Genomic DNA, 109818 nt, shown 5'->3' with positions numbered 1-109818 from the left:
TGGATGACGCTGCGGACCATGGGCGCCGACGGCATCGGCCAGCTCTTCGACGAGGTCTGCGACCTGGCCGCCGAGGGCTGGCAGCTGCTGGCGGCCGACCCGCGCTTCGACGTGGTCGTGCAGCCCACGCTCTCCACCCTCGTCTTCCGCTACATCCCGGCCGCCGTCACCGACCCCGCCGAGATCGACCGGGCCAACCTGTACGCCCGCAAGGCCCTGTTCGCCTCCGGTGACGCGGTGGTCGCGGGCACCAAGGTCGACGGCCGCCACTACCTGAAGTTCACCCTGCTCAACCCCGAGACCACGGCGGCCGACATGGCCGCCGTCCTCGATCTGATCGCCGGCCACGCCGAGCAGTACCTGGGAGAGACCGTTGTCCGCGCATCCTGAAGCCCCTGAGAACGACCTCGACTTCATCGGGATAGGCCTCGGCCCCTTCAACCTCGGCCTGGCCTGTCTGACCGAGCCCATCGACGAACTCGACGGCGTCTTCCTGGAGTCGAAGCCCGACTTCGAGTGGCACGCGGGCATGTTCCTGGACGGCGCCCACCTCCAGACCCCGTTCATGTCGGACCTGGTCACCCTCGCCGACCCGACGTCGCCGTACTCCTTCCTCAACTACCTCAAAGAGCGGGGGCGGTTGTACTCGTTCTACATCCGCGAGAACTTCTACCCCCTGCGCGTCGAGTACGACGACTACTGCCGCTGGGCCGCGAACAAAGTCAGCAGCGTCCGCTTCAGCACCACGGTGACGGAAGTGACGTACGAGGATGAGCGGTACGTCGTGAAGGCGGGGGCCGGAGAGACGTTCCGCGCCCGCCACCTGGTCCTCGGCACGGGTACCTCGCCGTACTACCCGGAGGCGGTGCGCGGTCTGGGCGGCGACTTCTTCCACAACTCCCGCTATGTGCAGAACAAGGCGGAGCTGCAGAAGAAGGAGTCGATCACCCTCGTCGGCTCGGGCCAGTCCGCCGCGGAGATCTACTACGACCTCCTCAGCGAGATCGACGTCCACGGCTACCGGCTGAACTGGGTGACCCGCTCCCCGCGCTTCTTCCCGCTGGAGTACACCAAGCTCACGCTGGAGATGACGTCGCCGGAGTACATCGACTACTACCGCGAGCTTCCCGAGGCCACCCGCTACCGCCTCACGGACCAGCAGAAGAGCCTGTTCAAGGGCATCGACGGCGACCTGATCAACGAGATCTTCGACCTGCTGTACCAGAAGAACCTCGGCGGCCCGGTGCCCACGCGCCTGCTCACCAACTCCTCGCTGAACGGCGCGCGGTACGAGAACGGCACGTACACCCTCTCCTTCCGCCAGGAGGAGCAGGAGAAGGACTACGAGATCGAGTCCCAGGGCCTGGTCCTGGCCACCGGCTACCGGTACACCGAGCCGGAGTTCCTGGAGCCCGTGCGCGACCGGCTGGTCCGCGACGCCCACGGCAACTTCGACGTCGCCCGCAACTACTCGATCGACACGACCGGCCGGGGCGTCTTCCTGCAGAACGCCGGCGTCCACACCCACAGCATCACCAGCCCCGACCTGGGCATGGGCGCGTACCGCAACAGCTACATCATCCGCGAACTGCTCGGCAGCGAGTACTACCCGGTCGAGAAGACCATCGCGTTCCAGGAGTTCGCCGTGTGACATCTTCCCGCCCCTCTGGGGGCGGGAGCCCTCACGGCTCGCGCCATGAGATTTCCCGCTTCATCGCCCGCTGCCCTTCCGGAGGATTTCCGTTGCGGACTTACGCGACCTCCACAGGCCGACACCGCCTGCCCGGCGGCCACGATGTTCTGTGCGGCATTGTGGTCCCGGTCATGCTGGGTGCCGCAGCCCTCGCATGTCCAAGTCCGGACTCCAAGAGGCAGCGGGCCACGCGTGGAACTCACGCCGAAAGAGATCGGCAGATCAGAGTCACTCGCCCTCGACGTCCGAACCATGCGCTCAAGGAGTCACCCATGACCACCGCCCCACAGGTGGGCACCTTCACCTTCCGCCCGCTCGACCCGCTGAAGGACTCCGAGCTGCTGCACACCTGGGTCACCCACCCCAAGGCGGCCTACTGGATGATGCAGGACGCCAGGCTGGAGGACGTCGAACGCGCCTACATGGAGGTCGCGGCCGACGAGCACCACCACGCCCTGCTCGGGCTGCGGGACGGCGAACCCGCCTTCCTCATGGAGTACTACGACCCCGCCCACCGTGAACTGGTCGGCCTGTACCAGCCGCAGCCCGGCGACGTCGGCATGCACTTCCTGGTGCCGGCCACCGACAGGCCCGTGCACGGCTTCACCAAGGCCGTCATCACCGCCGTCATGGCCCGCCTCTTCGAGGACCCGCGCACCGCCCGCGTCGTCGTCGAGCCGGACATCACCAACAAGGCCGTCCACGCCCTGAACGAAGCCGTCGGGTTCATACCCGAACGGGAGATACAGAAGCCGGAGAAGAAGGCATTGCTGAGTTTCTGCCTCCGTGAGCACTTCGAGAAGGCGGTGCACGCATGAGCCTCGCCGACGCCACGGCCCACCTCTCCCCCGAGCACTGGGAGCGGGCCAACCGCCTCCTCATCCGCAAGGCGCTCGCCGAGTTCGCGCACGAGCGGCTGATCACCCCCGAGAAGGACGGTGACCAGTACGTCGTACGCAGCGACGACGGACTGACCCGGTACACCTTCACGGCGGTGGTCCGCGCCCTCGACCACTGGCAGGTGGACGCCGACTCCGTCTCCCGCCGCCGCGACGGCAGCGAACTCCCGCTCGCCGCCCTGGACTTCTTCATCGAGCTGAAGACATCCCTGGGCCTGAGCGACGAGGTCCTGCCGGTCTACCTGGAGGAGATCTCCTCCACCCTCTCCGGCACCTGCTACAAGCTCGCCAAGCCGCGGACGACCGCCGCCGAGCTGGCGAAAAGCGGCTTCCAGGCCATCGAGACCGGCATGACCGAGGGCCACCCCTGCTTCGTCGCCAACAACGGCCGGCTCGGCTTCGGCATCCACGAGTACCTGTCGTACGCTCCCGAGACCGCGAGCCCGGTCCGCCTGGTCTGGCTCGCGGCACACCGCTCACGGGCCGCGTTCACGGCCGGCGTCGGCATCGAGTACGAGTCCTTCGTACGGCAGGAGCTGGGCGAGGAGACCGTCGAGCGCTTCTACGGCGTCCTGCGCGAGGCGCACCTGGACCCCGCCGACTATCTCCTCATCCCCGTCCACCCCTGGCAGTGGTGGAACAAGCTGACGGTGACCTTCGCCGCCGAGGTGGCGCAAAAGCACCTGGTCTGCCTCGGCGAAGGGGACGACGAGTACCTGGCCCAGCAATCCATCCGGACGTTCTTCAACAGCTCCGCCCCCAAGAAGCACTACGTCAAGACAGCGCTCTCGGTCCTCAACATGGGCTTCATGCGCGGACTCTCGGCCGCCTACATGGAGGCCACCCCGGCGATCAACGACTGGCTCGCCCAGCTCATCGACAACGACCCGGTGCTCAAGTCGACCGGCCTGTCGATCATCCGCGAGCGCGCCGCCGTCGGCTACCGGCACCTGGAGTACGAGAAGGCGACGGACCGCTACTCGCCGTACCGGAAAATGCTCGCGGCGCTGTGGCGCGAGAGCCCGGTCGCGTCCCTCCAGGACGGCGAGTCGCCGGCCACCATGGCCGCCCTCGTCCACGTCGACCACGAGGGCGCGTCCTTCGCGGGCGCACTGATCGAACAGTCGGGCCTGACGCCGACGGACTGGCTGCGCCACTATCTGCGGGCGTACTTCACCCCCCTCCTGCACAGCTTCTACGCCTACGACCTGGTCTTCATGCCGCACGGCGAGAACGTCATCCTCGTCCTGAAGGACGGCGTCGTGCAGCGCGCGATCTACAAGGACATCGCCGAGGAGATCGCCGTCATGGACCCGGAGGCGGTCCTGCCGCCGACGGTCGAGCGACTGCGGGTGGAGGTCCCGGAGGAGAAGAAGCTCCTCTCCATCTTCACGGACGTCTTCGACTGCTTCTTCCGCTTCCTCGCCGCGAACCTCGCGGCCGAGGGAATCCTTCAGGAAGACGACTTCTGGCGCACGGTCGCCGAAGTCACCCGCGACTACCAGCACTCGGTGCCCGAACTCGCCGAGAAGTTCAAGCAGTACGACATGTTCGCCCCCGAGTTCTCCCTGTCCTGCCTCAACCGCCTGCAACTGCGCAACAACCAGCAGATGGTCGACCTGGCGGACCCGGCAGGCGCACTCCAGCTGATCGGCACCCTGAAGAACCCGATCGCGGGGCTGTAGCGGCCCTTCCCGGACAGGCGGGCGCCCCGGAGTACGGTCCTCCGGGGCGCCCGTCGGCACAGGTGACGACTCTTTCTCGTCCTTCTCGCAGAGGCGGTGAAACAACCCTTCTCATGGCGGGGTGAAACAATCTCTGTCATGGCGGAAATCATCCAGAAGGACGGCACCTGGGCCTTCGACGGCGACGCCTTGCGGCTGACCCCCGGCCGGGACAAGAACGTCAGCCTGCTCCGCAAGCAGCTAGGTGAACTCGTCGTCCCTCTGGCGGCGTTGGCGGGCATCTCCTTCGAGCAGGGCAAGCGGAGCGGACGGCTCAGGCTGCGGCTGCGCGACGGTGCCGACCCGCTGCTGCAGGCCACCGGCGGACGGCTCGCCGAACCCCACGACCCCTATCAGCTGACCGTCGAATCCGACCGCTACGGCGTCGCCGAGTACGTCACGGACGAGGTCCGCAGCGCCCTGCTCCTGGACGAGGTGCCGTCCGACCCCGTCTCCGGCTATCTCCTGCCCGGCCCGGCGGTCCCGCTGTCGGTCTCCGCGGGCGACGGCACCGCGAGCTTCGACGGCGAGCGCATCCACCTGGAGTGGAACTGGAAGACCGAGGACGCCAAGGCCGCCGCCGGCACCCGCACCATCGCCATGTCCGACCTGCACGCCGTCGAATGGCACCCGGCGGTCGGCCTGGAGAACGGCTATCTCCGCTTCACCGTGAAGAACGCCCCCACCAAGGCCCCGCCCAAGTACGACCCCAACTCCGTCGAACTGTGGGGGTTCAAGAAGGACCCGCTGATGGCCCTGGTCGCGGCGGCGGTCCAGGCCAGACTTCCGCATCCGGCCCGGGCCACCGCCCTCGACGTACCCGACGCACGACCGGAAGCGCCCTCTCCTCCGGTCTCCTCCGCCGAGGACGACCACGACGCCCTCCTGCGCCGGCTGCGCGAACTCGGCGAGCTGCACCGGTCGGGCGTGCTGACGGACGAGGAGTTCACCGTGGCCAAGCAGGCGATCCTCAAGCGGATGTGAGGGGCTGCTTCGCGTCTACTTCGCCCTGCGCGCCACCGTGAAGTGGTCGATGCGGTCACCCGTCTCGGCGATGCCCGACACCTTCAGCCTGGCGTACCGGCCCCGCGCCGCGGGCTCGACGTCCACGCGCAGGAAGGAGTAGTCGAGATAGCGCACCCGGGACCAGGCGACGGTCTCATCGACCTTGCCGTCCTCGGTGTTGACGAAGGAGGCCACGGAGTCGACCTCGTGGGGGTGGCCCTCGTAGGAGTCCGGCGCGCTGAACGCGTACAGGCTGCGGCCCGCCGCGCCGGCCGTCACATAGACCACCCCCTCGGTCTCGGGGTACGCGGTCTCGCCGATCGGCAGCTTCTTGGCGACCTTGTCGCCCTTGATGACGTCGGTGCGCTCGTACTGGTGGTTGTGGCCGTTGATGACCAGGTCCACCGTGTACTTCTCGAACAGCGGCACCCACTCCTGGCGCACGCCCCCCTCCGACGCGTGCGAGGTGGACGTGCAGTAGGCGCAGTGGTGGAAGAACACGACGATGAAGTCGATGTCGGGCGCGGCCCGGTACTTCTTCAGCTGCGCCTCGAACCACGTGCTCTGGGTGCCGCCGGAGATGCCGAGGTTGGCGGGGATCTCGTACGACACGTCGTTCGGGTCGAGCGAGATGATCGCGGTGTTGCCGTAGACGAAGGAGTACACGCCGGGCAGGTTCGCCTGGTCCGGCCCGTTGCCGGGGAGCGTGAAGCGGGCCTCCTCGCCGCCGTAGCCGTTGGGCGAGTACCAGGCCTCCATGTCGTGGTTGCCGTAACTCACCATCCACGGCACGGACTTGGCGACCGACTCGGTCTGGGCGAGGAACTGGTCCCACACCCGCGAGTCGAAGCCGGTGTCGGCGGTCCTGCCCGCGCCGGCCGGGTCGGCGTAGGCGATGTCGCCGGCGTGCAGATGGAAGACCGGGTCCTGGCCGAGGATCAGGCTGTCGTTGGCGAGGCCGTGGTAGCTGACGCCCTGGTCGCCGAAGGCGGTGAAGGTGAACGGCTTCTTGTGGCCGGGTGCGGTGGTGAAGGTGCCCAGGGTGCCGGTCAGATGCGGTTCGGCCGGGTCGAAGCCGTCGTGGCCGACGCCGTAGTAGTACGTCATGCCGGGGCGCAGGTGGGTGAGCTTGGCGTGCAGGTAGTACTGGGTGTGGTCGGCGCTGACACCGACTCCGGCCGGGGTGTGGAGGGTGCGCACCTCGGCGTCGATCTTGCGGGAGAGGTCCCAGGGGCGGGCGCCGATCCGGATGAACGGCTTCCTGACCGCGACCGGCACCTGCCAGGAGACGGTCATCTCGGTGCGCGCGTCGTTGCCGTAGGCGAGGTGGCGCCCGAAGGGGGCGACGAGCGCCCCGTCGACGGTCTCGCTGCTCGTGCGCTGCGCCGGCACCGCGGCCTGGGCGGTGGCGGTGGCACCCCGTACGAACGCGCCACCCGCGACGGCGCCGAGCGTGACGGCGCCGCCTCTGATCATCGTGCGCCGCGAGAACCTGGCGCGCAGGTACTCATGCTGCTCGGCCATGCTCATGCGCTCGGCCAACTGCTCGGGTACTCCCATGCGAGGAATGTCCATGACGACTGAAACTCGTCCCCTTGGGCAACGGGCCGAGTGCTCCCGGATGGACAGCGCACGAACAGGTGCTCATGACAGTTTCATCGTTCCCCAAAGAGCTTCAACAGGTCACTGCCAGGCCGTTGCCCGATATCGGGCAGGATTCTTGCGAAAGTGCCGCCGATACCCCAGGATCTACCGGGTGCACGACGAACTCGTTGATCATCTGACGCGCTCCACGCCCCTCAACCGAGGCGAGGCGCTGCGCGTGATCCAGGACGTGCTCGCCTACTTCGACGAGACGACCGAGGACTACGTCCGTCGCCGCCACCGTGAGCTGCAGGCCCGGGGCCTGGTGAACTCGGAGATCTTCAACCGGATCGAGGCGGACCTCACATACAGGGCGGTAGCACCGCCGGAACTGACACTCCGGCAGCTGCGCCGCATCGTCTACGGCTAGGAATACCTCTACATGTGTGGAATTGTCGGATACATCGGCAAGCGTGATGTCGCCCCCCTGCTCCTGGAGGGCCTCCAGCGTCTGGAGTACCGGGGCTACGACTCCGCCGGCATCGTCGTGACCACCCCCAAGTCCGCCGGCCTGAAGACGGTCAAGGCCAAGGGCCGGGTCCGCGACCTGGAAGCCAAGGTGCCGGCCCGCTTCAAGGGCACCACCGGCATCGCCCACACCCGCTGGGCCACCCACGGCGCCCCCTCCGACGTGAACGCCCACCCGCACCTCGACGCCGAGGGCAAGGTCGCCGTCGTCCACAACGGCATCATCGACAACGCCTCCGACCTGCGCCGCAAGCTGGAGGCCGACGGCGTCGAGTTCCTCTCCGAGACCGACACCGAGGTCCTCGTCCACCTGATCGCCCGCGCACAGGCGGACAAGCTGGAGGACAAGGTCCGCGACACCCTGCGGGTCATCGAGGGCACCTACGGCATCGCCGTCCTGCACGCCGACTTCCCCGACCGCATCGTCGTCGCCCGCAACGGCTCCCCGGTCGTCCTCGGCATCGGCGAGAAGGAGATGTTCGTGGCGTCGGACATCGCCGCCCTGGTCGCCCACACGCGGCAGATAGTGACGCTGGACGACGGCGAGATGGCCACCCTCAAGGCCGACGACTTCCGCACGTACACGACGGAGGGCACCCGCACCACGGCCGAGCCCACCACCGTCGAGTGGGAGGCCGCCTCCTACGACATGGGCGGCCACGACACCTACATGCACAAGGAGATCCACGAGCAGGCCGACGCCGTGGACCGCGTCCTGCGCGGCCGCATCGACGACCGCTTCTCCACCGTGCACCTCGGCGGCCTGAACCTGGACGCCCGCGAGGCCCGCCAGATCCGCCGCGTGAAGATCCTCGGCTGCGGCACCTCGTACCACGCGGGCATGATCGGCGCCCAGATGATCGAGGAGCTGGCCCGCATCCCCGCGGACGCCGAGCCCGCCTCCGAGTTCCGCTACCGCAACGCGGTCGTCGACCCCGACACCCTGTACGTCGCGGTCTCCCAGTCCGGTGAGACGTACGACGTCCTGGCCGCCGTCCAGGAGCTGAAGCGCAAGGGCGCGAGGGTGCTGGGCGTGGTGAACGTCGTCGGCTCGGCGATCGCCCGCGAGGCGGACGGCGGCATCTATGTGCACGCGGGCCCGGAGGTCTGCGTGGTCTCGACGAAGTGCTTCACGAACACGACGGTGGCGTTCGCCCTCCTCGCGCTCCACCTCGGCCGCACCCGCGACCTCTCGGTCCGCGACGGCAAGCGCATCATCGAGGGCCTGCGCAAGCTCCCCGCCCAGATCGCCGAGATCATGGAGCAGGAGGGCGAGATCGAGAAGCTGGCCCGGCAGTACGCCGAGGCCCGCTCGATGCTCTTCATCGGCCGTGTCCGCGGCTACCCGGTCGCCCGCGAGGCCTCGCTGAAGCTCAAGGAGGTCTCCTACATCCACGCGGAGGCCTACCCCGCCTCGGAGTTGAAGCACGGCCCGCTCGCCCTGATCGAGCCCGCCCTCCCCACGGTCGCCATCGTCCCCGACGACGACCTCCTGGAGAAGAACCGCGCCGCCCTGGAGGAGATCAAGGCCCGCAGCGGCAAGATCCTCGCGGTGGCCCACCAGCACCAGGAGAAGGCCGACCAGACGATCACGGTCCCGAAGAACGAGGACGAACTGGACCCGATCCTGATGGGCATCCCCCTCCAACTCCTGGCCTACCACACGGCATTGGCCCTCGGCAGGGACATCGACAAGCCCAGGAACCTCGCAAAGTCGGTGACGGTCGAGTAGAAATCCCCCCACCCACCGAGGCGACAATTGAGAGACCCTCGCGGCGAGCAACCACGTCCGCGAGAGCGGCGCCGGTTCAGGCGCAAGAACGAGAACGGCCCCCCACGTGCTGCCACCATGCACCGGGGGGCCGCCCATGAGCCGGGGGCCGCCCACCCCCAGCCTGCGCAGCTAGCCGTGGGCCGTCACGCCCCGGCCGGCAGCACGTCGCGGAAGGGCAGTCGGCCAGTGAGCCAGCGCTGCCGTAGCGGCATACCAGGCCACCGCCCCCGCCGCGACGGCGAACCAGCCACCCACCTTGGCAAGCCCGTCACTGTCACCGAAATTGGCGATAGCCATGAGCACCAGGGCGACGAAGAACAACCCGTACATCCCCTGACCGAGCTGATCGCCACCGGCGAGGGCAAGGGTCAGCGCCACCAGGGCGAACAGCAGCAGGAACAACCCCGCGGCGTTGGCGGAGACCTGGGCGTCGGCGGAGACGGCCCAGGTGAACCAGAGCGCACCGAGCGCCGAGAACGCCGTACCACCGACGGAGTCCCGGTCCCGGAAGGCCATCAGGCCGGCTACGAAAAGGGCGATGCCGCCCACGTACTGGGCGATTGATACGGCGTCAGCAGCCGTCACGCCGTCGATCACATCGGTGTACCCCAGCCCGAAGGCCAACAGGGTGATGCCCAGGGCGAGTCGGCCGACCACGGTAGTGATTCCGCTTCCCGCAGAGACGTCGTTGTCCACGGCGGGCTCCCTTCATGCATGTGCAGTTGCGCGGTGACCGGTATATGCCCTTCACAAGGGCACAAACACCTCTACGCACGAGTAGTTTTACGCTCCGCGCAAAGGGGTCCGGCCGCGCGAACTCCACATCCCACCTGGGAAAACCGCGAGTTACGGAATGACGACGACAGGCCGCTTGGCGCGCTTGGCGAGCCGCCCGGCGACGGACCCGAAGATCCGTCCGACGATGCCCTGCGTGGACCCGACGACGATCGCGTCCGCCTCGTACTCCTGCCCGACCTCTTCGAGTTCATGGCAGATGTCGCCGCCGCGCTCGACGAGGATCCAGGGAACTTCGGCGAGATAGTCCGCGCAGGCGAGTTCCAGGCCGAGTACCTCGGTGCGATGGTCCGGGACGTCGACGAAGACGGGCGGCTCGCAGCCGGCCCACACGGTGGTGGGCAGCCGGTTGGCCACATGGACGATGATCAGGGCGGACCCGGAGCGATGGGCCATGCCGATGGCGTACGCGAGGGCGCGTTCACTCGATGTGGAGCCGTCGAAGCCGACGACGACGCCGTGCTTGAAAGCGGGATCGCAGGAATGGCGTGGCTCTTCGGCCGCCAGGGGCTCGGCCGCCGTATGGTCGGCGACCGGCCGCTTGCGGTCCGCGGGTTCGAAGAATTCGTGACCGGCCATGGCTGTCTCGGCGTTGTGATCCTTTTGGGAGGGACGACAGTGTGCAACGGAGCTGTGTCCGGGAATCATCTTCCCACCCCATACCCCAAGGGTACGGCGGCACGCCTCCTTAGCCCAGGTCCCGCGCGACCTCCGCGGGGGTTTCAGGGAGCATGCACGAGGCCACGCCCGTTACGCAATGGTTGCTGCGCCGTACAGGCGGTTTGCACGCCATTCACTTACCGGGCCCGCGCAAGGCCGAAGCAGCACGTACAGTGACCGACACCTCGAACACGCGTTGAACCCGGCGACCGACCGACACCGGGAGCACGCAATGTCCGGCCCACGTTCCACCCCCGAGTCCCCCCACTCCCAGGACACCGCCACCGACGTGGTCCGCTGGGCGGCCTTCAGCTGTGTACTCGTCCCCGTCGTCCTCCTCGTGTACGGCACCTCCCTCGCCGGCGCGACCGGCACGGCGCTCGGCCTGGCGGCCGTCACCGCCGTCTGCCGGATTCTGCTGCGCCAGTCCGAGCGCGGCGCCGCCCGGCCGCTCACCGACGAACCGGCACCGCACCGGGGCCGCCACCACAGGAGCGGCACGGGTGCCCACAGGGGCGGACGTCACACTGGGGGAAACTCACCGGTCGACTGACCTGTTTCCATACCCCCAACCGCTTCTTTTCAGCCAACTTCTGACCACCGCGCATCCCCGGTCCGAAGCACCCCCCACACCCCGTTCCACCTGCACCGAAAGGGCCGCAGAGGGCGTGCGCACCCTACAGGGATTGGCCACTGCGACAAGGCGCACTTCCCTGCGCGGCCTGCGAGTGCAACGCTTCGTGATCGAATGCTTTACGCCAAGTTGCCAAGTCGACAATGTGCCGGGTGCTGAACTGGTCACCCGGGCACCACGGGACGCAGTAGATTCGATCTTGACTGTCTTACGGCGGGGGACTCGTGCAGGACCGAGGGGAAACGTGCAGGAGCGACACAACCGAGGAGCCGCGACCACCGAGGGGGGCTTAGCAGTATGAGCCACGACTCCACTGCCGCGCCGGAAGCCGCGGCCCGGAAACTTTCCGGGCGACGCCGCAAGGAGATCGTCGCGGTGCTGCTGTTCAGCGGCGGTCCCATCTTCGAGAGTTCCATACCGCTGTCGGTGTTCGGAATCGACCGCCAGGACGCCGGCGTGCCGCGCTACCGACTGCTGGTGTGCGGTGGCGAAGAAGGACCGCTGCGGACCACGGGGGGCCTGGAGCTCACCGCGCCGCATGGCCTGGAAGCGATCTCGCGGGCGGGCACGGTCGTCGTGCCCGCCTGGCGCTCGATCACTTCCCCGCCACCGGAGGAGGCGCTCGACGCACTCCGCCGGGCACACGAGGAGGGCGCCCGCATCGTCGGGCTGTGCACAGGCGCGTTCGTTCTCGCGGCGGCGGGCCTGCTGGACGGCCGCCCCGCGACAACACACTGGATGTACGCGCCGACGCTGGCCAAGCGCTATCCGTCGGTGCACGTCGACCCACGGGAACTGTTCGTGGACGACGGCGACGTACTGACCTCCGCGGGCACCGCGGCCGGAATCGACCTGTGCCTGCACATCGTGCGGACGGACCACGGCAACGAGGCGGCGGGCGCGCTCGCCCGGCGCCTGGTGGTCCCGCCGCGCCGGAGCGGCGGCCAGGAGCGCTACCTCGATCGATCTTTACCAGAGGAGATCGGCGCCGACCCGCTCGCCGAGGTCGTCGCCTGGGCACTGGAGCATCTCCACGAGCAGTTCGACGTGGAGACGCTCGCCGCGCGCGCGTACATGAGCCGTCGTACGTTCGACCGCCGGTTCCGCTCCCTGACGGGTTCGGCCCCGCTCCAGTGGCTGATCACCCAGCGGGTCCTCCAGGCACAGCGCCTGCTGGAGACGTCGGACTACTCGGTGGACGAGGTCGCGGGCCGCTGCGGCTTCCGTTCCCCGGTGGCGCTGCGCGGGCACTTCCGCCGCCAGCTCGGCTCGTCGCCGGCGGCGTACCGGGCCGCGTACCGGGCGCGCAGGCCGCAGGGCGAGAAGCAGGCGGACGCCGACGGAGCGCCGGCCGGGACCGGCTCACCGGGCTCCCCGAGCCCGGCACCCGCCCTCCATCCGGAGGCCCCCGGCCCGGTGCCGATGCAGGCCCGCCGTACCCCGGCGGCGAGCGCGGTCGGACCGACGCCGTCCCTGGCGGCGACCGCCTCCGGCGAACACGTCCGCGAGGCGTACGCGAACAGCCGAGCGACGTTGCCGGGACAGCGCAGCGGATCGTGAGCGTGCGGATGGTGAGCGTGCGGTGAGGGGCGGGGCGCCTGCGGCGGGGACACCCGCGACGGAGAGGCCGGCGGTCGGGACACCCGCGGTGGTGAGGGGGCCCGCCCGCCCCTCACCACCGCGCCCGGCGTGAGCCCGGGGCACCGCGGGGCCACCGCGGGGCATCCATAAGCGGACGTCGGCTTTAGGGTGGTCGCATGAACGATCGCATGGTGTGGATCGACTGCGAGATGACCGGCCTCTCGCTGTCCGACGACGCGCTCATCGAGGTGGCCGCCCTCGTCACCGACTCCGAGCTGAACGTGCTCGGCGAGGGTGTCGACATCGTCATCCGGCCGCCGGACTCCGCGCTGGAGACGATGCCGGAAGTGGTGCGTCAGATGCACACCGCCTCCGGACTGCTCGATGAACTCCCGGCCGGTACGACACTGGCGGACGCCGAGGAGCAGGTGCTCGCCTACGTCCGGGAACACGTCAAGGAGCCCGGCAAGGCCCCGCTGTGCGGCAACTCCGTCGGCACCGACCGCGGTTTCCTCCTGCGGGACATGCCGAAGGTCGAGGAGTACCTCCACTACCGCATCGTCGATGTCTCGTCGATCAAGGAGCTGGCCCGGCGCTGGTACCCCCGGGCGTACTTCAACAGCCCCGAGAAGAACGGCAACCACCGCGCCCTCGCCGACATCCGCGAGTCCATCGCGGAACTGCGCTACTACCGCGAGGCCATCTTCGTCCCCCAGCCCGGTCCCGACTCGGACACGGCGAGGACGATCGCCGCGAAGCACGTTCGGCCTGCTCAGTAGGTGCGTGACGGGTCCGCGTCCGACGCGCGTCGAGGCACGGCGAAAGCCAGGCGCGAGCACCCCTTCGGACCCTGTACACTTTTTCTCGGCCGGTCGGGGAGAACATTCGTCGAATCACCGGTCATGGTGGGTGTAGCTCAGCTGGTAGAGCACCTGGTTGTGGTCCAGGATGTCGCGGGTTCGAGTCCCGTCACTCACCCTTGATGATCAGGGGTTGACCTGCACAGACAGGTCAACCCCTGATGTGTTCGTGGCAGCCCGAGAACTTCAGCGGCAAGAATGGCTCCCCTCTTCCGCCTTCCGACGGGAGGGGCCCTTTCTTCATCCACCGATCACCGCGAGGGCCCGGTCCGTATCCGACAGCCCACCCAGCACGACATGGGCGCCGGCCGCACTCAGGTCACTCGGAGACGTACGGCCTGTCGCGACCGCTACCACTCGAACACCGGCCTCCAGCCCGCCCGCAACGTCCGCAAGTGTGTCCCCAAGAAACACCGCATCTGACGGGGACGTGGCCGATCGCTTCAGAGCGGCGCACAACAGCTCGGGTCGGCCTTCGCCGTCCTCGGCATACGCGCCCTCGTCGAGTCGCATGTAGCCGTCCAGGCCGAAGGTGGCGAGCTTCACCTCGGCGGCTTGGCGGATGTTGCCGGTCACCACCGACTGCCGTACGCCCCGGTCTTCAAGGGCAGCGAGAACCGCCGCAGCGCCGGGTAGTGCGTGTCCCCGCTCCCGCAGCTCGGCCGCGCGGCGGACGTGCAGTGCTCCGAGCGCGTCAGCGAACCGGGTGAACAAGTCGTCACGGTAGCGGATGTCGTGCAGCCGAGCGGTCTCCCGAAGGATTACTCGCTCTGTCGAGCCGGTCACCGACACCTGTTCCCGCAGCACTACGCCCGTCACCTGACGGAACGCCTGCGCCCACAGCTCCCCGCCGAAGCCTCGCGTCGCCATCAGCGTATGGTCGATGTCCCACAGCACCAACTCCGGCACCATCGCCTCCCTCTTTGCACGACCCCGGCCTCCCCACCTGGCGGGCACCCTACGCTCGTATCAAGGAGCGAGGAGTAGGCACATGGTTGCAGCGGACCTCCCCATCGGGGACAGGATCCGGCACTATCGGGGCGGTCGCCGCCAGGACGCCGTCGCCGGCCTGGTCGGCATCTCACCTGACTACCTGTCGCAGATCGAGCGTGGCCTCAAAGTGCCCAGTCTGCCGATCCTGTACGCGCTCGCCCAGGAGTTAGGAGTGCCGACGGCTGCACTCCTCTCCGAGCAGCCGCCCCCCGCGGAGGAGCACAAGGACACGGCGGAAGGTGCTGTGGGCCGTGCGCTCCTCGGTTACGGGCCCGCCCACAGCTCTGCGCCTGTAGCGGCGGCTGTACTGAGAGACCGGGTGGAGTCTGCGTGGCAGAGCTGGCAGACCAGCGGCGAGCGCTTCACCGAGGCAGCTGCCACGCTTCCGAGTCTGGTCGCCGACGTCGAGCATGCCGCGCGCGCTGCCCGCGCAGGCGAGGACGAGGTTGAGCGCCGAGCCGTCTTCCGTGCTGCCGCCGACCTGTACTGCCTGCTCCGCTCGTATCTGCGCCGTACAGGCCGCGTCGACCTCGCCACCGTCGCCGCAGACCGGGCGATGCGCGCCGCCGAGGACGCTGACGACCCTCTCCGTATCGCCGCAGCCAGGTGGAACTTCGGCCATGTCCTCCTCGCCGCCGGCCAGGCCGCCGAGGCGGAAGAGATGGCGCTGCGCGCGGCCGGGGAATTGGCCGCCACCACGATGCCTGAGGTCGAACGGACAGCCATGGGAGGTGCGCTTCAGCTTGTCGCGGTAGTGGCTGCCGCCCGTCGGCGCCGGTGGTGGGAGGCCCGCGAGCGGCTCACCCAGTACGCGGCGCCTGCCGCCCGCGCCGTGTCCGACGCCAGCAACGTCGCATGGACCGTGTTCGGGCCGACCAACGTGGCATTGCACGCAGTCTCCATCGAGATGGAAGCGGGTGAGACAGGTGAGGCCCTGCACACCGCTGACGCCATCGACACCAGCGGGCTACCGTCGCTGGAGCGGGAATTCACCTTCGGACTGGAGGTGGCAGCTTGCCACAGCCAGCGCCGGGACGACGCCGCGGCGTTGCTTGCCCTTCTCGGCTTGGAGGCGAGCGCCCCCGAGGACCTTGCTCGGACGCCACTCGCGCGGCAGCTGGTGCTGACGGTGGTCCGTCGGGCCCGGTCGATACACGCCCGGCAGGCAGAGCAGCTGGCGGTGCGCATCGGTCTCGTGTAGGCGGACGAGCCTGTGGGTCACCCGAACTGTCAGCTCGGGTCACCTCGATGGCGCCTGTCTAAGGTCACCTGTGTGAGACAGACCACCGTGACCGTGGAGGCGTGAGAGATGGCGACTACGACCGATCCGACGGTCCTGCCTGCGGACGTCGCCACGATGCGCGCCACGGCATGCCCGGCCGCCGACCCGGATGACGGGCCGGACGCGCTCCCGCCAGGCGTCGCAGAGCTGGAGACGTTCGACAACACCCGGCGCGGGTTCCTTGAGCTGCCCATCCCCGAGTTTGTGCAGATGGCCGGCCCGGGGCCGTACAGCGCGCGGGCGTATTGCGCGCTCGCCTGCGTCGGAAAGGCTTGCCGGAAGCTGAGTCGCACTCCGGCCCCTGCGCTGGAGTCCCGCGTCGCTCACGCCCGGCACCAGGCCCGGTCCCTGAACGCCCCGTACTCCCCCTACGAAACGCTGAGCGGTGCGTCGTGAGTGCGGCCGTACACATCTGCCGTCACTGCGACGGGCCTATCACCGACCCGGACGACTCCGTGTACATCGGCCACGAGCCGGGCAGTTCCGGGCCCGGCTGGAACATCTGGGCGCACCGCGAACACGCCCATCTCGTCGGCCCTGATCCGGACGCCATACGCATCCTCGCCCGCGTCCTGATCGCACGCGCCCTGCACTCCGAGTAGACGCCCGTCCCTCTGGAGGACCCCAGGCTTTCGGCGGAACGGGGCTCCGAGACCCCTGCCCGAGGTTCCCACCCCAGGACAAGTCGAGCCTCGGGCGGGTTGCACAACGGCACGGAGAACGCCTCTCCGAACAGATCACCAGGACACCGGAGGTCAGTCATGAAGCCGAACCTGTACGAACTGCCCGCAGCCCCAACCAGGGCAAAGAACTGGTGCGGCGGCAACCTCGGCGGCGACAACGAGACCTGCGTGACCACCACGCCGCTCGCCGGCGCCGACGGGTTCATCCTCTGCGACTCCAAGCCTGAGGGCGCCGGACACCACCTGCGCATGACCGCTGCGGAGCTGGACGCGTTCGCGGTCGGCTGGGCCAAATCCCGGGGGCTGAAGCTCTAATCTGTGCGCTCGTCCCCCTCGTACAGCGGACCGTCTCCGGTCGGAGACGGTCCGTTTCACCCCTGGAGGAAACCATGACTGTCACCGCGTCCATGGGCCGTTCTGCGGGGCTGGTTGCCCCTGATCGGACAGGCCACTGGCACGGCTTCGGGCCGTGGGTCGGAAGCCCGGCCGCATACGCAGTAGAGGGGAACCGCCGACCGGCACACCCCAACGGTCCACCCTCGGCAACAGATCCCGAGGACAAGAAGGCCCAACACGTCCTGGCGCGCTACCACGAAGCAGCGGGCGAGTTCTCCAGCTCCAGCCTGCCGCCTCTCATGACCGGCCACTGGCTGCAAAAGCGCGGGCAGGCCGCAGCCGCCCGTACCTGGACCGACGTCGCCGACGCGGTGGAGTGGCTCAAGCAGGGCTACACCGACAACCCGCCGGCCGAGCGAACCGATGGCCTGCGGGCCTACGTCGGCCTGGACGTGAAGCTCGCATACGCCATCGACGCCCTGCCCTGCGGGGTCGACATCTCCTGGGTCCACTACACGAAGAGCAAGAGCCTGTTCTCCGCCTCCGTGGTGTGCTGCCCCAACCGCTTCCACCCCACCCTCACCTGCCCGCTGCCGCCGGCATGACCCTTCCCACGAGGAGAACTCGATGTCGCTCAGCCTGTTACTGCCCGAGGACGGCGTCGCCGATCTCCTGACGACCTGGCCCGACGAGCCCCGGGTTTACGAACGCGGCCGTTCCGCCCTTGACCGCACCATCACCGCGGACGACTTCGAACAGCTCCTCGACACCGGCTGCGTGCCCGCCGAGGAAGTCGCCGCCATCCACGCCGGCCCCTCCGACCGCAGCTCCTTCAAGACGGCCAACGGCCGCACCGACGCGACGAAACTGCGCCGCCTGCGCCAACGCGGGTACACCATCCGCCTGGGCAACCTGCAACGCTGGCTTCCCTTCTTCCACGACGCTGCACGGGCTATCCAGCAGGAGACCGGTTACAGCAACTACGTCCACTGCTTCCTCACACCCGCCGGCAAGCAAGGACTACGGCACCACTGGGATCAGCAGATGGCGCTGATCGTGCAGCTCTCCGGCGCCAAGACGTGGCAGCTGTGGAGGCCGATGTACAACTCGCCGATGCGCGAGCACCAGGAGTCTTTCCGTGTCTGGCAGGACGACTTCATCCCCGGCTGGGAGGCTGCCGGACCAGACACGACCATCGACCTCACGGCCGGACAGACCCTGCTGCTGCCAAGGGGCTGGATTCACAACCCGCACGCTCTGAACAGCGCCGCGGACAGTGTCCATCTCACCTTCGCCATCCGGGAACGCACCCCTCTGTGGCTCTCCGAGAAGATGCTCGCCCTCGCGATCGAAGACCCGGCGTTCCGCCGTGTCATCCCGCCCAGAGACATGGAAGGAACGGCACTCGCGGCACGCCTTGGTGAGGTCCGGCAGGCGCTCGTAGAGTTCCTTCACGGCCTGGACATGAATGAGGTGGCCGTCCTGGTCCGTGAGGCTGCCGTGGCCGAGCTGGAGTACTCCACCTGACGCTCCAGCACGGGCCCCGACCGTGCCCATGTCCGGTAAGACGATCTTGGACACCCTCGTTCTCGTCTCCGCAGGCACCCCTTGGACCACACCACCAGGAGGAACCAGTGTCACACCCGCAACCGCTCACTTCCGAGGAGAAGCTCGCCGACGTGAAGAAGCAGCTGAGCCTCCCGCGTATCGTCGTGATCTGCGGCTCCACCCGTTTCATGACCGAGATGGCCCAGGCCGATCTGCGGGAGACCAAAGCCGGGAAGATCGTCGTCAAACCGGGCTGTGACAGGAAGTCGCCGCACGAATTCTGGTCCGATCCTGTCGAGGCCGAGGCGCTGAAGGTTCGACTCGGCGATCTGCACCGGGCGAAGATCCGGCTCGCTGATGAGGTGCTCGTAGTCGGCGACTACATCGGAGACAGCACCCGATCCGAAATCGCCTACGCCCGGTCACTGGGCAAGCCCGTGCGGTTCACGCACCCCGAGGTCGACCCCGACGCCTAACGGGAGCTACGGAGCCGGGGAATGCTCGGTTCCGCAGCCGACGACGCGGAACTGCGCGCCGCGCTCGTCGTCACCGCGATGGTCGGCGTGACGATCGGCCACCAGCTCCTCGACCTCCCCGCCCTGCGCGACGCCCCAGCCGACCGCATCGCGGCACTCCTGCGCCCGGCCTTGAAATCCCTGACAGATCCCGCAAGTTGAGAGGGCGCCGGCACCCATGCCGCTCGACCCGATCCCCACGCCCCGCCTGGACCTGCTCCCCCTCCAGGTCGAGCACGCGCAAGAAATGGCGACGGTCCTGGCCGACCCGGCCCTGCACACCTACATCGGCGGCACCCCGCTCACCCGAGAGGCCCTGCACGCCCGCTACGAGCGCCTGGTCGCCGGTTCTCCCGACCCGTCCGTCACCTGGTGCAACTGGGTCCTGCGCCATCGCACGGGCTCGCACCTCATCGGCACCGTCCAGGCCACGATCACGGGACAGACCGCGGAGATCGCCTGGGTCGTGGGAACGCCATGGCAAGGAAACGGCTACGCCTCCGAGGCGGCGCGAGGGCTCGTGTCCCGGCTACGGGAGCGATCCCGGACGCTCACGGTGATCGCCCACATCCACCCGTCCCACCACGCCTCCGCCGCCGTGGCCAGGGCGACCGGCCTGTCTCCCACGGACGAGGAACATGACGGCGAGGTGCGGTGGCGGCTCTCCCCGCGCCGATGACACAGACCCGATCGCACCGACTCGTACGAGGCCTTCAGGTGCGCACATCCCGCTGGTCGACTTCCTTCACCACGGCCGCCACCGCGACAAAGTCGTTGTCCACGTGGAGCACGGTGTGACCGTGCTGAACCGCCGTTGCGCACACCAGGAGGTCGATGGCCCCCGCGGCGCGATGCTGCCCCTGTTGGGTGAGCTTGTACTGGGCCATGTCGACCCAGCGCCAGGCACCCTTCGGCACCGGCGAGAGGTGGCACAGGGCGTCCAGTTCGTCCGCCAGTTCGTCGCGGTGAGCAGGGCCTGTGGCGGAGTACAGGAACTCGGTACGCGTGGGTTCGCACAGGTGAAAGGCGCCCGCGGCGATATGCCCTTCCCAGGCGTGCAGCGCCCCGGGTGTGCGGAAAAGGTGCCACAGAGCCGAGGTGTCCAGGAGGTACGTGATCACTCGAAGGCCGCCCGGTGAGCCCGCTTGGCGGCGGCATGAGCTGCCGCCGCCGCGTCGAACTCGCCGCGCTCCCCACGAACGGCCAACTTCTCGGCGGCCTCAAGGCGCCTGACACGTGCGACGTAGTCCCGCAAAGCCGCGTTCACGGTGTCCTTCTTGGTCGTGGAACCCATGAGCCGCATCGCCTCGGCAAGCGCCTCGTCGTCCAGGTCGATCTGGGTCACGCTCATCTCGGCCACCTCCATGCTCACGATGTACATAAAGAGTGTACGTCACCAACACGACTGCGGCACATGCGCTGTTTCCGGGCACGCATGAGTGCTGTGCCGAACCGGCGCCCCGCCTCATGACGACGTGCGCGGCACCAGTTCCGTCGCCAGGACCAGTTGGCGGCGCTCCAGGTCCCGGGAGACCGTCGGGCGGCGGTCGGCTATTTCGGTGAGGAGGAGGTCGATCATGGCGCGGCCCATTTCCTCTATGGGCTGGCGGACGCTGGTGAGGGGTGGGTCCATGTGGCGGGCGATGGCGGAGTCGTCGTAGCCGACGAGGGCGACGTCGTCGGGGATGCGGCGGCCGGCGTCCCGGAGGGCCTGGCGGGCGCCGGCCGCGGTCACGTCCGAGGCGGCGAAGACGGCGTCGAGGTGGGGGCAGCGGTCGAGCAGCGCGGCCATCGCCCGGCGGCCGCCCCCCTCGGTGAAGTCGCCGGGTTCGATGAGGCGCTCGTCGACCTCGTGGCCCGAGTCGCGCAGGGCGGCGCGGTAGCCGTCGACGCGGCGCTGGGCGCCGTAGACGTCCTGGCGGCCGGTGATGTGGGCGATCGTGCGGCGGCCGCGGGCGAGCAGGTGCTCCACGGCTGAGCGGGCGCCGCCGTAGTTGTCGGAGTCGACCGAGGTGAGCGTCTCGGCGGCGGACCTGGGGCCGCTGATGACCGCGGGTATCTCCAGTTGGGCCAGGAGGTCGGGCAGCGGGTCGTCCGCGTGGACCGAGACCAGCAGGACGCCGTCGACGCGGTGGGCGGCGAGGTACTGCGCGAGGCGCTGCCGCTCCCGGTCGCTGCCCGCGAAGATCAGCAGCAACTGCATCTCGGTGTCGGAGAGTTCCGCGCCGACACCCTTCAGCATGTCCGAGAAGTACGGCTCCGCGAAGAACCGGGTCTCCGGCTCGGGGACGACCAGCGCGATCGCGTCGGTGCGGTTGGCGGCGAGGGCGCGGGCGGCCGTGTTCGGGACGTAACCGAGTTCCGCGACCGCCGCCTCGACGGCCGCGCGGGTGGCGTCGCTGACCCGGGGCGAGCCGTTGATCACCCGGGAGACCGTGCCGCGGCCGACACCGGCGCGCGCGGCGACCTCTTCGAGGGTGGGCCGGCCACCGCTCCGCCCCCGCGCTCCATGGATTGCCATGTGGCTCCGCCCTTCCACCGTCGACGCGCCGGCCTGGAATCTAACAGTCGCGGCGGAGAGGTGACCTTCCGAGCCGCCGCCAGACCGGCCGGGCCCTTACTCCCGGGTCCAGTTAACAGCCCGATAACTGAACGCATCTCTCCGCGCTCGTGCCCTTGACACCCCCGTCCGGACCCGCGAACCTTCAACACATCACTTGTGGGAGCGCTCCCACAGTACCTGACACATACACATCCCGCACGTTCCCCGCCCGAGCCGCAGCGTGTACAACGGGCCCAACAGTGCAGTTGGCCGGGGGGTCGGCACGTCAGGCAACAGGAGGACGCAATGCGCACGATTACCCGCCGGTCCCGCAGGCTGTCGGCCCTCGCGGTCGCCGCCGCGCTGACTACGGGCCTGCTGGCCGGCTGCGCCGAAGACTCGGACGACTCCGGCTCGGACGAGGGCGGCGGCAACGCCGAGGGCAAGACCACCCTGACCGTCGGCACGTTCGGCGTCTTCGGCTACAAGCAGGCCGGACTCTACGACGAGTACATGAAGCTCCACCCCGACATCAACATCAAGGAGAACGTCACCACCCGGACCGACGTCTACTGGCCGAAGACGCTGACCCGGCTGCAGGCCGGTTCCGGCACCGACGACATCCAGGCGATCGAGGTCGGCAACATCACCGAGGCCGTGCAGACGCAGAGCGACAAGTTCGTCGACCTCGGTCAGGAGGTCGACACCTCGCAGTGGCTGGACTGGAAGACCGCCCAGGCCACCACCGAGGACGGCAAGGTCATCGGGCTCGGCACCGACATCGGCCCGATGGCGATCTGCTACCGCAAGGACCTGTTCGAGCAGGCCGGCCTGGAGACCGACCGCGACAAGCTCGCCGCGCAGTGGGAGGGCGACTGGAACAAGTACGTCGACCTCGGCAAGGAGTACATGAAGAACGCTCCCGGCGACACCAAGTTCGTGGACTCCGCCTCCTCCGTCTACAACGCGGTCCTCAACGGTGAGAGCGAGCGCTACTACGACAAGGACGGCAACGTCGTCTGGGACGAGTCCGCGGGCGTGCAGAATGCCTGGGACACCTCCATGGAGGTGGCGACCAGCGACATGTCGGCGAAGCTGAAGCAGTTCGACAAGCCGTGGGACCAGGGCTTCGCGAACGCCAGCTTCGCGACGGTGGCCTGCCCGGCCTGGATGATCGGCTACATCCAGGAGAAGTCCGGCGATTCGGGCGCGGGCAACTGGGACGTGGCGGCGGCGCCGACCGCGTCCAACTGGGGCGGCTCGTTCATCGGCGTGCCGACGGCGAGCGAGAACCAGAAGGAGGCCATCGAACTGGCGAAGTGGCTGACCGCGCCCGAGCAGCAGGCGAAGGTCTTCGCCAAGCAGGCGAGCTTCCCGTCGACCCCGTCGGCGTACTCGACCCTTGAGCCGGCGGCCGAGACCCAGTCGTACTTCTCCGACGCGCCGATCACGGACATCTTCTCGGCCTCCGCCGAGAGCATCCCGACGCAGGTCTTCGGCACCAAGGACCAGCCGATCAACACCGCGCTCACCGACGTGGGCATCCTCCAGGTCGAGCAGAAGGGCGCCTCCCCCGACGAGGGCTGGGACGCGGCGTCCGAGGAGATCAAGGACGTGCTCGGCCAGTGACCAGCTCCAAGCAGGCTCTCGCGCATCCCGCGTCGAGCGCCGAGGCCGCGTCCGGCGACAAGCCGGGCGCGGCCCGGGGCGCTCGCGGTCGCGGTACGCCGCCCCCGGGCCCGGGTTCCTGGCGGAGCCGGCTGTACCGCTGGGACATGAAGGCGTCGCCGTACGCGTTCATCGCCCCCTTCTTCATCGTGTTCGGGGCGTTCTCGCTCGTCCCGCTGCTCTACACGGCCTGGTATTCCCTGCACAACGTGCAGTTGTCCAACCTGGACAGCCAGGAGTGGGCGGGCCTGGACAACTACCAGAACCTGCTGTCCTCGGACTTCTTCTGGAACGCCCTGTGGAACACCTTCACCATCGGCGTGATCTCGACCGTGCCACAGCTGATGATGGCGATCGGTCTCGCGCACCTGCTCAACTACCGGCTGCGCGGCTCGACGCTGTGGCGGGTCGTGATGCTCACCCCGTACGCCACCTCGGTGGCGGCGGCGACGCTGGTGTTCGTGCTGCTGTACTCCTGGGACGGCGGCGCGATCAACTGGGCGCTCGGCGGCATCGGCATCGATCCGATCAACTGGCGTGAGTCGGACTGGGGTTCGCAGTTCGCCGTGTCGTCGATCGTGATCTGGCGGTGGACCGGCTACAACGCGCTGATCTACCTGGCCGCGATGCAGGCGATCCCGTCCGACCTGTACGAGTCGGCGTCGCTGGACGGCGCGAACCGCTGGCAGCAGTTCATCCATGTGACGATCCCGCAGCTGCGGCCGACGATCCTGTTCACGGTGGTCGTCTCGACGATCGGCGCGACGCAGCTGTTCGGTGAGCCCCTGCTGTTCGGCGGGGTCAGCGGCTCCAAGGGCGGCTCCGACCACCAGTACCAGACGCTCGGCCTGTACATGTACGACCAGGGCTGGATCATCGGCAACCTCGGCAAGGCGTCCGCGATCGCGTGGTCGATGTTCCTGATCCTCGTGATCATCGCCGTGATCAACCTGGTGATCACCCGACGTCTGAGGAAGTCCTGATGACCACAAGCGAACTGACGATCCCTCAGAAAACTCAGAAAACCGAGAAGGTACGACGGCCCAGGCGCCCACGGGTCATGGGCGCGGGCAAGCAGCTGCACGCCGGCCCGGTCACCTACCTCGTGCTGACCGTCTTCGCGCTGGTCTCGCTGGCCCCGCTGGTGTGGACGGCGATCGCCGCCTCGCGCACCGACGAACGGCTCGCGCAGACCCCGCCGCCGCTGTGGTTCGGCGGGAACCTGTTCAAGAACATGGAGACGGCGTGGGAGGAGGCGGGTCTCGGCACGGCGATGTTCAACACGACGTTTGTGGCGGGCACGATCACCGTCTCCACGGTGCTGTTCTCCACGCTCGCCGGGTTCGCCTTCGCCAAGCTGCGGTTCAGGTTCTCCGGTGTGCTGCTCCTGCTGACCATCGGCACGATGATGATCCCGCCGCAGCTGGCGGTCGTACCGCTGTATCTGTGGATGGCCGACCTCGGCTGGTCGAACCAGCTGCAGACCGTCATCCTGCCCACCCTGTGCACCGCGTTCGGCACGTTCTTCATGCGGCAGTACCTGCTGCAGGCGCTGCCGACCGAGCTGATCGAGGCGGCGCGGGTGGACGGGGCGAGCAGTCTGCGGGTCGTGTGGCACGTGGTCTTCCCGGCGGCGCGGCCCGCGATGGCCGTACTCGGCCTGCTGACCTTCGTGTTCGCCTGGAACGACTTCCTGTGGCCGATCATCGCGCTCAACCAGGAGAACCCGACCGTGCAGGTCGCCCTCAACTCCCTCGGCACCGGCTATGTCCCCGACCAGGCGGTGATCATGGCGGGGGCGCTGCTCGGCACGCTGCCGCTGCTGATCGCCTTCCTGTTGTTCGGCAAGCAGATCGTGGGGGGCATCATGCAGGGCGCGATCAAGGGCTGACCGCGACCTCGCTCGGGGGCCGAGTCACCGCCGCCTCGGCCCCTTCCCTCCCGTCCCCCCTTCCTCCATCCCTTCCCTCCCTGCCCACTTCCCCCTACTCCGGTCTTCACGACCCCCATTGGGAGCGCTTCCATGCCTGGACCCGAATCGCCCGTGACCTTTCCTCCCGCCTTCCTCTGGGGCGCCGCGACCTCCGCGTACCAGATCGAGGGGGCGGTGCGGGAGGGCGGCAGGACCCCCTCGATCTGGGACACCTTCAGCCACACGCCGGGAAAGACGGCCGGTGGCGAGCACGGTGACATCGCTGTCGACCACTACCACCGCTACCGCGAGGACGTCGCGCTGATGGCGGAACTGGGCCTGAGCGCGTACCGCTTCTCGGTGTCCTGGTCGCGGGTGCAGCCGACCGGGCGCGGCCCGGCCGTCCAGAAGGGCCTGGACTTCTACCGCCGGCTGGTGGACGAGCTGCTGGCGGCCGGCATCAAGCCGGCCGTCACCCTCTACCACTGGGACCTGCCGCAGGAGCTGGAGGACGCGGGCGGCTGGCCGGAGCGGGACACGGCGTTCCGGTTCGCCGAGTACGCACAGATCGTCGCCGAGGCGCTCGGCGACCGGGTGGAGCAGTGGATCACCCTCAACGAGCCGTGGTGCAGCGCGTTCCTGGGCTACGGGTCGGGCGTCCACGCGCCGGGCCGCACGGACGCGGCGGCCTCGCTGAAGGCGGCGCACCATCTGAACCTGGCGCACGGCCTGGGCACGTCGGCACTGCGTACGACGATGCCCGCCCGCAACTCCGTGGCGGTGAGCCTCAACTCCTCGGTGGTCAGGACGGTCACCCAGGACCCGGCCGACCTGGCGGCGGCGCAGAAGATCGACGACCTGGCCAACGGCGTCTTTCACGGCCCGATGCTGAACGGCGCCTACCCGCAGACGCTGTTCACCGCCACGTCGTCGGTCACGGACTGGTCGTTCGTCCTGGACGGCGACCTGGCCCTGATCCACCAGCCGTTGGACGCGCTGGGCCTCAACTACTACACACCGGCGCTGGTTTCGACGACGCAGGCGGCTCCGGCGGGGCCCCGCGCCGACGGTCACGGAGCCAGCCCCTTCTCTCCCTGGCCGGGCGCGGACGACGTCGCCTTCCATCAGACGCCGGGCGACCGCACGGAGATGGGCTGGACGATCGACCCGACCGGCCTGCACGAGCTGATCATGCGCTACACGCGCGAGGCCCCGGGCCTGCCGCTGTACATCACCGAGAACGGCGCGGCCTACGACGACAAGCCGGACCCCGACGGCCGCGTCCACGACCCCGAGCGGATCGCCTACCTCCACGGCCACCTGACCGCCGTACGCCAGGCCATCACCGACGGCGCCGACGTCCGCGGGTACTACCTGTGGTCCCTGCTGGACAACTTCGAATGGGCGTACGGCTACAGCAAGCGCTTCGGCACGGTCTACGTGGACTACTCCACGCTGGAGCGGACGCCGAAGTCGAGCGCGCGGTGGTATGGAAAGGCCGCGCGTACGGGGGCCCTGCCGGCCATCGAGGGGGACTGACGGGGGGGGCGGGGCGCGGCATGCGGTGGGGGCATGCCGCGCCCCGGACACGATCGTGATCGTGATCGCGGTCAGAGGCTGCCCGGGGGAGCGAGCCACTGGGTCGGCTGGCCGGTGACCGAGGCGATGGTCTCGAAGTCGTTGTCGTAGTGGAGCATGGTCAGCCCTTGGAGCTCAGCCGTGGCGGCGACGAGGAGGTCCACCGCTCCCGCGGAACGGTGCCGCCCCTTCTCGGTGAGCTCCCGCTGCACGTCCCACGCCCGCGTCACCGTCCGATCGTCCAGAGGTGTCCAGCCGAACAGCGCATCCAGATCCTGGACCAGCTCCGCACGGTCCTCGGCGTTCCGGGCGCTGTAGAGGAATTCGACCTCGGTGACCGGGCAGCGCGCGATCAGTCCCTCTTCCAGCGGTTTCTCCCAGAGATCACGGGCAGGCCGCTTCAGGACGCGGACCAGGGCGCTGGTGTCGACGAGATAGGCCGCCGCACTCATCGACGGTAGTTCTCCTTGTCCAGCAACACGTCGAAGTCACCGGCATCCGCCCGCGCCGCGAGCCGGGCCAGCGCGAGCGCCCGCTTCTTGCGCTCGACGCCCTCCCTGAGAGCGGCGTTGACGGTGTCCTTCTTCGTCTTGGTTCCAAACGCTATGGCCGCCTCGGCGAGCAGCTCATCATCGATGTCGATCAGCGTCTTGGTCACGAGGAACCTCCTGGATATCCACGAGCTAATTCAGTATATCCACCAGCTCGAACCAGGCCGCCTTGCCCTGACCCGGACCGTGCGTGCACACGCCCCAGGCGTCGGCACCGTGCGAGATGAGGTGTACGCCTCGGCCGTCCTCGCCGTCGGGGGCGGCAGCACGGCGAGCAGGCAGGCCGCGGGCTTCGTCATGGACGAGGACGCGGAGGCGGGTGAGGTCGGTCCAGCAGGCGACTTTCCGGCTTCTTGCGCGTCGCCCTCCGGCGTGACCGGCGCTCTGCGATTACCCCGGGATCGGATCTCATGTGGGGTGGGACCACGAACTTGGGACGGTTGAAGAGGATGACGGCGACCTCGACCACGACGCACGTCATGAGAAGCAAAAAGGCGCACACAAAGGCGATGAGCGAGGCCATTCGCATCTCCCCCTCCGCGTCCCAGACCCCGACCAGCACCAGGACGGTGATGGCCCAAACGCCCACAGCGGTGACCGCCAGCGAACGCACCTCACCTCGCCGCACCTCTGGTCCGAAGGGCAAGAAGGTGAAGCCTCGCTCGAAGAAGGCCACCTGTTCCGGGTCACGCCAGAGCTGAATCGTTTTCCAGGTCAGAAACGGGGTCCCGACAGCCCAGAAACAGGTCAGGAAGATCGCCACTGAGCGCCCCTGTTCTCACACCCGCTGTGGCGGGCCGTGCGTATCCCGGCGAGCTCTTGGAGAGGTGCCGTGGCTCTGATCGTCAACCGAACAGTCCTTTCAGCTTCTTCCAGCCTCTGGATAGGCCGTTGTTCACAGGACCGGTGGACAGGATGCCCACGACAGCTCCGGCCGCTCCTCATCGGATCCGCTGTTGATCAGGCCCTGTGTCACTCCCGCACCGACCTGCGCCTCACCTTCCTCCGACGTGCGCGACGTGCCGCTATCACTCCGAGATCAGATCTCATGTGCGGCGGCACTATGAACTTCGGACGGTTGAACAGGACGACACAGACCTCAAGCATCAGACAGAGCATGACCACGATCACGAGAACGCCAGACAGAGCCAACAAGACACCATCCATCGTTACGTCATAGAGCCCCAGGAAGAACATCGCCAAGATACCCCATAGAAAAATGACTCTGACCCCGAGAGAGCGTACTTCGCCTCTTCTCACGTCATGACCGAATGGAAGGAAAGCGAAAGTGTCCATGAAGTAGGCGACGAGGTTGGCGTTCCTCCAAAGCTGCGTTACTTTCCAGGACATAAAGATCAAAGCAAGGCCAAACCCGATCCCCAAATATGTCATCCGCGTGGTCCCTCCCACTCTGTCCGTCCAAGCAGCCTCCGCTCTAGAGGCACTCCACTGGGCGGGCTCCGGAAGCGCGTACTCGCCAGAGCCCGCCCTGTTCACTACCGCCAGCTATCGTTCAGTCGAACCACCCCTTGACCCCCTCCCAAGTGTTCGACATGAAGTTGTTGACAGGGCCAGTCATAAGGATGCCCGTCACGGCCCCCGCCGCGCCTCCGATAGCGCTGCCGACAACCGTGCCCACTCCGGGCGTGATCGCCGTTCCAATCGCCGCGCCTAGGGTGGCGCCCACATGGGTGGCGCCCATGACGACGCCTGTGTCAAAGGCCGTCTCGGCAACCGTCAGGGGGATGTCCCCGCCAGTGCTGTTGTAGTTGGACCAGGCCGTGAAGGCGATACCGCCGACGAGCAGCCCTCTTCCCAGGCCCTGCGCCACTGCTCCCCGTCCGCCGCCCGCAACTCGCTGCACACCGGGATGGGTCTGCAAGGAGCGCAGGGTCTTTCCTGCCTTGCTGCGCGCCTTCGGGTCGGGGTTGCTCCGGAGGTCCCTGCCGGCCTGCGTGGTGACCTTGCCGGCGCGGTTGAATCCCTCCTGAATGTAGGTGCCGGAGGTCATGAGCCCGTTGCCCGCGTTGCAGACGTAGTTCCACTCCGACTCTATGCCGCAGTTGGCTGAGAAGGACAGGATGGGAGCCGGGTCGGGCCCCAGGAGGAGCGGAGGCTGCGCTGGTGCTGGTGGGCCGTAGACGGGGCCACAGGCCGCGAGCGGCGGAACTCCACAGCTGGGCGGGCCGTAGACGACGAGGCCGCCGCCACCGGGCCCATTTCCTCCGCCGCCACTGGATCCTCCACTGCCACCTCCGCCGGAGCCCGCCCACCTCGAACCAGGTGGCCTTGCCCCGGCCGGGACCGTGGGTGCACACGCCCCAGGCGTCGGCCCCGTACGAGATGAGGTGTATGCCGCGGCCGTCTTCGTCGTCGGGGGTGGAAATACGGCAGCTGGGCCGGCCGGGGGCTTCGTCGTGGATCAGGACGCGGAGGCGGGTGGGGTCGGCCCAGCCGGCGTAGAGGGTGACGGGTGTCGTGCAGCCCTTTTCCGCACAGGCGTTGATGGCGTTGGTGACTGCCTCGGAGGTCAGCAGGACTGCGGTGTCGGTGAGTTCGGGGCGGTGGGATGCGACGAGGAGGGTGCGGACCGTTTCGCGGGCGGTGCGGACGTAGGCGGGGTGGGGCGGGAAGACGAGGGAGACGTCGGTGATGGGGAGTGGGAGGTCTTCCATGGGGCCCCTTTCGGGGGTGGTCAGCCCACGCGGTGACCAGGTCCGGGCCTCAACTGGCGTGAGGGCAGGGGCACTTCCTCGTGGGGCGGGGTGGTTGGCTTGCCATCGACGATAGGGAAATGTTTTCCTTTGCAGCAAGCGTCTCCCTCAGGAGTCACCCAAGTGAGTGATGGACCAACAGCCTGGCGACCCGCGTTCAGGGAGGGCGACAGACTGCTTGATCAGGAGGTCGACCATGGCACCCAGGACCAATCCCAGCGAACGCCAGCGCAGGCTCGGAGCGGAACTGCGCAAACTGCGCGTCCGCGCCGGGCTCTCCGGCGAGCAGGCGGCCGCGTTCCTGGACGCGGACCGCGCCCGCGTCAGCAACATCGAGACCGGGCGCATCGACGTGTCCCGCAACCGCCTGTACAAGGTGCTCCGGGAGTACGAGTGTCCACCCGGACCGTACTTCGACGCGTTGATGGCCATGGCTCAGGAGCGCGGGAGGGGTTGGTGGGACGAGTTCGCCGACACGATCGGTCCGGCAGCCCGCGATCTGGCCGAACTCGAATCGCGCTCGACGGTGATACACACGCACAATCCACTGGTCGTCCCTGGCATGCTCCAGACCGAGGAGTACGCCCGGGCGGTTCTCGCCGCCACGGAACCCGAGCCCCAACGCGCCGATCGATATTCCGAGTTCAGGCTGGCTCGGCAGCGCGCCCTGACTGGCGACTCAGCCGGGAGGTACCACGCGATCATCCACGAAGCGGCACTTCACACTCGGGTGGGCGGTCCGACGGTCATGCGCAGGCAACTGCTCCGGCTGATGGAAGCCTGCCGGTCACCCAACGTGACCGTACAGGTGTTCCCGTTCGAGGCAGGCGTCTACGCCGCGCACAGTCGCTCGTTCGTCATCTTCGGATGCGGAGTCCCCGAACTGGACACGGTCTACCTGGAGCACCCCACAAACTCGCTCTTCCTTTGGGATGGAGTCGAACTCGACGAGTACGCCAAAATGTTCGAGCGACTCTCGGAACTGGCGCTGGCACCGGTCGACCCGGAATCGGCCCCCGAGTCGCACGAGTCACGCGACTCGCTCAGCCTGATCCAGCACGTCATGTACACCTTGTGAGAGGACCCGCCGTGCCCCAACTCGTCTGGCAGAAGTCGTCGTTCAGCACCGGCGGCGAGGGCGAGTGCGTAGAACTGGCGGCGCCCTCCCCGTCCCGCATCCACCTCCGCGAGAGCGACCACCCCCACGAGATCGCCACCACCACACCCCACGCCCTCGCCGCCCTGCTGCATGCCGTGAAGGACCGAGACCTCAGCTGAACGGAGCTCCGGCTCCCTGGTTCACCCTCGTGGCTCCCTTACGACCACGACGTGCCCCGCCTGGGTGCTTCCATGCCACCACCGCCTCGACGAACCGCGTCCCCGGACGGTCCGCGTTGAAGCGCACCCGGATGCCCTGGCCGCCCTTGACGACATGCGCGGCCGTGAGCACCCGCCCGGGCACCACGAGATATCCCGAGCCGCGGCGACCCGTATCGGCTGGTCCGACGATGACCTCCGCGGCCCGCTCCGGCCGTAGCCCCCGGTCAGCGCTCGCCGTCAACCGATCCGCCTGTGATCATCACCGTGCGGGGCGCGCGTCCGTCCGCCACCGCCATGGGCGTGAGAGTGAGCGTGATCCGCTGCGTCTCGGCGTGCGCGTAGCGGCCGTCGGCGCCCGCGTCGACGACCCACAGCCGCACCTTGGCGTCCCCGCCGGCCTCTCGTGTGACAGCAACCGACGCCTCGACCTCCACGGGTCCCAGCTCGAAGCGGACGGTCTCCCCGTCCCCGTCGGCCACAGCGGCGGTCAACTGCTGCCGCAACTCTCGGATCATGTCGGCCAGTTCGATCACGGTTCCCCCTCGTGCGGCACCGCTCAAATGCTACAAGTCACACGGCGGCACGAACTACACGATCAGCGTCGGGATCGCGGTGAGCATGGCGCCGGCGGCGACCACGTCGGGGTCGATGACGTATGCGCCGGAGAGCTTGTTCAGCGCCGAGGTGATCGGCATGTTCTCGCCGGTGGAGATCAGGACCAGGGCCCGGAGGAAGTCGTCAGCGCGGAAGCCCTGCGGGGGTATGCCGGGGTGGTCGTCTCCGAGGCAGGCAGGCCCGCGTTCACTTCACGGCCGCCGGCCGCCTCCGCCGCCGTACCGTCCGCACCGTCCCCCGATGCCCTCTCCGCTCCGGCGCCCGCCCGTCCAGCTGGATCCAGATCCGCACCTCGGTGCCGCCGAGCACGGAGGAGCCGATGCGTACGTCGCCGCCCGTCGACTCCGCGAGGCGCCGCACGATGTCCAGCCCGAGGCCGGTCGAACCCGCGCTTCCCGAGCCGCGCCCGCGGGCCATCGCCGCCTCGGGGTCGGGTATGCCGGGGCCCGCGTCGGAGACGAGCACGATCACCGCGTCCTCGCCGTTGTGCACGTCGACCGCGAAGGCCGTGCCCTCGGGGGTGTGCCGGAAGACATTGCCGAGCAGGGCGTCCAGCGCCGCCGCCAGATCCGCCCGGGCCACGGGTATCCGCACCGGCCGCTCCACCCCGGCCACCCGCACCTTGCGCCCCTCGTCCTCGGCGAGCGCCGACCAGAACCCCATCCGCTCCCGCACCACCTCGGCCGCGTCGCACCCGGCACCGGCACCCGGCGCCGCGGTCTGCGGCTTGGCCTCCCGCGCCGTCCGGATGATCGTGTCGACCTCGTGCTCCAGCTGCGCGACGGCGGCCCGGGTCTGCTCGGCGGCGGGCCCGTCGCCGAGCGAGGCGGCGTTGAGCCGGAGCACGGTGAGCGGCGTGCGCAGCCGGTGGGACAGGTCGGCCGCCAACTCCCGCTCGTTCGCGAGCAGTTGTACGACCTGATCGGCCATGGAGTTGAACGCGACCGCCGCCAGCCGCAGTTCGTTCGGCCCCTCCTCCGGCACGCGGGCGCCCAGTTTCCCCTCCCCCAGTTCATGCGCGCCCTCGACCAGCCGCTGAGCGGGCTGCACCATCCGTACGCCCAGCCGGTCGGCGACCGCGACCGAGCCGACGACGAGCGCGACGCCCACCGCGGCGAGCACGGCCCAGGCGGTGTCGACGCCGTTCGTCATCTCGGACTCGGGGACGTACACCTCCACCACGGCGATCTCACCGGAGCTCAGCGCGACCGGCTGGAGCAGCGTGGAGCCGCCGGGCACCTCGGTGGTGGAGGCGCGGCCCAGCCTCCGAACGGTCGCGATGTCCTCGTCGGCGGCACGCTGCTTGCCCAGGCCGACGGCGGCGGCACCGTCGGAGGCCGGTATGTGCACGGCCATCCCGGCGTCCGAGCCCGCGGCGGCGACGACCCGTTCGAGCTGGTCGCGCTCTGTGGTGATGGACAGCGCCGGGGCGACGGCCGCGGCCTCCCGCTCTGCATTGGAGAACGCGCGGTCGCGGGCCATCTCCTTGATGACGAGGCCGAGCGGCACCGCGAAGGCGACGACGACCATGGCGGTGACCGCCAGCGAGACCTTGACCAGTGCCCACCTCATGGCGGCGGCTCCGCCCCCGGTGGCTCCAGCTTCACGCCGACCCCGCGCAGGGTGTGCAGATAACGCGGCCGCGCCGCCGTCTCCCCCAGCTTCCGGCGCAGCCACGACAGATGGACGTCGATGGTCTGGTCGTCGCCGTACGACTGCTGCCACACCTCGGCGAGCAGTTCCCTGCGCGGTACGACGACACCGGGCCGCCCGGCCAGAAAGGCGAGCAGGTCGAACTCGCGCCGAGTCAGGTCGAGGCGTACGCCGTCCAGTTCGGCCTGGCGGCGCAGCGGGTCCACGGTCAGCCCGCCGACGCGGAGCACGGTGGACGGCGGCGCCTCACCCCCCGCCGCACGGGAGCGCCGTAGCACCGCGGCCATCCGGGCGGAGAGGTGGTCGACCGAGAACGGCTTGGTCAGGTAGTCGTCCGCGCCCGCGTTCAGCAGCCGCACGATCTCCGTCTCGTCGTCCCGCGCGGTGGCGATGATCACCGGGATGTCGGTGATGCCGCGCAGCATCTTCAGCGCCTCGGCCCCGTCCAGATCGGGCAGGCCGAGGTCGAGGATGACCACGTCGAAACGGAAATGGGCGACCTCGCGCAGCGCCTCAAGCGCGGTGCCGACGCTGCGCACGGTGTGCGCGGCATCGGTCAGATGCCGGATGAGGGCCGAGCGTACGAACTGGTCGTCCTCGACCACGAGCACACTTGCCATGCGCCGCACCGTACGCCATGCGATGGACACCGGTCCGGCGCCTGTGGATAACTCCAGGCGGGGTGCGGCCGGGCGACACCGGTGGGACGCGTGAGGCAGTATGGCCCGCGATGCGCAGAGGTCTCCTACACGTACTGGCGTGGACGCTCGCCACGGGCGCGGCGGTCACGTTGTCGTGGTGGGGTGTCCATACGGTGATGACCGGCACGGCGTACGACCCGCCGCGCGCCCTGCCCATCACGTCCGGCGACGCGACCACACAGGAGTCGAGGCCGCTCGCCTCCCCGACGGCACGGGCCGAGCCGACGCGCGGCCCGTCGAGCAAGCCGCCGGCGCCCCGCGAGCCGAGCGCGGCGCCCACGAAGACGCCGCCGAAAGCCCCCAGCCCGTCCCCCACCGCCTCCGGCCGGATCAAGAGCTACGCCACCGAGGGCGGGCGTGCGGTCTTCGACCTGGGCGAGACCTCCGCCACGCTGGTGTCGGCTTCGCCCGCCGCCGGGTGGTCGATGCAGGTGTGGAAGACGGAGACGTGGATCCGGGTGGAGTTCGCGCAGGGTGCGGATCGGGTCTCGGTGTTCTGTACGTGGCACGACAGTGCGCCTCGGGTGGAGATCGGAACGTATTAGCTCCGCCGGTTGGAGTGGTTTCGCCTGCGGGTGCTCGGTGGTTGCTCGCGCCCGCGCGGCGGAGCCGCATATCGATACAGCCCCGCGCCCCTTGCGGGGCGCTGTACCGCACCGGCGTTCAGCGGAATACGGAAGGCGGGGGTACCGGTGAGGCGACCGCCACCGCGTCCGTGACCGGGGTGGCTCCGCCGGTGAGGTCGGTCAGGGGCTTGCCGTGTTCTACGCGGCCGGGGTGGGGGTCGGAGGCGGCGCGGCGGGTGAGTTCGGGGATCGGGAGGGGGTGGTCGGAGGCTACGAGGACGGCGTTGCCGAACCGTTTGCCGCGCAGCACCGTCGGGTCGGCCACCAGTGCGAGCTGGGCGAAGCGGGCGGACGCGGTGGCGACCTGGCCCCGCAGATGGGCCAGCGGGGGTCCGTCCGCGAGGTTGGCGGCGTACCAGCCACCCGGCCGGAGCGCCCTGCGTACCCCGTCGAGGAACTCCGTCGAGGTCAGATGAGCGGGCGTGCGGGCCCCGCTGTACACGTCGGCCACGACCAGGTCGGCCCACCCGTCGGGCACCTTGGCAAGCCCTTCCCGAGCGTCCGCGGACCGCACCCGGATACGGGCTCCCGGCTCCAACGGGAGCTGCCTGCGCACCAGTTGTACGAGGGTGGCGTCCCGCTCGACGACCTGCTGGGTCGACCGGGGCCGGGTGGCCGCGACATAGCGCGCCAGCGTCAGCGCCCCACCGCCGAGATGCACGACGTGAACGGGGCTGCCGGGCGGGGCGACGAGGTCGACGACGTGACCCAGCCGCCGCTGGTACTCGAAGGAGAGATGAGCGGGGTCGTCCAGGTCCACATACGACTGCGGCGCCCCGTCGATGAGCAACGTCCAGCCCCGGGTCCGGTCCCGATCGGGTATGAGCTCGGCCAGTCCTCCGTCGACGGCCTCGACGACGGCCGCATCACCCGCCCCACGGCGCCGCGAGTTCCTGGACTTTCCCATTGCACCATTATCGGCCCAGCCGCCCCCACCAGCCTGCAGGCCCCCACCCGCCCAGCCTGCAGGCCCCCACCCGCCCAGCCTGCGAACCCGCACCCACACAGCCGCGGGCCCCGCAACGCACACAGTCTCAGGCCCACACCCACCCAGCCGCGGGCCCCCACCACCCAGCCTGCGGGCATTCGTGCCGCCCAGGGCGGCACGGGTGGGCGCAGGCGGCACCCCGCAAGCGCCGTGGGGCGCGACCCACCCCCGCACCAGCCACAACCGACGGTCAGGATCAAGCGAACGTGAGTCGGGGCCGAAACGCCCGTCACCGACGGTTGTCCGCCGCCTCGATCAACCGCGCCGCCTCCCCCAGCGCCGCCCGCAGCACCGCAGGATCCGTCGCGAGGTCGGCCTCACCGGGCGGCAGCAGCCAGTCGGAGCCCTCCATCGGCGGCTCAGGGCTGAGGCACGACCCTCGCCCGTCCGTCTCCGTACACGTGCTCCCCGGGACGTCCCATCCCGCCGCGGTCCCGGCCGGCACCAGGAAGCCCAGGGTGTCGCAGCCGTCGTCGTGCAGCACCGGCCCCACCGCGTCCCCGGCGCCCCGCCGCAGAATGTCCACCGCCTCCAGCCCCTGCCGAGCCGGCACGGTCACCAGCTCGCATCCATCCGCGTCTGCGTCCGGGGCTGAGTCTGGGTCTGGGGCTGCGTCGAACGGCGTCGCGCTGCCATCCGGAGTCGGCGCGTGTCCCGCCGTCGTCACCGCGGCACTCGGTACGCACGGCATACGCGCTTCGACGCTCTGGCTGGTCTCCATCCCGGCCTCCACCACGGAACCCCTTCTAGGACGAGCGGGTCGGGAGTCGGGCGGCTCCCGGTCCACAGAGTCCAACGCGGCGTCGCGTCAACGGCTACGCGGGAAGTCCGCCGCAAAGGATGGCAGTTCATGGCAGATCACGGATGAGATATCCGGTTTGTAGCCAAACACTGCGTAGCGGCTCCGACACAGCAGGTACGTTCTTGCCCGCCGGACACAGGGTGCCACACGGCCAACCAGCCCTGTTTCCGGCATGGTTCGACGGTTCGCACGAGAGGACCCGGCCATGGCGTCGTCAACAGTGACCTCGTCTCAGTCCCCCCGGCCACCGCGGCCGAATCTCGCGTTCCGGCAGTTGCGCGCCCAGCGCTCGCCGGCCGAGTTCGCCGCGGCGGTCCGGCGGGCCGCCCGCGAGATCGGTGAGCAGGTCAGCTGTGACGCGCGCTACATCGGTCGGGTCGAGGCGGGTGAGATCCGCTGCCCCAACTACGCGTACGAACGGGTGTTCCTGCACATGTTCCCCGGCCGCACGCTCGCCGACCTCGGCTTCGCGCCCCGCACATCCGTACGCGGACGCGGGGCGCGCAACCCCGATGACACGCCCCCCTCGCACACCACAAGCCCGGCGCACGGGCCGGTTGAGACGGAAGGGGCGTACGAGCCGTATGACCCGCAGAACCCGCAGAACCCGTACGAGACGCACGGGAACCACGAGAACCACGAGGAGAGCGACGTGCTACGTCGCGCATTCATGACCGGCGGTGGCGCCACGGTGGCCGCCGCCCTGGGCCCCATCGGGCTCGCCGTCGACGCCACGGCCGCCCAGCGTCCGGCCCGCCGCTCCGGAGCGAGCGAGGCGGACGCCGTGGAGGAAGCCGTGCGCAGAATCCGGCTGCTCGACGACCGGCACGGCGCGGACGGCCTCTACCGGCGTGCGGCGGCCCCGCTGCGCGCCGCGTACGCGCTGCTCGACGCCGGCGCCACCCGGCAGACGACCGCCGACCGCCTGCACTCGGGCGCCGGTGAACTGGCCATCTCGGTGGGCTGGCTGGCCCATGACTCGGGCCGGTTCGACGACGCACGCTCGCACTACGCGGAGGCGCTCGCGACCGCCCGGATGTCCGGCGACCCGGGCCTTGAGGCGCACGCCTTCTGTAACACGGCGTTCCTCGCGCGGGACGCGGGACGGCCGCGGGAGGCGTTGCGCGCGGCGCAGGCCGCACAGCGGGTCGCACGCCCCCTGGGTTCCGCGCGCCTGATGTCGCTGCTCGCGCTGCGTGAGGCGGGCGGCTGGGCGGGGCTCGCCGACCGCACCGGCTGCGAGCGGTCGCTCGCCCGCGCACAGGCCCTCTACGAGCGCGGCCCCTCGGCCGGCGACCCCGAGTGGATGAGCTTCTACGGTGAGGCCGAACTGGAGGGCCTGGAGGCGCAGTGCTGGTCCACCCTGGGCGACTGGCCCCGCGCGGCCCGCCACGCCCGGCGCGCGGCCCAGCTCCAGAACCCCCATTTCACCCGCAACATCGCCCTCTACACCGCCGAACTGGCCGACGACCTGGCCCGCGGCGGCTACCCCGACGAGGCGGCCCTGGCCGGCATGCGTGTCCTGGACCTCCTGGGCGAGGTCCAGTCGTCACGGATCCAGACGATGCTGGCCGGAACCGCGCGCGTGCTGCTCCCGCACCGCCGCGCCTCGGAGGTGTCGGCCTTCCTGGAGAGACACGCGTCGCTCCCGCGTACGGCATGAGCGGCGACCGTACGGCATGAGCGGCGACGCAGGCTGCTCTACCCGCCCAGGTGCCCCAGGTCGTTCCAGCTCTCGATCGCCGGCTCCCCGTACGCCCACCCCAGCACCGACAGCGATGTCGGGTTGAGCCGTATCCGCGTCGCGAAATCGAGCGGCAGGCCCAGCCATCGCGCGCCGATGGACCGCAGGATGTGCCCGTGGGCGAAGACCAGCACATCCCGGTCCGCCGCCCGCGCCCAGGCGACGGCCTCGTCCGCGCGGGCCGCCACCTCGGCGAGGCTCTCCCCCTCGGGCACCCCGTCCCGCCAGATCAGCCAGCCGGGCCGGCCGGCCTGGATCTCGTCGGGAGTCATGCCCTCGTACGCGCCGTAGTCCCACTCCATGAGCACGTCCCAGGCACGCGCGCGTTCCCCGAACCCGGCCAGTTCGCATGTCTCACGCGCGCGTGCCAGCGGGCTGGTGCGCACCTCGACGCCGGCAAGACCGTCGTACGGCGCCCGGTGCAGCCGCTCGCCGAGCAGCTTGGCGCCGCGGCGGCCCTCCTCCAGCAGAGGGACGTCGGTCCTGCCGGTGTGTCTGCCGGACAGCGACCACTCCGTCTGTCCGTGCCGGGCCAGCAGGATGCGCGGTGCCATGGATGACCTTTCCAGAGGGATTCCAGGGGGTTCCGGACGGAATCGAGTCGGATCCGTCCATCATCGCTTACCGCGAACGTGGGCAACCCGCCGGGCGATCTCTGCGTCTCTCAGGGCCGAAGGGCCCTCTCGCGGGCTGGCACATACACCGTAAGGTGGTACGTCCGGAGCGCCGGGGCGCCGCGCGATGAGAAGGGGGAGGGCGATCGGATGCCACACGCCGAGACACTGGGCACCGAGGCAGCCCCACGGACCCGGCTGCGCTGGTACACCGAACTGCCGCTGATCCTGGTGGTGTACGCCTGCTACACCGGGGGCCGGCTTCTCGTCCGGGGCGATGTGTCCACGGCCGTCGACCACGGCCTGGCCATCCTGAGGATCGAGAAGATCCTCCATCTCAACGCGGAGCATCCGCTCAACCGCCTGTTCACCCGCGAGCCCTGGCTCGGCGTCCCGGCCGACTTCTGGTACGCGTCGCTGCACTACGTCGTCACGCCCGCGATCCTGATCTGGCTCTTCCGGTCCTGTTCCCAGCACTACCGAGCGGCCCGCACCTGGCTGATGACGTCCACCTTCATCGGCCTGATCGGCTTCACCCTGATGCCCACCTGCCCGCCCCGCCTGCTCGACGCGAGCCACGGCTTCGTCGACACGATGGCCCAGTACAGCTCGTACGGCTGGTGGGGCGGCGAGGCGAGCGCGCCGAAGGGCATGGGCAGCCTGACCAACCAGTACGCGGCGATGCCGAGCCTGCACTGCGGCTGGGCGCTGTGGTGCGGTGTGATGCTCTGGCGGTACGGCGGGACCCGCCTGTCGAAGGTCGCCGCCGTCGTCTATCCGCTGGTGACGACGATCGTGGTGATGGGCACCGCTAACCACTACTTCCTCGACGCGGTCGCGGGCGCGGCCGTGATGGGCGTCGGGTTCCTGCTGACGCCGTATGTGATGCGGATCGCGAACCTGGTCCGGACCCGGCTGGTGGCGCGGTTCGTGCCCGGCGCGGAGAGCTCTGCCGACGCACCCGCCTCGATTGTCAGTGGCGGATGCCAGACTTCCACGGGTGAGCGAATTCCACGGCAGCGCGAGTCCCGGTTCGGATCAGGAACCGAGCCGAGTGCCACCCCCCAGGACGCGGGGGACGGCACTCCGGCACCGGCTCGCTGAGCTGCGCGGCACGGACGTCCCCGCCAAGGCGATGGACGCCCGTGCCCTGGCGGCACTCGCCGCCAACCCCGGCTGCGAGCGGCGCGCGATCCTCGACGGCGCCGGGGTGGACAAGGCGGCGCTGGCGAGCGCGCTGGGCGCACCGTCGGCCTTCGGGCAGTCCCAGTTCGCGTTGGTCCGGGGCAACGCGTTCGAGGCGAAGGCCAAGGCCGACGGCGGTGCCGAGTTGCTGCGGCTGGTGCACGAGAAGCTGGACCGAGGAGCCGAACCGCCCGCACGCGCGCACGTGCCCGACCTGTCAGCGATCGGCCCCGAGGGGCGGTCCGCGCGTACGGCGCTGGCACTGCGCGAGGCCGTCGAAGCCCGTGACTGGACACTGCTCGACCATCCGATGCTCGCCCTCGACGTCGCGGGTTCGCCCGCCTTCCTGGAGCCGGACGCGGTGGTGGTGCATCCGGACGGCAGCTGGACGGTCGTCGAGATCAAGTCCTTCCCGATGCTGGACGGCTCGGCGGACCCGGCGAAGGTGGGCGCGGCCGCCCGCCAGGCCGCGGTGTACGTCCTGGCGCTGGAGCAGGTCGCGGCCCGCCTCGCCCCCGCCCCGCGCGTACGCCATCAGGTGCTGCTGGTCTGCCCGAAGGACTTCTCCAATCTGCCCACCGCGTCCGCCGTCGACGTACGCAAGCAGCGCGCGGTGACCGGCCGCCAGCTGGCCCGGCTCACCCGCATCCAGGACATCGCCGACGCGCTCCCCGAGAACACCTGCTTCTCCCCCGAGCTGCCCGCCGCCGAGCTGACCGCGGCCGTCGAGTCGGTTCCGGCTGCCTACGCGCCCGAGTGCCTGTCCGCCTGTGAGCTGGCCTTCCACTGCCGTGACCGCTCCCGCGCGGCCGGTGCGGTGACCTCCCTGGGCCGCGCGGTGCGGGCCGAGCTGGGCGGTCTGGCGACGGTCGGGGACGTCCTCGCGGCGGCCGGCGGCGAGACCGGCGACCCGGACGACCCGGCGGTGGCGGCACTGCGGCGGGCGGCGGAGCTGCGGGCGGAGGCGCTCGGCCGGCGTGCCGTGGGGGAGGCCGTCCCGTGTCGCTGATCTCCACCCTCGCCCGCCTCGAAGCCGTCGCCACCGGTCACGCCCAGCCCGCGGCCACGGTCCGGCACCGGCATCTGTCCGACCGCCCCCTCGTCTTCGTGCCGCTCACCACGGCCGGTGAGGCCGGCGCCCCGCTCGGCGCGCTGCTGGGCACCGACCGGGACGCGCCGCGACTGCTGGTCGTGCCGCAGCCGCGCGACCGCGACCTCAGGTTCGCGTTCCTGGCGGAGCTGGCGGATGTCGTGCTGCCGTACGTCGACGGGTACGCGGAAGCGGTCGAGGCCGCCGAGCGCACCGAGACGGACCCCGAGACCGGCAAGCGGGTCAAGGTCGAGGCCGAACTGTGCGCGGACGCCCCGCAGTTGATCGTCCCGAGCCGCGCGGGCATCGATTTCGTACGCCTGCTGGGGCGCTCCATGCGTTTTCGGCGCACGGCGGAACAGGACCCGGAGACCCCGTACCCCGCGCCGCCACGGGTCCCGCTGCTCGGCAGGTGGCTGACCCACGTCGGGGAGCGGGCCCGCGTGCCCGGTTCCGCCCTGCTGCTCGCCATGACGGACGTGCTGGCCCGGCACTGGGCGACCGGCCAGTCCAGCCTTGAGGACCAGCACCTCGGCGCGCTGCTCGCGTGGATCGCCCCGCCGGACGATGAGCCGGGAACCGAGGCCGCGCTGCGGGCCGAGCTGGCGCGGGACGCTCAGGGCCAGCTGCTGTGCCCGCCCGCCGGCCCGGCCACCGACCCGGCGTTCGACAACAGGCTGCTCGCACCCGCCATCGAGCGCTACGACCGTGCCCGCACCGCTTTCGCCGCCGCCGAGGACGGCCTGGAGGCGGACGACCGGCTCGGTGCACTCACCGCCGCCGAGCGGGAGATCCGCGATCTGGTGCTGAGCCGTACGCTGCCCACCTGGCAGAAGGTCTGGCAGGGCCTCGACCTGCTGCGAGCCCTGCCCGCCGGCGCGCACATCGAGGAGCGCTGGACGCGCGACCGCTGGTCCTTCACCGGCCACCGCGACCGGATCACGGCCGGAGAACCCCCGCAGCCGCGCCGCGACGACGCGGTCACCGCGGCCGGCAAGCTTGCCGCGCGCGAGCGGGAACAGGCGCGTCTGGAGGCCCAGGAGGCGCTCGACGACCCGCTGGTGATGGCCGGGCGGCGGCTGTCCGGAGAGGCGTTCGCGGGCGAGGTCACGGACGTCGTCATGGCGTACAGCGAGAGCAGGCGCCCCAGCCCGCGCCCGCTGATCACGGTCCGCACCGGCGACCGGCCGCATCTCGCTGAGCGGGTCAGGGTGTACCGGTCGCTGAGCGGGAAGCCGCAGGCGGCGGAGTTCGTCGAGCGCGCCGGGGACGATCTGATCGTGCTGCGGATCGTCGACAAGATGGGCCGCGGCAAGACGCCGGAGGAAGGTTCGGTGCCGGACAAGGGCGACCCGGTCTGCTTCACGCTCTTCGAGCACGAACAGCGGGGCGGCGCCAAGCTGCCCGACCCTGAGCAGACGCCGTGGACCCACGGCGGGCCGCCCGGTGAGGCGGTCCTCCCCGAGGCCGACCCGATGACCGCGGAGGACCTGCTGTGACGACCCAGGCCGCTTTCGACCCGGGTGCGGCGGCCGCCCGCGCCACCGACGCGATCCTCGCCGACACCCTGCACGGCGCGCATCGGGGTGTCGTCGTCGACTCCCCGCCCGGCGCCGGCAAGTCCACGCTCGTCGTCCGCGCGGCGCTGGAACTGGCGGATGCCGGGCGCCCCCTGATGGTGGTGGCGCAGACGAACGCCCAGGTCGACGACCTGGTGCTCAGGCTCGCCGAGAAGAAACCCGGGCTGCCGGTCGGCCGGCTGCACAGCAGCGACACCGACCCGTACGACAAGGCGCTGGACGACCTGCCGCAGGTACGCAAGTCCGCGAAGGCCGCCGACCTGACCGGCCTCCCGGTCGTGATCTCTACGGCCGCCAAGTGGGCGCACGTCAAGGTCGACGAGCCCTGGCGGCACGCGATCGTCGACGAGGCGTACCAGATGCGCTCGGACGCGCTGCTCGCCGTGGCCGGGCTGTTCGAGCGGGCGCTGTTCGTGGGCGACCCCGGGCAGCTGGATCCGTTCGCGATCGTGGGCAGCGAGCAGTGGGCGGGCCTGACGTACGACCCGTCGGGCTCCGCCGTGACCACCCTGCTCGCGCACAACCCCGAGCTGCCGCAACACCGCCTCCCGGTGTCCTGGCGGCTCCCGGCGTCGGCGGCGCCCCTGGTGTCGGACGCGTTCTACCCGTACACGCCGTTCCGCAGCGGCACCGGCCACGGCGACCGGCGGCTGGCCTTCGCGGTCCCCTCGGACGGCTCCGGCCCCGACCGGGTGATCGACGAGGCGGCCGAATCGGGCTGGGGCCTGCTGGAGCTGCCCGCCCGGCGCACTCCGCGAACCGACCCGGAGGCGGTGCGGGCCGTGGCGACGGTCGTACGGCGGCTGCTGGACCGGGGCGGTGCGGCCACCTCGGAGCGGTCGGACGCACCGGCCCCCCTGACCGCCGACCGCATCGCCGTCGGCACGGCCCACCGGGACCAGGCGGCGGCGGTCCGGGCGGCACTGGTCGACCTCGGCGTCCCCGAGGTCACCGTCGACACGGCGAACCGTCTCCAGGGCCGCGAGTACGACGTCACAGTGGTCCTCCACCCCCTGTCCGGGCGCCCCGACGCCACCGCCTTCCATCTTGAGACCGGCCGGCTCTGCGTACTCACCTCCCGCCACCGGCACGCCTGCGTCGTGGTCTGCCGGGCCGGGGTGAGCAACCTGCTGGACGACTATCCGTCCACCGAGCCGGTGCAGCTGGGGACGGTCGTGAAGTTCCCGGACGGCTGGGAGGCGAACCACGCGGTGCTGGCACATCTGGCCGAGCGACGGGTGGTGTGGCGGCCGTGACCGGCTCCCGGGCAGTTCACCGGCAGCCCGCACAACCGACTGCCGCCGAACCAACGGGGGCGGCCGATCGCCGGAAGCGGCCGATGAACACAACCCCGGACGGCTGGGAGCCCGGTCACGCCGCCGGCACACCTGGCCGAGCGGCGGGTGGCGGGACCGCCGTGATGCCGGTGCCGGTGCCTGTGCCTGTGCCGGTGCCACGTGCCGCAGGCCCACTTGCGGGGGCGCGAGACAATGGACGGTGGCCCTCTCCACAGGCCGGTGGTCCATGACGTACGAGGAGGAGACAGACATGGCGGAGCCCACGCCGCGTCGGCACGAACCGCGGCTACGCCCCGCGCCCCTGCTCTTCGAGCCCGCGCAGGTGGCTGACGATCCGGAGCACTTCTTCGATCTTGAGTCGATCGAGGATCCACGCGCGTTGCTGGCGCGGGCGACGGAGCTGACGCAGGCGTTTCGGGCGGCGACGGATCGCGCCGTGGAGTTCCAGGCGATCGCGGCCGCGCAGCTGGCGGATCCTCGGCGGTTCGATCGGCTGATGGTCGCGGATATCGCGGAGCGGGCCGAGTGGACCGAGGACTACGCGAAGAAGATGGTCGAGTTCGGGCGGGACCTCATGCGGGGTGCCGTCGGCGACGGGCGGGGGACTGCGGATCCGGTGTGAGTGACATGGCCGTGGGCGGGGGCCGGGCGGGGGTGGGTCGCACAGCCCGGCGCTGACGGGGTGCCGCCCGCGCCCACCCGTGCCGCCCTAGGCGGCACCAACGCCCGCGGCTAGGGGGCTGCCCATTCGTCCCGCATATGCCAGGCGGGCAAGATACTCCCTCCCGCCACCCCCTGTCCCGGTTTCCGGCAACCCTTCGGAACGGCGTGTTCACCGCCGGTAGATCTGGACGGTATGGACCGCAGCACCCGCAATGAGACGTTGTCCGATCGATTCGACGTGTCCGGTGTCACCGTGGACGGTGCCGCGTGGCTGGCGTCCGCCGGCGTGTACCCGCGGGGCACCCTCGCGCTCTGGGAGGAGCGGCCGGATGCCCCGGTGGTGCTGCCGTGCGGAAACGTCTTCGATGTCGTGAGCGCGCCCGCGATCTTCGGGCGGCAGATGCTGGACCAGCTGTGGGACGAGGGCCCGGGGTCCGGGCCGGTCGCGGTGTTCCGGGGGCGGATGCTGCTGTTCGCCGGGCCGGGTACGGCGCAGCGGCTGCCGTCGCTGCTGGACTGGGAGGAGTGGGGCGCCGACGACCGCGGGCCGGGCCGTACCGGAGGAATCCCGCCACTGCTCTGTCACGGCAACGGTGACGCCGTCACCCTCCCCGCACCCCTGGGCGCGATCGGCCTCCACTCCCGCTGGCTCGTCGCCCCTGACACCCGCCGCCCCTGGCTGCCGGGCCCGGAAATCCTGCTGTGGGCGGCCGTGCGGGCGGCCCGGACCACCGTACGGATATCGATTTTTCCTCCCGCCGACCAGGATGCTAAGGTCTACGACGTCAGCAGGCGCCGCTAGCTCAGTTGGTTAGAGCAGCTGACTCTTAATCAGCGGGTCCGGGGTTCGAGTCCCTGGCGGCGCACGATGGCGATGGCGAGGCGTGTTCGCGGAAAGCGCGAACCGTTTCGCCATCGTTGTTTTTGCGCGGCTTCGCCGCGCGTTGTGGGGGCTTCGCCACCCACACCCCCCTTTCGCCGTCGGCCGCAGTGGACGTCGGCCAAGGAGCCACCGGAACCGCCACCCGCCCTTTCCCCGCCGCCTCACCGCACCCAGTAAGGGCTACGCCCCCCCACACACACCCGCCCGCGCCGCAGTGGACATCGGCCAAGGAATCACCGGAACCGCCATCGCCCTCTCCGCACGGCCTCGCCGCGCCCAGTGAGAGCTTCGCCGCCCACGCCCCGTCGCCGTCACCGCCGGGCGCAGTGGACGTCGGCCGAGGAGTCACCGGCCCGTGATCTTCACCGTCCACGCACCCGACCCGGTTCGTCCCTCCACCTCCACCCGGACCCCCTCGCCCGGCACCGTGAAGGTCTCGCCGAGGGCGACGGGGGCGTCCGCGAGGGGTGGGTAGACCGAGTTCGCCCAGCAGGCCTCGGTGCGGGGGTGGGCGTCGATGACCTGGATCGGGCCGCCGCCGGACGCCTCGCCGCTGCGGATGCGGTAGACGAGGATGCCCTGGCGGCAGGCCGTCGCGTCGTTGCCGACGGGGCCGCGCGCCTCGAAGGCGAGGGCCGTGTCGGCGCCGGTGCGGAGGACGGCCACCTTGGTGCCGTGGCCGAGGCCGAAGGACGGGGCGCCCGCGGCACCGATCGCCGGGTCGCCCGGGCCCGCCGCGAGCGGCTCCAGGGTCAGCCGGGTGGGCCCGCCGCCCTGCACGCATCTCACCTGGCGGCCGTCCAGCCACCCCAGCTTCCACTTGTGCCAGCCGAACAGATCGGGCGCCAGGCCGAACTGGCTGCCCATCAGGTCCCAGTCACCGACATGGGTGTCCCAGTCGCCCTTCCCGTCCTCCGGGCGGTGGTACAGGTCCGGCAGGTCGAAGACGTGCCCGGTCTCGTGGGCCAGGACCAGCCGGTCCGGCGGATGCTGCTCGAAGACCGTGACGACCCGGCGCAGATCCGCTCCGTCGGCCCGCAGCGGAGTCTCCAGGTTGACGACCTTCGTCGCGTCCGAGTCGACGCCGGGGGCGTGCGGATCGGCGACGAAGTACACGATGTCGTAGCGGGAGAAGTCGACGTGCGGGTCGGCCACCCGCATGGCGTCGCGCAGGAACGCCGCCCGGTGCGCGGAGTTCCAGTCGCGCTGTATGGCGTACGACATCGACGAGTGCGGCATCCCGATCCAGTGCCGGAGCGGGTGCGGGCGCAGGGTGAAGCGGCCGTAGGAGGAGCGTTCGAAGAAGCGGCTGGTGGCCGGGAAGTGGTCGGCGGTCAGTTCGGCGGGGGTGGTCACCGGGGCGGAGTCCGGGAAGGACAGGAACACCATCACCGCGTCCAGCCGACGGGCCGGGCGCGGATAGGCGGCGTTCCAGGTGTCCACGCCCTCCGAGTGATGGGCGTCGGTGCGGCGCAGGGCGCACGAGGCCGGTGAGAAGGGCTCGGCGACCGAGGGGCCCGTGATCAGGGATGTCGCGGCGAGTGCGGACATCGTGGTGAACACCGCGGCCGTACTGCGCAGTCGGGGCCGTGCCGCCGCCAGGCCGACCCCTCGGCGGACCACATGGGTGAGTCCGGTGAGGGAGAGCTGACGCGGCACGGGGACCTCCGGGTGCGGTTCGCGGGACACCGCATCCAGCCTGTGGGAGATTGTCGCATTACGTCCTGTTTGTCTGGACCAGATGAGTGAGAAACCCGGGAGACCGTCAGAAGAGAGCACCAGTGGCAACAGCCGAAGCCGACACCCCCGAATCGCTCACGGAACGTCACACCCGGTCGGGGGCCCGAAGAACCCGCCCAGGTGCGGGCAGAAACGATCTGCCGGAAGGGCCGGTGCGTCAGGGACACTGGACAGTGGCTGGAAGGGCCCGGGGCCAGCCTCTATGATCGGCACACTTTCCAGCCCGGACACGGCCCGGCGGCCTCCCTCCCCGGCCGGCCACCCGACGAGACCCATCCGATGATCGAATGCACTGCGGGAGCGAGCGGTGAGCGGAACGTCCGAAGGGCCGGCGCCCACGGCAGATCTCATCCGGCCTGCTGTCACAGACAGTGATGAAATGTTGTCGCCCGGTACCGACCCGGGCGCTCTGGCCCCACCAGTCGACTTCCGTTCCGTGTTCTCCGCCGCCCCGCTCGCGATGGCCGTGGTCGACCGCGAGGGCCTGGTCGTCAGCGCCAACGACGCGCTCGGTGCGCTACTCGGCGCGCGGCCAGGGGTGTTGGCCGGGCGGCTGGCCGCCGATCTGATGGACCTGGCGTCCGACGCCCGTACCTGGCACGCGTATCGCGAGGTGCTGCGCGGGCGGCAGGCGCCGCTGTGCTGCACGCGTCGTATCAAGCATCCCGACGGGCAGGCGGTGTGGGTGCAGATCACGGTCGGGCCGCTGCCGGACCGGGCCGGGGCGGTGCTGCTGTCCGCCTTCGACATCAGTGCCCGGCGTGAACTCCAGGCGCGGCTGCGGCACTTGCAGATGCACGACCCGGTGACCCGGCTGCCCAACCGCACACTGTTCTTCGAGCGCCTGTCGGCCGCGCTGGAGGCGGATGCGTACGCGGAGGGCGGCACCGGCCGGATCGGGCTGTGCTACCTGGATCTCGACGGCTTCAAGGCGGTCAACGACACGCTCGGCCACCGGGTCGGCGACCGGCTGCTGGCCGCCGTGGCGGAACGCCTCAACCGCTGTGCGGACGAGGCCGGTTACGCCAGAGCGAGCGTGCCTCTGGTGGCGCGGCTCGGCGGGGACGAATTCGCCCTGCTGGTCGAGGATTCGACGGGTACCGAGCAACTCGCCGATCTGGCCGAGTCGGTGCTGCGGGCCCTGCAGGCGCCGTTCGACCTGTCCGGGCAGCGGCTGTCGGTCTCGGCGTCGATCGGGGTGGTCGAACGCCGGGCGGCGGGGACCACGGCGACCGGTCTGATGCAGGCCGCCGACACCACGCTGTACTGGGCGAAGGCCGACGGCAAGGACCGCTGGACGCTGTTCGACCCGGAGCGCAACGCCCACCGCATGACTCGCCAGGCCCTTGCCTCCACCCTCCGCCCGGCCATCGAGCGCGGTGAATTCACCCTCGAATACCAGCCGTTGGTGGGCATGGAGGACGGACGGCTGCGCGGGGTCGAGGCGTTGGTCAGATGGAACCATCCACAGTTCGGCGTACTGACGCCGAATCGGTTCATCGGATTGGCGGAGGAGGACGGTTCGATCGTGCCGCTGGGCCGCTGGGTGCTGGCCACCGCCTGCCGGCAGGCACGGCGCTGGCAGGTGGAACACCCGGACGAGCCCCCGCTGTTCGTCAGCGTCAATGTGGCGGTCCGCCAGGTCTGGGACTCCGACCTGGTGGCGGACGTGGCCGAGACGCTGGCGGAGACGGGCCTGGCGCCGCACCTGCTCCAGCTCGAACTCACCGAGTCCGCGGTGATGGGCTCGTCCGGCCGCCCCCTCCAAGCGCTCCAGGCGCTGAGCGAGATGGGCGTGGGCATCGCGATCGACGACTTCGGCACCGGCTACTCGAACCTGGCCTACCTCAGCCGGCTGCCGGTGTCGGTGCTGAAGCTCGACGGGTCGTTCGTACGGGGCTTCCAGTACGACAGCACCGACGCCTCCGCCGACAAGGCCGTCGCGCCCAACCCGGCGGACGAGGTCGTCGTCGAGGCGATGATCCAGCTCGCCCACCGGCTGGGGCTGACCGTCACGGCGGAGTGCGTGGAGACATCGGCGCAGGCCACCCGGCTTCGGCACATCGGGTGCGACACCGGGCAGGGGTGGCTGTACTCCCGTCCGGTGCCGCCGGATCGTATCTCCGAACTGCTGCGTCCGCCGGAGGTTCAGGCGGCGGTCGGCAACCCGTAGGCGTCCGCGATGAGTTCGTAGCTGCGGACGCGGAGGGCTCCGTCGTGGGCGTGCGAGGTGAGCATCAGCTCATCCGCGCCGGTGCGCTTTTGGAGGTCGTCGAGGCCGGAGCGGACCTCGTCGGCGGTGCCGTGGACGATGTTGGAGTTCCAGGAGGCGATGAACTCCCGCTCCATGGCGCTGAACGCGTAGGCCTCGGCCTCCTCGGGGGTGGGCACGAGGCCGGGGCGTCCGGTGCGCAGGCGGACCATGTTCAGGGCCCCCGCCATGACCTGGCGGCGGGCCTCCTTCTCGTCGTCGGTGGCGAGCGCGGAGACGCCGATGACGGCGTACGGCTCGTCGAGGTGCGCGGACGGCTGGAAGGACTCGCGGTAGAGGTCCAGGGCCGGGATCGTGTGCTGCGCGGAGAAGTGGTGCGCGAAGGCGAACGGCAGGCCGAGGGCGGCGGCGAGACGGGCGCTGAAGCCGGAGGAGCCGAGCAGCCAGACCGGGGGGCGGTGCGGGGACTGGACGCCGCCGGGGGACGTGGCCTGGATCGGGCCGGGGACGGCGTGGATACGGCGGTGGGGGTGGCCGTCGGGGAGGTCGTCGTCCAGGAAGCGGACGAGTTCGGCGAGTTGGTCGGGGAAGTCGTCGGCGCCCTCGTTGAGCCGGTCGGTGCGGCGGAGGGCGGCGGCGGTGGCGCCGTCGGTGCCGGGGGCGCGGCCCAGTCCGAGGTCGATGCGGCCGGGGGCCAGCGCCTCCAGCGTGCCGAACTGCTCCGCGATGACGAGCGGGGCGTGGTTCGGGAGCATCACGCCGCCCGAGCCGAGGCGGATGCGGGTGGTGTGGGCGGCGAGGTGGGCGAGGATCACGGCGGGCGACGACGAGGCCACGCCGGGCATGGAGTGGTGCTCGGCCACCCAGTAGCGGTGGAAGCCGCGGGATTCCGCGAGGCGGGACAGCCTGACGCTGGTGCGGAGGGCATCGGTGGCGGTGTGGCCCGCGCCGACGGTGACCAGGTCCAGTACGGAGAGGGGGGTGGGGGCCGTGCCCTGCGCCGTACCCCGGATCTCGTCTGCCGTCACGGTGGAGCCTCCTGTGTTGGTGCCGTGCGCTGTCCGCGCCAGGATGAACAGGAGGGTGTCTCCGGTTATTCCCGGGGAGGTTTCTCGCCCCCGCCGCCCCTACCCGTCCCATCCCCAGGGGCTCCGCCCCTTCAACCCCACCAGGAGGCTCCGCCCCCTGCACCCCCGCCGGAATCCACCCCCGTGCGCCACCGGGACTCCGCCCTCTGGGCCTGCCAGGACACCCCACCCCCTGCACCCCCGCCGAAATTTACCCCCGCACCCCACCGGAACACCGCCCCCTGAGCCCGCCAGGACACCCCACCCCCTGCACCCCCGCCGAAATCCACCCCCGTACGCCACCGGGACTCCACCCCCTGAGCCCGCCAGGACACCCCACCCCCTGCACACCCGCCGAAATCCACCCCCGTACGCCACCGGGACTTCGCCCTCTGGGCCCGCCAGGACGCCCCGCCGTGCACCCCCGCCGGAATCCGCGTCTTGGAGCGGCTCGCCCTCAGCGCCGGACGGGGCTGTGTGGGTGGCCGACTGGGTGGGTGGGCTCACGCCTGCACGATCGGCTCCTTGGTGAACAGAGAGCCGAGTGTGGGGGCGTTTACGCGTCGGTCCGTCAGGCGTAGGGCCTCCCAGACCGTGACCTGGTTGGCGGTGAGGACGGGCTTGCCCAGTTCCTTCTCCAGGGCCTGGAGGTGGGAGGCGGTGTGCAGGGCGGTGTCCGGGAGGAGGACCGCCTGCGCGTCCGGGTGGTCCGCCTCGCGGGCCAGCGCCAGGACCTCGTCCTCGCCCCACGTGCCGACCTCCGCCGCGGTGATGATCCCGGAACCGCGCACGCCGACCACCTCCGCGCCGCCCGCCCGCAGGAACTCCGCGAACAGGTCCGCCACGTCCTCCGGGTACGTGGCACCGACCGCGACGTGCCCCACCTCCAGCTCCTGCACCGCGTGCACGAAGGCGAAGGACGTCGACGAGGCGGGCATGCCGGCGGTGCGGGCGAGGGTGCGGACCTGGTCGTGGGCGCCCTCCCAGCCGTAGACGAAGCTGCCGCTGGTGCAGGCCCACACCACCGCCTCGGCACCGGTCAGGCGGAGGGCGTCGACGCCCGCCGCGAGTCGCTCCGCCGAGCCCATCCGGAGCAGCGCGTCGACGCGGTGGGCGTCCTCGCCGATGTCCGTGTGGATCACGTCGAGCCGGATGTCGCTGCCCAGGAGCTGCTCGATGCGTGGATAGTCGTCCTCGGCGGAGTGGCCCGGGTAGAGGAATCCGAGTGCTGTCATGTCCACCCTTCCTGCTGCTGCTCTTCCTCCGGCAGTACGGGGCCACTGCGCGCGGCCGGATCGACCAGCCGCTGATACGGCCCCACCGCTCGGGTACCCAGCCGGCGCAGTGCCGCCCACATCGTCACCTGGTTGGCCGAGATCACCGGGAGGCGCAGTTCCGCCTCCAGTTGGGGGATGACGTCGTACGTGGGCAGGTTGGTGCAGCTGATGAACAGGGCGTCCGCCCCGCCCCGGCGCACCGCCTGCCGGGCCATCTCCGCCACGTTCCGGTACGGCACCTTCCAGATGTGCCGGGTCAGGCCCATGAACGCGCAGCCCGTGACCGTGACGCCCGCCTCCGCCACGTACTCCTCCAGCGAGCGGGTCACCGACACGGTGTACGGCGTCACCAGCGCCACCCTTCTCGCGCCCAGCGAGGCCAGCGCCTCCAGCAGCGCGCCGGACGTCGTGAGGGACGGCACCGCGCCCTCACGGGTCATCGCCTCGCACATCGCGCGTTCGCCCGCGACGCCGCCGACGAAGCTGCCGGAGGTGCAGGCGTAGGCCACGACCTCGGGTGTGATGGCGTTCAGGGTGCGCACGGCGTCGCCGAGCGTCTCGTGCTCGCTGACCAGCCGGGCCAGGTCGAGGCTGACCTCGACGGGCACGAACGGCGTGCGCGTGAGATGGAGAGAGACCTCGTCGGGCACCCAGCGCCACAGCTCACGATCGAGCGCGAAGTCGAAGGGGGCCACTACACCGACACCGCGCTGTGGGCGCGGTCCGCCCAGAAAGGAGACGTCCATGGCAGGCACCGGCCTCACAGGAGAAACGAGAGGGCAGCGGACCCAACGCCCGCCCATGTTGACGACGGTAGGTTCGGGTGCGAGCGTGGTCAATCCTCGCATGTCGCCCGCAGGTCAACGCCATGTAACCGCCGTATCACCGCCCACGTCAGACGGCGTACGCCACCACGAAACGGCCCCTGAATGACCTCACCCCCGCCCGCCCCCACCCTCCTCGTCCTCGACGCCGAACCACCGCCCCGCCTCGGCCGCCTCACCGGCCGCGCGCGGATCGAGCACGCGGACGCCTCGACCCTCGCCGAACGCCTCCCGCACGCCGATGTGCTGCTGGTCTGGGACTTCACCTCGCACGCCGTGCGCGAGGCCTGGCCGGGCGAGGGCCCGCGCCCGCGCTGGGTGCACACGGCGAGCGCGGGCGTGGACCATCTGATGTGCCCGGAGCTGGCCGGCTCCGACACGGTGGTGACCAATGCGCGCGGTGTCTTCGACCAGCCCATCGCCGAGTACGTCGCCGCGCTCGTCCTCGCGATGGCCAAGGATCTGCCCCGGACGTGGGAGCTGCAGCGCGCCCGGGAGTGGCGGCACCGCGAGTCGCAGCGGGTGGCGGGCACGCGCGCGTGCGTGGTCGGCTCGGGCCCGATCGGGCGGACGATCGCCCGTACGCTCAAGGCCCTCGATGTGACGACGGCGCTCGTCGGGCGCACCCCGCGCACCGGCATCCACGGCCCCGACGACCTCGACCGGCTGATGGCCCGCGCCGACTGGGTGATCGCGGCAGCGCCGCTCACCGAGCAGACGCACGGCATGTTCGACGCCCGCCGCTTCGGCGTGATGCAGCCCTCCGCCCGCTTCATCAACGTCGGCCGCGGCCAGCTGGTCGTCGAGGACGCGCTCGCCGAGGCGCTGTCGAAGCGGTGGATCGCGGGCGCCGCCCTGGACGTGTTCGAGCACGAGCCCCTGACCCCCGACAGCCCGTTGTGGCAGCTCCCGGGCCTGATCGTGTCCCCGCACATGAGCGGCGACACGATCGGCTGGCGGGACGAACTGGGCCGGCAGTTCGTGGAGTTGTACGAGCGCTGGGAGGCGGGCAGATCACTGCTGAACGTGGTCGACAAGAAGCGCGGGTACGTACCCGGACGCTGACGCCCTGGGAGGCTGCTGCATGTCGGAGCTCACCGAGCTGACCGCCGTACAACTCGTCAACGGCTACCGCAAGGGCGAATTCAGCCCCGTCGAGGCGACCCGCGCGGCCCTTGAGCGGGCCGAGCAGGCGCAGCCGGCCGTCAACGCGTTCCTGCGCCTCGACTCCGGGGACGCGCTCGCGCAGGCCGCCGCGTCCGCGGAACGATGGCGGCGCGGGGAGCCGGCCGGGCTGGTGGACGGGGTGCCGGTGACGGTGAAGGACATCCTGCTGATGCGGGGCGGTCCCACGCTCAAGGGCTCCAAGGCCATTGATCCGGACGGCCGTTGGGACGAGGACGCCCCCTCCGTCGCCCGGCTGCGCGAGCACGGTGCCGTGTTCCTCGGGAAGACCACGACCCCCGAGTTCGGCTGGAAGGGCGTCACGGACTCACCGCTGTCCGGGGTGACCAGGAACCCCCACGACACCTCACGCACCGCGGGCGGTTCGAGCGGCGGGAGCGCGGCGGCCGTGGCGCTGGGCGCGGGGCCGGTGTCGCTCGGGACGGACGGCGGCGGCAGTGTCCGTATCCCGGCGGCCTTCTGCGGGATCTTCGCGCTCAAGCCGACGTACGGGCGGGTGGCGCTGTACCCGGCGAGCGCCTTCGGCACGCTGGCGCACGTCGGGCCGATGACGCGGGACGCGGCGGACGCGGCGCTGCTGATGGACGTGATCAGCGGGCCCGACGCCCGGGACTGGTCGGCGCTCGCACCGACGGCCTCCTTCGTCCAGGCCCTCACGGGCGGCGTCCGCGGGCTGCGGGTGGCGTACTCGCCGTCGCTGGGCGGTCAGGTGGCGGTGCGGCCCGCGGTCGCCGCGGCCGTACGGCGTGCCGTGGAGCGGCTGGCCGGCCTCGGCGCGTACGTCGAGGAGACCGACCCCGACTTCGCCGACCCGGTGGACGCCTTCCACACCCTGTGGTTCAGCGGCGCGGCCCGGGTCACGCAGCAATTCGGGCCGCAGCAGCGGAAGTTGCTCGATCCGGGGCTACGGGAGATCTGCGCCCTCGGCGCCCGCTGCAGCGCGCTGGACTATCTCGCCGCGGTGGACGTCCGCATGGAACTCGGGCGCCGGATGGGACAGTTCCACGAGTCCTACGACCTGCTTCTCACGCCGACCCTGCCGATCACCGCGTTCGAGGCGGGCGCCGAGGTGCCCAAGGGGTCGGGGCATCGACGGTGGACGGGGTGGACGCCGTTCACCTACCCGTTCAACATGACGCAACAGCCGGCGGCGACGGTGCCGGTGGGGGCGGACGGGGACGGGCTGCCGATCGGGATGCAGATCGTGGGGGCGCGACATCGGGACGATGTGGTGCTGCGGGCGGCGCATGCGTTGTATGAGGCCGGGGCGGGCGGGGGTGGTACGCGCTTCTGAACGCAGCATGTTTGCTGCGGTACGGGCGGGGTGGACGGCGAGCCGCCCTCGAACCTACGGGGATGCTGTTGGCGAAGTCGGTCGGTGCTCGCCAACTGGTACCTGAGTCTCAGCAACGCGCCGAACTGTCCGGCGTGTCGCGGCGCGTCGCTGAGACTGAGCACACACTTGGTTCTCGCCTCGCCGCAGACCGGCGGTCGACGCGGTCGGTCAGCGGTTCGCCACCCGTGATCTGGAGCCGGAGCCCGCCGCGTCGCGCATAATGTCGAGCCACGCCTTGTCGGCCCACGGCACCCCCTTGAACCGCTTCAAGCCGAGGTAGCAGTGCGGGCAGCCGCAGTCGCAGCCCTTGGTGACTGCGGCGTCGACGAGCCGCTCGAACAGCTCGGCCGCCTGCATCCGCACGGCCTCCCGGCGCTGGCGCCCGTGACAGTCAGCCCGCCCTCATTCGCGTCAGTAAACGCCAAGCCAAGAGCCGCGGCGCCCTTGTGGACGACATTAGTCGTTAGTAGCGTAACTACGCACTATCAGAGCGGCTGATTCCCCGTCGGCAGGAGAAGGCAGACATGGCAAAGATGACCTTGACCGAGTGGACCCCGCAGCGGACGGGGTTCCCGAGCAGCGACCGGGCCGCGCAGATCACATTCCTGTTGCGCTTCGCGATTCTCGCGCCGTCGGGCCACAACGCCCAGCCGTGGCGGTACGAGATCGACCACGAGTCCGGGTCACTGCTCATCAAGCTTGAGTGGTCGCGGGTGCTGCGGGTGTCGGACCCGAACGACCGCATCACCTTCATGGCCCTGGGCACGACGGCCCGGAACTTCGTCCGCGCGGCCGAATGCTATGGGCTTGCCGCGGACGCGCAGATCGTCGGGGAGGGCACCGAGTCATACGTCAGGGTTACGCTCGCCGACGCTCGCGACGACGCCGAGTCGTCGACCGACTGGATCGACGCCATCACGCGCCGGGTCTCCAACCGGTCCAACTTCTACAAGGAGGAACTGAGCGAGCCGCTGAAGGCCCGGCTCACGGACTTCGAGGTCGCGGGCGTCGAAGTCCGCACCTACACCTCGGCGGACGACAAGCGGGCCCTCGCGCACCTCACCTCGATCAGCTCCAAGAAGCTGATCAACTCGAAGGACTTCCGCGGCGAGCTCGCTCAGCACGTCCACCCGAACACGACGACGACGCGCACGGGGATGCCGGCGTCCGGGCAGGGGATTCCGGGGCCCATTTCACCGCTCGCGCCGTTCGTCGTGCGCCACGCGAAGATCGGGACCTGGTTCTCGATCAAGGACCGCAAGCAGCTCACCGATGCGCCGATGATCATCGTCCTGCTCACTCCGGGCGACTCTCCGCACGACTGGATCCGGGCCGGCATGGCTCACGAGGAACTGTTCCTGAGGGCGACATCCGAACGGCTCGCGTTCGACACCTTCGCGGCCGCGACGTGCGACGAGGACTCGCGGACGAGGCTGGCGAAGCGTCTGGGAGTGGGCGACCACCCCCAGATCCTGGTCAGGACCGGACGTGCGAAGACGCAGAACAGGCCCCACACCCCGCGGCTCCGCGTCGAGGACGTTCTCACCAAGGCTCCCACCGCGTAGCGAAGCCCACGGCCGCTTCCCGCTCTCCTGCCGCAGGTGCGGGTGCTGCGCCCCGCGGGGAAGCGGACTCCGACAGCAATGCCCACCCCGCCCCGGAGCTGAGCGACTTCGCCTCACCCAAGGAAATCGCCTTCGAGCTGGCCGACCGGCTCGACGGGGCAGCCGCCCACTTCCGCCAGGTCGCGGAAGCGCTGCCGGGGCAGTGAGCGTGAAGGCGAGGCGCCACCGAAACGAACGCGCAGGTGGCGCCTCGCCACATGGGGCACGTCCCTCACCGGCCCCAGGTCGGGTGGAGCAGGGTGCATCCCCGCTACCAGGGCCTCTCAGATCTGCGACTCGTTCCCCCCGTCGTCGGGTGTGACGGTGATGATCGCAACCGCCGCCGGGTGCGGCTGTGGCACGTACACGTACACGTACACGTACACCACGGGACGGCCGTGGAGTTCTTCCAGGGGGACGAGCACAGGCGGCACGTACGCGTGAACTACCGCCGCACGGACAGGGCTTGGGCTCAGGAACTGCGCTGGCCCGGAAAGTCGTACACCGCGAAGTCCGCCACCGGACGATAACCGATGCGCTGGTAGAGGCCGTTGCTCGTCGGATTGGCCAGGTCGGTGAAGAGCAGCACCTCGCCGGCCCCGCGCTCGCGGGCGAGGCGGCTGACCTCCGCGGTGGCGGCACCGGCGTAACCGCGGCCGCGCAGCAGGGCCGGGGTGTAGACGGGCGCGACCCGGAGCTGGCCGGCGACCAGCGGGGTGAGCCCGGCCATGGAGAGCGGGGTGCCGTCCGGGCCCTCCCAGAGCGTGACGCCGGCGTGGGCGAGGCGGGCGTCGGCCCAGGACTCCCCACGCTCGGTGCCGCCTTCCCCGACATCCCTGGTGAACTCCTCGAACCACCTCACCAGCAGCTCCCGGTCTCCCTCCCCGGCGAGCCGCGCCCGTCCTTCCGGCACCGGCTTCGGCACGGTCAGGGTGCCGAGCCGATACAGCCGCTGGCGCTGGCAGGGCACGGCCGTGGCCCCGGTGTGCCGCTGCCAGGCCTCGGCGAAGGCGGCCACGGACTCGCGCTCCCCACCGGCCCCGGGGAGCGTCCGGCCGAGGCCGGCCAGGTGCGCGGCGAGGGAGTCGGCCCGCTCCGTGGTGAGCGGGGTGAGATACAGGCGGTAGGGCGGAGTCTGGAAGTAGGCGGCGCGCACGGCCCCGCCCTCCTCCCGCAGCCCGAAGAAGGGCGCCTCGGGACCGTACGCGTGCAGCCCCCGTGTACGCAGCCCTTCGGTCACGGTGAGCACGACGGTGTGCAGGTCGGGCCGGGACCGCAGGAAGTCTCCGGCGCGGGCGAGGAAGGCGTCGAGGTCGCCGGTGGAGTACCAGTCGTCGGGGCGCATGCCTCATGATCCTGCGCGGGCGGGCCCGACGCCTCCGAATTACACGGGGTACACGGGATACACGGGATACACGGGATACACGGGATACACGGGGGCACCATTCACGCGGTGGATCGAGGGTCCGTGCTCCGGCCCAAGTGGCGGCCGAGGTGGATGGCGCCCTGGGCGTTGGCCGGTTCAGGCCGCGTCCGGGCGCCATGCCGTTCACGCCCTCCGGAAGGCCAGCGCCTCCCCCTCCGCCCCCGCACGCCACAGGTCGTTGCACCCCCGGGCCATCTCCTCCAGCCCCTCGACCACCTGACCCCACACAATCCCCGGCACCCACCCCACGTCACCGTTGAGCAGCAGGTTGTTGCGTTCGTAGAACAGGGCCAGGTCGACGACGGTCGTGCCGGGGCGGACCTCGCGGTCGTAGCCGTAGGCGTTCGTGCCGAGTTCCGCTCCCGCGAAGGAGAAATAGCAGAGATCGCCGGGAATGGGAGTGACTGTCGGGTTTTCCAGGGGAGGTTCCGCTGGGGCGAAGGGCGGGAAAAGGGCGTAGATCTCGTTGCGTGCGTATTTCGCGTGGTAGACGTCGCCGGACAGCGGCAGGGAATCCCAGACGGCCGCGCAGGTGATCGGCGCACGGTCGTCGAGCAGCCGGGCCCGGCAGGTGATTGCGCGCTTGACCAGCGATACCTCGATGTAGCGATCAGCCATGCACTCCATGGTCCCCCGCCGGTCAAGAGGGCGTGGCGCGGACGGGGCCGGACAGGGGCTGAAATCGCCCCGCATAAGTCACATGAGGTCGGGTAGCCGCGCCGCCATGGCTCCATCACTGGAACATGGCTCCTATATGTCCGGGCCCACACGTATGTCCGGGCCCACGCGCCGGTCGCTGCTCGCGGGGGTGGCGGCGGTCGGCGCGCTGGGCACCGCGGGCTGCTCACGCGTGGCCACGGCCTCGTCCACGGAGGGCGGTGATCTGCTCGGCCGGCTCAAGGCGCAGGGTGTCGTACGGCTCGGGATCGCGGGCGAGATCCCCTTCGGGTACATCGACACGGACGGCGAACTCACCGGTGAGGCACCGGAACTGGCGCGGGTGATCTTCAAACGGCTCGGGGTGGACCGGGTGCAGCCCGTGCCGACGGAGTTCGGGTCGCTGATCCCGGGGCTGAACTCGCAGCAGTTCGACGTCGTCGCGGCCGGGATGTACGTCAATCCCGAGCGCTGCGCGGAGGTCATATTCGCCGACCCCGACTACCAGATGCTCGACGCCTTCATCGTGCGCAAGGGGAACCCGAAAGGGCTGCACGACTACAAGGACGTCGTCGAGAAGAACGCGAAGTTCGCGACCGGGACCGGATACGCGGAGATCGGGTACGCCGTCGAGGCGGGGTACAAGGAGAGCGACATCCTCATCGTCCCCGACCAGGTCGCCGGGCTGAACGCCGTCGAGGCGGGGCGCGTCGACGTCTTCGCCGGGACGGCGCTCACCACCCGTGAGGTGGTGAAGAACTCCGGCAAGGCCGAGTCGACCGAGCCCTTCAGGCCGATCGTCGACGGCAAGCCGCATGTCGACGGAGGCGCCTTCGCGTTCCGGCCGACGGAGACGAAACTCCGGGACGCCTTCAACGTGGAGCTGCACAAGCTCAAGGAGAGCGGCGAGCTGCTCCGCATCCTCCGGCCCTTCGGCTTCACCAGGGCCGAGATGACCGACCTCACCGCGAAGGAGCTGTGCGGCGGATGACCTCGGGACTGTGGGAACTCGTACTCAGGGGCGTCTGGGTCACGATCCAGCTGCTCTTCTTCAGCTCGCTGCTCGCGGCCGCCGTCTCCTTCGTGGTCGGCATCGCCCGCACCCACCGCCTGTGGATCGTCCGCTTCCTCGCGGGCTTCTACACCGAGGTGTTCCGCGGCACCTCCGCGCTGGTCATGATCTTCTGGGTGTTCTTCGTGCTGCCGCCCGCGTTCGGCTGGCAGCTGGTGCCGATGTGGGCGGGCACGCTCGCGCTCGGGCTGACCTACGGGGCGTACGGCTCCGAGATCGTGCGCGGCGCGCTGACCGCCGTCGACCCGGCGCAGCAGGAGGGCGGGATCGCGCTCAGCTTCACGCCCTGGCAGCGGATGCGGCTGATCCTGCTGCCGCAGGCGGTGCCGGAGATGATCCCGCCGTTCTCCAACCTGCTGATCGAGCTGCTCAAGGGCACCGCGCTGGTGTCGATCATGGGCATGGGCGATCTGGCGTTCAGCGGCAACCTGGTGCGGCTGGCGCTGCAGGAGAGCGCGGAGATCTACACGTACCTCCTGCTGATCTACTTCGTGATCGCCTTCCTGCTCACGCGCATGATGCGCGGGCTGGAGAAGAAGCTGAAGGCCGGAGTCGGCAAGGCACCGCAGAAGAAGGTGGCCGCGGTACGCGTGCCTGAGGGGAGTGGTGTCCGGTGAACTGGGACTGGGGAGCGGTCGCCGACTTCATGCCGCACTTCTGGGACGGCCTGCTGGTCACCCTGCAGGCGCTGGTGCTCGGCTCGCTGATCTCGTTCGCGCTGGGCCTGGTGTGGGCGCTGCTGATGCGGGTGCCGACGCGCTGGGTGACCTGGCCGGTCGGGATCGTCACGGAGTTCGTGCGCAACACCCCGCTGCTGGTGCAGCTGTTCTTCCTCTACTACGTGCTGCCCGAGTGGGGCCTGACCTTCTCCGCGCTGACCACCGGCGTCTTCGCGATCGGCCTGCACTACTCGACGTACACGATGCAGGTCTACCGGGCCGGCATCGAGGCCGTGCCGGTCGGCCAGTGGGAGGCGGCGACCGCGCTGAACCTGCCGCTGAGGCGGACGTGGACCGTGGTGATCCTGCCGCAGGCGATCCGCCGGGTCGTGCCGGCGCTCGGCAACTACGTGATCGCGATGCTGAAGGACACGCCGATGCTGATGGCCATCACCGTGCTGGACATGATGGGCGAGGCACGGCTGTTCTCCCAGCAGACCTTCCGGTTCACCGAGCCGCTGACCGTGATCGGCGTGGCCTTCATCCTCATCTCCTACCTCGCCTCCGTCCTTCTGCGCACTCTGGAGCGACGCCTTGTCCGTTGACACCGAAAAGAACCCGACCGACGTGCCGGCACCCTCGACCGAACTGATCCGCCTGGAGAACGTGACCAAGCGGTTCGGCGAGAACACGGTCCTCGACCATCTCGACTTCTCCGTGAACGCGGGCAGGCACGTCACCCTGATCGGCCCGTCCGGCTCCGGCAAGACCACGATCCTGCGGCTGCTGATGACGCTGACCAAGCCCGACGAGGGCACCATCACCGTGGACGGGGAGCAACTGTTCCCCGCGCCGGAGAAGCAGATCCGCGAGGTCCGCAAGAAGATCGGCATGGTCTTCCAGCAGTTCAACCTGTTCCCGAACATGACGGTCCTCAGAAACATCACCGAGGCACCGGTCACCGTGCTCGGTATGTCCAAGGACGAGGCGGAGGAGCGGGCGCGCGGGCTGCTGGACCTGGTGGGTCTCGGCGACAGGTGCGACGCGCGTCCGACCCAGCTCTCCGGCGGGCAGCAGCAGCGCGTCGCCATCGCGCGGGCGCTGGCGATGCGCCCGCAGGTGCTGCTGCTCGACGAGGTGACGTCGGCGCTCGACCCGGAGCTGGTCGCGGGCGTCCTCGACGTGCTCCGGGACATCGCCCGTTCCACGGACATCACGATGCTCTGCGTGACCCACGAGATGAACTTCGCCCGGGACATCTCGGACCAGGTCCTGATGTTCGATTCCGGCCGGGTCATCGAGGCCGGGCCACCGGAGAAAATCTTCAGCGACCCCGAGCAGGACCGAACGCGGGAATTCCTCAGCGCGGTTCTGTGATGACAGGAGGTGAAGACGGGCGGGTACGGGATTGCGAACGACCGCCCTTTCCTCTGACATATGCCAGAGGGTCAGTCCTGCTGCTGAGAGGGCCGGAATCTCGTCAACAACCGCTCACTACAAGCCTCTTGGCGGTTATCGTGGAGAGGATCCGCTGACTGGATTGCGGCCAAAGAGCGAGCCAAGAGCGAGCGCAGGGGGAAACCGTGGCGCTGATGCACGAGCCGACCGCGCCGTACCACTCGGCCCAGGACGCCCTGCGCGTCCTGGAGACCGTGGCGCGGCACACCGCCGGCGTGACCGACGCCGAACTCGCCCGGCACACCGGCCTCGGCGCCGAGCGACTGACCGCACTGCTGCGGATGCTGCGCCGTGAGGGGTACGTGGAGCAGGTCGCCGACGGCGCCTATGTGGCCGGCGACGCCCTCGCCCGCCTCACCTCCGCGCGCGGCCGTGACGCGGCCCTGCGCAAGAAGCTCCAGGGCACCCTCGACCGGCTGCGCGACTCGGTGGGCGCCGCCGTCTACATCAGCCGGTACGTCGACGGCGAGATCAACATCACCCAGTACGCCGACGGCCCCACCACCCCCGCGGTCAACGAGTGGGTGGACTTCCGCTACTCCGCCCACGCCACCGCGATCGGCAAGAGCCTGCTCGGCCAGCTCGACCACAACGGCCGCCGGGACCATCTCTCCCGGCACAAGATGGCCCGCCTCACCTCGCGCACCATCACCAGCGACAAGCTGCTGCTCTCCCGCCTGGAGGCCCAGCCGCCGACGGTGCCCCACCTCGACCTCCAGGAGTACGCGGTGGGTACGGTCTGCGCGGCCGTACCGATCACGGCGGGCTCCTCGGTGGGCTGCCTGGCCCTGTCGCTCCCCGTCGAGCACGCCCACCGGCTCAAGCAGGCGGCCGACGCGCTCAACCGCAACGCCGCGCCGGTACTGCTCTCGCTGGCCATCTGAGACGCCTGGTGCGGGTCGCCCCGCAATGGTCGGGAGCACCCCTGAGGACGGGGTAATATTTTCTGCGTGGTCGGCCGCAGCGCGGTCGGCGGGAGTCATGCGCCGCTAGCTCAGTTGGTTAGAGCAGCTGACTCTTAATCAGCGGGTCCGGGGTTCGAGTCCCTGGCGGCGCACGATGTCGATGGCGAGGCGTGTTCGCGGAAAGCGCGAACCGGCCTCGCCGTCGTCGTTGCTGCGCGGCTTCGCCGCGCGTTGTGGGGGCTTCGCCACCCACACCCCCTGAAGCCGGGCCTCTCGTGGGAGCGAGGGGCCCTTCTTCGATGTCCGCGTGCGCCGGCCTCCGGTAGTTCCGGAGGCCGTCAGAGGCGGAGGAGCGGAGTGACAGAGGAGCGGAGTGACAGAGGAGCGGAGTGACAGAGGAGCGGAGTGGTCAGGGCTCGATCGTGAAGCCGTCGTCGACGACCACGGAGGTGTCGCCGCCGTCGTCCGCATCGCCGAAGAAGTCGTCGAACTCGCTGTACGTGACCATGAAGCCGACGCAGAACACCGCCACCACGCCGAGGAAGGCCAGGATGCCGAAGGTGGCCGCTCCCTGCTTGACGTGGCTCGGCCGGTGGGCCGTGGCCACGACCTCCTGGCCCTCCTTGTAGTACACGGTGACGAAGTCGCCCTCGATGACCGTGCCCGGGCCGCCCTCCTCCTCGAAGCGGACGACGCGGCCGTCACGGGCCGTGAACTCGTAGACGTGGTGCAGCACGGTGCGCACCCGGGAGTCGTCGCTGCCGCCGTGCGTCGTCGTGTACATCCGCAGACAGCGGCCCTCCGCCGTCAGCCCGCTGTTCCAGGCGGACCGCAACTGGAGCCAGCGCCGCACCACGCGGTAGGCGATGAAGCCGACCACCGCCAGGATCAGGGCGGGTACGGCGTAGAACATCAGGTCCATGGTGCTTCCCCCGAGGTCAGGTACTGCTCCTCTACGCCGTCATGGTCATGACGGCGTAGAGGGAACGTACCCGCGGAGAACGCACGGCTTGCTCAAGCGATGCTCAGAACGTTCCTGATGTTCAGGACGCTCAGGATGTTCAGGGCGCTCAGGATGTTCAGGGTTCAGAACGTGACGTCGGAGCAGGCGTAGAACGCGTTGGCCGTGTCCGCGATCGTCCACACGGCGAGGATGACGTGGTGACCGCTCAGGCCGGACGGCAGCGTGCCGCTGTGCGAGAGGGTCTGCGGCGGGCGCTGGCCGTTGTAGGGGACGGTGAGGAACGGCGTGAGGTTGAGGTCCGAGCGGGCCAGGTTGTGGTTCTGGTTCCAGCCCGGCTTGGTGACGTAGTACTTGAAGTCGGTCGTGGCGTGCATGGCGGTGAACTGCCAGCGGAACGTGTAGCTCTGACCGCCCGTCACCCTGGTCGTGGGCCAGTCGGCGCCGGACGGCGTCTTCGGCGCGCTGAGCTGGGCGAACTGGCCCAGCCCCGCGTTGCACAGCTGCCCGTCCGCCGGGCCGGACGCCGGGAAGCCCTTCGGGCCCTCGACGCTCTGCGGCTCCCACTGGATCGAGCCGCAGTCGGTGACGGTGCCGTTCTGGCAGAGCTTCTGCCTGCTGACGGGGAGATCGGTGTAGCCGTGGCCGCTGGCGCCGCCGGAGGAGAGCACGAGGGCTCCGGTCGTGGCGAGGCCCACCGCGACGGCGGACAACTTGGTCTTGGTCTTGGTCTTGGTCTTGATACGCATGCTGCCGCTCCTGGAGAACGTGGGGGAGTTCAGTGAGCTTGCAGGTCTAGACCAAGTCTCAGATTATTGCGGCCCCTTGAGCATGTCCATACCAATCACGGGCCTGTTTCGGTCCGCCCCGAACAGAACGCCACCGTCAAGTCCTTGACGAGCACCTTGCGTTCGTAGTCGTCGAGTTCCACCAGCCCCCGCATGGTCAGCCGCGTCACCGTGTCCTCGACCGAGTCCACCACCGACGTGAGCACGCTCGCCCGGTGCTGGGCGTCCAGCGCGGCGATCCGGCGGCGGTGCATGGCGGGGGCGACCTCGGGGGCGTACTCGACACGCACCGGCCGCACCGAGAACACCTCCAGGCCGACCGGAGTCGCATCCGCCGCAACCAGCCGGGTCAGCGCGTCGGTGGCCAGTTCCACCGACGGCCGCACACCGCCCGGCATCTCCACCGGCACCCGGGCGAGCGCGGCCTCCACGCACTCGCGCAGATACGTCTCGTGGTCCTCGACGCCCAGCGTGGCCAGCGCGGTGTCGCGCACCCGCCACACCACGAGGACGACGACCCGCAGCGCGACCCCGCTCCCGTCGGCCGCGGGCATCGGCTCGCTGCGCCAGTGCCGCAGCCGTACGTCGACCCGGCGGCGCAGCAGCAACGGGTTGACCCACATCAGGCCGGTCCGCCGCACGGTCCCCCGGTAGCGGCCGAACAGCCCGAGCACCCAGGCCCGCCCGGCCCGCCCCCGGGCCAGCCCGCCGAACCCGAACAGACCCAGTGCCCCGGCCCCGGCGTACGCCGCCCACTGCACGGGCCCGAGCCCGGCGCCGCCGGTCGCCGGCAGCCCCATCCCGGCCACCACGGAGGGCGGCAGCGCGCCCGCCCACCAAGAGGTGAGGAGGGTTCCGGCCGCCCCGGAAGTCCCGGCGAGCACGCCCACCACGCCGGGCAGCACCCGCGCCGGCCGCTCGGCCAGGGCGGGGTCCATCTCCGGCGCCGGGCGGGCCTTCGCCGGGACCGGGCGCTGCAGGCGCGGCTGCTCGCCCGTCCCGCGACGGCGGCCCACGACGGCGGGCTTGAGGGGGACGGAGACCGGGCCCGCGTCGTCGCGGAACAGCAGATGGACGGGGATCTCGGTGGTCGCCTCGTTCTGGATCAGCCGGGCGGGCCGGGGCGCGCTCTCGGCGGAGCCCTCGGACTCGGGCGGGTGGGAAGTGGTCGTAGTCATCGGGTGCCTCCAGCCTCCGCGCCAGATGCGTCAGATGTGTCAGAGCGTCAGACGCGTCAGAGCGTCAGACGCGTCAGATGTGTCTGAGCATCAGATGCCTCAGGTGCGTGAGATACGTCAGGTGCATCAGATACGTCAGGGCCTGAGATAGGTCAGGTGCATCAGATACGTCAGGGCCTGAGATAGGTCAGGTGCGTCAGGTGCGTCAGAACCGTGGGAAACGGGCCCTCGCGTCACGCGAACAGCCGCCGCCAGGTCTCCGGCCCCGGATAGCCGTCCGCCGCGCCGCCCCGCCAGCCCTGGGAACGCTGGAAGGCCTCGACGCCGCGCCGGTCCGCCTCGCCCCAGCGCGGACCCGGGCCGGTCGGGTAGTGCCTGCCGAACCCCTTCTTCACCAGCTGCCGGCCGAGCCGGGTGACGTACTCGTTGTCCGCGCCCGGCCGGAACATCGCCCGCCCCGGATAGCCGGGCACCCCGTGCGAGGCCGGAGCGGCCGGAGCGGTCGCCCCCGTGGTGATGTCCTTGCCCTCGCCGGTGACCAGCAGCGTCCAGGTCCGCGGCCCCGGCAGCCCGTCCGCGTCGTCGCCGGTCCAGCCCTGGGCGCGCTGGAAGGCCTGGGTCGCCCTGTGGTCGGCATCCGTCCAGCGCGGGCCCGGCCCCGAGGCGTAGAACCGGCCGGCGCCGCGTGCGGCGAGCATCCGGCCCAGCTCGGCGACGTACTTGTTGTTGGCGCCGGGACCGAAGTAGGCCGCTCCGGGGTACGGCTGCGTGCCGGGCGCGCTCGGCTTGGCGCCCGCCGCGCCTGCCGTACCCGCCGCGAGCCCCTTGTAGCGGTAGGCGATATAGCGGCCGGCGTGGCTCCAGTAGGCGTAGGGGGTGACCTGCCTGCGGGCGAACGGGCGGGTGGACTCGTAGGCGATGTAGGAGGTGTGCGTGTGATCGGTCCAGCCGCCGAAGATGACGACGTGTGAGCCCTGCTCCGGGTCCGCCGGATTGTGGAACAGCAGGATGTCGCCGGGCAGCAGATCGTCCTTGGACACCCGCACCCCGTACTGGTCGAGGCTGCCCGTCCATTCGTTTCCGGGCAGCTTCCAGGCCATCGAGACAAAGCCCGAGCAGTCCTGCCGGTATCCGTCGGACCAGTACCGGCTCATGTTGTACGGCACCTTCGCCTCGACCCATTTCTTGGCCCGCCTGATGATCTCCGCCCGGGTGGCCGTGGGCACCTTGGTCCCGGGCGCGGGCTTGGCCGGCCGGCCGCCCGGCCCGTGCAGCGGGGCCTGGTCGCCCTGTGGGCTGGCACGCCCGTCACCTGTGGGAACGTCCGGCCGCTGGGCTGCGGGCGAGGCGGCGACAGCCGGTACCGCCTGCCCTGCGACGAGCGTCGCGGTGGCGATGACCAGGGCGTGCCGGGCCGCCGGGTGACGGCTTCCGTGGCCGGTCGCTGAATGCGGCAGCACCCGCCGCCAGTGAACACATCCGGGGCAGTCGCAGTCGCTCGTGGGATCGAATTCCTCGAATACCGGAGTCGGCATGCGATTCCCCTCACACTCCAGCTGGAAATGTCCACGTCTGTGCATGTTGATCAGTTTCACAACTCTCTTCCCGGCGCGCATGTTGACGGTCCGAATGATGTACGGCGACCCCAGCGGGCCCCGGCCGACGGGACGCCGTGGTCCGGAGCACCCTCCGGGGTCGGGTAAGGTCATGCAGGTCAGCAGGCGCCGCTAGCTCAGTTGGTTAGAGCAGCTGACTCTTAATCAGCGGGTCCGGGGTTCGAGTCCCTGGCGGCGCACCGACCGGAAGGCCTCCCACTCAGGCGGGGGGCCTTCTGCTTGCCCCGCGCCCCGCGCCCCGCACCCCGCACCCCGCCGTCGAACGGTCGCGCCCGCCCGTCCACACCGGGTCCACAAGACCTCCATACTCGTCATAATGAACGCGTATGACCGGTAAACACCGCGTTTCGCCTCTTGCGATCATGCCGAACGCCGTAGAACCCTGTTTCTTCAAGATGCTGCGGATACGCCGCACTTGGGGGGCAAGGAGCCGGTTGCCGGCTGTCACGGGGAGAGGGGCCCCGTTCATGGAGCGATGCCGAGGGGGGCATCGTGCAACCGGAAGGTCGCTGTTTCATGTCTAGCTGTGTAGAAGCTGTGGCGACAGCGGTCCATCACTGATACGTCTGTGGAGGCCGAGGGGGGCCGGCACAGATGTAAGGAACCGACAGACACGCGCTGACCCGCGTGTGGGGGGATGACTCATGACGTCGACGCCGACGGGCGCCCGGCAGAACTATGACCCGTCACAGACGACCCAGCTCAGGGTGCCGGCACATCCGACCGGCACATTCCGCCGGATCAAGAAGACACTGCCGAAGTACGACTACGAGCACTACAGCCGGCTGGCGGGTCCCCTCACACAGCCCGATCCGAACAAGCCCTACAGAGTGCAGTACCGCTCTCTGATCTCGCAGGAGCCGCACCGCATCAGAGCGGCCCTGATGCTGGCCGCCGCTCCGCTGCTCTCGCTCGTGCTGCTCGCCTGGCTGCTCCAGCCCGTGCACTGGACCGAGCGCGACTACCCGGCGTACGACTTCCTGCCGATCCTCGACATCGTGATGCTCGTCTCGATCGGCCTGATCGAGTTCTTCCGCTGCATGAACGTGCTGTCGAACGCGCACGCCACGCTCGTCGCCCGCGACCCCGTCCCGGTGGTGCCCGAGACCGGCACCAGAGTCGCCTTCCTGACCTCCTTCGTACCCGGCAAGGAGCCGCTGGAGATGGTGACGAAGACCCTGGAGGCGGCGGTCAGGCTGCGCCACCGGGGCCTGATGCACGTCTGGCTGCTGGACGAGGGCGACGACCCGGCGGTGAAGGAGGTGTGCGCCCGGCTCGGCGTGCACCACTTCTCCCGCAAGGGCATCGCCAGGTGGAACCAGGCCAAGGGCCCGCACCGCGCCAAGACCAAGCACGGCAACTACAACGCCTGGCTCGACGCGCACGGCGACGACTACGACTTCTTCGCCTCGGTCGACACCGACCATGTCCCGCTGCCCAACTACCTGGAGCGCATGCTCGGCTTCTTCCGGGACCCGGACGTCGGCTTCGTCATCGGCCCGCAGGTCTACGGCAACTACGACAACTTCGTCACCAAGGCCGCCGAGTCCCAGCAGTTCCTCTTCCACGCCCTCATCCAGCGCGCGGGCAACAAGTACGGCGCCCCTATGTTCGTGGGCACGTCGAACGCCGTACGCATCAAGGCGCTCAAGCAGATCGGCGGTCTGTACGACTCGATCACCGAGGACATGGCGACCGGCTTCGAGATCCACCGGCACAGGAACCCCGCCACCGGCAGGAAGTGGCGCTCGGTCTACACGCCGGACGTGCTGGCGGTCGGTGAGGGCCCGAGCGCCTGGACGGACTTCTTCACCCAGCAGATGCGCTGGTCGCGCGGGACGTACGAGACGATCCTCAAGCAGTACTGGAAGGGCTTCTACTCGCTGCCGCCGAGCAAGCTCTTCAACTACACGATGATGATCATCTTCTACCCGATGTCGGCCCTGAACTGGATCCTGGCGGCGATCAGTTGTGCGCTGTTCCTGGGCCTGGGCGCCTCGGGTGTGAACATCGACCCGACGATATGGCTGATGCTCTACGGCAACGCCTCCGCCCTGCAGATCGGCCTCTACGTCTGGAACCGCCGCCACAACGTCTCGCCGCACGAGCCCGAGGGCTCCGGCGGGGTGGCCGGCATGGTGATGTCAGCGCTGTCGGCGCCGCTCTACGCGAAGGCGCTGATCGATTCGATGCTCCGCAGGAAGAGCAAGTTCGTGGTCACGCCCAAGGGCGACTCGGCCAGCCCCGACCGCTGGTTCGGGACCTTCCGCTACCACTGGTACTTCATCCTGATCTTCGCCGGCTCGATCGCCGCGGGATTCGTGTACGGCCACGCCCACCCCGCGATGATCATCTGGGCCTGCTTCGCCCTGCTGATCACGGCCACGCCGATCTTCGCCTGGCGCTACATGATGCGGCAGGAGAAGAAGAAGCAGCAGCAGCAGCGGCAGCGGCAGCGGCAGCGGCAGGGGGAGACGATGCCCGCCGCGCCCGGCCGGCCGGAGCCGCAGGACACGGGCGGAGTCGTGCCGCACCAGCACCAGCACCAGCACCAGCCGCAGCACCAGCCACCGCCGGCGCCGCACACCCCGCAGCAGAAGCCGACTTGGGCCGCCTCGCAGGCAAGCGGCGGCAACGACCAGACCATGCAGATCGCCCTTGGTGGACTTGGGGGACTTGGGGGACGTAAGGAATGAAAGACCAGGCCGGCCGCCGCCGTGTCCGTCGACTCGCGATCGGCACGGCGGTGGTTCTCGCGCTGGCCGGGATGAACGGGCCGTGGCTGTACCGCGTCGGGACCGAGAGGTATCACGAGTACCAGATCAACAGACCCGAGTACAAAGCGGACAACGGCCACTGGGAGATCGTCGAGTTCCCGGAGGAGTACCGGCAGAACACCATCCACGCGGCACTGCTGCGCACCGGCAAGGTGCTGCTCGTCGCGGGCTCGGGCAACGACCAGGAGAACTTCGACGCGAAGCAGTTCGACACCCGGATCTGGGACCCCGTCAAGGGCACCATCAAGAAGGTGCCCACGCCCAGCGACCTGTTCTGCACGGGCCACACCCAGCTCGCCAACGGCAATCTGCTGATCGCGGGCGGCACCAAGCGGTACGAGAAGCTCAAGGGTGACGTCACCAAGGCCGGCGGCCTGATGATCGTCCACAACGAGAACCCGGACAAGCCGATCACCCTGCCCGCGGGCACCAAGTTCACCGGCAGGGAGAACGGCAAGACGTTCGTCTCCAAGGACCCCGTGCTCGTGCCGCGCGCGAAGAAGGTCTTCGACAAGGAGACCGGCGAATTCCTGCGCAACGACCCCGGCCTCGGCCGTATCTACGTCGAGGCGCAGAAGAAGGGCGCCAAGCATGAGACGGGCACCCAGGACAACTACCGCGTCCAGGGCCTGACCGGCACCGACGCCCGTAACACCTACGGCATCGCGCAGAAGCTCGCGCTCGACAAGAAGGACTTCCAGGGCATCCGGGACGCCTACGAGTTCGACCCGGTCGCCGAGAAGTACATCAAGGTCGACCCGATGAACGAGGCCCGCTGGTACCCGACGCTCACCACCCTGAGCGACGGCAAGATCCTCAGCGTCTCCGGCCTCGACGACATCGGGCAGCTGGTGCCGGGCAAGAACGAGGTCTACGACCCGAAGACCAAGACGTGGACCTACACGGAGGAGGTCCGCCAGTTCCCGACGTATCCGGCGCTGTTCCTGATGCAGGACGGCGACATCTTCTACTCGGGCGCCAACGCGGGGTACGGGCCGGACGACATCGGGCGTGACCCCGGTATCTGGGACCTGGACACCAACAAGTTCACCAAGGTGCCCGGGATGAGCGACGCGAACATGCTGGAGACCGCCAACAGCGTGCTGCTGCCGCCCGCGCAGGACGAGAAGTACATGGTGATCGGCGGCGGCGGGGTCGGCGAGTCCAAGCTGTCCAGCGACAAGACACGGATCGTCGATCTGAAGGCCGCCGACCCGGAGTTCGTGGACGGGCCGACGCTGGAGAAGGGCACACGGTATCCGCAGGCCTCGGTGCTGCCCGACGACACCGTGCTGATCTCCGGCGGTTCGCGGGACTACCGGGGGCGCGGCGACTCCGACATCCTGCAGGCGCGGATGTACGACGCCGAGACCGGGGAGATGAGGCGCGTCGCCGATCCGCTGGTGGGCCGCAACTACCACTCCGGGTCGATTCTGCTGCCCGACGGCCGGTTGATGTTCTTCGGCTCGGACTCGCTCTATTCCGACAAGGCCAACACCAAGCCCGGCGAGTTCGAGCAGCGCATCGAGATCTACACGCCGCCGTATCTGTACCGGGACGGGCGGCCGTCGCTGTCCGGCGGTCCGCAGACCATCGAGCGCGGCGGGACGGGGACGTTCACCTCGCGGCACACGTCGACGATCAAGAAGGCGCGGCTGATCCGGCCCAGCGCGTCCACGCATGTCACGGATGTCGACCAGCGGTCGATCGAGCTGGATTACCAGGTCTCCGGGGACAAGATCACCGTGACCGTCCCGAAGAACAAGAACCTGGTGCAGTCGGGCTGGTACATGCTGTTCGTGACCGATGACCAGGGGACGCCGAGCAAGGCGCAGTGGGTCCAAGTGCCGTAAGAAAGCACATTACTTGGGGTGCCTTGGTGCCTTGGGGTGCCCTCCGTGCCCGGAGGGCACCCCAGGCCATCTCGGTCATCTCGGCGATCTCGGCCATCTCGTCACTTGCTGCCCTCGGCCAGGTTCAGTGCGTACTCCGGCCACCACTCGCCCGCCTTCGGACCGCCCTTGCACTCGCCGTCCGACTCGCCGGGGCGCTTGGCCCAGACATAGGCGTCGACCAGGGGGTCCGCCGTCTGGGTCGTCGGGGTTTCGCCGAGCGCGCGGCCGGGCGGGTTGCACCAGCGTTCGTCGGGGTCGCCCTCGGTGTAGGGGCCGTTGCCGTTGCGGCTGGTGTCGATGATGAAGGGCTTGTCGCCGACCTTCGCGGAGAGTTCCTTGCCGTAGGCGATGGAGTCCTCGGTGCTGTAGAAGTTCGACACGTTGACGGAGAAACCGTCGGCCTTGTCGATGCCCGCCCACTGGAGCGGCTCGAAGATCTGGTCGGGGTGGCCCCAGCCGGCATTGCCCGCGTCCAGGTAGACCTTGGTGTTCTCGTTGGACTTGAGCGTCTCGACGGCACCCTGGAGGAGGTCGTAGCGCTCCTCGTGGAACTCGCCCTGGGTGCAGCCGTCGACCAGGTGCAGCACCGCGTCCGGTTCGAGGATCACCGTCGCGGAGCGGTCGCCGATGCCGCTGGCGACCTGGTCGATGAACTCCCGGTACGCGTTGCCGTCCGCGGCGCCGCCGCTGGAGAACTGGCCGCAGTCGCGATGCGGAATGTTGTAGACGACGAGCAGGGCGTCCCGGTCGGCCTGCTCGGCGGCCTCGGTGAAGCCGCGCGCCTCCTGCTCGGCGCTCTCCGGAGTGAGCCACTCGCCCGTCGGCTGCTCGGCTATCTTCCGGATCTGCTCGGCGTCCTCCTGCTGGCCGTCCTTCTCGTAGGCCGAGACCTGCCGCGCGGCGTTTCCGTTCGGGTTGACCCAGAACGGATCGCTCTCCTTCGGCTGTTGGGAGATCTTCGCACCGGCCTCGCCGGTCTCCTCTCCGTCGTCCCCCTCCCCGGATGAGCACCCCGCGATCAGTAGCGCGGCCCCCAGCACCACCGCGGACGCCCGCGTTCCGGCCGACAAAGACCCCACCCCCCTGCTGCCGTACATCCCCAACCCCCCTTGGGTGCACCGTTCGAGTCTCAATCCTGACATACGCCACGCCGCGCCCACGAGGTCGTCCGAGCCTTGTCGGGGAGCTGTTACACCGCTGCTCAAAGTCTCAGTGACTCTCGGCATTCCAGGACTCTCCGCCTGGAATGTCCGTGTCGGTGTCACCACAGCGCGAGTTGCGCTTCGGCTGCCCGCCCGCCCCGGATGGCCCACCGTCGAGTCGGAGAGATTCACGCCATCACGGCACAAGCCGAGAGAGGCTGATATGCACTGATGGGTTGCTCAGCAGTTGTTCAGCCCTCGATGGTCTGAGTAGGCGCGCGCCTGAGAGGAGGGCGCGGGGGCGCACGAAAGGGAGTGCTCGGGCATGCACCACAGCGGCCGGGAGATCCAGCTCGCTCAGGCTCTGGTGAAGGCGGCGGACACACTCACCGACGCATTCGAGGCCACACACTACTTACAGGTGATCTCGGACCATTGTGTGGAGCTGCTGGCCGCGCGGGCGGCCGGGATCATGCTGATCGACGGTGGGCGGGCGGTGTCGCTGGCGGGGAGCAGCCGGCAGCAGCAGATCGCCCTCGATCTGCTGGAGGCCCAGCACGGCGGCGGGCCCTGCCTGGACAGCTACAGCTCCGGGCAGCCGGTGGCGCCGGTGTCCATCCGGCTCGCTCACGCCGACGCACGCTGGCCGGACTTCACCGAGCGGGCGCTGCGGCACGACATCACGGCGACCTTCGCGGTGCCGCTGCGCCGCCGCGAGACGCTGCTCGGCGCGCTGAACGTGTTCGTGCCGACGCTCCCCGAGCGCGAAGGGCCCGCCGCTGAGACGGAGTTGGCGCTGGCCCAGGCGCTGGCCGACGCCGCCGCCGTAGGACTGCAGAACCACCGGGCGTATGCGCGGTACCGCACGCTGGCCGGGCAGTTGCAGGAGGCCCTCTCCAGCCGGGTGCGGATCGAGCAGGCGAAGGGGATGCTGGCGGAGCGCTGGGGCACGGGCGTCGACGACGCGTTCGCGGCCCTGCGGCAGTACGCGCGCCGACGCAGGATTCCGCTCGACCGGGTGGCAAGCGCTGTCATCGAACGGGTCGCGGATGACGCCGAGTTGCGCGGGGAGGCCGGGGGGACGGCCGACGAACCCGCGTAGACCCCCGCCCCACCTGCATGGATGACGCAGCGCCACGAGACCGGGACTTGGCGTCAATCAACCTCTATACCAGGCAGCGCTTTTCGTTCTAGAGTCGTCCTCGACGGCCCCAGCCCCCGGCCAGTCGTCCCCCACTGTGGCTTCCACAGCCTCCCGCGCCGGTCGCCGGGTTACTCCCGCAGCCCGAGCGCGCGCGGTTGAGGACCGGCCCGGTCGGCGGCTTCAGGGGGAGCGGGTCGTCGGCCGGGCGGGTGGCTCCGCCGGGAGCAGGGCAAACCGGGTGCGGGGCGACCTAACGGGGCGTCGCGGTGAGGTACGCCGAGACGATCACGTTTGCCGTATAGCTGCGGCTCTGTCGGTCGAAGGGACCGCCGCAGGTGATCAGGCGCAGCTCGGGGCGGCCGGATTGGCGGGGGCCGTAGGCCTGGTGGGCGTCGAAGAGGTCGCGGGTGACGACCTGGACGTCGTCGACGGTGAACTCGGCGACCCTGCCGTCGTCCCGGACGACACGGACCTTCGCGCCCGGCTGCAGGGAGCTGATCTTGTAGAAGACGGCGGGCCGGGTCTCGGTGTCGGCGTGTCCCACCATGAGCGCGGTGCCCGCGGCGCCCGGTCTCGCCCCGCCCGCGTACCAGCCGACCACTCCGGCCTGATCGAGGGGCGGCGCGTCGACGGCGCCGTGCGCATCGAGCCCGCGGGCCACGACGGGCGCCTGCACCCCCAGGTCGGGGATGTCGAGCCGCTGCGGCAGCGCGGCTGCCAACGGCCGGGCGGCGGGCGGCAGTTCGGCGTCGGGCGGCCGGCCGACCGCCGCGATGTCGCCGGTGGTGGGGGTGACCGTCCCGTGCCGTACGTCGGTGACCTCCCGCCCCCACAGCCACAGCCCGAGCAGCAGCACCGCCCAGACCATCCCCGTGGTGAGGCGGCCGGTACCCGAGGAGCGCTCGGACATCGCCGTCAGTCCGTTCCGCGGCTCCGGCGGGCGCTGCGCAGTGCCACGGCGACCGCGGCGACACCCGCCAGCACCAGCCCGGTCACCGCGTGCCCCGTGCCGGGCCCGGCCTCGTCGGCCTGGGCATCCGCCTCGGCGCCGGCGGCGATCCGGGCCGCGCCGCCACCGCCCGCCTGGACGGGGGCGACGGGGGAGGATGCGGGGGCGGAGGTGGTGGTGGAGTCGTGCGGGGCCGACGGTTGGGCCTCCGGTGGCGCCTTCGGCAGGGTCTCCGGTTGGGTTTTCGGCTGCGTCTCGGGTGGCGCCTTCGGCTGGATCTCCGGTTGGGTCTTCGGCTGCGCCTCCGGTGGCGCCTTCGGCTGGATCTCCGGTTGGGTCTTCGGCTGCGCCTCCGGTGGCGCCTTCGGCTGGATCTCCGGTTGGGTCTTCGGCTGCGCCTCCGGTGGCGCCTTCGGCTGGATCTCCGGCTGCGCCTCCGGTTGCGTTTTCGGTTGCGTTTTCGCTACGACGGTGAGGGCGCCCTTCGCCTGCCCGTCCGCGCAGGTGATCTGTACGTCGTACGTACCGGCCGTGATCGAGGAGCTGACGCGGGTCTCCCCGACCAGCGTGCCGCCGGAGCCGGTGAGGCGGGCGTCGGCGACGAATGCCGCCGAGGCGGCGGTACCGGTGGTGGTGCCACCGCAGCCGGTGGCCCTGAGAGCGATGTCGGTACCTGGGGCGGGGGCCGCCGGGGTCACCGAGAGGCCGCCTCCGTCCGCCGCGTGGGCGGCCGGGGTGAGCGCCGCGAAGATCGCCGCGCCCGCACAGAGAGTGACTTTCAGTGGACCCATCATGAACCTCCAGTAGTCAGAAGGCTCCTCCTCGGGGCCCGGCCGCGCATCCGCAGCCGGGCCGCACTGCTCCGTACGAGTTGGATCGCGCGGGTACCCGGTTTCAGATCCGCTCGACGAGGTCGGCGATCGAGTCGACGACCTTCGACGGCCGGTACGGGAAGTCCTCGACCTGCTCGGGCCGGGTCAGCCCGGTGAGCACCAGGAAGGTCTGCATCCCGGCCTCCATGCCGGCCAGCACGTCCGTGTCCATGCGGTCGCCGATCATCGCGCTGGTCTCGGAGTGCGCGCCGATCGCGTTCAGCCCGGTGCGCATCATCAGCGGGTTCGGCTTGCCCGCGAAGTACGGCTTCTTGCCGGTCGCCTGGGTGATCAGCGCGGCGACAGCGCCGGTGGCGGGCAGCGGGCCCTCGGTGGAGGGGCCGGTCTCGTCCGGGTTGGTGCAGATGAAGCGGGCGCCGCCCAGGATCAGCCGTACCGCCTTGGTCATGGCCTCGAATGAATACGTCCGTGTCTCGCCGAGGACGACGTAGTCCGGCTCGTGGTCGGTGAGGATGTAGCCGATGTCGTGCAGCGCGGTGGTCAGGCCGGCCTCGCCGATGACGTACGCGGAGCCGCCGGGCCGCTGGTCGTCCAGGAACTGGGCGGTGGCCAGCGCCGATGTCCAGATGGACTCGATCGGCACCTCCAACCCCATGCGCCGCAGCCGGGCGTGCAGGTCGCGCGGGGTGTAGATCGAGTTGTTGGTGAGGACCAGGAAGGGCTTCCCGGACTCACCCAGCTTCTTCAGGAACGCCTCGGCACCGGGGATCGGAACGCCCTCGTGGATGAGCACACCGTCCATGTCGGTGAGCCATGACTCGATCGGCTTGCGGTCTGCCATGTTGCTTCGGTCTCCAGCATCGTGCGGGGATGAGCGGAAGGCGCCGGAACCACGGCGTACCGACGCCCCCACCCTAATCAAGCGTGCGTGATCCTGACCCCGCCGATCACCAGGTACGTTGGCCGCCCCGTTCGTCTGAGGAACGGTCGTCCCCGCAGGGTTCGTCGCAGACGGGCGCGGGACGGTGCGAGACGGGGCGGTGCGAGACGGGGCGGTGCGAGACGGGGCGGTGCGAGACGGGGCGGTGCGTGCGGGACGGAGCGAGGCGGTGCGCTCAGCGGCGTCTGCGCACGAGGAACAGCGCGCCGCCGGTGGTGAGCAGGAAGACGACGGTGGCGGCGAGGGCTCCGGGGGGCGTGCTGAGGCCGGTGCGGGCGAGTTCGTCGGCGAAGGGGAGCGGACGCGCGGTCGGCGGGGCGGAGGTGTCCGCGGACGGCGGGGTGGGTCCCGGTTCCGGGTCGGCGTCGATACCGAAGCGGTAGTCGTTGGACTGGCCGACCCAGTCGCCGTCGTCTTCGTGGCGTTGTACGACGGCGGCGTTGGCCGTGACCCGGTTCGGTGCCGCGTCGGAGGTGACCGCGAGCCTCACCTTCACGGTGACCGTGCTGCCGGGGCCGACGGTGAAACCGGGGAAGCCGTCGCGGTCACCTTCGAAGGCGCCGACCAGTTCGTCGGCATCGGTCGCCTCGAAGCGGACCTGATGCGGGCGCGGGCCGTCGTAGAACTCCAGCCGGGGCTGCGATGCCTTCAGCGTGTGCCGTTCGTCGACGAGGACGACGACCGGGTGGATGCCGGAGCAGGGCCGGTCGGTGGTGTTGGTGAGATCGAGGGACCAGGTGCCGTAGCCGCCGCCGGCCTCATAGGAGGCGGGGCCGCCACGGATACGGCTCGTGAGGGGAAAGGTGCCGTCATCGAAGGCGGTGCAGGCGGCATCGGTGTCCGCATGCGCCGGCACGGAGAGAAGGGCGGCTGCCGCCGCGAGGCAGAGGGAGGCGGGCGTGAACAGTCGCATGAGCACATGAGCATGGAGGGTGGAGGCGGGGGTGGGGGTGTGCCATGCCGGTACGGCCTCCGATTGGCGGCGGCCGATACGCCCTTCAGAGGCGCGGGGGCCCGATGCGCCCTTCAGAGGCGCGGGGCTGTGTCCGTACCGGCGGGCCCTTTACGCCCGGTCAAGCGCCGTACAGATGCAGACCTTGTTGCCCTCAGGGTCGGCGAGAACCGTGAACGACGGCGCTTGAGAAGCGTCGACCACCTCGCCCCCCGCGGCGACCGCGGCCGTGATCCGCTCGTCCGCCACCTCGGGGGCAAGCCACAGGTCCAGGTGCCACCGCTGACGCGGGGCCTCATGCGGCTCCGTCCCCTGGAACCACAGACTGGGCACCCGGTTCGAAGGATCCAGCACCGTATCCCCCACGACATGTCCGGGCTCCCCCGTCAGCAGCGCCGACCAGAACGGCCCCACCAGCTTGTCGTCGGCCGTGTCGAGCGCGAGCTCCAGCTGGGCGACCTCGCCCGGCACGGCGGTCAGGCCCTGTGCCCGGGCGATCTGGCTGACGGCGCGGGCCAGTTCGAGATCGTCCGCGGTGACCCACCGCCCGCCGGTCCGCTCGTCGACGGTGGACAGCGCCACGTCGACGAACCCGCGCCCCAGCCGGATCTCCGGGTCCTGCCCCACGGTGACCGGCACTTCAGCGACCGCCGCGGCGAACGCAGCCGCAGTGGCGATGTCGGCGACGCGATAACGCGCCGCGATCGGCTGGGCAAGCTTGCGCCAGTCACCGAGCCCGGACGCGATGGCTCGGCGGATCTCCAGGTTGCTGAGCGTCTCCATGCCGCCATGGTTCCAGCGGCGCCGGCACGGCGCTGATGAAAAGGCGGTTGTGTCCCGAGAACGTGCTGTACGGCTTCTGCCCCGGGGAGAGGAATCCGCAGGTGTGACACATCTCCCGGATGTGTCACAACCCCGGCCGGTACACCACTCCCGCGGACGCGGCCGAAGGCCTACCCGTCCCCCCGCCCGAACACCGGCGCCAACAGCAACTGCGCGGCCCCTTCCGCGACCCCTCGCACCCCACCAGGCGCGACCCGCACCGGTACCGCCCTCTCCCCCGCCCCCTCACGCCGAGCACGCTCTTCCAGTACGGCACCCACCCCCCGCACGAACACCTCCGGCGCCGCGGCCACCGTACGACCCCCCAGCAGGACCACATCGATGTCCAGCAGCCCGACCAGGTTCGCGGCGCCCGCGCCCAGTACGCGTGCCGCCTCGTCCGTCTCGCCGCGCGCCACCGCGCCCAGGCACAGCGCCTCGACGCAGCCACGGTCACCGCAGGTGCAGCGCGGCCCGTCGAGCTGAAGGACCTGGTGCCCGAACTCTCCCGCGCCGGTCCGCGCCCCCCGATGCACGCTCCCTCCGATCACCAGCCCGGCACCGAGCCCCGTACCGAGATGGAGATACGCGAAGGACCCGCCGAAGCCTCCGGCCCCGCCCCCGCCACTCCCACCGCCCCCACCGCCCACCGCAAGGCCGAGCGCCGCGGCGTTCGTGTCCTTGTCGACGACGACCGGCACCCCCAGCCGCCCCTCCAGCGCCTCGCGCAGCGGAAACCCGTCCCACTCCGGAAACCCGGTGACCCGGTGCAGTACCCCGCGCGCATGATCGAGCGGGCCGGGCAGCGCGACCCCGACGCCGGTGAGGCCCGGCACCGCCTCCGGCCCCAGCAGCGCGGCGACCGCCGCCGCCACCTCCCCCAGCACGGCCTCGGCTCCCGCCCCCAGGTCCAGGGGCGCGCACCGCTCCCCCACCACGCTTCCCTTGAGGTCGACGAGGACCGCCCGCAGCTCATCGCGGTCGAGATGCACCCCGACCGCATGGCCCGCCTCGGGAACCAGCCGGAGTACGGTCCGCGGCTTGCCGCCGGTGGACGCGCGCCGCCCCGCCTCGGCGACGAGCCCCTCCTCCCGCAGCCGGGCCGTGATCTTGCTGACCGCCTGCGGGGTGAGCCCGGTGCGCTCGGCGAGTTCGAGCCGGCTGATCCCGTCGGCGTCGGCGGCACGCAGCAGATCGAGCACGAGCGCGGTGTTGTGGCTGCGCAGGGCGAGGAGATTCGCGCCACCGGCCGCACCCCGGATATCGCCGCCGACCGCCCCCCTCAAGCCACCCACGACGCCCCCGCCGCGACCACCCACCACGCCCTCGTCACGACCACCCACCACGCCCCCGCCGCAGCCACCCTTCGTCCTGTTCACGCCGCCCATTCTCCCCACCGCTTGCACTTTGGCAACAGTGTTGCCAAAGTGGGGCCATGAGTGCTCCCCCTCTCCGCGTCGGCCTGATCGGCTACGGCCTCGCAGGCTCCGTCTTCCACGCCCCGCTGATCGCCGCCGCCGAGGCCCTCACCCTCGACACGGTGGTCACCTCGAACCCCGAGCGCGCGGAGCAGGCCCGCGCCGAGTTCCCGGACGTACGCGTCGCCGCCACCCCGGACGAGTTGTTCGACCGGGCCGGCCAGCTGGACCTGATCGTCGTCGCGTCCCCGAACAAGACGCACGTACCGCTCGCCACCACCGCACTCAAGGCGGGCCTCCCGGTGGTCGTCGACAAGCCGGTCGCGGGCACGGCAGCCGAAGCACGCGAGCTGGCCACCCTCGCGGAGGACCGCGGACTGCTGCTCTCCGTCTTCCAGAACCGCCGCTGGGACAACGACTTCCTGACCCTGCGCAAGCTGCTGGCGGAGGGCGAGCTGGGCGACGTATGGCGCTTCGAGTCCCGTTTCGAGCGCTGGCGCCCGCAGCTGAAGGGCGGCTGGCGGGAGTCCGGCGATCCCGCAGAGATCGGAGGTCTCCTCTACGATCTCGGCAGCCATGTCGTCGACCAGGCGCTGGTCCTCTTCGGTCCGGCGACGTCCGTGTACGCCGAGTCGGACATCCGCCGCCCCGGCGCCGAGACGGACGACGACACGTTCATCGCCATCACCCACGCCGGCGGCGTCCGCTCCCACCTCCACGTCTCCGCGACGACCGCCCAACTCGGCCCCCGTTTCCGGGTGCTGGGCTCGCAGGCGGGCTATGTGAAGTACGGCCTCGATCCGCAGGAGGCGGCGCTGAAGGACGGCCGGCGACCCGCCACGACCCCCGACCGGGGCATTTCCACGACCCCCGACCGGGGCATTTCCACGACCCCCGACCGCGGCACCTCCACGACCCCCGACTGGGGCACGGAACCCGAGTCCCTGTGGGGCCGCGTAGGCTCCGGTGAGTCCCCGCTGACCGGCGGCGGCCGTCCCGAACCGACCCTCCCCGGCGACTACCCCGCCTACTATGCGGCCGTGGCGAAGGCCCTGCTGGACGGCGGTCCCAACCCGGTGACCGCGCTGGAGGCGGCCGCCGCCCTCGACGTACTGGAGGCGGCCCGCCGTTCCGCCCGCGACCATGTGACGGTGACGCTGTGACGCACAATCCCGAGCTGACCCCGAAGTTCCATCCCGAACTCACCCCGCCGCTGGAGGAGTTGGAGGCCCAGGAACGCCGCCTGGTCTTCCGGCAGTTCACCTACGAGGACGCGTGGGCGCTGGGCTGCCTGCTGGTGGAGACGGCGCGGGAGCGGCAGGCCCCGGTCGCCATCGACATCCACCGCGCCGGCCAGCAGCTCTTCCACGCGGCCCTGCCGGGCTCCGCCCCGGACAACGACGCCTGGATCAACCGCAAACGCCGGGTCGTGGAGCGCTACGGCTGCGCCTCCTACCTGGTCGGCGCCCGCTTCCGCGCCAGGGGCACCACCTTCGAGGAGTCCTCGCGCCTGGACGCGGACGAGTTCGCGGCCCACGGCGGCTCCTTCCCGGTCACGGTGGAGGGCGTGGGCGTCGTCGGCTCGGTGACGGTGTCGGGGCTTCCCCAGCTCCAGGACCACCGCTTCGTGGTGGAGGCACTGGAGCAGTTCCTGGGTCGCGGCGACTGAGGCTGCGGCTGCGGCTGCGGCTGCGGCTGCGGCTGCGGCTGCGGCTGCGGCTGCGGCTGCGGCTGACGGGAACTTTCCGGACGACTCTCCGGTTGGCAACGGTGTACCGCACACCGACCGGAGGGACTGGCCGTGAGCCACTTGAAAGAATCCATCGGACGCTACGGCATATTCAGTGGCGCCCTGCGCTCGGAAAACCCGGAGCGTCGTGGCGAAAGGGCCGAAGCGGCGTCCGAGTTGGAGGAGCTGGGCTATGGAGCCATCTGGCTGGGGGGCAACAGCGCCGCCCACAACGCCGCCCCGTTGATCGAAGCGACGTCCCGGATCGTCGTCGGCACCGGCATCCAGAGCATCTGGATGTACGAGCCCGAGGCCTCCGCGACAAGCTTCAAGGAGCTGGACTCGGCCCACCCCGGCCGCTTCGCCCTGGGCCTCGGCGTCAGCCACGCCAGGCTCGCCGAGCAGTACCGCCGCCCGTACTCGGCCCTGGTCACCTACCTGGACGCCCTGGACAGGGCGGGGGTACCGCAGCAGGGCCGCCTCCTGGCGGCGTTGGGCCCGAAGACGACGGAACTGGCCCGGGACCGGGCCGCCGGCGCGATCCCGTATCTGATCACCGCAGAACAGACGGCCAGGTCCCGCGAGCTGCTGGGCGAAGAGCCCCTGCTGGCACCGGAGTTGAAGGTGATCCTGGAGAGCGACCCGACCCGCGCCCGCACCTTGGCCCGCGATTTCCTGGCCCTCTACCTCAGCCTTCCCAACTACACCAACAACCTGCTCCGCAACGGCTTCACGGAGGACGACCTCAAGGACGGCGGCAGCGACCGCCTGATCGACGCGGTCTGCGCCTGGGGAGACGAAACGACGATCCGCGCCCGCATCAACGACTTCCATGAAGCGGGCGCGGACCATGTGGCCCTGCAGGTGGTGGACGGAGGCGGGCGAGAGGACCTCTCCAGGGAGGCATGGCGCAAGCTCGCGTCTCTGCTGGCCTGAGCTCACCGGGGCGCCGGGAACCGCGCGCAGGCCACTGCCGACCCGCGGTCACGCGGTCGCCGGACCACGCGCGGTCCCCGGAGCGCCGCCGGCAGAGCCGCTACGCGTCCTTGAACTCCTGCCGCTGCCGCCCGAGCCCCGAGATCTCCAGCTCCACCACGTCCCCGGCCCGGAGATACGGCTTCGGCTCAGGCCGTCCCATCGCGACCCCCGCCGGCGTCCCCGTATTGATCACGTCCCCGGGATACAGCGTCATGAACTGACTCACGTACCGCACCACCTCCCCCACCGGGAAGATCTGCTCAGCCGTCGTCCCGTCCTGCTTCAACTCCCCGTTGACCCACAGCTTCAGCGAAAGCACCTGCGGATCCGCGACCTCGTCCGCCGTCACCAGCCACGGCCCCAGCGGATTGAACGTCTCGCAGTTCTTCCCCTTGTCCCACGTCCCGCCCCGCTCGATCTGGAACTCCCGCTCGGACACGTCATGCGCCACCGCGTACCCGGCGACATGGGCGAGCCCCTCCTCGGCCGAGTCCAGATACCGGGCCGTACGCCCGATGACGACCGCCAGTTCGACCTCCCAGTCGGTCTTCACGGACCCTCGGGGGACCAGCACCGTGTCGTGCGGCCCTACGACGGTGTCCGCGGCCTTGAAGAAGATCACCGGCTCGGCGGGCGGCTCGGCCCCCGTATCGCGAGCGTGATCGTGATAGTTGAGCCCGATGCACACGATCTTGCCGATCCGCCCGAGGGGTGGCCCGATCCGCAGTCCGGCCGCGTCCAGTTCGGGCAGTTCCCCGGCACCGGCGGCCGCCCGGATCCGGCCGAGCGCGGCGTCATCGGCGAGCAGCGGCCCGTCGATGTCCGGGACGAGGCCGGAGAGGTCCCGCAGGATCCCCTGTCCGTCGAGCAGCGCGGGCCGCTCGGATCCCGCCGTACCGACACGCAGCAGCTTCATGATCACAGTCTCCCTCGATCGCGGGCGCCCGGCCGACGGCCACGGCCGGTGTGCGGCCTGCACGCAGCCATCGGAGGACTGGTCGATCCTCCAAGTTCACAGACCACTCCGCAAGACCCGGTTCACGGACTGGACCCGACCGGATCCCGCGATCGCAAGACGATCACAAGACGATCACGAGCCGAACCACACGCGTGCGCACAGAAGCCGACCACTGGCATGCGCACAGAATTCGAACTACGGCCCTGCACGCAGAAGTTGATATGCAAAGCTATGGCCATGAGCGCCGAGGACATCGACACCAGCAAGCCCCACCCCGCCCGGATCTACGACTATCTGCTGGGCGGCAAGGACAACTACGAGGTGGACCAGCTGGCCGGTGACGCTCTGGCCGAGCGCGCGCCCGAGGTGCGGATCAGCGTGCAGGCGAACCGCGCCTTCCTCCAGCGCGCCGTTCGGTATGTCGTCGGCACCGGCATCCGCCAGATCCTCGACATCGGCACCGGACTGCCCACCTCCCCGAACGTGCACGAGGTCGCCCACGAGGCGGCGCCCGACTCGCGCGTGGCGTACATCGACAACGACCCGATCGTGAAGGCGCACGCCGACGCGCTGCTCAGCCGCACCGGCGCGACCAGCATCGCGCTCGGCGACCTGCGCGACCCGCAGGCGATCATCGAGCACCCCGAGGTGCGCCAGATCATCGACTTCGACGAGCCGGTCGCCCTGCTCCTCGTCGCCATCCTGCACTTCATCACGGACGCGGAGAAGCCGGCGCAGATCATCGCCACGCTGCGCGACGCGCTCCCGGCCGGCAGCTATCTGGTGCTCTCGCACGCCACGGGTGACCTCGCGGACCGCCGCGACGCCCAGGCCGTCTACAACAACGCCACCGCAACCATGAACCTGCGTACCCGCGCCGAGGTCGAGCGGCTCTTCGACGGCTTCGAGCTGGTCGAGCCCGGCGTGACCCAGGTCCCGTTCTGGCGCCCGGACACCCCGCCGCCGGCCCGGTCCGCCGAGGTCGGCTTCTACGGCGGCGTGGCCCGCAAGACCAGCTGAACTCAGCGGTACAGCGCCGCCCGCTCCACCGCGCTCCACGTCGTGCTGGTCACCACGTACAGCGCGGCGGCGAGCGGCACCACCGCCACCGTGACCAGCGTGAAGAAGGACATGAACGGCATGACCTTCGCCATCGCCCCCAGCCCGGGAACCTGGGCGCCATCAGACACCGGCACGCCGGCGCCGGCGCCGGCAGCCATCCTCTGCTTGATCCGGCGGTAGTTGAACACGGCGACGGCCGTGACGACGGTGAACAGCCCCACATACACCAGCCCCGCCGCCCCGAACACCCCGCCGTCAGCGAGCGCGTCCGCCCAGCGATGGCCGAGGGGCGCGGCCAGCAGCTCGTGCGTGAGCAGTTCGTTCGCCTCGCCGCCGATCGTCGGGTTCGAGAACAGGTGGTAGAGCAGAAAGAACGCGGGCAGCTGGAACAGGCCGGGCAGACACCCGGCCAGCGGCGACACCTTTTCCTCGGCGTGCAGTTCCAGCACGGCCTGCTGGAGCCGCTCGGGGTGCTTCCCGTGCTTCTTCCGCAGCTCGGCGATCTTCGGCTGCAACTCCGTACGCGCCTTCTGCCCGCGCGCCGCCGCCCGGGACAGCGGATGCACCAGCAGCCGTACGAAGGCGGTGAACAGGACGATCGCGGCGGCGGCCGCGGAGGCGTGGAAGAGCGGTTCGAGCAACTGCGCCAGCTGCTCGACCAGGTTGGCGAAAACGGACATGGGTGAGCCCTCCGTCGGGTCTCGTCGTGCCGGGTCAGTGGGATGACGGCATGACGACCCCGCGCGGGATCACCGGCTGGAGCCGAAGGGTGCGAGTGAGCCCTACGCGACGGCCGTCGAAAGGACCCGTCCGGGCGCCCGGGGCCGGGTGCGCCCCCTGGCGTCGGGATCGCTTTGCGGCAGGAACGCCGTACGGAGGTCTCGGTCGCGGATGGCCGTACGCACCCGCGTGGGCGGCACGGCGGGCGCGCAGCGCGAGACGAGGAGCGAGCACGAGGAGAACGCGGACCCGGCGGCGGCGGTCGCGGCAAGGGCGACGGTGGCGGAGAGGCTGCCCGTGTCGAGCAGCGCGACCTGGACGAGCAGAAGCAGCAGTACGAGGGCGGGGCGCAGACCGGCCTTCCGACCGTTGCGAATCACTACGGCTCCACCTCCTCCAGCTGCGTTCGTCCTGCTGTTCGTTATACAGGATCCATCCGCTACCGGATTCGTCCACCGAGTCCACCGCCACCGAGAGGAACCGCCCCGTTGACTGAATGGCAGCTGACCCGCACTTTCCGCAGCGCCACCGGGGACGTCCGCTGGGACAGTCTCGGACCGCCCGGCCAGGACCCGGTCGTCCTCCTCCACGGAACCCCGTTCTCGTCCTACGTCTGGCGTGCCGTCGCCCGCGGACTCGCCCGCCGGCACCAGGTGTTCGTATGGGACATGCCCGGCTACGGGGAGTCGGAGAAATACGCCGGCCAGGATGTCTCCCTGGCCGCCCAGGGCCGGGTCTTCACCGAACTCCTGGCGCACTGGGGCCTGTCGGAACCCCCGGCGGAACCCCTGGTGGTCGCCCACGACTTCGGCGGCGCCGTCTCCTTGCGGGCCCATCTGCTGCACGGAGCCCGCTACCGTGCGCTCGCCCTGGTCGACCCGGTCGCGCTGGCGCCCTGGGGGTCCCCCTTCTTCCGGCTGGTCGGCGAACACGCCGAGGTCTTCGAGCAGTTGCCGCCCGCGCTGCACCGCGCCCTGGTGCGCGAGTACGTGGGTACGGCCAGCAGCCCCGGCCTGCATCCGGCCACCCTCGACCGGCTCGTCCGGCCCTGGCTCGGCGACCCCGGCCAGGCCGCCTTCTACCGGCAGATCGCCCAGGCCGACCAGCGCCACACCGACGAGGTGCAGGACCGGTACGCCGGGATCGGCATTCCGACCCTGGTGTGCTGGGGCCAGGACGACACCTGGATTCCCCCGGCGAAGGGCCGGGAACTCACCGCCCTCATCCCGGGCGCGCGGCTCGAACCCGTCGCCGGTGCGGGCCACCTCGTACAGGAAGACGCTCCCGCGGAACTCACGGCGGCTCTGATCCCCTTCCTCCGGGAGCACGCCGGGCCACGGTGAACCTCCGGCGGTCATGAAGGCCGGGCGACCCGGGCGCGGGGGTGTCGGTGGGGCGACCCCGGCCGGGGTGTCGGTGGGGCGACCCCGGCCGGGAGGCGGTGGGGCGACCCGGGCAGGGGTGCCGGTGGGGCGACCCGGGCCGGGGGGCGGTGGGGCGGCGCGCGCCGGGCTCCTCAAGAGCGCGGCCGCATGGACAGCAGCTTCCCCCACACCACCAGCCGGTACCTGGACGTGTACTCGGGGGTGCAGGTGGTGAGGGTGAGGTAGTAGCCGGGGTCGTTGTAGCCGTGGCCGGGGCGGACGGTGCTCCTCGGCACGGGCTGGATGACGCCGGTGTCCCGGGCGGAGGTCTGCGCGAGGGTCCGGTCGACGGCGTACGTGTAGACGGCGTCCTCCGTCTCCACCAGGACCTCGTCGCCCTTGCCGAGCCGGTTGACGTACCGGAAGGGCTCGCCGTGGGTGTTGCGGTGCCCGGCGAGCGCGAAGTTCCCGGCCTGCCCCGGCTGCTGGGTGCCGGAGTAGTGGCCCACGTACCCCTTGTCGAGGACGTTCCGCTTGCTGGTGCCCTCGGCGACGGGGACGCGGAGGTCGAGGCGGGGGGTGCTGAGGATGGCGTACGCCTGGGACCAGTCAGGGGCGGCGGACGTCGCACGGCGCGCGGCGGGCTGCCGCCCGGACTCCTCGGCCTGCTCGGGCGTCGCGCCCGACCGAGGTGCCCCGGCGCCTTCCGGAGCACCGTCCCCCTCCGGCACTCCCCGCTCCCCCTCCGGCGCCCCCCACTCCCGCTCCAGCGCCTCCACCTTCCGCTCCGCGCCGGCCCTGGCCTGCCGGTTGGTCCACCACAGTTGATGGACGACGAGCAGCAGAAGCACGAGCCCTGCGGTGACGAGGACCTCACCTCCCGCCCACACTCCGCGCCGCAGCAGCACACGCCGCCGCCGACTGCTGTGCTGCACGACCGGCACCCGCATCATCGGTGACCTCCTTCGCCGGGGCCGCCCGCACGATAAGGGCCGGGGCGCGAGGTCTCCAGAGGCATGCGCGTCCGTTACCGCTGTCCGGTACCGCTGTCCGTTACCCCTGTCCGGTACCCGAACACTTCTTCCACAGGTTTGAGAAAGGGCTGTCGAAAGCTGTCGAAACCCTCGACAACCCCGTACACCGGACCCGATGCTTCCACTCGGCATGCACGGGACAAGCCACGACGGGCCGGTTCGACGACGACCGGCCGTTGAGCGAAGCGGAGAAGTCATGATCCGACGCAGAACTCTGCTGACGGCAACAGGCGGCGCACTCTTCGGCAGCGCCCTCGCGACCGGCACCGCCCACGCGGACGCCACCATCGCCGTCAACCCCGGTACGGGCTACGGCACTTGGGAGGGCTGGGGCACCTCGCTCGCCTGGTGGGCCAACGTCTTCGGCGCCCGGGACGACTTCGCCGACCTCTTCTTCACCACCAGGTCGGTCACCTACAACGGAACGTCACTCCCCGGCCTGGGCCTCAACATCGCCCGCTACAACCTCGGCGCGTGCAGCTGGAACAGCGTGGGCGGCGAGTCGATGGTCGAGTCGCCCAACATCCCCGCCTTCAAGCAGATCGAGGGCTTCTGGCAGGACTGGAACAACGAGAGCCCCACGTCCTCGGCTTGGGACTGGACGGCGGACGCGAACCAGCGCGCGATGCTGGTGAAGGCGACACAGCGGGGTGCGGTGACCGAGCTGTTCGCCAACTCCCCCATGTGGTGGATGTGTTACAACCACAACCCGTCGGGCGCAGCGGGCGGTGCCAACAACCTCCAGACGTGGAACTACCGGCAGCACGCCTCCCACCTGGCGGCCGTGGCGCTGTACGCGCGTAACAACTGGGGCGTGAACTTCGCGACGGTCGACCCCTTCAACGAGCCCGCCTCCACCTGGTGGACCGACACCGGCACCCAGGAGGGCTGCCACCTGGACCCGGCGGTCCAGGCGGCCGTACTCCCGTACATGAGGAGCGAACTCGACGCACGCGGCCTGACGGGCATCAGGATCTCCGCCTCCGACGAGACCAACTACGACACGGCCCGCTCGACCTGGTCCTCCTTCAACTCCTCGACCAGGGCCTTGGTGAACCAGGTCAACGTCCACGGCTACCAGGGGTCGGGCGGGCGCAGAGACCTGCTCTACACGGACGTGGTGACGACGTCCGGCAAGAAGCTGTGGAACTCGGAAACCGGCGACAGCGACGCGACCGGCCTGACCATGGCGTCCAACCTCTGCTACGACTTCCGCTGGCTGCACCCGACGGCCTGGTGCTACTGGCAGGTCATGGACCCGAGCACGGGCTGGGCGATGATCGCGTACGACGCGAACACGCTCCAGCCGACCACGATCCAGACGAAGTACTACGTCATGGCCCAGTTCAGCCGCCACATCCGCCCCGGCATGACGATCATCGACACCGGTGTGAGCTACGCGGCGGCGGCGTACGACGCGGCAGCGCGCCGCCTGGTGATCGTGGCCGTGAACACGGGCGCCGCCCAGACCCTCACCTTCGACCTGTCACGCTTCTCCGTGGTGTCGGGCGGCTCCGGCGGCCTGGTCCCCCGCTGGAACACGACGACCGGGGGCAGCGACCGCTACCGCGCCTACTCGGACACCTACCTCAGCGGAAAGTCGGTGAGCGTGCCGTTCGCGGCGGGCTCGGTGCAGACGTTGCAGGTGGACGGCGTGACCCGGTAGCGACCCGCGTACGTACGACGCCCCGCACGCCCCCAGATCCCCCGCACCCAGATCCCGCACAGTCCCCGTGCCCGTAGTCGCCGCCTCGACCGGCAACTACGGGCACACGTGTTCCCATCACCTCGGAGGCGCCGGCACTCCTACCGCCCTCGCCGCGACCCGGGCCAACTGCCGGGCCAACTGGCGGCCCCCCGTACACCGTCCGGTGGCTTATGACTGCCACAGCGTTAGTCATATAACCCGATTTCCTATGCATTCCACTATCCAGCCCTTGGTGCTGACCAGCCGTCACAAGGCCCTGAACCAAGTCGAGGAGAGTGGATCACATGACGACATCGCCACGATGGCGATCTGTCCTGGCATCAGCCGCCACAGCCGCAGCGCTCGCCGCAGCCACCCTGGCAACAGCGGCACCCGCCAACGCCCAAACCCACACCCCCCACCCACCACACCCGGCAAATCCCGCGTACCCGGCCAAGCCCAACCACCCCGGCCACCCGGGCCACCCCGGCATGCCCGCACACCCGGCGAAGCCCGCGTACCCAGCCAAGCCTGCACACCCGGCGAAGCCTGACCATCCGGCCAAGCCCGCCTACCCGGCCAAGCCCGACCACCCCAACAAGCCCGCACACCCAGCCAAACCCTCATACCCAGCCAAGCCAACGAGACCGGTCCATCCGGCCCACCCCGCGAAGCCTGCGTACCCGGCTCACCCCACGAAGCCGGTCCATCCAGACCACCCGGCAAAACCCGCCTATCCGGCCCACCCTTCCAAGCCCGCCTATCCGGCCCACCCCTCCAAACCCGCCTACCCAGACCACCCGGCCAAGCCGACCAAGCCGCAGCACCCGACGAAACCCGCCTACCCGCAGCACCCCACCAAGCCCGCCCACCCCGCAAAGCCCGCCTATCCCGAACACCCGGCTAAGCCCGTCTACCCGGCTCACCCGGCAAAGCCGTCCTACCCGCAACACCCCGCCAACCCGGCACATCCCAGGAAGCCTGACTACCCAGATCACCCGGCAAAGCCCGCATACCCGCAACACCCGACCAAGCCCGCCTATCCCGAGCACCCCGCGAAGCCCGCTCATCCGGTGCACCCGGCGAAGCCGGCGTACCCGGCCCACCCCGCCAAGCCGGCCTACCCGCAACACCCCACCAAGCCCGCATACCCGGAGCACCCGACCAAGCCCGCTTACCCGGAACACCCCACCAAGCCCGCGTACCCGGCCCATCCCGCCAAGCCCACCCATCCGGAACACCCCACGAAACCGGCCTACCCGCAACACCCCACGAAGCCGGACCACCCGACGCACCCCACCAAGCCCGCTTACCCGGAGCACCCGACCAAGCCGGACCACCCCACGCACCCCACCAAACCCGCACACCCGGCACACCCCACCAAGCCGGACCACCCCACGCACCCCACCAAGCCGGACCACCCGCAGCACGCGAAGTCGGAGCACGGCGACGGGCACGGCGAAAACCACGACTGACCGCTGCCGCGACACGAATGACGACCAGGCAGGCTGCGCCTGCCCCACCCGGCGACGGCACCCAGCCCTCAGGCAGCCAGCCCTCAGCCCTGTGACCCCATCCCCATCCCCATCCCCATCCCCCAGCACCGGGCCAGAGCGCAGCCGAAGCCGATGTCACTGTCGCCCACAGTGCCGGGCCCGGACCCCCGGGCCCGGCACTGGCCTGCGGCCCATCTCTCACCTTCGTCACCGACCGGCGCTACGGTGTCCCCCATGCGCCCCGACACGCCAGCCGAAAACGTCGACCACGCCGCCGAAGCGGCCCGCCTCGAACGGACCGCCGACCTGTACCCCGAGGACGCCGAAGCCCTGCTCCTGCAGGCCGCGGCCCATCTGGAACTGTCCGGCGACCGCCCCTCCGCCACGACGCTCTACGACCGCCTGCTGTCATCGTCCGCCGGGTCGGAAAACCCGTACCTGGTACGAGCACTCAAGGCATCGAACCTCTGGGAGTACGGCCACGAGGCCGAGGCCAGGGCCATCATCGAGGGAGTCCGCACGGCGTCACCCCGCGACCCCGCCCCCTGGGTGATCGTCGCGGAGGCCCTGGAGTCACACGACGAGCTGGAGCAGGCGCAGGAGACGTTCACGGAGGGCGTACGGCTCCTCCTCACGGACGTACCGGAGCCCCCGTACGCCACACACCCTCTCCTCTTCGGCCGCCACCGCGTACGCCGCATGCTGGGCGCGGGCCACGACGAGTGGGACGCCCTCGCTGACACCGTCCACACCTCCCCGGTGTCCCTGGACGAACTCCACGACCCCAAGCGCCTGTGGTCCCTGGGCTCGGACAACCCGGCCGAACTCCGCGCGGAGATCTCGCGGCTGCAGGCGGAACTGGGCACCTACAGGGCCGCCCTGTCCCGCCCCTTCCCGGTGGCCGTACTGCACTGGCCGGCGACCGAGCTGGCGGAACTGACCGCCGCCTATCCCTCCCTGGCCACGGAGTACCCCTCCCACGAGGAGCACCTGGAGACGATAGAGACCTCCCTCCGGGAACTCGCGTCGTCGGGCACCCCGAACCTGGGCATCGTGACGGGAACGGTCCCGTCGTACGAGGCGTTCGCGGCATCGGAAGGCGCATCCCCCGCGGACGCAACGCTGCTCCCGCAGTATGCGACCACCCTCGCCGCCCGGGGCCGCGCGGTGGAGTGGCCCCCGCAGGGAGCGGCCTGCTGGTGCGGATCAGGGCAGGCCTATGGTGACTGCCACGGGACGCGGACCTGACGCCACGCGGCACAGGCGCAAGCACACGCACACACACGCACCCGCCCGCAGGACGCTCAGCTCACCGCACGCGGTCGTGCACGTGCACGACCGCGCTCGCTCCGGTTGAACGTCACATGCGTGACTCCGCTCGGCGAGGAGGCGGCCTCGACCTCGTAGTCCTTCTCAAGGCCATCCAGGCCGTCCAGGAGGCGTACGCCTCGGCCGAGCAGGATCGGCACCACCACGATGTGCATGTGGTCGATGAGCCCGGCGGCAAGGAAGTCACGGATCACACTGGGCCCCCCGCCGATGCGTACGTCCTGGCCGCCCGCAGCCGCACGGGCGGCCTCAAGCGCCTTGACGGGCGAAGCATCGAGGAAGTGGAACGTCGTACCGCCCTCCATCTCGATCGACGGGCGCGGGTGATGGGTGAGGATGAAGACCGGCGTGTGGAAGGGCGGGTTAGGCCCCCACCACCCCTTCCACTCCGGGTCCTCGTGCCAGCCGGGATAGCCGAACTTCCCGGCCCCCATGATCTCGGCACCGATTCCAGGCTCGAACTGCCGCACAAGGGCGTCGTCGAGGCCGCCGGTCCCGCCGGACTGGCCGGCCCTCTCCTGCCACCACCGGGTGGCGAACATCCACTGGTGCAGCCTCTCACCGGCATGACCGAACGGCGCGTCACGGCTCAGCCCTTCACCGGTGCCGAAGCCGTCGAGCGAGACGGAGAAGTTGTGGACGCGAACGAGTGACATGGCCGGCGACTCCTTTCCTTGTGCGGTTGCGACCTCTTGCGAACGCCGCCGAGGCAGCCGCGGGACGGGGCCTTACGAGGCCAGCTGCTCACGCGCGTCGTGACCGGACGGAGTTGGCCGGTCCAACGCCACGGTCGGCTGGCTGATCTCGGCCCACACCGCATCAAGGGACAGGCCGAGGACGTCAGTGATCGCCGCGATGGTCGGGAAGGCGGGAGTGGCGACGCGGCCCGACTCGATCTTCCGGAGAGTCTCCGGCGAGACACGCGCGGCGAGCGCGATCTCAAGCATCGAGCGCTCTCCCCTGGCCCGACGTAGCAGGGCGCCGAGGCGCTGTCCTCGTTCGACCTCTGCGGGCGTGAGCGGCAACCTGACCATGACGCCGATTCTAGTACCGGTATAGTTTGGCCGGTATAGTTATTGGTCGCATGAGAAGGACGTGGCGTGATCGAGATCCTGAACCCCACTCTGCTGGCCCGGGCAAGAGACACAGGCGCCCTGGTCGCCGACATCCTGCAGACCCTGAAGAGCCGCAGCACGATCGGCACGAACCTTCTGGACATCGACCGCTGGGCCAAGAAGATGATCACCGAGGCGGGAGCGGAGTCCTGCTACGTCGACTACGCCCCGTCCTTCGGCCGCGGCCCGTTCGGCCACTACATCTGCACGGCCGTCAACGACGCCGTACTCCACGGACGGCCGTACGACTACCCCCTCACCGACGGCGACCTCCTGACTCTCGATCTCGCCGTCACCAAAGACGGAGTAGCGGCAGACGCCGCCATCAGCTTCATCGTGGGCGACACCCACCCCCCGGAGAGCGTCGCGATGATCACCACGACCGAACGCGCCCTGGCCGCCGGCATCGCCGCCGCCCGGCCCGGCGCTCGCATCGGCGACATCTCCCACGCCATCGGCACCGTCCTCAGCGAGGCGGGCTACCCGATCAACACCGAGTTCGGCGGCCACGGCATCGGCTCAACCATGCACCAGGACCCCCACATCCCGAACACCGGCCGCCCGGGCCGCGGCTACAAACTCCGCCCCGGCCTACTCCTCGCCCTGGAACCGTGGATCATGGCCGACACCGCCAAACTCATCACCGCCCCCGACGGCTGGACCCTCCGCAGCGCAACCGGCTGCCGCACAGCCCACAGCGAACACACGATCGCCATCACCACCGACGGCCCCGAAATCCTCACGCTGCCGAAGCAGCCACAACGGTGAGGCTTCCGGACGTAGCGCACTGCCGTGGAGTGGACCCGGTGCGCGAACACACCAGGGCGCCTGGTCGGGGCCCGTCGCTCCCCCGCCCAGGCGCCCGGCGCGTGCGGCCCCGTCAGGGCTTGTCGGCGGCGGCTGAATTCAGGCGCCGCCGACAAGGGCTGTCGTCGTGCACGTGCGTGAGTGGTCAGGAGGCTCCTGCGCGCCACCTGCGCGAGGCGCAGTGCTCGTCGTCCAGAACGCTGCCGCTGTCCTGGTCGAGGCAGACCCTGAACCGGTACGTCCTGTTCTCGTTGAGGTTGTAGCGCCCCCCGTCCGCCTGGCCCCTGACGTTGCAGTTGCCCTCCCCGCTGGCGGGGAGCCGGTAGCGCTCGCTCCCGTCGGGGTTGATGACGTAGGCGATGGCACGCCAGCCGTCGTTGTCCTCGTCACAGACCTCCAGCCTGTCCCCGGCGCGGGTGAACTCGATGCTGCCGCCCTTTTCGCCGCCGTCGGCGGTCTCCAGCCTGTGGTCCGCCGCCTGGGCGCTGGTGGCCATGGCCAGGGTGGTCACTGCCGCAGCCGCCAGTACGCCCGTGGCGCGGAGTGCGCGCTTCACCATCATGGATGTCCCTCGTTGTTGTGGATGAATGCCGGTGGGCATCGGCTTCCTCCTGTCGTGAGGTGCCGACCGTTCGAGGTGCCGGGACGTGCGGTGGCTGCCCGGAGCCTCTGTTCCAGAGTGGTGGCAGGGGCGCGAGAGGGTCATTGACGCGGCGGACACGGTTCCTTGACCGGCCGTCTACTCCGGCTCCGGGGCGCGGAACGGCGGTGAGGTGAATACCTCGTGGCGGTAGTCGCCAGGAGTGAGGCCATAAGCGGAGCGGAAGGCCCGGTGGAACACCTCGGGGTAGGCGAAACCCACCCGGGCACCGATGTGGCAGGCGGGGACATGCCGCAGGGCGGGATCGGCGAGGTCCCCGCGGGCGCGTTCCAGGCGCTGTCCGCGGATCCAGCAGGAGACAGTGGTACCGGTGGCGCGGAAAAGGCGGTGCAGGTAGCTGAGGGAGATGTGGTGCGCCTCGGCGATGGTGCGAGGCGAAAGCTCTGGTTCTGCCAGGTGTCGCTGGATGAACGCCTGGATGCGCAGGATCAGCGTCCGCTGGCGGGTTTCCGGGGCGAGCACTTCTTCTGCGTTCAGTTCGTGGGCCAACACCGCGGACAGTAAGTCCACGGCGACGGTGCCCAGTCGAGGGCCATCGGCCGGATGAAGGATGTGCCGGTCCGCGATCAGGCGGTTGAGGAACTGTGTCAGCAGGGCGCCCGTTCCCTCCCGGCCCGCTATCCGGCGTCCCGCCAGTCTTTCCAGCCCCTGTGTGCGCATGTCCAGGAGTGCCTTGGGCACTTCGAGGCTCACCCCGTTCACCGGCTGCGGTCCGTCGAGCGCCTGGCAGTGGTAGGGCTGTGAGGTGTCGATGACGAACAGATCGTGCTCCGTGCACATCGCCTGATGACCGGCCTGGTCAACGGCCACGGATCCCTGCCGCAGGACGGTGACGTGACACAGCTCCGGATCGGACTGCCTGATCAGCCTGGGCGTCCGGCGATAGCCCACCGCCCGGAACGTCGCGGTCCACGCACGAACGGCACCGAGGTCCAACAGGACCATGGACGCCCGGAAATCGGTCGTGTGGCCGCCGCTCATCTCGCTGGGTGCGTGTGTCCGGCCGATGAGCTCCCGCCAGCGCTCGAACCGTAACTCCGCAGGCACATCCTCGCTGCGGAATTCCATCCCGATCATCGGTTCTCCCCCATCGTCCAACTCCAGGCCGTCTGCGGCCATGCCGGTGCATGGCACCGTAGGCACCATGCATAAGTGTCCGATGAACCTTTGATGACAGGAGATGGGTGGCCCTGCCGACGGCCGAGTCCCACGTCGTGCAACGCTGTTGCTGGTCGACCCGATAGACGATCTTCCCGTCGAACTCGGCGAACCCGAGTGACTTGTAGAAGGCCCGTGCGCCCGGGTTGTCGCTGTCGGTCATCCACTCCACGCGGCTGCACCCGGGGCGCACCACGGCGATGGCACGGAGTTCGTCCATGAGGCGGGCACCGATGCCCTGCCGTCGGAGCGTGCCACGGACGTACAGCTCCTTGAGGAACAGGGAGTGCGAGGAGCCGGCGGCCGGCCAGAGGAACGAGTAGGCGGCGAGTCCGACAATGCCCCGGTCTCATCCTCGACGAGCAGCGCAGATGCCAGCGGCGGCGGGCCGAACAGCGCGTCTTCGACCTGGGCCCGGCGCTCCTCCAGCATCCGGACGCTGTGCCGGTACTCGGGCCGGGCGAGCCAGGCTCGAACACCCTGCTCGCTAGGCTCGCGGGCCCGGTACCGGCCGGTCACCTACTGGTGTCAACGGAAGGCCCGGCGAATGCGAGACTCTTGGTGCGGAGCGACCGTCCACAGCCACGGTCTCTCCTCAACATGATGGTTCATCCCCCAGAAGGAGCGGCATGCCCCCCAGCGGCCAGAAGCGACCGCAGTTCACGACGCCACTGACCTCGATCGAGATCTGTGCGGGGGCCGGCGGACAGGCCGTGGGGCTGCACAATGCCGGATTTGATCACTTGGCGTTTGTCGAGTGGGACCAACATGCGGTCAGTACTCTGAGCGCAAACGTCGGGCGCTGGCCCGGGTGGACACCGCAAAAAGCCCAGGCCCTCACCCCTATGGACGTCAAGGAATTTCTCACATCAGACGCATGCAAGGCCCTTAAATTCCAAGGTGAGACCGTCGACCTCTTCGCAGGCGGCGTCCCTTGCCCTCCTTTTTCTTTGGCCGGAAAAAGACTGGGCGAAGATGACGAGCGCGACCTATTCCCGGCAGCTCTGACCATCATTGAAGAACTTAGCCCTAAAGCAGTCATGATTGAAAATGTCCGGGGAATGCTTGAGCCACCGGAAGTCTTTCTCGAATATCGAGCCAAGATCCTCGACCGATTGCGCCGCGCTGGCTACACAGTTCCTAACGTTGACACTTCACTTTCTCCATCAGCTCAGGATCTTGAGATGCGACGGGTATGGCGTCGACTCGATGCGAAAGATTTCGGCGTCCCCCAGCTGCGCCCTAGAGCTATCCTGGTCGCGATCCGTGAAGACCTCTCACAGCCGGGCGTCAATGAATTCTGCTGGCCGCTGGGCATCAAGGGCGACGAAGCTACTGTCGCCGAAAGCCTCAGAAGGACCATGCGGGAACGGTGCCTTCCGTACTGGGACAAGAACGAGTTGGGTAAGCCAGCCAAGCCCAAGGAGCGGACAGGAGAGGATGTCTACAACGACTGGCTCGACGCCGCCCGGAAGTCCGCGGCCGCCGGCCGTGGTGTAGCCCCCACGCTGGTGGGCGGGTCCAGGAAGCACGGCGGCGCCGACCTCGGACCCACGCGAGCGAAGAGAGCCTGGGCGGCCATGGGAGTTGATGCCATGGGGGTGGCCAACGACCCGAAGGAATGCGACCCGGAACGGGACTTGTTCAGGGCGAACGGCCCTATGCTCACCGTCGAGCAAGCCGCCATAATTCAGGGATTTCCGCGGAATTGGCGATTTAAGGGGAAAAAGACAGCACGGTACCGGCAGGTGGGAAATGCGTTCCCTCCGCCGGTCGCTGAAGCCGTCGGCCGGGCAATCGCGGCAGTTCTGCGACCGGAGCACCGGGAGGAACTTCTCGGCAACTACGACATCGACTCCTCTGGCACAGCTGCCCAGGATGGCGTTCCACACCAAATGGAACTCTCGATTTCAGCGGAAACCACTCCCGCTCCTGCGTGCGAGGACAGTCGCAGCAATCTTGTCGGCACAAGCCTCTGACTGCTCGTGCTCCCAGAAGCGGAGCACGAGCCATCCCGCGTCACTGAGTCTCTGATCCGTGTCCCGGTCTCGCCTCACATTACGCAGCACCTTCTCGGACCAGTAGCCAGAGTTCGTTCTAGGCGGCACATAGTGTTCAGGGCACCCATGCCAATAGCAGCCGTCAATGAATACGGCCACTTTCGCCGGACGGAATACCAAGTCTGCCGTCCGGCGAAGGTCGGGTATGGGGCGTGCGGACACCCGGTAGCGGAGCCCTTGGGCGTGCACCAGACGCCGGATCAGCCATTCCGGTTTTGTATCGCGACTGCGGATAGCCTGCATGTTGCGGCGGCGTGCGGCGGAGGAAGCCCAGGAACCCTCCGGGGCTGCCCAGTCGGCTTCAGAAGACACACTGTCAATCGTAGTGCGCCGCGTCCGCCGCACGCAGCCAACTACCGGTTGCCCTCCAGGTGGCTCAGCAGCGCTTCGATGTCGCTCGGCGCCAGACCAGCCGCCACCGACGGCTCCTCCTCCAAGTCGGCAAGCTGCTGGACTGTCGGGTCATCCAGGATCTGGCCCATGAACGCCAGCTTCTTTTCCAGCCGCGAGGCCACGACCTCGTCGATGGAATTGCGTACGGCGAGAACCGTAACCCGCGTCTCGGTGTCGGGTGCGAGCCCAAGGCGATGGATCCGGTCCAGGCTCTGCAGAAACCGGCCGGCCATGAAGTCACGGTCCACGTAGACAGCGTCATGGCAGTGGTGGTGCAGGCTGATGCCCTCGCCAAGGGTCGCCGGGTTGGAGATCAGCACCATGCAGGCCGGATCGTCACGAAAGCGCCGGATCTGTTCCTCCCGGTCGGGCGTCCCTCCGTAGACCACGGCCGGACTGAACTTCTCGAGCATCCGCTCCAGCGTCGTAAGGCTCCGAACAAATGTCGTCCAGACCAGGGTCTTACGTCCGGCCGCCGCATTCTCGGCGATGATCGCCACGGCTTCCTTGTACTTCGGTGACAGCTCGTAGTCAGGAAGGTTCTGCAGCATCGAGTACAGGGAACCGCCCTGGGGGATCTCCAGCGGAGGCAACTGGTAGGCCAGCGGCTCGTACTTGGTGGCTCCTTCCAGGAGTAGAGCCGGACTTGTCGCTGCCATGAGAAGCCGCAGAGCCGTCTTACCGAGCGCGCTGAGATCCTCCCTGTCCGCACCGTTGCTCATCCCGCCGACCAGGGAGCTGTAAATCTCGTCGTGCAGGGGCGGCATGTCCACGTAGCGGATGCCCAGATCGACAGGAGGCAGACCGAGTTCCTGCTTGGTCGTCCGCGTGAACAACGGCCGCAGAACCGTACTTGCGTGCCGAAGGTCTCCCCCGGCCACGGCGCGCACGACCGTCTGCTGTCCGTGCCCCGGCCACACGAAGCCCAAGAGGTTCTCCAGGTCCTTGGCACCGTTAGGAGCCGGAGTACCCGTGAGGATCAGGCGCCTGTCCGCATGTGGTCCGAGGGCCATGCACGCAGCACCGTAAGTGCCCCGGGATCCAAGCTTCATTCGGTGCGCCTCATCAAGGATGATCATGGAGGGCTGAGCTGCCAGCCAAGCGGTCAGCATCGACAGTGAGCGGTCCAGCCGTTCGTAGTTGACGACGAGCACCTCCGCCCACTGGTCCAGCGACCCGTCCAGGACGTTGACGCGCAGCGCGTGCGTCAGACACTCCGACGTCTCGAAACGCCACGAGTCGTAGGCCGACTTAGGGCAGACGACCAGGAGCCGACGCGCGTGGCCGACGGCCTTCTGAGCCGCGTACACCGCGAGCGCGACGCGCGTCTTGCCAGCCCCGGGCACGCTGAAGTTGGCACCGTGCTGGAGGGACAGCAGCTTCGCGATGTCCCTGCGCTGGAAAGCGCTCAGGTCACCTTTCCAGTTGTCGCCGAGCAGACTCGGGACATCGTCCGGATCGACCTCGCCGGCGGCACCAGTGCCCGCCAGTCTGGTTTCTACGGTCCGTGCGTCCTGGAGGACGCCGGTCGCCAGCTTCCTCAGGGCAGAGGACCATTCCACGCTGTTCGGGTCGGGCCAGTCGCCAAGGACTTGCAGGTTGGCCAGGAAGTCATCAAGAGCAACCGATGCGCTGAGCAGGCCGAGCTGGCCGCCCGTCCGGAAACGGGCAGCCAACTGGACCAGGTCCGGCTGGTGGCGCTCAGTGGTCCGGAGCACGACACGCGTGTGTGTCTCGTCGAACCCCAGGTGCAGGGACGTTTCGCTCGGTGTGTTCGTCACTGTCGGCCTTCCGTGGCGACAGCGTCCATCAGCCAGGCCACGCCGTCTCCCGGATCCTGCAGACCGCGCCCGGCTTGCTGGGCGAGCTTCAGCAGGCTGCCGCGGAGCTTGATCACCGCGTCGTCGAAAGCTTCTTCGTCGAGGCTGCGCGACGTGCGAGCCTGCACGAGATCGCTCACGCACTGGTCGATGCTGGCGCACGCCTCTGCGAGACGGGCCGGCGCGAGCTGCTTGCGCTTGCGCAGCCGGGCACTGCGGCCAGCGGCCTCGATGGCATCGTCAAAGGTCTTCTTCGCGTCGTCCAGAACGCTCTGGGCCTGCTCCTTTGCCTCGTTACCGAGGTCAAGGCCCTCGCTCCTGCTGCGTACGACAGCGGCGGCACGCAGCAGACGGTCGTTAAGTGCCTTCATGTCAGCCACGGCGGAGGAGACAGCTGGGACCTCAACTCCGAGCCCCGGGATCATGACACCCGCCGGCTCAGCCTCAGGCCGTTTCTCAAGCACCGGACCAGCGGAAAGCAGCTTCTGCTCCAGCCCCTCCTTGAGAAAGTCCTCGTTGATGTGCCTCACGTCGGTCTTGGAGAAGTTGAGCAGGATGGCGGCCAGACGCAGTTCCTTGAGAATCTCCGCCTGGTCGCGGTCAAGGGTCTCCAGCTTCACGTACAAGCGCTGGAGTTCCTTGAGTCGCTCCTGAGCGCCTTCCCAGTCGACCAGCCGGAGTCCGTCGCTGCCGGCTTCCTGGCTGCGCTTGATCAGCTCGCGGATCGCGGCGAGGATCCAGCGTTCCTGGTGGTACGTACGGACCTGGATCCGGAACTCCTTGGCGATCTGCTCGGGCGTTCGCCCCAGGGCCGCCTGCTCCTCCATGGCGATGATGCGGTTGATGTAGGAGTAGTCACGCCGGTGATCCCGGCGGAGCTGCAAGGACAGCTCCACGGCGTTGATGTCCGCCCAGGTGAACGACTCTGGTAGCACGCCCACGCGCATCGACTGCACACCAAGCAGCAGCAGGGCGGCTGCCCGGGTGTTGCCGTTGACCACGATGCCCTGATGGGTGACCAGCCCGGGGTCGTTCTGGCCGAACTCTTCGAGGCTGTCCTTAAGGGCGTCGAACTCGACGTCGCGCAGATTGGTGTCGGTCGGCGAGGCCTGGAGCAGGAAACGGAGGTAGTCCTGGCTCTCCGCGCTCCACGGGTTCTGGTCCAGCTCCGCGTCCTTTGCAGCGTCGTGGCTCCGCTGGGCCCGGATACGGTGCGTGCTGGGGTTGAAGTAGAGCTTGCTGAGGGGCAGGTCGATCACGTCGACGTGCGCCTTTTGTTCATTCCACTCAACGGTCACCGTCTCGCGGGTACCGCCCGAGGCCTGCGCCTCCGCGACCTTCTTCTTGATCAGTTCGCTCAGTTCGTCCGCCCGCGGCGGAGCCGGAAGTTCTCGCATCATGCCCGTTTCATCCTGTTCTAGTCGGTCGCGCCATCGAGTGCGTCCGCCACGGCCTTTCGGGAGGACTCTGGAAGAGTCCGGTACTGTCCCCAGAGCTTGTCCAGCGGACTCAGGGAACGCCGGTCCGCGGCAATCCAGGCGGCGAGCACCCGCTGCTCCATGGGTGACAGGGCCGCAGCCTGGTTCAGGACGTGCCCGAGGTCGGCCCGCCGGCCCGCGCTGCCCACGCCGCACCGCTTGCACTCGGTGACCAACTGGTAGACCGTGTCTCCGTTGGACTGGATCACCTTGCGGCGGGCCACGTTGAGCACCGCCTGCTCGATTCCCTCCTCGTACGCTTCACCAGCCGCGATACCGCAGGTGCGGCAGAGGTAACCGTCCTCGTCCAGCACCTTCGCGCGCTGGGTGGCCGTGAGACTCGCTTTGTGCTTCGGCGCCTTCGACTTCCCAGGGATCCATACCTCCGCCCCCTGCGCCACGAACCGCTGCTCCTGTTGACGGAGCGTGGGGTCCTCACGGCTCGTCGAGATCTTCCAGTCATGGTCGCGCAGGTCGCGCATGCGCCGGTCGATCTGGGCGACGTCCGGGAACGCCTCGCGCAGTTCGGCCTTCGTGAAGATGTTGTCCTCCCCCACTTCCTGCACCAGCCACAGTGCAGCCCGAGCCATGCTTCCGATACCGGCGTCTCGCCAGGACGGCAGTGCCATTTGCTCACTCCTGTAATTGAATCGCACGTTTTTTGACAAAGGCGCAGTATGCGCACATACGTAGCTCACGCAGCGGCACAGGCGTCTTGGCCACCCCCCGCTCCACGAGCGGCTGTTCTGAGTGTGCCACCGAGAACCGAATATCAGTCCCCGCTGGAACACTTGCGCACCAGACAGCAAGAACACGACTCGCCTTCCGTCGTGCACAATTGGCCCGACCTGCGCCCAACACGGCCACGAGGTCGACAAGACATGCCATCAACAGCCCGATTTCAGCTAATTCGCTGCACATAGACCAGAAATGAGTGAGTGACATGTCACGAGCAAAAGGAAGCCAGACTCCTTACGGATGGACGACGAAGAAGGAGTTCGGCAGTGACGTTCCTCCAGGGAAACGTGCTCTTGCCACCGAACTGCAGAGACTCTGCCGCCTGCTGGCCTTGAATGCCGACGGCAACGCCCCGACGCAGAAGCAAGCGGCCGACCGGCTGCACGTCAGCGATACATCCCTGTCCAGATACCTAAGCGCCGAGTACCTGCCAGACATAGGCATCGTCAGGGATCTCCACGCGATCGCGCGCACTGACGCGGGCGGCATGGAGGAGGCGGGGATCACGCTCACCGACCTGGAGAGGCTGCACTCCGAAGCCGCTGCCGAGCAATGCGGCAGCTGCGTGAAGTTGCGCGAGGAGGTGTCGGCGCTACAGCAACAGGCAGTTGAGAGTGCCGTTGAGCTCAGCACCGTCCAGGCCGAACTCGGCGCTGTCCAGAAGGAGGGCGTAATCCTGCGGGAGGGGACTGCCGCTTTGAAGCGCGAGGTGCGGGAACTGAAAGCCCGGGAGGTGCGCACACTCAAGACCAGCGCACGACGCGCCATTCGGGCCGGCCAGCGATCCCGTTTGACTGCGCGGGCTGACGCAGCTCTGCTGCCGGTCCCCCCTCGGAAGGGGGACCGGCAGCAGAGTAATCCCGAGAAGCGGGCCGCACTGACTGTCGCCCGCCAGGCCGAAGCCTTGCAGAACGGCGGCCGGCAAGACGGGGTTCTGGCCCTGCTGCGCCACTCCGCAGAAGTGCTTAGTCCGGCAGAGGCGGCGGCCCTTGTATGCGTCTTGCGGGAGGGTCAACTGGACGAACTTGCAGGAACATTGATCCACATCTACGGACGGGACAATCCCGATCCTCATGTGATGCGGGCAGCGGCCCAGCTTCACCAGCATGGAGCACCTGACGATGCCGCCGCGCTCCTGCAAGCGGCTCTGTCGACGCGGCAAGGGGCACCATGAGGCCAGCGAGCGGTCCAGCGTTCAGGCGGCGACAGCCGCCTCGGCCTCGTAGTGCGTCTGGGCCCTGTCCAGCACGTCATCCGGGTCTTTGCCCCGGGCGGCGGTCCAGTGCAGCAAGTCCGCGATGAGCTCGACTGCGGATTCCTCAAGGAGAACCGCCTTACTGCGTCCTTCCGCAGCCATGACGGGGTGATCCTCGCGGTACCTCTCCAGCGCGCCGCGAGCCCGCTCGGCACGTCGGCACACAGCCGCCGGCCGTGCCGCGATCTCACACCACACGGACTTGCCGACAGCCGTCAGGACTGTTCCCCAGTCCATCGCCAGAGACGCGAGCAAATGGAGACCACGCCCGCACTCCTCGTCACAGTGAGCCCTCACGGGAGCCGGCAGGGTCCGGCTCTTGTCGTGGACCTCGACGCGCAGGCGTTCATACCGCCGCTCCAAGATGAGTGTCGCCGGGGCACCCTCTCCCACATGCTTGATGACGTTCGTGACGAGTTCCGTTACCAGCAACTCCACCTCTTCGGCCGCAGAAGACACGCCCCACTGGCCAAGTTGTGCGACGGTGGCTCTGCGCAGCAGGCGGACTTCGGCCGGCTCTGCCTCAAACGGCAGGACACAGCGGAACCGGGGGTCGATCGCGTCGTAACCAATCACGGCTCTCCTCCCTTCAGGCCACGCCGACGAGCGCACTCCGCATACGCGCGGAAGCAGTGCGTGACTCTGTTCTTGCGAGCATGACACAGAGAAGTCTCGTCATGTAACTTCTCACGACAATCCTTCGGGTGAATCCGGTGGTGAGCCAACAGGCATGCTGCCTAGCCTGATTGAGCTTCCGGACAGCCACCGGGAACCACACGTAGGGAGCCGCATGACAAACCGGGCCACCACACGGCGCCGACAACTCGGCGCTGTCATGCGCAAACTGCGGGCCAGGAAGGGTCTGACTCTTGAGGAAGCGGGTCAGCTCGTCGGCGTCTCAAAAGCCACCGTCAGCCGCTACGAGACTCAAGCGGGACCGGTCAAGTGGCTGGTGATCGACGCCCTGTGCCGCGAGTACGGGGCAACTGACGAGGAGCGCGAAGCGGTCGTCGCACTGGCGAAAGACGCCAAGCAGCAAGGATGGTGGCGCTCGTTCGCCGACTTCATCCCGGAGAGCATGAACTTGCTGCTCACGCTGGAGGACGAGGCTGTACGGGAGGACCACTTCGCGTGTGTTTACGTGCCAGGACTTCTTCAGACCAGGGCCTACAGCACGGCACTTCAGCGCGCCAACGAAGTCCCGCTGGAGCCCGCCGAGATCGAGCGTCTGGTGGACATCCGCATGAAGCGGCAAGAGATCCTCAGCCGTCCCAAGCCGCCAAGGCTGTGGGCGATCCTGGACGAGTCAGTGATCCGCCGCATCGTCGGGTCACCGGCCGTCATGAGCGAACAGCTGGGCCGACTGCTCGAAGCGAACGAGTCGCCCAACATCACTCTTCAAATTCTGCCCTTCTCCAAGGGAGCGCACGCGGCGGCACTCGGCAGCTTCGTCCTCATCGGCGGCAAGCAGCGAACCCTCGATGTCGCCTACGTCGACTTCCACACCGGCTCCCTATTTTTGGAACGCGAAGAGGAGCTGGAGCGATACAGACTTGCGTTCGAGTACCTGCGCGCACAAGCGTTGGACATGGAGGCTTCCTCCGCCATGATCCATCGCGCCCGCAAGGAGCTGTGAATGTCCGTTCGGCCCCAGCCCGTCCCCGAACTCGTCTGGTTCAAGTCGTCGTACAGCGGCGGCAACGCCACCGAGTGCGTGGAGGCAGCCTTCGCACCGGGTGGCGTGCTGCTACGGGACTCCAAGCAGCCTCAGGCGCCTCATGTCCCGGTGTCAGCTGAGGCGTGGGGCATGTTCTTGGCCGCTTCGGTGAAGTAGGCCGTAGGAACCGATCACCTCAACAGGCCGCCGCAATGAATAGCGCCGTACGCGCAGTGCGTGAGCGTTCGACTGGATAGCCGACACACTCCGGGGAAGGATTCCAGCACAGCTCAGGGCCACGAAGGGCGTGGAGCAGATTATGGGCGGATCAATGGTGGACTGGGCGAAGCGGGTAGCTGTCAATCCCCGGGTTTCGTAGAGACGTTGGTTATGCGGCCCGGTCTTCCTGATCGGTCCGCGCTCCCGCTTCCTGGATGATCCGTTCGAACTCGACGGGCGGCTTCCCGCCGGCCGCGCTGTGACGGCGTTTCGTGTTGTAGAAGTCCGCGATCCATGTGGCGGTCTTCAGCCGGGCCTCGGTGCGGGTGGCGAAGGTGTGCCGGTGGATGTACTCGACCTTGAGGACCGAGTGGAACGACTCCGCGGCGGCGTCGTCCAGCGCCGACCCGACGCGCCCCATCGAACTGCACCACGCCCCAGCGGCCGCACAGCTGCTGGAACGCCTCGGACGTGTATTCGCCAGGTTCAACCAGTGGATGCAACACCGGCTTATGTGATCGATAGTAGATGGTCGTTGAGGGCTTCGGCGGGTGTCTTCCAACCGAGGCTCCTGCGGGGGCGACTGTTGAGCGTGGTTGCGACCGCGTCGATGTCCTCCGCCGCGTGTTCCGCGATACCTGCCAGCCCTCCTCCCACAGATCCAGCGTGATCCTCGGCGAGCCGTACGTCCGGCCCGAGCGGTCGAAGAAGCAGCGGATCTTCTCGGCCAGCTCTGCGCGTCTGACCTCGCGTTTCGTCGGCTCGGACGGCCTGCGGCGCCACTTGTAGAACCACGCCTCCGACACGCCCAGCGCCCGACAGGAGGTGCGGTACGGAATGCTGTGCACGGTCTTCTGGTCGCTGATCACCCCGACGAGCACCGCCGGGTCCGCCACAGCTACTTCACCCACAAGACCATGCAGCGTTTGAGCACATCACGCTCCATGGCCAGCTCCTTGTTGTCCTTCTTCAGCTGCGCGTTCTCCCGCCGCAGCCGCGCGAGCTCCTCGCTCTCACCCGTCGCTGGGGCCCCGCCGACCCTGCGGGCCCGCGACACCCAACTCGCCAGCGTGGTCTCGTTGATACCGAGATCCTGCGCGACCTGCGCGATCGGCTTGCCGGTCTCGGCGACGATCCGCACAGCCCCCTCACGGAACTCCGCGTCGAACTTCCTCCTCTTGCCCGCCATGACCCTCAACTTCCCCTGCAGTCAGGGTCTCTACGCTACGAGGGGAAGGTCAGCCCGGCTTCTCCGTGCGTGTCGTACCGGTTCTTCCACTTGGGCAGGCAGGCGCGGGAGACACCGGCCTCGGCGGCCACGTGCGCGATCGGACGGGTGCGGCAGCGTTCCACGAGCCTTCGGCGTCCCTCGATGTTCAAGGGGGCGTTCGCATGTCACCGGAGCACCTCGGTGCTCGGGTCGGCGGTGATGGCGGTGATGGCGGTGAGGAGGGGGAACGCGATGAGCAGCGCCACCGCGACGAGGAGTCCGCTCGCCCAGAGCGGCCCGAGGGTCCCGGCTTCGGTGCTGAGGGCGGCCGCAGCGATGACGGGGCCGACTGCGGCGCCCACGTTGAGCGCCGCAGTCGCATACGAGCCGGCCATGGTGGGGGCTCCCGCGGCCTCGTAGAGGACCCGCGTAATCAGCGTGCTGCCCAGCGCGAACGACAGCGCGCCCTGCACGAACACGAGGATGAACAGGGCGACCGGCTCGTTGGCCAGCACTGCCAGGGTCGGCCAGCCGATGAGCAGCAACGGACCGCCGACTGCTATGACCAGACCGGGACGTCGGTCGGACAGCCGGCCGGCGACGGTGACGCCTAGGAAGGAACCGGCACCGAAGAGCACCAGAGCGACAGAGATCCACAACTCGCCCAGCCCGGCGCTGTCGGTCACCACGGGGGCGAGGAAGGTGAGGCTTCCGAACGTTGCCGCGTTCACCAGCGCACCGAGCAGCATCACCAGGATCAGCCGCGGCCTGGTGAGCTGGGCGAACTCCGCTCGCAACGCCGGCCTGCCAGCCGCCTCGTCCCCATCACGTCCTGCCGGGATTCCCTTCAGGATGCCGAGAGCGGCGGGCAGACAGAGAGCGGCGACAGCCCAGAATGCGGCCCGCCAGCCGAGCAATGTGCCGAGCACCGACCCACCAGGGACACCGGCGATCGTGGCCACCGTCGTGCCCGACAGCAGCACGGCCAGCGCGCGTCCCTTCCTGTCGGGCGGGACCAGCGTGGCGGCAGCTGTCAGAGCGACGGCAAGGAACCCCGCGTTCGCGAGCGCCGCGACGACTCGGGTGGCGAACAGGATGGGGAAGCTCGTGGTGACGGCACCCACGGCGTGAGCTGCCGCGAAAACGAGCACGAACCCGAGAAGGCCGGCACGCCTGGGCCAGTTACGGGCAAGCGCGGCTACAAAAGGGGCGCCGACGATCATGCCGATCGCGAAAGCCGAGGTGAGGACGCCTGCTGTCCCGACGGTGACATCAAGATCTGAGGCGATGTCCGGCAAGAGGCCGGCGAGCATGAACTCCGAGGTGCCCATAGCGAAGACCGCCATGGCAAGCAGATACAGCGGCAGAGGCATCGAGTGGCTCCGAGGTGAGAGAGGCACGAGAAGGTCATCTCGTCACCGCGGCCAGCCCCAGGCGCACGCTCGTCCCACCGCAGAAAGCGGCGCGAGGACAGGGCTACGAGTTCAGTGGTTCAGGGGGCTGACGGCGTGACCGAAAGCCCCCGCCTTGTCTGACTCAGGACTCGACATGGTCCGCACGCTACCCGACCGATGTCCGTCGAAGCATCTTGGTTTCACGGGCATCGGCCTGTGTCACCAACGGCAAGTCCCGCAACACCACGTTGCCCAAGCTCACGTTGTTGACCCCGGAGTCGACGGCCGGCTGTCGCGTCGCAGTTGCTGCTTGTGTTCTGGTCCTCAGGAAACCGGACATCGTGTCAGCTTCACACGTTGGCGACTTTCCACAGCCAGTTGACAGAATACTGTCCCCTTGTTTGCAGGACGACATACTTGTTATCGTCGCCCTGCGTGGGCAGGCGACCTCTCACATTGGATGCCTGGCCGCTCGCCCCTGTCACGCATGAAGGATTCCGCTGCCATGAACCCGCGTTCTCGCGAAAGACGTTCCCGCCGCTGATCAGTTCCGACCTCTCGGAAACTGTCGCGAAGCCGAGCCGCCTTCAGGGCTAGTTGTGGCGCGAAAGCGCAACCATGGCCAGCATCGCAGAAGAGTCCTGTTTCGTGGTCCACGTTGGGCTGATGACGAATTCGAAATCGGCCCCAGGATCGTTCTCAAAAAGTAATCAGCAAAATCACGGTAGCCTGCCAATTACTGGAGGCTTATTCGAGAGGTGGCTGGAATTGTCCGATGTGCTGGATTGGGTGCAGTCGTTGGCGGGACCGGGGCTACTGGCGGCCGCGGTTATCCTTG

Annotated in this window: 114 protein-coding genes, 4 tRNA genes and 6 pseudogenes (2 of these 124 cut by a window edge); 64 read left to right on the top strand and 60 right to left on the bottom strand. The window is 69.4% G+C overall.

Annotated elements, in window-relative coordinates:
• Together desA and GFH49_RS06570 are read left to right on the top strand one after the other, a co-directional pair.
• Window positions 1-390 carry the end of a lysine decarboxylase DesA gene (desA, locus tag GFH49_RS06575; protein WP_155054804.1) on the top strand. The gene continues 1053 nt to the left of window position 1, outside the view, so 390 of the gene's 1443 nt are visible here — the last part of the coding sequence; its start codon lies off the left edge, out of view; it ends in the stop codon at window positions 388-390.
• Complete coding sequence (locus tag GFH49_RS06570; protein ID WP_155054803.1) at window positions 374-1651, top strand: lysine N(6)-hydroxylase/L-ornithine N(5)-oxygenase family protein; 1278 nt, start codon at window positions 374-376, stop codon at window positions 1649-1651. The genes desA and GFH49_RS06570 overlap by 17 nt, the downstream gene beginning before the upstream one ends.
• Here GFH49_RS06570 and GFH49_RS39925 read toward each other — a convergent pair.
• Window positions 1606-1947 (bottom strand): zinc ribbon domain-containing protein, encoded by a 342-nt coding sequence (locus GFH49_RS39925; RefSeq protein WP_408055884.1) that lies wholly within the window; start codon window positions 1945-1947, stop codon window positions 1606-1608. The two genes, GFH49_RS06570 and GFH49_RS39925, sit on opposite strands and share 46 nt — an antisense overlap.
• Window positions 1948-1965: 18 nt before the next feature.
• On the opposite strand from GFH49_RS39925, the gene GFH49_RS06560 reads away from it, so the two are divergent.
• From GFH49_RS06560 to GFH49_RS06550, 3 genes are all read left to right on the top strand, one after another.
• Window positions 1966-2511 carry a GNAT family N-acetyltransferase gene (locus tag GFH49_RS06560; protein WP_155054802.1) on the top strand — a complete coding sequence of 182 codons (546 nt, stop codon included), beginning with the start codon at window positions 1966-1968 and terminating at the stop codon, window positions 2509-2511.
• Window positions 2508-4277 carry an IucA/IucC family protein gene (locus GFH49_RS06555; RefSeq protein ID WP_155054801.1) on the top strand — a complete coding sequence of 590 codons (1770 nt, stop codon included), beginning with the start codon at window positions 2508-2510 and terminating at the stop codon, window positions 4275-4277. The genes GFH49_RS06560 and GFH49_RS06555 overlap by 4 nt, the downstream gene beginning before the upstream one ends.
• A gap of 138 nt (window positions 4278-4415) precedes the next feature.
• Window positions 4416-5300 (top strand): DUF4429 domain-containing protein, encoded by an 885-nt coding sequence (locus tag GFH49_RS06550; protein ID WP_155054800.1) that lies wholly within the window; start codon window positions 4416-4418, stop codon window positions 5298-5300.
• 15 nt (window positions 5301-5315) lie between these two features.
• Here GFH49_RS06550 and GFH49_RS06545 read toward each other — a convergent pair whose 3' ends face one another.
• Window positions 5316-6881 carry a purple acid phosphatase family protein gene (locus GFH49_RS06545; RefSeq protein WP_155054799.1) on the bottom strand — a complete coding sequence of 522 codons (1566 nt, stop codon included), beginning with the start codon at window positions 6879-6881 and terminating at the stop codon, window positions 5316-5318.
• 196 nt (window positions 6882-7077) lie between these two features.
• Between GFH49_RS06545 and GFH49_RS06540 the strand changes: the two genes are divergently transcribed.
• Window positions 7078-7335, top strand: coding sequence for a hypothetical protein (locus tag GFH49_RS06540; protein WP_155054798.1), 258 nt, complete (start codon window positions 7078-7080; stop codon window positions 7333-7335).
• 12 nt (window positions 7336-7347) lie between these two features.
• Complete coding sequence (glmS, locus tag GFH49_RS06535; protein ID WP_155054797.1) at window positions 7348-9165, top strand: glutamine--fructose-6-phosphate transaminase (isomerizing); 1818 nt, start codon at window positions 7348-7350, stop codon at window positions 9163-9165.
• Between the two features lie 171 nt (window positions 9166-9336).
• Here the strand turns inward: glmS and GFH49_RS06530 are convergent, their stop codons facing one another.
• Both GFH49_RS06530 and GFH49_RS06525 read right to left on the bottom strand, forming a co-directional pair.
• A complete protein-coding gene (locus tag GFH49_RS06530) occupies window positions 9337-9903 on the bottom strand; it encodes a GPR1/FUN34/YaaH family transporter (protein WP_155054796.1) in 567 nt (188 codons plus the stop codon).
• Window positions 9904-10053: 150 nt separating this feature from the next.
• On the bottom strand, window positions 10054-10581 hold the full coding sequence (locus GFH49_RS06525) for a universal stress protein (RefSeq protein WP_155054795.1): 528 nt from the start codon (window positions 10579-10581) through the stop codon (window positions 10054-10056).
• A gap of 313 nt (window positions 10582-10894) precedes the next feature.
• Here GFH49_RS06525 and GFH49_RS06520 point away from each other — a divergent pair, with 313 nt between their 5' ends.
• The 4 genes from GFH49_RS06520 to GFH49_RS06505 all read left to right on the top strand — a co-directional run bounded on the left by GFH49_RS06520 (window position 10895) and on the right by GFH49_RS06505 (window position 13855).
• Entirely contained in the window at window positions 10895-11215 is a 321-nt protein-coding gene (locus tag GFH49_RS06520) for a hypothetical protein (RefSeq protein WP_155054794.1), read from the top strand.
• 378 nt (window positions 11216-11593) lie between these two features.
• On the top strand, window positions 11594-12856 hold the full coding sequence (locus tag GFH49_RS06515) for a helix-turn-helix domain-containing protein (RefSeq protein ID WP_155054793.1): 1263 nt from the start codon (window positions 11594-11596) through the stop codon (window positions 12854-12856).
• 197 nt (window positions 12857-13053) lie between these two features.
• Window positions 13054-13656, top strand: coding sequence for an oligoribonuclease (gene orn, locus GFH49_RS06510; RefSeq protein ID WP_155054792.1), 603 nt, complete (start codon window positions 13054-13056; stop codon window positions 13654-13656).
• Between the two features lie 126 nt (window positions 13657-13782).
• Window positions 13783-13855 (top strand) — tRNA-His (locus GFH49_RS06505).
• A 122-nt stretch (window positions 13856-13977) separates the two neighbouring features.
• On the opposite strand, the gene GFH49_RS06500 is transcribed toward GFH49_RS06505, so the two are convergent.
• Complete coding sequence (locus tag GFH49_RS06500) at window positions 13978-14646, bottom strand: HAD family hydrolase (protein WP_196217876.1); 669 nt, start codon at window positions 14644-14646, stop codon at window positions 13978-13980.
• Between the two features lie 82 nt (window positions 14647-14728).
• On the opposite strand from GFH49_RS06500, the gene GFH49_RS06495 reads away from it, so the two are divergent.
• The 9 genes from GFH49_RS06495 (at window position 14729) to GFH49_RS06455 (ending at window position 19773) form a co-directional block, all read left to right on the top strand.
• Window positions 14729-15931, top strand: a complete 1203-nt coding sequence (locus tag GFH49_RS06495; protein WP_155054790.1) for a helix-turn-helix domain-containing protein — start codon at window positions 14729-14731, stop codon at window positions 15929-15931.
• A gap of 108 nt (window positions 15932-16039) precedes the next feature.
• Window positions 16040-16408, top strand: coding sequence for a DUF6415 family natural product biosynthesis protein (locus GFH49_RS06490; RefSeq protein WP_155054789.1), 369 nt, complete (start codon window positions 16040-16042; stop codon window positions 16406-16408).
• Window positions 16405-16614: a hypothetical protein gene (locus GFH49_RS06485; protein ID WP_155054788.1), complete on the top strand. Its 210-nt coding sequence runs from the start codon at window positions 16405-16407 to the stop codon at window positions 16612-16614. Before GFH49_RS06490 ends, GFH49_RS06485 begins: the two co-directional genes overlap by 4 nt.
• 159 nt (window positions 16615-16773) lie before the next feature.
• The gene (locus GFH49_RS06480; RefSeq protein WP_155054787.1) at window positions 16774-17010 is read left to right on the top strand and encodes a DUF397 domain-containing protein; all 237 of its coding nucleotides are present in this window, start codon (window positions 16774-16776) and stop codon (window positions 17008-17010) included.
• A 320-nt stretch (window positions 17011-17330) separates the two neighbouring features.
• Window positions 17331-17636 carry a hypothetical protein gene (locus tag GFH49_RS39920; RefSeq protein WP_230396181.1) on the top strand — a complete coding sequence of 102 codons (306 nt, stop codon included), beginning with the start codon at window positions 17331-17333 and terminating at the stop codon, window positions 17634-17636.
• A gap of 22 nt (window positions 17637-17658) precedes the next feature.
• A complete protein-coding gene (locus tag GFH49_RS06470; protein WP_155054786.1) occupies window positions 17659-18558 on the top strand; it encodes a JmjC domain-containing protein in 900 nt (299 codons plus the stop codon).
• Window positions 18559-18665: 107 nt separating this feature from the next.
• Entirely contained in the window at window positions 18666-19055 is a 390-nt protein-coding gene (locus tag GFH49_RS06465) for a TIR domain-containing protein (RefSeq protein ID WP_155054785.1), read from the top strand.
• Between the two features lie 21 nt (window positions 19056-19076).
• Window positions 19077-19256, top strand: a complete 180-nt coding sequence (locus tag GFH49_RS06460; protein WP_196217872.1) for a TetR/AcrR family transcriptional regulator — start codon at window positions 19077-19079, stop codon at window positions 19254-19256.
• Between the two features lie 16 nt (window positions 19257-19272).
• Window positions 19273-19773, top strand: coding sequence for a GNAT family N-acetyltransferase (locus tag GFH49_RS06455; RefSeq protein ID WP_155054784.1), 501 nt, complete (start codon window positions 19273-19275; stop codon window positions 19771-19773).
• 34 nt (window positions 19774-19807) lie between these two features.
• On the opposite strand, the gene GFH49_RS06450 is transcribed toward GFH49_RS06455, so the two are convergent.
• From GFH49_RS06450 to GFH49_RS06440, 3 genes are all read right to left on the bottom strand, one after another.
• On the bottom strand, window positions 19808-20215 hold the full coding sequence (locus GFH49_RS06450) for a PIN domain-containing protein (protein ID WP_155054783.1): 408 nt from the start codon (window positions 20213-20215) through the stop codon (window positions 19808-19810).
• A complete protein-coding gene (locus GFH49_RS06445; protein WP_155054782.1) occupies window positions 20212-20445 on the bottom strand; it encodes a type II toxin-antitoxin system VapB family antitoxin in 234 nt (77 codons plus the stop codon). Before GFH49_RS06445 ends, GFH49_RS06450 begins: the two co-directional genes overlap by 4 nt.
• 114 nt (window positions 20446-20559) lie before the next feature.
• Window positions 20560-21615: a LacI family DNA-binding transcriptional regulator gene (locus GFH49_RS06440; RefSeq protein ID WP_155054781.1), complete on the bottom strand. Its 1056-nt coding sequence runs from the start codon at window positions 21613-21615 to the stop codon at window positions 20560-20562.
• Between the two features lie 327 nt (window positions 21616-21942).
• On the opposite strand from GFH49_RS06440, the gene GFH49_RS06435 reads away from it, so the two are divergent.
• The 4 genes from GFH49_RS06435 (at window position 21943) to GFH49_RS06420 (ending at window position 26755) form a co-directional block, all read left to right on the top strand.
• Window positions 21943-23265 carry an ABC transporter substrate-binding protein gene (locus tag GFH49_RS06435; RefSeq protein WP_155054780.1) on the top strand — a complete coding sequence of 441 codons (1323 nt, stop codon included), beginning with the start codon at window positions 21943-21945 and terminating at the stop codon, window positions 23263-23265.
• Complete coding sequence (locus GFH49_RS06430) at window positions 23262-24287, top strand: carbohydrate ABC transporter permease (RefSeq protein ID WP_155054779.1); 1026 nt, start codon at window positions 23262-23264, stop codon at window positions 24285-24287. The genes GFH49_RS06435 and GFH49_RS06430 overlap by 4 nt, the downstream gene beginning before the upstream one ends.
• Window positions 24287-25195 (top strand): carbohydrate ABC transporter permease, encoded by a 909-nt coding sequence (locus tag GFH49_RS06425; RefSeq protein ID WP_196217871.1) that lies wholly within the window; start codon window positions 24287-24289, stop codon window positions 25193-25195. Before GFH49_RS06430 ends, GFH49_RS06425 begins: the two co-directional genes overlap by 1 nt.
• A gap of 132 nt (window positions 25196-25327) precedes the next feature.
• On the top strand, window positions 25328-26755 hold the full coding sequence (locus tag GFH49_RS06420; protein ID WP_155054778.1) for a GH1 family beta-glucosidase: 1428 nt from the start codon (window positions 25328-25330) through the stop codon (window positions 26753-26755).
• 71 nt (window positions 26756-26826) lie between these two features.
• Here the strand turns inward: GFH49_RS06420 and GFH49_RS06415 are convergent, their stop codons facing one another.
• The 6 genes and pseudogenes from GFH49_RS06415 to GFH49_RS39910 form a co-directional block, all read right to left on the bottom strand.
• A complete protein-coding gene (locus GFH49_RS06415; protein ID WP_155054777.1) occupies window positions 26827-27246 on the bottom strand; it encodes a PIN domain nuclease in 420 nt (139 codons plus the stop codon).
• Window positions 27243-27452, bottom strand: coding sequence for a type II toxin-antitoxin system VapB family antitoxin (locus tag GFH49_RS06410; RefSeq protein WP_155054776.1), 210 nt, complete (start codon window positions 27450-27452; stop codon window positions 27243-27245). Before GFH49_RS06410 ends, GFH49_RS06415 begins: the two co-directional genes overlap by 4 nt.
• Window positions 27453-27640: 188 nt before the next feature.
• The gene (locus GFH49_RS06405; protein WP_155054775.1) at window positions 27641-28108 is read right to left on the bottom strand and encodes a hypothetical protein; all 468 of its coding nucleotides are present in this window, start codon (window positions 28106-28108) and stop codon (window positions 27641-27643) included.
• 209 nt (window positions 28109-28317) lie between these two features.
• Window positions 28318-28737, bottom strand: a complete 420-nt coding sequence (locus GFH49_RS06400; RefSeq protein ID WP_155054774.1) for a hypothetical protein — start codon at window positions 28735-28737, stop codon at window positions 28318-28320.
• 121 nt (window positions 28738-28858) lie between these two features.
• Window positions 28859-29356 carry a hypothetical protein gene (locus GFH49_RS39915; RefSeq protein WP_230396195.1) on the bottom strand — a complete coding sequence of 166 codons (498 nt, stop codon included), beginning with the start codon at window positions 29354-29356 and terminating at the stop codon, window positions 28859-28861.
• 376 nt (window positions 29357-29732) lie between these two features.
• A pseudogene (locus GFH49_RS39910) lies at window positions 29733-30020 on the bottom strand (ATP-binding protein); the annotation flags it as partial.
• 235 nt (window positions 30021-30255) lie between these two features.
• On the opposite strand from GFH49_RS39910, the gene GFH49_RS06390 reads away from it, so the two are divergent.
• Both GFH49_RS06390 and GFH49_RS06385 read left to right on the top strand, forming a co-directional pair.
• Entirely contained in the window at window positions 30256-31137 is an 882-nt protein-coding gene (locus GFH49_RS06390; RefSeq protein ID WP_155054772.1) for a helix-turn-helix domain-containing protein, read from the top strand.
• Between the two features lie 11 nt (window positions 31138-31148).
• Complete coding sequence (locus GFH49_RS06385; RefSeq protein ID WP_155054771.1) at window positions 31149-31337, top strand: DUF397 domain-containing protein; 189 nt, start codon at window positions 31149-31151, stop codon at window positions 31335-31337.
• Between the two features lie 266 nt (window positions 31338-31603).
• Here the strand turns inward: GFH49_RS06385 and GFH49_RS06380 are convergent, their stop codons facing one another.
• The 4 genes and pseudogenes from GFH49_RS06380 to GFH49_RS06365 all read right to left on the bottom strand — a co-directional run bounded on the left by GFH49_RS06380 (window position 31604) and on the right by GFH49_RS06365 (window position 34267).
• Window positions 31604-31912, bottom strand: coding sequence for a trypco2 family protein (locus GFH49_RS06380; protein ID WP_155054770.1), 309 nt, complete (start codon window positions 31910-31912; stop codon window positions 31604-31606).
• A gap of 54 nt (window positions 31913-31966) precedes the next feature.
• Window positions 31967-32119: pseudogene (locus tag GFH49_RS06375) on the bottom strand (carbohydrate ABC transporter permease); the annotation flags it as partial.
• A 61-nt stretch (window positions 32120-32180) separates the two neighbouring features.
• On the bottom strand, window positions 32181-33566 hold the full coding sequence (locus tag GFH49_RS06370) for a HAMP domain-containing sensor histidine kinase (protein ID WP_155054769.1): 1386 nt from the start codon (window positions 33564-33566) through the stop codon (window positions 32181-32183).
• Window positions 33563-34267 carry a response regulator transcription factor gene (locus GFH49_RS06365; RefSeq protein ID WP_155054768.1) on the bottom strand — a complete coding sequence of 235 codons (705 nt, stop codon included), beginning with the start codon at window positions 34265-34267 and terminating at the stop codon, window positions 33563-33565. The genes GFH49_RS06370 and GFH49_RS06365 overlap by 4 nt, the downstream gene beginning before the upstream one ends.
• Before the next feature lie 110 nt (window positions 34268-34377).
• Between GFH49_RS06365 and GFH49_RS06360 the strand changes: the two genes are divergently transcribed.
• Complete coding sequence (locus tag GFH49_RS06360) at window positions 34378-34893, top strand: hypothetical protein (RefSeq protein WP_155054767.1); 516 nt, start codon at window positions 34378-34380, stop codon at window positions 34891-34893.
• 118 nt (window positions 34894-35011) lie between these two features.
• Here GFH49_RS06360 and GFH49_RS06355 read toward each other — a convergent pair whose 3' ends face one another.
• Window positions 35012-35881 (bottom strand): spermidine synthase, encoded by an 870-nt coding sequence (locus GFH49_RS06355; protein ID WP_155054766.1) that lies wholly within the window; start codon window positions 35879-35881, stop codon window positions 35012-35014.
• Window positions 35882-36191: 310 nt separating this feature from the next.
• Window positions 36192-36698: a hypothetical protein gene (locus GFH49_RS06350; RefSeq protein ID WP_155054765.1), complete on the bottom strand. Its 507-nt coding sequence runs from the start codon at window positions 36696-36698 to the stop codon at window positions 36192-36194.
• A gap of 271 nt (window positions 36699-36969) precedes the next feature.
• Between GFH49_RS06350 and GFH49_RS06345 the strand changes: the two genes are divergently transcribed.
• Window positions 36970-38427, top strand: coding sequence for an NsdA family TPR-like regulatory protein (locus GFH49_RS06345; protein WP_155054764.1), 1458 nt, complete (start codon window positions 36970-36972; stop codon window positions 38425-38427).
• 38 nt (window positions 38428-38465) lie between these two features.
• Here GFH49_RS06345 and GFH49_RS06340 read toward each other — a convergent pair whose 3' ends face one another.
• The gene (locus GFH49_RS06340) at window positions 38466-39062 is read right to left on the bottom strand and encodes a histidine phosphatase family protein (RefSeq protein WP_155054763.1); all 597 of its coding nucleotides are present in this window, start codon (window positions 39060-39062) and stop codon (window positions 38466-38468) included.
• Between the two features lie 210 nt (window positions 39063-39272).
• Between GFH49_RS06340 and GFH49_RS06335 the strand changes: the two genes are divergently transcribed.
• The 7 genes from GFH49_RS06335 (at window position 39273) to GFH49_RS06305 (ending at window position 45804) form a co-directional block, all read left to right on the top strand.
• Entirely contained in the window at window positions 39273-40226 is a 954-nt protein-coding gene (locus GFH49_RS06335; protein WP_155054762.1) for a phosphatase PAP2 family protein, read from the top strand.
• Window positions 40177-41316 (top strand): hypothetical protein, encoded by a 1140-nt coding sequence (locus GFH49_RS06330; protein ID WP_155054761.1) that lies wholly within the window; start codon window positions 40177-40179, stop codon window positions 41314-41316. Before GFH49_RS06335 ends, GFH49_RS06330 begins: the two co-directional genes overlap by 50 nt.
• The gene (locus GFH49_RS06325; protein ID WP_155054760.1) at window positions 41307-42896 is read left to right on the top strand and encodes an amino acid adenylation domain-containing protein; all 1590 of its coding nucleotides are present in this window, start codon (window positions 41307-41309) and stop codon (window positions 42894-42896) included. Before GFH49_RS06330 ends, GFH49_RS06325 begins: the two co-directional genes overlap by 10 nt.
• Complete coding sequence (locus tag GFH49_RS06320; RefSeq protein ID WP_155054759.1) at window positions 42893-44233, top strand: AAA domain-containing protein; 1341 nt, start codon at window positions 42893-42895, stop codon at window positions 44231-44233. The genes GFH49_RS06325 and GFH49_RS06320 overlap by 4 nt, the downstream gene beginning before the upstream one ends.
• A gap of 292 nt (window positions 44234-44525) precedes the next feature.
• Entirely contained in the window at window positions 44526-44897 is a 372-nt protein-coding gene (locus tag GFH49_RS06315) for a DUF8844 domain-containing protein (RefSeq protein ID WP_155054758.1), read from the top strand.
• A 234-nt stretch (window positions 44898-45131) separates the two neighbouring features.
• Complete coding sequence (locus GFH49_RS06310) at window positions 45132-45740, top strand: bifunctional DNA primase/polymerase (protein ID WP_155054757.1); 609 nt, start codon at window positions 45132-45134, stop codon at window positions 45738-45740.
• A tRNA-Lys gene (locus GFH49_RS06305) sits at window positions 45731-45804 on the top strand. The genes GFH49_RS06310 and GFH49_RS06305 overlap by 10 nt, the downstream gene beginning before the upstream one ends.
• A 362-nt stretch (window positions 45805-46166) precedes the next feature.
• Here GFH49_RS06305 and GFH49_RS06300 read toward each other — a convergent pair.
• Complete coding sequence (locus GFH49_RS06300) at window positions 46167-47510, bottom strand: M6 family metalloprotease domain-containing protein (RefSeq protein ID WP_196217870.1); 1344 nt, start codon at window positions 47508-47510, stop codon at window positions 46167-46169.
• A gap of 358 nt (window positions 47511-47868) precedes the next feature.
• Here GFH49_RS06300 and GFH49_RS06295 point away from each other — a divergent pair, with 358 nt between their 5' ends.
• Window positions 47869-49734: a putative bifunctional diguanylate cyclase/phosphodiesterase gene (locus GFH49_RS06295; protein ID WP_155054756.1), complete on the top strand. Its 1866-nt coding sequence runs from the start codon at window positions 47869-47871 to the stop codon at window positions 49732-49734.
• On the opposite strand, the gene GFH49_RS06290 is transcribed toward GFH49_RS06295, so the two are convergent.
• The 3 genes from GFH49_RS06290 to GFH49_RS06280 form a co-directional block, all read right to left on the bottom strand.
• Window positions 49710-50801: an LLM class flavin-dependent oxidoreductase gene (locus GFH49_RS06290; RefSeq protein ID WP_155054755.1), complete on the bottom strand. Its 1092-nt coding sequence runs from the start codon at window positions 50799-50801 to the stop codon at window positions 49710-49712. The two genes, GFH49_RS06295 and GFH49_RS06290, sit on opposite strands and share 25 nt — an antisense overlap.
• A gap of 542 nt (window positions 50802-51343) precedes the next feature.
• On the bottom strand, window positions 51344-52075 hold the full coding sequence (locus tag GFH49_RS06285) for a maleate cis-trans isomerase family protein (protein WP_155054754.1): 732 nt from the start codon (window positions 52073-52075) through the stop codon (window positions 51344-51346).
• On the bottom strand, window positions 52072-52863 hold the full coding sequence (locus GFH49_RS06280) for a maleate cis-trans isomerase family protein (RefSeq protein WP_155054753.1): 792 nt from the start codon (window positions 52861-52863) through the stop codon (window positions 52072-52074). The genes GFH49_RS06285 and GFH49_RS06280 overlap by 4 nt, the downstream gene beginning before the upstream one ends.
• Window positions 52864-53046: 183 nt before the next feature.
• Here GFH49_RS06280 and GFH49_RS06275 point away from each other — a divergent pair, with 183 nt between their 5' ends.
• Window positions 53047-54006, top strand: a complete 960-nt coding sequence (locus tag GFH49_RS06275) for a D-2-hydroxyacid dehydrogenase (RefSeq protein ID WP_155054752.1) — start codon at window positions 53047-53049, stop codon at window positions 54004-54006.
• Window positions 54007-54025: 19 nt separating this feature from the next.
• A complete protein-coding gene (locus GFH49_RS06270; RefSeq protein ID WP_155054751.1) occupies window positions 54026-55420 on the top strand; it encodes an amidase in 1395 nt (464 codons plus the stop codon).
• A gap of 210 nt (window positions 55421-55630) precedes the next feature.
• Here the strand turns inward: GFH49_RS06270 and GFH49_RS06265 are convergent, their stop codons facing one another.
• Window positions 55631-55819 carry a hypothetical protein gene (locus GFH49_RS06265; protein WP_155054750.1) on the bottom strand — a complete coding sequence of 63 codons (189 nt, stop codon included), beginning with the start codon at window positions 55817-55819 and terminating at the stop codon, window positions 55631-55633.
• A gap of 167 nt (window positions 55820-55986) precedes the next feature.
• Between GFH49_RS06265 and GFH49_RS06260 the strand changes: the two genes are divergently transcribed.
• Entirely contained in the window at window positions 55987-57027 is a 1041-nt protein-coding gene (locus GFH49_RS06260) for an Acg family FMN-binding oxidoreductase (protein ID WP_155054749.1), read from the top strand.
• A 323-nt stretch (window positions 57028-57350) separates the two neighbouring features.
• Here the strand turns inward: GFH49_RS06260 and GFH49_RS39905 are convergent, their stop codons facing one another.
• Window positions 57351-57491, bottom strand: coding sequence for a hypothetical protein (locus GFH49_RS39905; RefSeq protein WP_230396194.1), 141 nt, complete (start codon window positions 57489-57491; stop codon window positions 57351-57353).
• Here GFH49_RS39905 and GFH49_RS39900 point away from each other — a divergent pair.
• Window positions 57465-57596: pseudogene (locus GFH49_RS39900) on the top strand (pyridoxine 5'-phosphate oxidase C-terminal domain-containing protein); the annotation flags it as partial. The gene GFH49_RS39905 and the pseudogene GFH49_RS39900 overlap by 27 nt on opposite strands.
• Here the strand turns inward: GFH49_RS39900 and GFH49_RS06250 are convergent.
• Window positions 57539-58411 (bottom strand): GNAT family N-acetyltransferase, encoded by an 873-nt coding sequence (locus GFH49_RS06250; RefSeq protein WP_155054747.1) that lies wholly within the window; start codon window positions 58409-58411, stop codon window positions 57539-57541. The pseudogene GFH49_RS39900 and the gene GFH49_RS06250 overlap by 58 nt on opposite strands.
• A gap of 204 nt (window positions 58412-58615) precedes the next feature.
• Window positions 58616-59110 (bottom strand): DUF3830 family protein, encoded by a 495-nt coding sequence (locus GFH49_RS06245; protein ID WP_196217869.1) that lies wholly within the window; start codon window positions 59108-59110, stop codon window positions 58616-58618.
• Window positions 59111-59246: 136 nt separating this feature from the next.
• Here GFH49_RS06245 and ehuB point away from each other — a divergent pair, with 136 nt between their 5' ends.
• The 6 genes from ehuB (at window position 59247) to GFH49_RS06215 (ending at window position 63395) form a co-directional block, all read left to right on the top strand.
• The gene (ehuB, locus tag GFH49_RS06240) at window positions 59247-60140 is read left to right on the top strand and encodes an ectoine/hydroxyectoine ABC transporter substrate-binding protein EhuB (protein ID WP_230396180.1); all 894 of its coding nucleotides are present in this window, start codon (window positions 59247-59249) and stop codon (window positions 60138-60140) included.
• Complete coding sequence (gene ehuC / locus GFH49_RS06235) at window positions 60137-60838, top strand: ectoine/hydroxyectoine ABC transporter permease subunit EhuC (RefSeq protein WP_155054744.1); 702 nt, start codon at window positions 60137-60139, stop codon at window positions 60836-60838. The genes ehuB and ehuC overlap by 4 nt, the downstream gene beginning before the upstream one ends.
• Entirely contained in the window at window positions 60835-61485 is a 651-nt protein-coding gene (gene ehuD, locus GFH49_RS06230) for an ectoine/hydroxyectoine ABC transporter permease subunit EhuD (protein ID WP_155054743.1), read from the top strand. The genes ehuC and ehuD overlap by 4 nt, the downstream gene beginning before the upstream one ends.
• Window positions 61475-62257, top strand: coding sequence for an ectoine/hydroxyectoine ABC transporter ATP-binding protein EhuA (ehuA, locus tag GFH49_RS06225; RefSeq protein ID WP_155054742.1), 783 nt, complete (start codon window positions 61475-61477; stop codon window positions 62255-62257). Before ehuD ends, ehuA begins: the two co-directional genes overlap by 11 nt.
• A gap of 206 nt (window positions 62258-62463) precedes the next feature.
• Entirely contained in the window at window positions 62464-63222 is a 759-nt protein-coding gene (locus GFH49_RS06220; protein WP_155054741.1) for an IclR family transcriptional regulator, read from the top strand.
• A gap of 99 nt (window positions 63223-63321) precedes the next feature.
• A tRNA-Lys gene (locus GFH49_RS06215) sits at window positions 63322-63395 on the top strand.
• On the opposite strand, the gene GFH49_RS40920 is transcribed toward GFH49_RS06215, so the two are convergent.
• The 5 genes from GFH49_RS40920 to GFH49_RS06195 form a co-directional block, all read right to left on the bottom strand.
• Window positions 63361-63492 carry a hypothetical protein gene (locus tag GFH49_RS40920; protein WP_268867469.1) on the bottom strand — a complete coding sequence of 44 codons (132 nt, stop codon included), beginning with the start codon at window positions 63490-63492 and terminating at the stop codon, window positions 63361-63363. The genes GFH49_RS06215 and GFH49_RS40920 overlap by 35 nt on opposite strands.
• Before the next feature lie 160 nt (window positions 63493-63652).
• On the bottom strand, window positions 63653-64165 hold the full coding sequence (locus GFH49_RS06210) for a DUF3592 domain-containing protein (protein WP_230396179.1): 513 nt from the start codon (window positions 64163-64165) through the stop codon (window positions 63653-63655).
• A 164-nt stretch (window positions 64166-64329) separates the two neighbouring features.
• Complete coding sequence (locus GFH49_RS06205; RefSeq protein ID WP_155054740.1) at window positions 64330-64953, bottom strand: lytic polysaccharide monooxygenase auxiliary activity family 9 protein; 624 nt, start codon at window positions 64951-64953, stop codon at window positions 64330-64332.
• Between the two features lie 95 nt (window positions 64954-65048).
• On the bottom strand, window positions 65049-66170 hold the full coding sequence (locus tag GFH49_RS06200; protein ID WP_155054739.1) for an SPFH domain-containing protein: 1122 nt from the start codon (window positions 66168-66170) through the stop codon (window positions 65049-65051).
• Between the two features lie 233 nt (window positions 66171-66403).
• On the bottom strand, window positions 66404-67705 hold the full coding sequence (locus tag GFH49_RS06195) for a peptidoglycan-binding protein (protein WP_155054738.1): 1302 nt from the start codon (window positions 67703-67705) through the stop codon (window positions 66404-66406).
• A gap of 186 nt (window positions 67706-67891) precedes the next feature.
• Here GFH49_RS06195 and GFH49_RS06190 point away from each other — a divergent pair.
• The 3 genes from GFH49_RS06190 (at window position 67892) to glxA (ending at window position 72416) form a co-directional block, all read left to right on the top strand.
• Window positions 67892-67965: transfer RNA gene (locus GFH49_RS06190), tRNA-Lys, on the top strand.
• A gap of 465 nt (window positions 67966-68430) precedes the next feature.
• The gene (locus GFH49_RS06185) at window positions 68431-70482 is read left to right on the top strand and encodes a glycosyltransferase family 2 protein (RefSeq protein ID WP_155054737.1); all 2052 of its coding nucleotides are present in this window, start codon (window positions 68431-68433) and stop codon (window positions 70480-70482) included.
• Entirely contained in the window at window positions 70479-72416 is a 1938-nt protein-coding gene (gene glxA / locus GFH49_RS06180) for a radical copper oxidase GlxA (protein WP_155054736.1), read from the top strand. The genes GFH49_RS06185 and glxA overlap by 4 nt, the downstream gene beginning before the upstream one ends.
• Before the next feature lie 101 nt (window positions 72417-72517).
• Here the strand turns inward: glxA and GFH49_RS06175 are convergent, their stop codons facing one another.
• Window positions 72518-73555 carry a glycoside hydrolase family 6 protein gene (locus GFH49_RS06175; RefSeq protein ID WP_155054735.1) on the bottom strand — a complete coding sequence of 346 codons (1038 nt, stop codon included), beginning with the start codon at window positions 73553-73555 and terminating at the stop codon, window positions 72518-72520.
• 370 nt (window positions 73556-73925) lie between these two features.
• Between GFH49_RS06175 and GFH49_RS06170 the strand changes: the two genes are divergently transcribed.
• A complete protein-coding gene (locus GFH49_RS06170; RefSeq protein WP_155054734.1) occupies window positions 73926-74702 on the top strand; it encodes a GAF and ANTAR domain-containing protein in 777 nt (258 codons plus the stop codon).
• A 292-nt stretch (window positions 74703-74994) separates the two neighbouring features.
• Here GFH49_RS06170 and GFH49_RS06165 read toward each other — a convergent pair whose 3' ends face one another.
• From GFH49_RS06165 to GFH49_RS06140, 6 genes are all read right to left on the bottom strand, one after another.
• Window positions 74995-75654 (bottom strand): class F sortase, encoded by a 660-nt coding sequence (locus GFH49_RS06165; protein WP_155054733.1) that lies wholly within the window; start codon window positions 75652-75654, stop codon window positions 74995-74997.
• Window positions 75655-75659: 5 nt separating this feature from the next.
• Window positions 75660-76484: a hypothetical protein gene (locus tag GFH49_RS06160; protein ID WP_155054732.1), complete on the bottom strand. Its 825-nt coding sequence runs from the start codon at window positions 76482-76484 to the stop codon at window positions 75660-75662.
• Window positions 76485-76587: 103 nt separating this feature from the next.
• Window positions 76588-77367 (bottom strand): HAD-IIA family hydrolase, encoded by a 780-nt coding sequence (locus GFH49_RS06155; RefSeq protein WP_155054731.1) that lies wholly within the window; start codon window positions 77365-77367, stop codon window positions 76588-76590.
• Between the two features lie 274 nt (window positions 77368-77641).
• Window positions 77642-78385 carry a hypothetical protein gene (locus tag GFH49_RS06150; protein WP_155054730.1) on the bottom strand — a complete coding sequence of 248 codons (744 nt, stop codon included), beginning with the start codon at window positions 78383-78385 and terminating at the stop codon, window positions 77642-77644.
• Window positions 78386-78529: 144 nt separating this feature from the next.
• The gene (locus GFH49_RS06145; protein ID WP_155054729.1) at window positions 78530-79201 is read right to left on the bottom strand and encodes a 4a-hydroxytetrahydrobiopterin dehydratase family protein; all 672 of its coding nucleotides are present in this window, start codon (window positions 79199-79201) and stop codon (window positions 78530-78532) included.
• A 170-nt stretch (window positions 79202-79371) separates the two neighbouring features.
• Entirely contained in the window at window positions 79372-80628 is a 1257-nt protein-coding gene (locus GFH49_RS06140; protein WP_155054728.1) for an ROK family transcriptional regulator, read from the bottom strand.
• Window positions 80629-80675: 47 nt separating this feature from the next.
• On the opposite strand from GFH49_RS06140, the gene GFH49_RS06135 reads away from it, so the two are divergent.
• The 3 genes from GFH49_RS06135 (at window position 80676) to GFH49_RS06125 (ending at window position 83323) form a co-directional block, all read left to right on the top strand.
• The gene (locus GFH49_RS06135) at window positions 80676-81821 is read left to right on the top strand and encodes a Gfo/Idh/MocA family protein (protein ID WP_155054727.1); all 1146 of its coding nucleotides are present in this window, start codon (window positions 80676-80678) and stop codon (window positions 81819-81821) included.
• On the top strand, window positions 81818-82327 hold the full coding sequence (locus GFH49_RS06130) for a heme-degrading domain-containing protein (RefSeq protein ID WP_155054726.1): 510 nt from the start codon (window positions 81818-81820) through the stop codon (window positions 82325-82327). Before GFH49_RS06135 ends, GFH49_RS06130 begins: the two co-directional genes overlap by 4 nt.
• Window positions 82328-82468: 141 nt before the next feature.
• On the top strand, window positions 82469-83323 hold the full coding sequence (locus tag GFH49_RS06125) for an LLM class F420-dependent oxidoreductase (protein ID WP_155054851.1): 855 nt from the start codon (window positions 82469-82471) through the stop codon (window positions 83321-83323).
• 100 nt (window positions 83324-83423) lie between these two features.
• Here the strand turns inward: GFH49_RS06125 and GFH49_RS06120 are convergent, their stop codons facing one another.
• Window positions 83424-84281 (bottom strand): fumarylacetoacetate hydrolase family protein, encoded by an 858-nt coding sequence (locus GFH49_RS06120; protein ID WP_155054725.1) that lies wholly within the window; start codon window positions 84279-84281, stop codon window positions 83424-83426.
• Window positions 84282-84560: 279 nt separating this feature from the next.
• Between GFH49_RS06120 and GFH49_RS06115 the strand changes: the two genes are divergently transcribed.
• On the top strand, window positions 84561-85343 hold the full coding sequence (locus tag GFH49_RS06115) for an SAM-dependent methyltransferase (protein ID WP_230396178.1): 783 nt from the start codon (window positions 84561-84563) through the stop codon (window positions 85341-85343).
• Between the two features lie 2 nt (window positions 85344-85345).
• Here GFH49_RS06115 and GFH49_RS06110 read toward each other — a convergent pair whose 3' ends face one another.
• Window positions 85346-86065: a YidC/Oxa1 family membrane protein insertase gene (locus tag GFH49_RS06110; RefSeq protein ID WP_155054724.1), complete on the bottom strand. Its 720-nt coding sequence runs from the start codon at window positions 86063-86065 to the stop codon at window positions 85346-85348.
• A gap of 102 nt (window positions 86066-86167) precedes the next feature.
• The gene (locus tag GFH49_RS06105) at window positions 86168-86485 is read right to left on the bottom strand and encodes a DUF6412 domain-containing protein (protein ID WP_155054723.1); all 318 of its coding nucleotides are present in this window, start codon (window positions 86483-86485) and stop codon (window positions 86168-86170) included.
• A 108-nt stretch (window positions 86486-86593) separates the two neighbouring features.
• Between GFH49_RS06105 and GFH49_RS06100 the strand changes: the two genes are divergently transcribed.
• Window positions 86594-87448 (top strand): alpha/beta fold hydrolase, encoded by an 855-nt coding sequence (locus GFH49_RS06100; protein ID WP_155054722.1) that lies wholly within the window; start codon window positions 86594-86596, stop codon window positions 87446-87448.
• A gap of 173 nt (window positions 87449-87621) precedes the next feature.
• Here GFH49_RS06100 and GFH49_RS06095 read toward each other — a convergent pair whose 3' ends face one another.
• Complete coding sequence (locus GFH49_RS06095; protein ID WP_155054849.1) at window positions 87622-88419, bottom strand: class E sortase; 798 nt, start codon at window positions 88417-88419, stop codon at window positions 87622-87624.
• Window positions 88420-88699: 280 nt separating this feature from the next.
• Between GFH49_RS06095 and GFH49_RS06090 the strand changes: the two genes are divergently transcribed.
• The 3 genes from GFH49_RS06090 (at window position 88700) to GFH49_RS06080 (ending at window position 92934) form a co-directional block, all read left to right on the top strand.
• Window positions 88700-90169, top strand: a complete 1470-nt coding sequence (locus GFH49_RS06090) for a glycoside hydrolase (RefSeq protein WP_155054721.1) — start codon at window positions 88700-88702, stop codon at window positions 90167-90169.
• A gap of 1094 nt (window positions 90170-91263) precedes the next feature.
• The gene (locus tag GFH49_RS06085; RefSeq protein ID WP_155054720.1) at window positions 91264-91665 is read left to right on the top strand and encodes a hypothetical protein; all 402 of its coding nucleotides are present in this window, start codon (window positions 91264-91266) and stop codon (window positions 91663-91665) included.
• A 255-nt stretch (window positions 91666-91920) separates the two neighbouring features.
• Entirely contained in the window at window positions 91921-92934 is a 1014-nt protein-coding gene (locus GFH49_RS06080) for an SEC-C domain-containing protein (protein WP_155054719.1), read from the top strand.
• A 56-nt stretch (window positions 92935-92990) separates the two neighbouring features.
• Here GFH49_RS06080 and GFH49_RS06075 read toward each other — a convergent pair whose 3' ends face one another.
• Window positions 92991-93671 (bottom strand): dihydrofolate reductase family protein, encoded by a 681-nt coding sequence (locus tag GFH49_RS06075; RefSeq protein ID WP_155054718.1) that lies wholly within the window; start codon window positions 93669-93671, stop codon window positions 92991-92993.
• Between the two features lie 72 nt (window positions 93672-93743).
• The gene (locus GFH49_RS06070) at window positions 93744-94049 is read right to left on the bottom strand and encodes a helix-turn-helix domain-containing protein (RefSeq protein WP_155054717.1); all 306 of its coding nucleotides are present in this window, start codon (window positions 94047-94049) and stop codon (window positions 93744-93746) included.
• A 66-nt stretch (window positions 94050-94115) separates the two neighbouring features.
• Here GFH49_RS06070 and map point away from each other — a divergent pair, with 66 nt between their 5' ends.
• Window positions 94116-94898: a type I methionyl aminopeptidase gene (gene map, locus GFH49_RS06065; RefSeq protein ID WP_155054716.1), complete on the top strand. Its 783-nt coding sequence runs from the start codon at window positions 94116-94118 to the stop codon at window positions 94896-94898.
• Window positions 94899-95082: 184 nt separating this feature from the next.
• Here map and GFH49_RS06060 read toward each other — a convergent pair whose 3' ends face one another.
• The 3 genes and pseudogenes from GFH49_RS06060 to GFH49_RS39895 form a co-directional block, all read right to left on the bottom strand.
• A complete protein-coding gene (locus GFH49_RS06060) occupies window positions 95083-95499 on the bottom strand; it encodes a hypothetical protein (RefSeq protein ID WP_155054715.1) in 417 nt (138 codons plus the stop codon).
• Window positions 95500-95676: 177 nt separating this feature from the next.
• Window positions 95677-96717 (bottom strand): helix-turn-helix domain-containing protein, encoded by a 1041-nt coding sequence (locus GFH49_RS06055; protein ID WP_230396177.1) that lies wholly within the window; start codon window positions 96715-96717, stop codon window positions 95677-95679.
• Between the two features lie 199 nt (window positions 96718-96916).
• Window positions 96917-97039: pseudogene (locus tag GFH49_RS39895) on the bottom strand (GNAT family N-acetyltransferase); the annotation flags it as partial.
• Between the two features lie 346 nt (window positions 97040-97385).
• Between GFH49_RS39895 and GFH49_RS06045 the strand changes: the two are divergent.
• Entirely contained in the window at window positions 97386-98735 is a 1350-nt protein-coding gene (locus tag GFH49_RS06045) for a DNA cytosine methyltransferase (protein WP_155054713.1), read from the top strand.
• On the opposite strand, the gene GFH49_RS06040 is transcribed toward GFH49_RS06045, so the two are convergent.
• From GFH49_RS06040 to GFH49_RS06025, 4 genes are all read right to left on the bottom strand, one after another.
• Window positions 98667-99128, bottom strand: coding sequence for a very short patch repair endonuclease (locus GFH49_RS06040; protein ID WP_155054712.1), 462 nt, complete (start codon window positions 99126-99128; stop codon window positions 98667-98669). The genes GFH49_RS06045 and GFH49_RS06040 overlap by 69 nt on opposite strands.
• Window positions 99129-99169: 41 nt before the next feature.
• Window positions 99170-100990: a DEAD/DEAH box helicase gene (locus tag GFH49_RS06035; RefSeq protein ID WP_196217868.1), complete on the bottom strand. Its 1821-nt coding sequence runs from the start codon at window positions 100988-100990 to the stop codon at window positions 99170-99172.
• The gene (locus tag GFH49_RS06030; protein WP_328288269.1) at window positions 100987-102327 is read right to left on the bottom strand and encodes a ParB N-terminal domain-containing protein; all 1341 of its coding nucleotides are present in this window, start codon (window positions 102325-102327) and stop codon (window positions 100987-100989) included. The genes GFH49_RS06035 and GFH49_RS06030 overlap by 4 nt, the downstream gene beginning before the upstream one ends.
• A 119-nt stretch (window positions 102328-102446) precedes the next feature.
• Window positions 102447-103097 (bottom strand): KpnI family restriction enzyme N-terminal domain-containing protein, encoded by a 651-nt coding sequence (locus GFH49_RS06025; RefSeq protein ID WP_230396176.1) that lies wholly within the window; start codon window positions 103095-103097, stop codon window positions 102447-102449.
• A 353-nt stretch (window positions 103098-103450) separates the two neighbouring features.
• Here GFH49_RS06025 and GFH49_RS06020 point away from each other — a divergent pair, with 353 nt between their 5' ends.
• Window positions 103451-104419 (top strand): hypothetical protein, encoded by a 969-nt coding sequence (locus GFH49_RS06020; protein WP_155054709.1) that lies wholly within the window; start codon window positions 103451-103453, stop codon window positions 104417-104419.
• A gap of 21 nt (window positions 104420-104440) precedes the next feature.
• Here the strand turns inward: GFH49_RS06020 and GFH49_RS06015 are convergent, their stop codons facing one another.
• On the bottom strand, window positions 104441-105076 hold the full coding sequence (locus GFH49_RS06015) for an ATP-binding protein (protein ID WP_155054708.1): 636 nt from the start codon (window positions 105074-105076) through the stop codon (window positions 104441-104443).
• 214 nt (window positions 105077-105290) lie between these two features.
• Here GFH49_RS06015 and GFH49_RS06010 point away from each other — a divergent pair, with 214 nt between their 5' ends.
• Both GFH49_RS06010 and GFH49_RS06005 read left to right on the top strand, forming a co-directional pair.
• Window positions 105291-106136, top strand: a complete 846-nt coding sequence (locus GFH49_RS06010; protein ID WP_155054707.1) for a helix-turn-helix domain-containing protein — start codon at window positions 105291-105293, stop codon at window positions 106134-106136.
• A complete protein-coding gene (locus tag GFH49_RS06005; RefSeq protein WP_155054706.1) occupies window positions 106137-106334 on the top strand; it encodes a DUF397 domain-containing protein in 198 nt (65 codons plus the stop codon).
• A gap of 211 nt (window positions 106335-106545) precedes the next feature.
• On the opposite strand, the gene GFH49_RS06000 is transcribed toward GFH49_RS06005, so the two are convergent.
• From GFH49_RS06000 to GFH49_RS05980, 5 genes and pseudogenes are all read right to left on the bottom strand, one after another.
• The gene (locus tag GFH49_RS06000; protein WP_155054705.1) at window positions 106546-106797 is read right to left on the bottom strand and encodes an integrase core domain-containing protein; all 252 of its coding nucleotides are present in this window, start codon (window positions 106795-106797) and stop codon (window positions 106546-106548) included.
• 256 nt (window positions 106798-107053) lie between these two features.
• Window positions 107054-107182, bottom strand: a pseudogene (locus GFH49_RS41405) (hypothetical protein); the annotation flags it as partial.
• A gap of 92 nt (window positions 107183-107274) precedes the next feature.
• On the bottom strand, window positions 107275-107565 hold the full coding sequence (locus GFH49_RS05990; protein ID WP_155054703.1) for a transposase: 291 nt from the start codon (window positions 107563-107565) through the stop codon (window positions 107275-107277).
• 50 nt (window positions 107566-107615) lie between these two features.
• Window positions 107616-107756 (bottom strand): annotated as a pseudogene (locus GFH49_RS05985) (helix-turn-helix domain-containing protein); the annotation flags it as partial.
• A gap of 15 nt (window positions 107757-107771) precedes the next feature.
• Complete coding sequence (locus tag GFH49_RS05980) at window positions 107772-108959, bottom strand: Cmx/CmrA family chloramphenicol efflux MFS transporter (protein WP_155054702.1); 1188 nt, start codon at window positions 108957-108959, stop codon at window positions 107772-107774.
• A 639-nt stretch (window positions 108960-109598) separates the two neighbouring features.
• Between GFH49_RS05980 and GFH49_RS05975 the strand changes: the two genes are divergently transcribed.
• Window positions 109599-109818, top strand: partial view of a DedA family protein gene (locus GFH49_RS05975; protein WP_155054701.1) — the start only. The gene runs 563 nt beyond the window's last position; the window shows 220 of its 783 coding nt (coding positions 1-220); its start codon is at window positions 109599-109601; its stop codon lies beyond the right edge, outside the window.

Origin of the sequence: Streptomyces blattellae (genome assembly GCF_009709555.1) — a bacterium.
Lineage (GTDB): Bacteria > Actinomycetota > Actinomycetes > Streptomycetales > Streptomycetaceae > Streptomyces > Streptomyces blattellae.
Note: the sequence above shows the minus strand (reverse complement) of the source record. Positions and strands in the feature narration are given on the sequence as shown.

Excerpts from the sequence above, each read along its gene's own strand:
- glxA (WP_155054736.1), top strand. The coding sequence starts at position 70,479 with ATGAAAGACCAGGCCGGCCGCCGCCGTGTCCGTCGACTCGCGATCGGC.
- GFH49_RS06420 (WP_155054778.1), top strand. The coding sequence starts at position 25,328 with ATGCCTGGACCCGAATCGCCCGTGACCTTTCCTCCCGCCTTCCTCTGG.
- GFH49_RS06555 (WP_155054801.1), top strand. The coding sequence starts at position 2,508 with ATGAGCCTCGCCGACGCCACGGCCCACCTCTCCCCCGAGCACTGGGAG.
- GFH49_RS06460 (WP_196217872.1), top strand. The coding sequence starts at position 19,077 with ATGCTCGGTTCCGCAGCCGACGACGCGGAACTGCGCGCCGCGCTCGTC.
- GFH49_RS06280 (WP_155054753.1), bottom strand. The coding sequence starts at position 52,863 with ATGGACGTCTCCTTTCTGGGCGGACCGCGCCCACAGCGCGGTGTCGGT.
- GFH49_RS06135 (WP_155054727.1), top strand. The coding sequence starts at position 80,676 with ATGAGTGCTCCCCCTCTCCGCGTCGGCCTGATCGGCTACGGCCTCGCA.
- GFH49_RS06175 (WP_155054735.1), bottom strand. The coding sequence starts at position 73,555 with ATGTACGGCAGCAGGGGGGTGGGGTCTTTGTCGGCCGGAACGCGGGCG.
- GFH49_RS06095 (WP_155054849.1), bottom strand. The coding sequence starts at position 88,419 with ATGCGGGTGCCGGTCGTGCAGCACAGCAGTCGGCGGCGGCGTGTGCTG.
- GFH49_RS06520 (WP_155054794.1), top strand. The coding sequence starts at position 10,895 with ATGTCCGGCCCACGTTCCACCCCCGAGTCCCCCCACTCCCAGGACACC.
- GFH49_RS06195 (WP_155054738.1), bottom strand. The coding sequence starts at position 67,705 with ATGCCGACTCCGGTATTCGAGGAATTCGATCCCACGAGCGACTGCGAC.
- GFH49_RS06545 (WP_155054799.1), bottom strand. The coding sequence starts at position 6,881 with ATGGGAGTACCCGAGCAGTTGGCCGAGCGCATGAGCATGGCCGAGCAG.
- GFH49_RS06245 (WP_196217869.1), bottom strand. The coding sequence starts at position 59,110 with ATGGCTGATCGCTACATCGAGGTATCGCTGGTCAAGCGCGCAATCACC.
- GFH49_RS39920 (WP_230396181.1), top strand. The coding sequence starts at position 17,331 with ATGACCGGCCACTGGCTGCAAAAGCGCGGGCAGGCCGCAGCCGCCCGT.
- GFH49_RS06435 (WP_155054780.1), top strand. The coding sequence starts at position 21,943 with ATGCGCACGATTACCCGCCGGTCCCGCAGGCTGTCGGCCCTCGCGGTC.
- GFH49_RS06250 (WP_155054747.1), bottom strand. The coding sequence starts at position 58,411 with ATGCGCCCCGACGACTGGTACTCCACCGGCGACCTCGACGCCTTCCTC.
- GFH49_RS39915 (WP_230396195.1), bottom strand. The coding sequence starts at position 29,356 with ATGACCTCCGGCACCTACATTCAGGAGGGATTCAACCGCGCCGGCAAG.
- GFH49_RS06185 (WP_155054737.1), top strand. The coding sequence starts at position 68,431 with ATGACGTCGACGCCGACGGGCGCCCGGCAGAACTATGACCCGTCACAG.
- GFH49_RS06010 (WP_155054707.1), top strand. The coding sequence starts at position 105,291 with ATGACAAACCGGGCCACCACACGGCGCCGACAACTCGGCGCTGTCATG.
- GFH49_RS06440 (WP_155054781.1), bottom strand. The coding sequence starts at position 21,615 with ATGGCAATCCATGGAGCGCGGGGGCGGAGCGGTGGCCGGCCCACCCTC.
- GFH49_RS06415 (WP_155054777.1), bottom strand. The coding sequence starts at position 27,246 with ATGAGTGCGGCGGCCTATCTCGTCGACACCAGCGCCCTGGTCCGCGTC.
- ehuC (WP_155054744.1), top strand. The coding sequence starts at position 60,137 with ATGACCTCGGGACTGTGGGAACTCGTACTCAGGGGCGTCTGGGTCACG.
- GFH49_RS06075 (WP_155054718.1), bottom strand. The coding sequence starts at position 93,671 with ATGTCACTCGTTCGCGTCCACAACTTCTCCGTCTCGCTCGACGGCTTC.
- GFH49_RS06390 (WP_155054772.1), top strand. The coding sequence starts at position 30,256 with ATGGCACCCAGGACCAATCCCAGCGAACGCCAGCGCAGGCTCGGAGCG.
- GFH49_RS06160 (WP_155054732.1), bottom strand. The coding sequence starts at position 76,484 with ATGGGTCCACTGAAAGTCACTCTCTGTGCGGGCGCGGCGATCTTCGCG.
- GFH49_RS06090 (WP_155054721.1), top strand. The coding sequence starts at position 88,700 with ATGATCCGACGCAGAACTCTGCTGACGGCAACAGGCGGCGCACTCTTC.
- GFH49_RS06550 (WP_155054800.1), top strand. The coding sequence starts at position 4,416 with ATGGCGGAAATCATCCAGAAGGACGGCACCTGGGCCTTCGACGGCGAC.
- GFH49_RS06140 (WP_155054728.1), bottom strand. The coding sequence starts at position 80,628 with ATGGGCGGCGTGAACAGGACGAAGGGTGGCTGCGGCGGGGGCGTGGTG.
- GFH49_RS06115 (WP_230396178.1), top strand. The coding sequence starts at position 84,561 with ATGAGCGCCGAGGACATCGACACCAGCAAGCCCCACCCCGCCCGGATC.
- GFH49_RS06285 (WP_155054754.1), bottom strand. The coding sequence starts at position 52,075 with ATGACAGCACTCGGATTCCTCTACCCGGGCCACTCCGCCGAGGACGAC.
- GFH49_RS06480 (WP_155054787.1), top strand. The coding sequence starts at position 16,774 with ATGAAGCCGAACCTGTACGAACTGCCCGCAGCCCCAACCAGGGCAAAG.
- GFH49_RS06310 (WP_155054757.1), top strand. The coding sequence starts at position 45,132 with ATGGACCGCAGCACCCGCAATGAGACGTTGTCCGATCGATTCGACGTG.
- GFH49_RS06005 (WP_155054706.1), top strand. The coding sequence starts at position 106,137 with ATGTCCGTTCGGCCCCAGCCCGTCCCCGAACTCGTCTGGTTCAAGTCG.
- GFH49_RS06315 (WP_155054758.1), top strand. The coding sequence starts at position 44,526 with ATGGCGGAGCCCACGCCGCGTCGGCACGAACCGCGGCTACGCCCCGCG.
- GFH49_RS06080 (WP_155054719.1), top strand. The coding sequence starts at position 91,921 with ATGCGCCCCGACACGCCAGCCGAAAACGTCGACCACGCCGCCGAAGCG.
- GFH49_RS06445 (WP_155054782.1), bottom strand. The coding sequence starts at position 20,445 with ATGAGCGTGACCCAGATCGACCTGGACGACGAGGCGCTTGCCGAGGCG.
- orn (WP_155054792.1), top strand. The coding sequence starts at position 13,054 with ATGAACGATCGCATGGTGTGGATCGACTGCGAGATGACCGGCCTCTCG.
- GFH49_RS05990 (WP_155054703.1), bottom strand. The coding sequence starts at position 107,565 with ATGGCGGGCAAGAGGAGGAAGTTCGACGCGGAGTTCCGTGAGGGGGCT.
- GFH49_RS06335 (WP_155054762.1), top strand. The coding sequence starts at position 39,273 with ATGCCACACGCCGAGACACTGGGCACCGAGGCAGCCCCACGGACCCGG.
- GFH49_RS06355 (WP_155054766.1), bottom strand. The coding sequence starts at position 35,881 with ATGGGAAAGTCCAGGAACTCGCGGCGCCGTGGGGCGGGTGATGCGGCC.
- GFH49_RS06370 (WP_155054769.1), bottom strand. The coding sequence starts at position 33,566 with ATGAGGTGGGCACTGGTCAAGGTCTCGCTGGCGGTCACCGCCATGGTC.
- GFH49_RS06470 (WP_155054786.1), top strand. The coding sequence starts at position 17,659 with ATGTCGCTCAGCCTGTTACTGCCCGAGGACGGCGTCGCCGATCTCCTG.
- GFH49_RS06110 (WP_155054724.1), bottom strand. The coding sequence starts at position 86,065 with ATGTCCGTTTTCGCCAACCTGGTCGAGCAGCTGGCGCAGTTGCTCGAA.
- GFH49_RS06155 (WP_155054731.1), bottom strand. The coding sequence starts at position 77,367 with ATGGCAGACCGCAAGCCGATCGAGTCATGGCTCACCGACATGGACGGT.
- GFH49_RS06205 (WP_155054740.1), bottom strand. The coding sequence starts at position 64,953 with ATGCGTATCAAGACCAAGACCAAGACCAAGACCAAGTTGTCCGCCGTC.
- glmS (WP_155054797.1), top strand. The coding sequence starts at position 7,348 with ATGTGTGGAATTGTCGGATACATCGGCAAGCGTGATGTCGCCCCCCTG.
- GFH49_RS06210 (WP_230396179.1), bottom strand. The coding sequence starts at position 64,165 with ATGGACCTGATGTTCTACGCCGTACCCGCCCTGATCCTGGCGGTGGTC.
- GFH49_RS06495 (WP_155054790.1), top strand. The coding sequence starts at position 14,729 with ATGGTTGCAGCGGACCTCCCCATCGGGGACAGGATCCGGCACTATCGG.
- GFH49_RS06400 (WP_155054774.1), bottom strand. The coding sequence starts at position 28,737 with ATGACATATTTGGGGATCGGGTTTGGCCTTGCTTTGATCTTTATGTCC.
- GFH49_RS06145 (WP_155054729.1), bottom strand. The coding sequence starts at position 79,201 with ATGGAGACGCTCAGCAACCTGGAGATCCGCCGAGCCATCGCGTCCGGG.
- GFH49_RS06265 (WP_155054750.1), bottom strand. The coding sequence starts at position 55,819 with ATGCAGGCGGCCGAGCTGTTCGAGCGGCTCGTCGACGCCGCAGTCACC.
- GFH49_RS06515 (WP_155054793.1), top strand. The coding sequence starts at position 11,594 with ATGAGCCACGACTCCACTGCCGCGCCGGAAGCCGCGGCCCGGAAACTT.
- GFH49_RS06000 (WP_155054705.1), bottom strand. The coding sequence starts at position 106,797 with ATGGGGCGCGTCGGGTCGGCGCTGGACGACGCCGCCGCGGAGTCGTTC.
- GFH49_RS06340 (WP_155054763.1), bottom strand. The coding sequence starts at position 39,062 with ATGGCACCGCGCATCCTGCTGGCCCGGCACGGACAGACGGAGTGGTCG.
- GFH49_RS06045 (WP_155054713.1), top strand. The coding sequence starts at position 97,386 with ATGCCCCCCAGCGGCCAGAAGCGACCGCAGTTCACGACGCCACTGACC.
- GFH49_RS06425 (WP_196217871.1), top strand. The coding sequence starts at position 24,287 with ATGACCACAAGCGAACTGACGATCCCTCAGAAAACTCAGAAAACCGAG.
- GFH49_RS06170 (WP_155054734.1), top strand. The coding sequence starts at position 73,926 with ATGCACCACAGCGGCCGGGAGATCCAGCTCGCTCAGGCTCTGGTGAAG.
- GFH49_RS06200 (WP_155054739.1), bottom strand. The coding sequence starts at position 66,170 with ATGACTACGACCACTTCCCACCCGCCCGAGTCCGAGGGCTCCGCCGAG.
- GFH49_RS06490 (WP_155054789.1), top strand. The coding sequence starts at position 16,040 with ATGGCGACTACGACCGATCCGACGGTCCTGCCTGCGGACGTCGCCACG.
- GFH49_RS06270 (WP_155054751.1), top strand. The coding sequence starts at position 54,026 with ATGTCGGAGCTCACCGAGCTGACCGCCGTACAACTCGTCAACGGCTAC.
- ehuB (WP_230396180.1), top strand. The coding sequence starts at position 59,247 with ATGTCCGGGCCCACACGTATGTCCGGGCCCACGCGCCGGTCGCTGCTC.
- GFH49_RS06525 (WP_155054795.1), bottom strand. The coding sequence starts at position 10,581 with ATGGCCGGTCACGAATTCTTCGAACCCGCGGACCGCAAGCGGCCGGTC.
- GFH49_RS06055 (WP_230396177.1), bottom strand. The coding sequence starts at position 96,717 with ATGGCCGCAGACGGCCTGGAGTTGGACGATGGGGGAGAACCGATGATC.
- GFH49_RS06025 (WP_230396176.1), bottom strand. The coding sequence starts at position 103,097 with ATGGCTCGGGCTGCACTGTGGCTGGTGCAGGAAGTGGGGGAGGACAAC.
- GFH49_RS06165 (WP_155054733.1), bottom strand. The coding sequence starts at position 75,654 with ATGTCCGAGCGCTCCTCGGGTACCGGCCGCCTCACCACGGGGATGGTC.
- GFH49_RS05980 (WP_155054702.1), bottom strand. The coding sequence starts at position 108,959 with ATGCCTCTGCCGCTGTATCTGCTTGCCATGGCGGTCTTCGCTATGGGC.
- GFH49_RS06120 (WP_155054725.1), bottom strand. The coding sequence starts at position 84,281 with ATGAAGCTGCTGCGTGTCGGTACGGCGGGATCCGAGCGGCCCGCGCTG.
- GFH49_RS06070 (WP_155054717.1), bottom strand. The coding sequence starts at position 94,049 with ATGGTCAGGTTGCCGCTCACGCCCGCAGAGGTCGAACGAGGACAGCGC.
- GFH49_RS06455 (WP_155054784.1), top strand. The coding sequence starts at position 19,273 with ATGCCGCTCGACCCGATCCCCACGCCCCGCCTGGACCTGCTCCCCCTC.
- GFH49_RS06360 (WP_155054767.1), top strand. The coding sequence starts at position 34,378 with ATGCGCAGAGGTCTCCTACACGTACTGGCGTGGACGCTCGCCACGGGC.
- GFH49_RS06365 (WP_155054768.1), bottom strand. The coding sequence starts at position 34,267 with ATGGCAAGTGTGCTCGTGGTCGAGGACGACCAGTTCGTACGCTCGGCC.
- GFH49_RS06020 (WP_155054709.1), top strand. The coding sequence starts at position 103,451 with ATGTCACGAGCAAAAGGAAGCCAGACTCCTTACGGATGGACGACGAAG.
- GFH49_RS06060 (WP_155054715.1), bottom strand. The coding sequence starts at position 95,499 with ATGATGGTGAAGCGCGCACTCCGCGCCACGGGCGTACTGGCGGCTGCG.
- GFH49_RS06345 (WP_155054764.1), top strand. The coding sequence starts at position 36,970 with ATGGCGTCGTCAACAGTGACCTCGTCTCAGTCCCCCCGGCCACCGCGG.
- GFH49_RS06260 (WP_155054749.1), top strand. The coding sequence starts at position 55,987 with ATGGCAAAGATGACCTTGACCGAGTGGACCCCGCAGCGGACGGGGTTC.
- GFH49_RS06275 (WP_155054752.1), top strand. The coding sequence starts at position 53,047 with ATGACCTCACCCCCGCCCGCCCCCACCCTCCTCGTCCTCGACGCCGAA.
- GFH49_RS06560 (WP_155054802.1), top strand. The coding sequence starts at position 1,966 with ATGACCACCGCCCCACAGGTGGGCACCTTCACCTTCCGCCCGCTCGAC.
- GFH49_RS39925 (WP_408055884.1), bottom strand. The coding sequence starts at position 1,947 with ATGGTTCGGACGTCGAGGGCGAGTGACTCTGATCTGCCGATCTCTTTC.